The organism is Motiliproteus coralliicola (assembly GCF_003345655.1).
Classification (GTDB): Bacteria; Pseudomonadota; Gammaproteobacteria; order Pseudomonadales; family Balneatricaceae; genus Motiliproteus; species Motiliproteus coralliicola.
The window spans coordinates 57672-173014 of record NZ_QQOH01000006.1; the positions used below are offsets into that span (position 1 = coordinate 57672).

Below are 115343 nucleotides of genomic sequence, written 5' to 3' on the forward strand. Positions count from 1 at the left end.
TTGCAGTAACGGGAATAAAAATAACAACCCGTTTAGCAATCCCTACTCACCATCCTCCGAAGCGGCTGGCCCTCTTTCATTCCTTAGGCACTCCCCCTCTGCCTCACTCCCTTAACAGCTCCCTTGCTTGACGATCCGTTGCTTAACGACGGTCCGATTACCCAGCCCTCAGCGGCGAAAGTCCCATAAACTCGATAATGCTGATTTGCCAGCCTCGTCGCCGGTGGTATCATTGCGCTCTTTTTTCAACGCAGTTATTCATCCAATAATAATATGGACTCTTCCCCGCTACTCGGCATCTGCCTGGCACTTCTGCCCTGGCTCGTGATCGGTTTCCTGCTCGTTTCTAATCTTCGCAACGGCAAACCGTCCTCCAACGCCGAGCCTAACCCCGGACCCGATTCTGACCCTATGCCCGACCAAGGCCCCCGCATCATCGCCCGCGATCATCACCAGCTATCACGCCGACAGATGAGCGATAACGCCCTCAAGGTACTCTACCGCCTCAAAGACGGCGGCTATGAAGGCTATCTGGTCGGCGGCTGTGTCCGCGACCTGCTGCTGGGCGAGAAGCCGAAAGACTTTGATGTCGCCACCGAAGCCCACCCGGAAGAGGTCCACGACCTATTCCGCAACTCCCGCCTGATCGGTCGTCGCTTCAAGCTGGTCCACGTCCGCTTCGGTCGCGAGATTATCGAGGTCGCCACTTTCCGCGCCAGCCACCAGGCGGTTCATAACGATGACGAGCAGCATGGCAAACAGTCCGACAGTGGTCTGATCCTGCGCGACAACGTCTACGGTACCGTCGAAGAGGACGCCCTGCGCCGCGACTTTACCGTCAACGCACTCTACTACTCGATCAAAGATTTCAGTATCCACGACTACGCCAACGGCCTGCAGGATCTGGACAACCGCATTCTGCGGATGATCGGCGACCCGGAAGAGCGCTACCGCGAAGATCCGGTACGGATGCTGCGGGCAATCCGTTTTGCCGCCAAGCTCGAATTCGTCATGGCGCCGGAAACCGAAGAGCCGATTAAGCGGCTGGCCTACCTGCTCAACGACATCCCGGCAGCGCGGCTGTTCGAAGAGGTATTGAAACTGTTCCTGTCTGGCCAGGGTGAAACCACCTTTGCCATGCTGCGCCATTTCAAACTGTTTGAGCCGCTGTTCCCGCTGACTCATCGACTGCTCGAAAGCGAGCAGGGCCAGGCCGCCGAGCGGCTGATCGTCCAGGCGCTACGCAACACCGATGCCCGGGTTAAGCGAGGCCAGAGCGTGACTCCGGCCTTCCTCTACGCGGCGATGTTGTGGTACCCAATGCAACAGGTGCTGGAGCGACTCAAATCCCAAGGCGTCCCACCGATCCCGGCATTGCACCAGGCCGCGCAGGAGATCCACCAGCGCCAGTCCCAGGCCTCGTCGATTCCGCGCCGCTTCTCCGGCACCATGCGCGATATCTGGGAGCTGCAGTACCGGCTGCCGCGCCGAAACGGTAACCGCGCCAATCAACTGCTGGAGCACCCGCGCTTCCGCGCCGCCTATGATTTCCTGCTGATGCGTGAAGCCAGTGGCGAGCAGCTCGACGGCCTGGGTCAGTGGTGGACCGAGTTCCAGTCCGCCCGCAACGAACAGCGCGAGCAGATGATCGGCGAACTGGGCAGCGGCCAAGCTCGCAAGCGTCGCCGCCCTCGTCGTCGCAAGCCCAAAGCCAGCGCCTGATCGGCCGCTGCGGACCGCCCCATGACAAAGACGCCCCAGACCGAGTTCGAGCTGCTGGACCAGCCTGTACGCTGCTATATCGGCCTGGGCAGCAATCTGGAAGATCCGCTGCAACAGGTCCGACAAGCCCTGTGCGAACTGGCTGAACTGCCCCACTGCAGCAACCTGACCCATTCGCGCCTCTACCGGAGCGATCCGGTCGGGCCTCCGGGACAGCCCGACTACATCAACGCGGTCGCCGGTTTAGACACCCGCCTGCAGCCGCTGGATCTGCTGGACCAACTGCAAGCCCTGGAGCAGCAACACCGCCGTGTTCGACTGCAGCATTGGGGCCCGCGCACCCTCGATCTGGATATTCTGCTCTACGCCGATCGTCAGATCGACCTGCCCCGTTTGCAGGTTCCCCACCCCCACATGAGCGACAGAAATTTTGTCCTCTACCCGCTTCAAGAGCTCGAACCGACGCTCAGATTCCCCAATGGTCGTTCAATTTCTGACCATGTAAACCTTTGTACGCTGGGCACGCTTGAGCCGCTAGAGGTATAATCCGCCCCATCGCCGCTTTCGGCTTCAGAGTTAAAACGACGAATTGTTATGAAAAACATAAACTTGCACACTCTCTCGCAAATGAAGAGCGAGGGTAAAAAGTTCAGCTGCCTGACCGCCTACGACGCCACCTTCGCTCAATTAGTCAGCGAAGCCGGGGTTGAAGTGATCCTGGTAGGCGATTCGTTAGGCATGGTTTTGCAGGGTAACGACAGCACCCTACCGGTCAGCGTCGAAGAAATGGCGTACCACACCGCCTGCGTCAAGAAGGGCAACAAGGGCGCCTTTATCATGGCCGACCTGCCCTTTATGAGTTACAGCACCCCGGAACAGGCGATGGACAGCGCCGCCGCCCTGATGCAGGCCGGTGCCCATATCGTCAAGCTCGAAGGCGCCGCCTGGCTGGCCGACAGCATCAGTCTGTTGAGTGAGCGCGGCGTACCGGTCTGTGCCCACCTGGGACTGACCCCGCAAACCGTTAATGTACTGGGTGGTTACCGCGTTCAGGGCCGTGGCGAGGCTGCCGAGCAGCTCCTTAACGATGCCAAAGCCCTGGAACAGGCTGGCGCTGCGATGCTGCTGCTTGAGTGCGTTCCGGCTGACTTGGCTAAGGCGGTTACCGAAGCGGTGTCCGTGCCGGTGATCGGCATCGGTGCCGGTGCCGATACCGACGCGCAGGTTTTGGTATTGCACGATATGCTGGGCGTCACATCGGGCAGAAAGCCCCGCTTCGTCAAAAACTTCCTGGCCGAGACCGACAGCATCCAGGCTGCCGTCAGCGCCTATGCCGAAGCCGTTCACAACCAGACCTTCCCTCAGCCTGAAAACTGGTTCGAGTGATGCAGACGGTTCATACCATTGCCGAGCTGCGCGCGCAGCTGATCGGTGCCCGCCGCGAAGGCCGTAAAATCGCCTTCGTGCCAACCATGGGCAACCTGCACTGTGGCCATATGAGCCTGGTCGAAGAAGCGGGGAAACGCGGCGATCTGGTGGTCTCCAGCATCTTCGTCAACCCGCTCCAGTTCGGTGCCAACGAAGATCTGGACAGCTACCCGCGAACCCTGGCCGAAGACCAGCAGAAGCTCGAAGCCTACGGCTGCCACCTGCTGTTCGCCCCATCGGTGCATGAGATCTACCCGCGCGGTACCGAGATTCAGACCGTGGTTGAGGTCCGATCCCTATCGGACATGCACTGCGGCATGAGCCGGCCGACCCATTTCCGTGGCGTCGCCACCATCGTCGCCAAACTGTTCGGTATCGTACAGCCGGATATCGCCGTGTTCGGCAAGAAGGATTACCAGCAACTGGCGGTGATCCGCCAGATGACCGAAGACCTGAGCCTGCCGGTGGAGGTGGTCGGTGTCGATACCGCCCGCGAATCCAGCGGCTTGGCGATGAGCTCGCGCAACGGTTACCTCAGCGAAGAGCAGCTCAAAGTCGCTCCGACTTTGAACCAGGTGCTGCAGGATCTGGTCAGCAGCCTGAAGCAGGGCAACCGCTCGTTCTATACCCTCGAAGAGCAGGCCAACCAACGCCTCGAAGCGGCAGGCTTTCAACGCGATTACGTTCACATCTGTAATCGCCAGACCCTGCAACCGGCTACCAGCGGCTGTCGCGAACTGGTCATTTTAGCAGCCGCACAATTGGGTCCGGCGCGCCTGATCGATAACTGCGAAGTCTTTCTGGACGACCATGAATAAGCCCCGACACGGGGCTTTTTTATATCCATAGAATCCACTGCCAAACCATTTCTTTTGACGCTAGCCCTTATGCCACAAGGGCCGCAATCCGTCCGTTTCGCTAAACCGGAAGCCACCGACAAGTCTATTTTTCGATCACATCCCTTTGCAGGGCTGTGATTTTCCTGATAGCTTGGTTTATTCCGCACAAGGCGTGTTCCGAAAAAAACGGACTGCTTTGCTGCATTGCACATCGTCGGTTGTTGGTGCTGTCGTCGGCGATTTTATTGCTCGTAATTGATGAGGCGTTGCTATGCGTGATGTTGTAATCGTAGCTGCTGGCCGTACGGCTATCGGCGCGTTCAATGGTTCCCTGTCTTCCCTGACCGCCGCTCAGCTGGGCACCATTGTGATCAAAGGCCTGCTGGACAAAACCGGTATCGCTCCGGAGCAGGTTGATGAAGTCATTCTTGGACAAGTCCTAACCGCCGGTTGCGGCCAGAACCCGGCCCGCCAGGCAGCCATCAACGCCGGTCTACCGGTAACCACTTCAGCCCTGACCATCAACAAGGTCTGTGGCTCCGGTCTGAAGACCGTTCACATGGCGGCCCAGTCCATCATGCTCGGCGATGCCGACCTGATCATCGCCGGTGGCCAAGAAAGCATGAGCCAATCCGGCCACTACCTGCCCAAGTCCCGTAACGGCCAGAAGATGGGCAACTGGAACCTGGTCGACACCATGGTCAACGACGGCCTGTGGGACGCGTTTAACGACTACCACATGGGTATCACCACCGAGAACATCGTCGACAAGTACGGCTTCTCCCGTGAGGAGCAGGATGCTTTCGCCGCCGCGTCTCAGAACAAAGCCGAAGCCGCGCTGGCCGCAAATCGCTTCGACGACGAGATCATTCCGGTTGAGATCCCGCAGCGTAAGGGCGACCCGATCGTGTTCGACCGTGACGAGCAGCCTCGTGCCGGCGTGACCGCCGATGCGCTGGGCAAACTGCGTCCGGCCTTCAAGCGTGACGGTTCTGTTACCGCCGGTAACGCCTCCACCATCAACGATGGCGCCGCAGCGGTTATCGTTTGCTCGGCCGAAAAAGCCAAAGAGCTGGGCCTGGAGCCGCTGGCCACCATCAAGGCTTACGGCACCGCGGGTGTTGATCCGTCGATCATGGGTACCGGCCCGATCTGCGCCACCCAGAAAACCCTGGAGAAAGCCGGCTGGAGCGTGGACGATCTGGATCTGGTCGAAGCCAACGAAGCCTTCGCCGCTCAGGCGATGTCGGTCAATAAGGACCTGGGTTGGGACACCGACAAGGTCAACGTCAACGGCGGTGCGATCGCCCTGGGTCACCCGATCGGCGCCTCCGGCTGCCGTGTACTGGTCTCCCTGCTGCACGAAATGGTCAAGCGTGATGCCAACAAGGGTCTCGCAACCCTGTGCATCGGCGGTGGCATGGGTATCGCCCTGGCGGTTGAGCGCTAAGCGCAAGCCGCTAACGGAATTGAAAAAGGGGCCTTCGGGCCCCTTTTTTGTTGATCCGCGTCTGGGCTCACCAAGCCGGTTTCCGAACCCGCTTTCTAAAAATAGGCCGACAACTGCTCGATACTGTCGAGCCGCACCGGCACCATCGCGACCCCACCAGCCACCTCACGGCGCAGTTGCAACCGGTTTCGCCCCACACTGTCTAGCACCCCTTCGATACGACGTCCGTTCCGGGTGGTCAGTTTCAGCGGACTGCCGAGCAAGGATTTGAGTTGCGGAATCGAAACCCGTCGATAGGCTGGCTGATAGCTCGATTGCTGGAGCGACTGCGACGCCGACACCAGCCCCTCGGGAGTGGCGTCCGGGGGCGATTCATTCACCGGATTCAGCGCCGGCAACAGACCGGTCAACGGCACCTGCTTCGCCGCCACTAGTGGAGGAGTCCCGTCGGCAGCAGCCTCGGCAGGCTGTGGTATCGAATCGGTGACCGACCCAGGCTCACCCCAGCGCAGATCCACACTGCCGGAATTGTATCGGTTCAGGCCAACCTGGGCGGTATAGCTTCCCCAGCCCTGGGCCTGAGTCAACGACTGCAGCGGCACCGCGTTACGGGTCTGCCACTCTAAGCGCATCTCCAGCGGCAGGAACAGATAATTCTGATAGGCCTGTTCCAGCTCATGGGAGACCTGCCAACCCTGCTGTTCCAGGCTGAAACGCAGCAACTGGCTCTGACGCGCCACGTAGTCCCCCTGGATCAATCCGGAGCGCCCCATCGCACCGCACTCGGCCAACAGGTCATTCTGGGCGCCCAGGTTCACCAGTGCCAACTTGGCCCCGCCCAAACCGACACTTTGCGTCGATAGCGTCTGCAGATCCATGCGTGAATGGCCAATATCCAGGTCCGCCTCCAGCTCGACCCGATAAAGCTGAAGGCCCTCGAGCTGCAGGCTCAGGTTCAGGTAGTGGGTGTCGGGCTCGAAGAGGTATTCCAGCTGTCCTGCCAGCTCGGTACTTGTTGTCGCCACCGCAGGCGAATTCGCGACCGGCTGGGCCAGGCAGCCCAACCAACCACGCAGCTGCTGCCGGGGCTTGAGTGACGGCAACGCCAGGTGCTTAAGCGAACTCTCCTGGAGTGAGAAACGAATCTGGTTGCTGTGCGGCAGCTCACCCCGCTCGATGGTAGCGGCCTGGTCCAGCAGCGTCCCCCAATCTTCGGCCTTGAACTGCAATTGCCGGAACTGCAGCGGCTGGCTCATCCCCGGCAACCATAGCTCGGCGCCGTCAAGCGCCACCTGGCCGTCGAAGTCGGCACTCAGCTCGCGGTAGCTGAACCGCGAGCCATCGGGCAACAGCAGCTGAACCTGCGCCAGGGCACGGTTTAACGAATGCTCAAGGTAGTACTCGGCACCGACATAAGCCAGCAACGGCAGCAACAGCGGTAGCAACGCCGCCTTCTTCAGGCTCTGCAATATCGGGCGGAGAGTCAGGGACCGTACTGGCTTCATCGGGTAAGCAACTGATTTCGCTTCAACTAACCTGTGATATTAGCGTTATTGACTACTTTTTGTACCCGCCGCACCCGATTTCGTTGACCCGAGGCATAAAAAAAACGCCCCGATCTTTCGACCGAGGCGTTTCGTAAGTCAACTAAGTGGGAACTGCTTAGTTCTTACTCTTGTCGACGATCTTGTTAGCAGCGATCCACGGCATCATCGCACGCAGTTGCTCACCGGTCTGCTCGATCGGGTGCGCAGCGTTATTACGACGACGGGCAGTCATGGCCGGGTAGTTGGCCTGACCTTCGGTGATGAACATCTTGGCGTACTCACCGTTCTGGATCCGCTTCAGCGCGTTGCGCATGGCAGCGCGGGATTCTTCGTTGATGACCTCAGGACCGGTTACGTACTCACCGTACTCGGCGTTGTTGGAGATCGAGTAGTTCATGTTGGCGATGCCGCCTTCGTACATCAGGTCAACGATCAGCTTCAGCTCGTGCAGACACTCGAAGTAAGCCATCTCCGGTGCGTAACCCGCTTCGGTCAGGGTCTCGAAGCCCATCTTGACCAGCTCAACGGCGCCACCACACAGAACAGCCTGCTCACCGAACAGGTCAGTTTCAGTCTCGTCTTTGAAAGTGGTTTCGATGATACCGGAACGGCCACCACCAACGCCCATGGCGTAGGACAGCGCAACCTGCTTGGCGTTGCCGGAAACGTCCTGATGGATCGCGATCAGGTCAGGGATACCGCCGCCGTTGACGAACTCGTTACGTACGGTGTGACCCGGCGCCTTCGGCGCGATCATGATCACGTCCAGGTCGGCACGCGGCTCAACTTGGTTGTACAGCACGGAGAAGCCGTGAGCGAAAGCCAGGGTAGCGCCCTGCTTGATGTTCGGCTCGATCTCGTTTTTGTACAGCTGGCCCTGGAACTCGTCCGGAGTCAGGATCATGACCAGGTCAGCAGCAGCAACGGCTTCAGCAACCGGAGAAACCTTCAGACCGTGGGCTTCAGCCTTGGCTACGGAAGAAGAACCGGTACGCAGGCCAACGGTAACGTCAACACCAGAATCTTTCAGGTTGCACGCGTGGGCGTGGCCCTGGGAGCCGTAACCGATAACGGCAACTTTCTTGCCCTGGATGATCGAGAGATCGCAATCTTTATCGTAATAAACCTGCATGGAATAAGGTCCTGTATCTAAGGTTATTCAAATCTGAAATTGCCCGGCTTCCTGTGCGCTTTCACTATTAACTCAGCAGGGTTGCCTCAGCGTTGGTGGGCAAGATACGCCAACTTTGTCGTTGCGTAAACTGATATATATGCAACACAATATTTCATATCATGCATCATTAACCATTTCGTGAAATCCAGGCCGCACCGATGGACCACCGACTACTGAGCCAGTTTCTCGCTCTTGCCGAAACCCTTCACTTCGGCCGCGCCAGCGAGCTGAGCCATATCAGCCCCTCGACCCTGAGCCGTTCCATCAAGCAGTTGGAGGACAGCCTGGGAACCGAGCTGTTTCTGCGCGATAACCGCAGTGTCAGCCTGACCCCGGCCGGGGTGAAGTTTCAAAGCTATGCTCGGGAAGCCTTGACCGCCTGGGAGCTGCTGCAATCCCAGCTGGCCGAGACCCAAGGCGAGCTGAAGGGGGAGATCAGCATGTACTGCTCGGTCACCGCCAGTTACAGCTTTCTGTACGATCTGCTCAGCAGTTTTCGCCAGGCCCATCCCAAGATCGAGATCAAACTGCATACCGGCGATCCCGAGTCGGCCATCGGCCGGGTGCTGGCCGGTACCGAAGAGGTCACCATCGCCGCCAAACCGGAAAGCCTGCCCGCCGGGCTGGCGTTCAAGCATATCGCCACCTCACCGCTGGTATTCATCGCCCCGACCCAGGAGCTCCAAACCGACCTTCCTATCGGCCCCGACGGAGTCAGCGACTGGGCCAAGACACCGATGATCCTGTCCGAGTCGGGCCTGGCCCGCAAACGGATCAACCGCTGGTTCAAGCGCAAAGGGATTAAACCGACCATCTACGCCCAGGTCGCCGGTCACGAGGCGATCGTCAGCATGGTCAGTCTGGGATTTGGGGTCGGAGTGGTGCCCCGAATCGTGCTGGATAACAGTCCGCTGGCGCAGCGGGTACGGATTCTGGAGGCCAGCCCGGCACTGGATGCCTACGAGGTGGGCCTGTTTACGCTGGAGAAAAAGCTCAAGAACCCGCTGATCCAGGCGTTCTGGCACAGCATCAGCTAGCGGAAGCCGACGCTGCGCCTAAGCCTTATCTCGACCTGCGATGCTCTCTTGGAACGCGCTCTCTGGTGCCACGATCTCTCGGGACATGCGCCCTGGGGACATATAAGGGCCAGGGCCGCCATTCCGGTCGCACCGAACGGTAGTGGAGCCGACGTGGCTCCCTGCCATAACGATGGCCACGGTGGGACGGGTGCCCGCCCTGTCGATGCCAATCCTTACGCCCCCACTTGCCCCGATGGCGATAGGGTTTGACGCGCTTATAGCGTTTAGAGGGCTTATAGCGTTTAGAGGGATAGGCGTGGCCATGGCGAATGCTGACCCAGCCGTTAGGCAGCGCGTAATGGAGCTCGATCGAAGAGCCGTAGCGATAGGGCGATGCCTGAATCCAAGTGCCGACATAGCTCTGGCGGTAGCCGTCGCAGCAGTCGATAGAAGATGGGTGGGCCCAGGCCAGCGGTGCCGCCAATAACAGGAGGGGCCCGATTATCGTTTTCATGCCAACTCCCGACAGTGACGCAAGTTGTCACTGTCGGGACTATTATCAGCGCTAGCGCCTGAACCGGCGATTAATTATCAGGGCGAGGCCAGCAGCGGCGCCAGGGTTCGCCAGGCCAGCTCCAGCAGTTTCGGCTGGGCCTGAGTATTGGGATGGATGCCATCGGCCTGCATCAGCTCCGGGACGCCGCCGACCCCTTCGAGAAAGAACGGCAGATAGGCGATCCCGCTCTCCTCCCCCACCTGACTGAACAGCTGGTAAAAGCCGTTACTGTAACGGGGGCCATAGTTGGGTGGGATCCGCATCCCCAACAGCACCACCTCGGCGCCCGACTGCTGCCCCAATGCCACCAGCTTGCGCAGATTGGCCCGGATCAGTTTCAGCGGCGTACCGCGCAGACCATCGTTGCCGCCGAGCTCGATCACCAGCACCTGGGGGCGGTACTGCTGCAGCAAGGCCGGCAAGCGGCTTAATCCGCCGCTGGTCGTATCGCCACTGACGGACGCATTTATTACCTGCAGCGGGGAACCTTCGGCACTAAGTCGTTGTTCCAATAAAGAGGTCCAGCCCCGACCCGGTTCCAGCCCATAACCGGCGCTGATACTATCACCAAGAATCAACAGTACCGGTTCTCGGGGTTCGTTGACCGGGGTCGCCGCTGCAACACGGCCCTGCAGGGCGCCAAACAGCAGCAGCGACCACAGCAACCAACCTGTTATTCGCAACCAAGAGCGTTTCAATGCCAGACTCCTCATCCCTTACCTCGACCACCCATGCCAGCGCCGAACAAGCCAGCGTCGAACCGATCATTGCGGTTGAACAGCTCAGCCATCGGGTCGACGCCCGTCAGGGTGAATTGATCATTCTCAGCGGCCTCGATCTACAGGTCAACCGCGGCGAAAGCGTCGCGATCCTGGGCGCATCGGGCTCGGGGAAATCGACGCTGCTGGGGTTACTTGCCGGTTTGGACCGCGCCAGCAGCGGATCGATCCGTCTTGCCGGGCAACGGTTGGAGCAGCTCGATGAGGATCAGCGCGCCACGTTGCGCAGCGAACAGGTCGGTTTCGTGTTTCAGAACTTCCAGCTATTGCCGGCCCTGACCGCGCTGGAGAACGTCATGCTGCCGCTGGAGTTGGCCGGCCACGGCCAGGCGGCCGCCGAAGCCAAGGCATTGCTGGAACGGGTCGGACTCGGATCGCGCCTGGATCACACGCCGCTACAACTGTCCGGCGGCGAGCAGCAACGGGTGGCGATCGCCCGCGCCTTTGCCAGCAATCCACAGATTCTGTTTGCCGACGAACCCACCGGCAACCTGGACCGGCAGACCGGCGAAACCGTGATCGAGCTGCTATTCGCACTGAACCGCGAGCAGCAGACCACTCTGATCCTGGTGACCCACGATATCCATCTGGCCGAACGCTGCCAACGTCAACTGGAGCTGATCGATGGCCGCCTGGTCGAGCAAAACGCCACCGCAGGGGCTGACCGATGAGCCGAATTGGCCGCTCAACCCTGACCCTGGCGCTACGCCTGCTGAAGCGCGAATGGCGCAGCGGCGAGCTGCGACTGCTGCTGATCGCCCTCTGCATCGCCGTCACCGCTGGTAGCGCCGTAGGCTTCTTCACCGACCGGGTCGAGCGTGCATTGGTTCGCCAGGCAACCGAGTTTCTCGGTGCCGATCTGGTACTGACCAGCGCCCGCGAGTTTCAGCTAGACCTGACATCCCAGGCTCAGCAGCGCCAACTGCAGCTGAGCAAACAGCTGATCTTCCCCAGCATGGTGATGCGGGGCGAGGAGATGATGCTGTCGAGCATCAAGGCGGTCGACCAGCAGTATCCGCTCAAAGGTATTCCCAAGGTCAGCGACAGTCTCAGCGGCGCACCGGAGCGTCTGGCCCAGCCGCCAGCGCCCGGTACCGCCTGGGTCGAACCACGACTGCTCGACAGTCTGAATCTGAAGGTCGGCGACAGTGTCGAGGTCGGCAACCAACGACTGACCATCACCAAGGTCCTGTTGCAGGAGCCGGACCGGGGCGGTGGCCTGTTCAACCTGCGGCCGCGGCTGATGATGCATATCGATGACCTGGTCAAAGCTGAGGTGATCCAACCCGGCAGCCGGGCCAACTACCGCTACCTGTTCAACGGCGATGAAGCGACCCTGGATACCTTCAAGCAGTGGCTGTCGGAGCAGATGCTGCCGGGGCAACGGCTGCTGGATATCCGTGAAGAGAACCCGTCGCTGGGCAACACCCTGACCCGGGCCCAACGTTACCTGAACCTCTCCAGCCTGCTGGCGGTGGTGCTGGCCGGGGTCGCCATCGCGATGGCCGCCCGGCGCTACAGCGAGCGTCACTTCGATACCGCGGCGCTGCTGCGCTGCCTGGGTCAGCCCCAGAAAGGGATTCTGCAGCTGTTCGCCTTGCAGCTGCTGGTGGCCGGACTGCTGGCGGCGCTGGTCGGGGTGGCGCTGGGCTGGCTGGCCCAGTACGGACTGGTGGCCCTGCTGGCCGGACTGATGCCGGTCACCTTGCCTGGCCCCGGGATTGCGCCGGCCTTGACCGGTTTCGGGACCGGCATCCTGGTGCTGGCCGGTTATACCCTGCCGCCGTTGCTGCGCCTGAGTCAGGTCTCCCCATTGCGGGTGCTGCGCCGCGAGCTGGATCCGCTGCCGACCAGCGCCTGGCTGGTCTACGGCTGTGCCGGCACCCTGATGGTGCTGCTACTGTGGCTCCATAGCCAGGATCTGCAACTGACCCTGATCATCACCGTCGGCGGCGGCCTGGCGGCCCTGCTGTTGGGGCTGATCGGCTGGGGCGGCCTGCGTCTACTGGGCCGCGTTAATGGTCCGCTGAGCTGGCGCCTGGCCCTCAACAACCTGATGCGCCGTCCCGGTGCCGGTATCAGTCAGTTGATCGCCTTCAGCCTGACCCTGGCGGTGATGGCGCTGATTCTGCTGGTCCGTGCCGATCTGGTCGACAGCTGGAAGCGGGCGCTGCCTGACAACGCGCCGAACAATTTCCTGATCAATATACAGGCCGAACAGGTTCCGCTGCTGGAGCGTTACCTGAACGAGAACCGGATCGAGTACAGCAGCATCTACCCGATGGTGCGCGGCCGCCTGAGCCATATCAACGGCGTCGAGGCGATCAGCCTGCACGCCGAAGAGAGCCCCGGCGGGCATGCCCTGCGACGGGAACTGAACCTGACCTTCAGCGATAAGCTGGCCGACGATAACCGAATCTTGCAGGGCCAGTGGTGGACACCGCAGGACCATGGCAAGCCGCGGGTCTCGATCGAGCAGGAACTGGCCCAGGAGCTGGGGCTGAAACTGGGTGACCAGCTACGGTTCGACTTCGGTTACCGCAGTATCGATGCCGAGATCCACAGCACCCGTTACCTCGACTGGGGCAGCATGCGCCCCAACTTCTACATCATCTTCCCTCCCGGTGGACTGGACGGGCTGCCGACCAACTACATCACCAGCTTCCACCTGCCTGAAGAGCGACGCCGTGAACTGGTGACCCTGATGGAGCAGTTCCCGACCCTGACCCTGCTGGAAGTCGACCAACTGCTGGGCAATATCCGAGTGATCATCGCCCAGGTCTCGCTGGCGGTGGAGTACGTGCTGCTGTTCGTGCTGGCGGCCGGTTTCACGGTGCTGTTCGCCGCCCTTTCGTCCAGCCTCGACGAGCGGCTTCACGAGGGGGCGTTGATTCGAACGCTGGGGGCCCGGAGTCAACTAATCCAGCGAATGCTGGCAGCTGAGTTTATTCTATTGGGGGCGATGTCCGGTTTGATCGCGGCGCTGTTGGTGGAAGGCACCCGGTTTGCACTCTATCGACAACTGCTGGATCTGAATTATCGGCCGGAGCTGCTACTGTGGCTGTTCACCCCCTTGTGCGGCGCCCTGCTGGTCGGTCTGGCTGGCCACCTGGGCACCCGAAAACTGGTCAAGCAGACCCCGCTGCGGGTCCTGAGGGAACAGGTTTGAAATTGATGACTGCGGTATCGGAAGCACCATCTGATTACGATCCACTCTACAGGGAGGCACTGACCGCCGTGCCGATACGTAACCTTTTGCTCGTGCTGCTCAGCCTGGTGATCACCGGCTGTGCCAGCCAAGCGACGATCAGCAATAAGGATCTGTCGCAGCTTGAGCCAGACAAGCGCTACGCCGTCTTCAACCTCGACGAAAACCGCAAGCCGCTGCCCCGCAATCTGAAGCAGGATGTTTCGCTGTCGCTGGCCTTCTCCGGTGGCGGAACCCGCGCCGCCGCGCTGGCCTACGGGGTACTGTTGGAGCTGCGCGATACCCCCATCTACCACCCGCAAGGGCCGCAGCGCCTACTCGACGAAGTGGATATGATCAGCTCGGTCTCCGGCGGCAGCTTCACTTCGGCCTATTACGGTCTCTACGGCGAGCGAACCTTCGATGAGTTCGAGAAGAAGTTTTTACGCCACAACGTCGGTGAAGTCCTGCTTGACCGGCTGCTGTCGCCGTCACGCTGGTTCTCCAGCCAAGATCGCAGCGAAGCGGCGGTGCAGGTCTATCAAGACAGGCTATTCGAGGACAAAACCTTTGCCGACCTGCAGGCCGCCGGGGGGCCGATGATCATCATCAACGCCTCCGACCTGGGCCGCGGCGTGCGATTCTCTTTTTTACAGGATTACTTCGACCTGCTCTGCTCCGACCTGTCCAGCTTTCCGGTCGCCAAGGCCGTCACCGCCTCCTCGGCGGTACCGGTACTGTTCGCGCCGGTGGTACTGAAGAATCACGATGGTTGCCGTTCCAACGCCCAGTCCTACCTGCAATCGGTGGATACCAACCGCTTGCCCAATCAGGTTGCTCAGGTGGTCAGCGGTCTGAAAACTTACTCGGATAAGCAGCAACGCCAGTACATCCATCTGGTCGACGGTGGCATCACCGATAACCTGGGACTGATGGCGATCTACGAAATGGTCGAAGTGGCCGGTGGCATCGAACCCTTTATGCGGGTAACCGGCGGTAAGCCGGCCCGCAACATTCTTATTATCTCGGTCAACGCCTCCACCTACGTCAAGCACGAGATCGAGCTGACCAAAGAGGAGCCCTCACTGGAAGATACCCTCAACACCGTCACCGACGTGCAGCTGCACCGTTATAACGCCGCGACTCTGGACCTGTTGCGCGAGACTACCCAAAACTGGTCGGGACAGCTGTCGACCGAGCAGCGCCCCGTGAACACCTACTTCGTGGAGCTGAGCTTCGAAACCCTGACGCCGGAACAGAAAGACTACTTCAACCGTATTCCCACCAGCTTCAATCTGGAGGATGAACAGGTCGACCGGCTGATCGAGCTGGGTCGGAATCTGCTACGACAGAATTCGGACTTCAGGCGCTTTCTGGACAACTACGCCGCCAACGGCGATGGCGATCCGCTCGGTCCGCAGAACGCCTACAGGTAGTCTTTGCGAACGATCTGATACTGTTTCATCTTGTTGTTGAGGGTCCGGCGCGGCAATTGCAACGCCTCGGTCACCGCCTGGATACTGCCCTGGTGCTTGCGCAGCGATTGGATGATCAGTTGGCGTTCGAACTGCTGCACTCGCTCGGACAACCCCTGACCGGAACTCTCAGTCGCAACCGAATCGCTCTGCCCGAGGATCGAGCGAACCCGCCGCGATGACCCCATCCCGAGCACGTACCGCTCGGCGACATTGCGTAGCTGGCGCACATTGCCGGGCCAGCCATAATCCATCATCGCCGCCAGATCATCCGACTCGGGTTCGAGGTAGTCGCGCTGATACTGCAACGCCGCCTTGTGGCCAAAGAAGTCGAACAACGACGGAATATCTTCAACCCGCTGGGCCAATTTCGGCAACTGTAGCTCGGCGACATTGAAGCGGTAGTACAGATCTTCACGGAAATCGCCCCGGGCCGAAGCGTCGGCCAGATCAACCTTGGTGGCGGCAATCACCCACAGATCCAGCTCGATCTCGCGGTTGGAACCGACCCGCTCCAGCTTGCGCTCCTGCAGTACCCGCAGCAGTTTGATCTGGAAATTCAGCGGCATGCTCTCGATCTCATCGAGAAACAGGGTGCCGCCCTGGGCGTACTCGATCTTACCGATCCGCTGTCCGGTGGCGCCGGTAAAGGCGCCCTTCTCATGGCCGAACAGCTCGCTCTCGAACAGGTTTTCCGGAATCGCACCGCAGTTAACCGCCACAAACGGCTGTTGTCGACGAACGCTGAAATCATGAAGGCAGCGCGCCACCAGCTCTTTGCCGGTGCCGGTCGCGCCGTTGATCACCACATCGACCGGGGTCTCTCCCAGCTGCAGCACTTGCTTGCGCAGCGCCACCATCGCGGCCGAATTACCGATCATTCGCCTTTCCAGTGTTGGCCCCTGCTCCAAAATCCGCCGCAGTTTGCGGTTCTCCAGCACCAGTTGACGCTTCTCCCAGGCCCGTTGGATCCGATCCAGCAGCAGATCCGGCTCGACCGGTTTCTCGATAAAGTCGTAGACCCCGTCTCGCATCGCCTCCACCGCCATCCCGACATCGCCGTGAGCGGTCACCAGCAGTACCGGCAGATCCGGATCGATCGCCCGGCAGGCCTTGGCGAAAGCCAACCCATCCATCTCCGGCATCTTGATATCGGAAACCACCACCAGCTCGGCATCGGCTTCGATCACGGCCAGCGCCTCCCGGGCGCGGGAAAAATCCTGCACCTCGATACCGGCCAGATTGAGCCACTGACGGGTGGCGCGGCGAATCGGCTCCTCGTCGTCGATCAGCATCACCCTCACCGGGGCAGTCGGGCGGGATTCTGAAGTCTCAGTAACCATGTTACGGATCCCCTGTTGGGTTGGGTTCTACGGTAGGCTGTCCGCGGCGAGACAGGCTCAGGGTAAAGCGAGTACCACCTTCGGGCCGGGCTTCGGCGTGCAGGTCTCCGCCGAATTCTCGGGCGATGCCGTAGGAGACCGACAACCCCAGCCCCAGGCCCTCACCGGGCTCCTTGGTGGTGAAAAACGGATCGAACACTTTCGGCAGATCATCCGGATCGATACCACAGCCGTTATCACTGATGACGATTTGGGAGCGCTCGGCATCCGGCTGTTGCTCAAGCCGGATCTGCAACCAACCATCCCGTTGCGGGCAGGCCTGAATCGCATCCAGACCATTGCGGATCAGGTTAACCAGGATCTGCTCCAGCTTGATCTCATCAGCCTGCACCTTCAGGGGTTCATTCGGCCGCTGCCAGTCTAGTTCGACCTGCTGTTTCGACAGCTGCGGCCCCAGGATCATCAGCGCATTGTCGACCAGCTGCCCCAGTTCCACCGGACTGGTGGTGCCGCGGGACTTACTGGCGAAGGTCTTCAGGTGCGACACGATTCCGGTCACCCGACCAATCAGCGAGTCGATATCGTTGATATTCTCCAGCGCGGGCTGGGTCTGATCGCGCTCGACCAGCAGCCGGGTGCTGGCCAGGAAGGTTCGAATCGCCGAGATCGGCTGGCTGATCTCATGCACCAGTCCGGCAGACAGCTGGCCCAAGGCCGCCAGCTTTTCCGCCTGAATCAATCCTTCGTGGGTCTGGCGCAGCTCCTCCTCGGCGTTAAGCCGCTCCTGGATCTCACGCTTGAGCTGGGCGTTGCTCTGGTTAAGCGCGGCGGTACGCGAGGCCACCCGCTGTTCCAATAACTGCTGATGACGCCAACGACTGGACAGAAACAGTCCCACCACCGCCAACAGCGCGCTCAACAGCGATGCCAGCAACACCGCCTGCTGTTTGTGCTCGGCCAGCCCGGTCAGATCCGACAGGTAGTACAGCGTCCAGTTGAGTGACGCCAATTGCCGTTGGTGCAGCAAATAGGGCTGAGGGCCGGGTTCGAGCGCAGAGCCGCCCGCGTCATCGAGCAGCCGGATCACCCGATTGCCCCCGGGTGACTGCTGTTGCGATTGCAACGCCAGTGCTTCGATCTGCTTGCCGTGATACTTGCGCTCGTCACGCAACCGTTCGTGGATGGCCGGAGCCAACGGGCTGACACTGCGATATTTCCAATCCGGATTACTGGCCAGAAAGATCACCCCGTCGGCATCGCTGACCCAGACGTTTTCACCGCCGGCGCTCCAATCGGTCTCCAGCTGAGCCATATCGACCTTGACCACCGCGACCCCGAGTATCTGATCACCGAAGCGTACCGGTCGGGCCAGGAAAAAACCGGGCAGCCCAGTGGTGACTCCGACAGCGAAGAAGCGCCCCGCCTTGCCGGCAATAGCATCCTGAAAGTAGGGACGGAAACTGTAGTTGTTACCGATAAAACTGGTGGGGCTCTGCCAGTTGCTGGCCGCCACCGCCTGACCCTGCAGGTTCATCAAGTAGAGGTAGGCGGCACCGGATTCGCGCTGCCACTTTTCCAACGTGCGGTTGACCACCTCCTGACTGCCAACGTCGCCGGTCTGCAACAGCTGCCGGACCTGGGCATCGCCGGCGATAATAAAGGGCAGATAATCGAATCGACGCAGGGACGCATCGATAGTGGAGGCATAAAGGTCCAGCCGCTCATCGCCGATCCGATCCAGCTCACTGTACAGATCATCCTCGGTCCAGCTCAGCAGACTGCTGCCCAGCAATACACCAAACAGCATCGCACCGAGCACGATCGGCAGGCTGTAGTTACGCACAGGATGAGATCTGACAGGGCTATCGGAGGCAGTCACAGCGGGGCTCCCGGAATAGGTGGTAGTTACATACATCGATGGTTTCTTACACCGACCACTAGATGCAGCAAATACCGAGCCAGTCAGACCCTATGGACTATCCCATCGGCGGTGAAAGGCGGTTCTGCACAGCCACGGGCAACGACATCCCTGGGCCAGCTTGTTCTCCCCTATCCGCCTACCCTAACAGCAAATCCTGATTGAATCGGCCAAAAATGGCTCGTTTGATCAAAAATCCTACAACCAATCGGCCATTTTTGGCGCATAAAGTCGACTATCTTTGTTGGAGGGCAAAACTCCATCCGGCACTTCACCCCTTAAACACATTATTTTCAACTAGTTATGAATAGATTCATAACAAAACGACAGAGATGGCCCAAGCTTTGCTCTTACACAGCTATCCGTAAGGGGCTGCCTCCCCGGTCGGAATAAGGAACCGAATAGGACTTGTTCACAGGTTCCAAAATAATAAATTCTAAGGAGAACTCTCTATGGCATCCTTTTCCAAAGCATTGGTTGCTTCCCTCGCCCTGGCTGGATTCGCCGCTACCGAAGTCCACGCCGCTACCGAATGGAACGTCTCCCTTTGGGGTAAACGCCGCGCCTTCACCGAAAACGTGGAGAAACTGGCCGAACTGGTTGAAGCCAAAACCAACGGCGACTTCAAACTGAAGATCTCCTACGGCGGCCTGTCCAAGTCACGCGAGAACCTCGACGGGATCTCCTTCGGCGCCTTTGAGATGGCGCAGTTCTGCTCCTTCTACCACACCGACAAAAACCCCACTATCACCGTCACCGAGCTGCCGTTCTCCAAGGACGTGTCGCTAGCTCGCATCGCTGAGATCTACGATGCGGTCTATAAGCATCCAACCGTCGCCAAAGATCTGGCACGTTGGAACGCTACCCTGCTGATGTCGTCACCGATGCCGCAGTACAACATCGTCAGTAAGAGCGAAGGCCTCAACGCGCTGAGCGATTTCGAAGGTCTGCGGGTTCGTGGACCGGGCGGCATCATGGGCGTGCTAGGTAAGCTAGGCGCGGTCAAGACCGGTGTTCCGTTCGCCGAAGTTCGCCAGTCGATGGACTCCGGTGTAATCGATGCGGCCTCCTTTGCGCCCCACGCCCACCTGGCCACCAATACCTACAAGGTCGGCAACTGGGTCACCACCAACCTGAACCTGGGTTCGGCCAACTGCCCGATCGTGGTTAACACCGACTCGCTGGCCGAACTGAAGCCGGCACACCGCGAAGCGCTGCTGGGCTCGGTCGACGAAGCGATGGCTCACTACGTCGATAACTACGAGAACAACACCACTGCCAAGTACCAAGCGGCGATCGAAGAAGCCGGCCTGACCCAGGTGACCTTCACCCCCGAGCAGACCGCCGAGCTGAACAAGCTGGCCGAGTCGGTCCGTGAAGAGTGGATCGCCAAGTGGGGAGGCAAGTTCGACGCCCAGGCGCTGTTCGACTTCACCGCCGAGCAGTTCGCCAAGTAACCGCTCACGACGACTTCACTGTTGTCTTGGCTGCGCCGCCTGCTGAAGGGGAGCGGGCGCGTGGCCGCCTTCGCCGGAGAATCCACCTCCGGCGCTGATTTCCTCACTAATTACTGAGAGGCTGTTATGTCTGCTTCGGCTACCGTTATTGAAGACGGTTCGGTACTCAGCCGGGCCGATCGGCTCTATTTTCGTGTCGAGTCGCTGCTCAATCTGATCAGCGGGTTGGTCATTTTCCTATTGGTGTTGCTGGCCACCACCAATGTGCTGGGTCGCTGGATCTTCTCGGCCCCGATCAGCGGCTATGTCGACTGGGTCGAGCAGGCGATGGCCTTTATCGCCTTCTTCGGCATCGCCTACACCCAGCGGATGGGCGGCCATATCCGGATGGATATTCTGGTGGGCCAGCTGCGCCGACGCTGGCTCTGGTTCACCGAACTGCTGACCACGCTGCTGATGCTGCTGGTCACGATGGTGTTGATCTACGGCTCCTACCTGCATTTCTGGCGCGCTTACTCCATTGGCGACTCGTCGCTGGACATCAACCTGCCGACCTGGCCGGCCAAGCTGGTGGTGCCGGTAGCGCTGACCGTCTTAGCCCTGCGACTGCTGCTACAGCTCTGGGGCTACTGTCGCGCGCTGAAAGAAGGCGGTGACGAGCCGGTGGCCGTGCCGCTGATTGAAAGCGCCGCCGAAGTCGCCGCCAAAGAGGCCGAATCGGTCAGTGGCCACGATGATGAGGAGATACGCTCATGAGCAGTTTATTTGAAACCATGGGCGCGATGGACTCGACCCAGATCGGACTCTGGGTCACTGGGGCGATGTTGGTGTTCGTGGTGCTAGGCGTCCGGGTAGCCTTCGCCGCCGCAATCGCCGGTTTCCTCGGCCTGTTGTGGATCTTTTCGGCCAAGCTAGGCTTCGAGAAAGGCTTTCTGGTGGCGGTCAAAATGGCCGGTACCATCCCCCACTCCAAGGTCTCGTCGCTGGCGCTATCGCTAATCCCGACCTTTATTCTGATCGGTTTTTTGGCCTACCACGCCGGGCTGACGCGAACCCTGTTCGAAGCCGCCAAGCGCTGGGTCGGCTGGTTGCCGGGCGGCATGGGTGTGGCCACAGTATTCTCCACCGCCGGCTTTGCCGCCGTGTCCGGGGCCTCGGTCGCCACCTCGGCGGTATTCGCCCGTATTGCGGTGCCGGAGATGCTCAAGCTCGGTTATGACAAGCGCTTCGCTGCTGGGGTGGTCGCGGCCGGGGGCACCCTGGCCTCCTTGATCCCACCGTCAGCGATCCTGGTCATCTACGCCATCATCGTCGAACAGGATGTCGGCGCGTTGCTAATGGCCGGCTTCCTGCCCGGCGCCGTCTCGGCACTGATCTACGGCGGTCTGGTGATCATCCTGGCGATGACCCGTAAAGACTTCGGCCCGCCGGTGACCGGCTATAGCTGGAAGGAGCGGTTCGAATCGCTGCCCGGTGCAATGCCGATCTTCTTCGTCATCGCGATCATCATGGTCTGCATCTACGGCGGTGTCGGTACCCCCACCGAAGCCGGTGCCCTGGGTGCCTTCGTGATTCTGTGCATGGCGATCTGGCACGGTAGCCGTTGGAAGGAGCTGAAAAGCTCGCTGATGGAAACCGCCAAGCTGTCGGCGATGATCTTCGCGATCATCTGGGGGGTACTGATCTACGTGCGCTTCCTCGGCTTTGCTGATCTGCCGTCGACCTTCTCCGACTGGATCGTCAGCCTGGAGCAGAGTCCGATGCTGACCCTGCTGCTAATTCTTTGCGCCTACGCGGTGCTGGGGATGTTTATGGACGCGATCGGGATGCTGCTGCTGACCCTGCCGGTGGTCTACCCGGCGATCATCGCCCTCAACGGCGGCGAAGCGGTCAGTGCCGCCGATTCGGCCTTTGGGGTTTCCGGGGTCGGTTGTGCGATCTGGTTCGGAATTATCGTGGTGAAGATGGCCGAGCTGTGCCTGATCACCCCGCCGATCGGTCTGAACTGCTTCGTGGTCGCCGGAGTGCGGCCGGAGTGTTCGGTGCAGGACGTATTCCGCGGCTGCCTGCCGTTCTTTGTCGCCGACGTGCTGACCATCGCGGTGTTGATCATGCTGCCGGGCATCGTGCTCTGGCTGCCGGGGCTGATCGGCTACGCCTGATCTGCTACCTCCTCCGCCGCTGCCATAGGCTGCCGGCGGAGGAACTCAACTCTCCGTTGCGCGGGCTTTCGCGCTGGCCTTCGCGCCGGCCGTCTCGCCCTCAGGCCACTCATTGGCACTGAGGCCATTGACGCAGCACTCCTCCTTCAGAAACGCCAGCAATGCATCCAGCTCCCGATATTGCGAGGTACAGTAGAGCGTCCGCCCTTCTCGCCGCTGCGCCACCAGGCCGACCGACATCAATCGGTTCAGGTGATGGGACAGGGTCGAACCCGGCACCCCCAACGCCGCCTGGATCTCGCCTACCGGCACCCCTTGATGACCGCCCCGGACCAGGTACCGAAAGATCTCCAGCCGGGTCTTATGGCCCAATTCCGCCAACCGCTTGGCCGCTGTCTCAATCTCCATCGCTCACTCCTGCTGTCGAATATTTCGATCATACTAGAAATATCTTGACAACCCAATTCGCTAGGCCGAGAATAATTCCACAAACTTGGAAATATAGAGCTGGCAGCCCTTCTGGGTTCTGCCATTTTCTTTGGATATTTATTTCGATAAATCTAGAAATACGAGATTATCACCATGATTGAACAACTCACCGTCTACTTCCAACACCCCGAAACCCAACTGATGCTGCGCGAAAGCGGCTTGATGTTTTTGCAGCTGTTCACCGAACTGACCGGGTTGTTCCTGCTGATCAGCTTTGCCGTCTCGCTGATCAACCAGAAGCTGCCGGCAGAAAAGATCCAAGGCCTGCTGGGTGCCCGCCGCGGTCGCGGCTACCTGACCGCCGCCGGACTCGGCGCCGTCACCCCGTTCTGCAGCTGCTCCACTATCCCGATGCTGATCGGGCTGCTGAAAGCGCGCGCCGGTTTCGGCCCCACCATGACCTTTCTGTTTACCTCACCGTTGCTGAACCCGATCGTGATCGCGCTGTTTATTCCGGTGCTGGGCTGGCAACTGACCGCCTGGTACGCGGTACTGGCGCTGGTGATCTCGATCGGTGCCGGGGCCCTGCTGCAACGCCTGGGCTTCGAGCGCTACATCAAGCAGCAACTGCTCAACAGCAACAGTGGCGGTAAATGCAGCAGCGGATCAGAAACCGATAGTGGCAAAACCGGTGGTTGCGGCGAAACCGCCTCAGAAACCCAAACCAGCTGCTGCGCCAGCTCATCAAAGCCGGCGCCTAAGCCGAGCAAGTGGCGTGAAGCCTGGCAGGAGAGCTGGGAGCTGTTCCGCTCGATGTTTCCCTACATGCTGGTGGCGATGCTGATCGGCGCCTTCGTCCACGGCTTCATCCCGGCCGAATACTTCGCCGAAGTGGCCAGCGCCGATAACCCGGCGGCAATCCCGACAGCGGCGCTGATCGGTATCCCGCTCTATATCCGCGTGACCGCGCTGCTGCCGCTGGTGGCCCCGTTCGTTGCCAAGGGCGTCAGCCTGGGCGCCATTATCGCGCTGGTGATCGGCAGCGGCGGTGCCAGCCTGCCGGAGGTGATCCTGCTGAAGCGGTTGTTCTACTGGCCGCTGCTGGCCGCCTTCCTGCTGGTGATCTTCAGCATGGCGGTGATCGGTGGGTTCAGCTTTAACTGGATCGCCGGCTGAGGGAGGGCCATTGCGCAGCGATGAGAAGCGCGGGGTTAGAGGTTTACTGCGTCGATGATGCCGTTCTGCTTCAGCACGCCATGGATCTTTCTGCTGCGCTTGGCCAAAGCATGAATATCTCCAAAACTGGGTATGTCGCCGGCATTGAGGCGGCATTCCCAGTCGCTCACTTCCGTATCGAGAAACTCCATAAGTTTTTTAGAACAGCCCGTGCAGGGGCCCTGGCACAGAGTGGAGGTCGGGGTATCGAAGGGTACCTGGGTGCGGATCTGGACAATCAGATCCTGCATCGCGGTTTGTAAACCGGGCTTAGGCGATCGTGTCATAGCAGCTCCAGAAGGGTGAATCCGAAAGGCGATTTGCCGATGACTGCGGCTCGACAACCAGGATCACTGATTGTCGGTGTGGCTATTCTGCCGATCTCAACCGATCGAATAAAGACAAGGCATTTGATATTACTTATCGAAATTATCGATAGATTAGCTATCAGAGCGGGCCGGAAGACTAGCGATCAGTTGCTCGCGCAACCAGCGGTGGGCCGGGCTGTCGTGGTATCGCTTGTGCCAAACCAGATAGATATCCAGCGGCGGCGTCTCGAACGGTAACGGCCGCTGGGCGATACCTTCCAGATGATCTCCGCCAAGCAAGCTAGGCAGCGTCGCAATCAGGTCGGTGCCACGAATAAAATCCCAGATACCGGCAAAATTGGGCAAGGTCAGAAAGATATCGCGCTCCAGGCCGAGGGCAGCAATATCGGCATCGATCTGCATCCGTTTCGTCCCAGACAAGCTGATCGCGACATGCTGTGCCTGCTGATAGGCCTGCGGTGAGGCCGGTGCAGTACGAACCCCAGGATCGAAATAGCAGGCGAAGTGATCGCTCAGCAGACGGCGCTGAATAATATCGGAGGCCTCAGGGGGATGGGGGGTCAGCATCAACTGGCAATGATCCTGACGAAGGCTTTCTGCATCAGGCACCTGCGACGGTATAACACTGAAACTCAGGCCGGGAGCCTGGCGACGCACGCGTTTAAACAACCCTGGTAACAGATAATCCCGCTGATAATCGTTGGCCGCCAGGATAAAGTGCTGGCGGGCAGTTGCCGGATCGAAAAGGGATCGACTACCAAACTGGCGTAAGCTATCGAGGCTGCAACGCGCCGTTTCGGCTAACTCCAAGGCGGTACTGGTCGGTGCTATACCGCGACCGGCCCGAACAAACAGCGGGTCGCCGGTGATCTGGCGCAGCTTATCGAGGGTATGGCTGACGTTCGATTGCGACGTCCCCAGACGAACGGCGGTACGGCTTATCGAACCCTCCTCCAGCACCAGCAGAAACAGTTGCAATGCCTTACCATCCAGTTGCAGGTAACCCGACTCACTCATCGCTTCGCCTTATTCATCATCACACGCCCAGCCCACGCCTAAACATTGTGCCGACTGGTCCGATTTATGGCCAGTCAGAAGCCTGACGCCAGCTAGGTCAGGTACTCGATAACCCACGCTTTACCGATATTGGCCGGATGTTTTCTTTAACGGAAGACTATGAAAGACTTGAGCAATATCGGTAAGCCCTGATCGACCGCTTACCGTAGCGCCGAACGGTCATAGGCTCGGCAAGGGACTGCAACAATGGAGACGATGACATGCGCGAAATCCTCCCTGACGCTCTAGTTTCGACGAGCACATCCCTGCCCGTGAAGAAAGTATGGTCCAGCGTCCCTATTTTTCACCAATCGTTTGACAGATTGTCACAAAAACACAAACTAAACAGTTAGTTACAAAAACACAAAAGAAATCAAGCGCGGGATATATGGAATTCCCGTTAATAATTGTTATGAGGACGTAGCCCTCATAACCAGACTGTTATGGCCAAATAAATTGAGTACATACTATGTCCGGTTTTACCGATGAAGAAATGTTTCTAAATAACTTAGGTGCTAACTCTTTTTTACGCTTTTGGAGTTGGCCGAATCTATTTAGGGATCAGGGAGATAGTAATAGTGGCGGTGATGGAAAAGAGATATGTGACCTGACGGTTGTATTTGAAGAAAACGTGTTGCTTTTTAGTGATAAACGAATTGAATTTAATAAGGAAAAAGATGTAGATGTTGCATGGTCTCGTTGGGCGAGAAAAGCAATAGGAGATTCAGTAAAACAAATTAATGGAGCTAGAAGGTGGCTTGAAAAACATCCTGACAGGGTATTTGTAGATAAAAAGTGCAAATATAAAATTCCAGTAAAAGTACCGGAAAAGAATGAAATTAAGTTTCATAATATAGTGGTATGTCATGGGATAGAAGAGGTTTTAGCTTCATTTAATAATGAGGCATCATTTATGTTCGACAATTCCATACACGGAAATACACATTGGAATAAAAATGAAACTACTCCGTTTTGTGTTGGACAAATATTTGAGGGAGATTTTGTACACGTTTTTAACGAATCGACAATAGAGCTAGTACTAAAAGAATTTAACACAACCAAAGATTTCACCCACTACCTGAGTCAGAGAGAGGAATTGTTAAGCTCTGATAAGCATATCAGAGTGTTGTCAGAGTCTGACATGATTCAGCTCTACTACGAAAATTTTGATGAAGAAAAAGGTGGTAGATCTATATGGCCTAAGGAGCTTATTGAAGCTGATAGCGCTGTAATTGATATGGGAGGAATTCAGAGGTTATATGAAAACCCCTCATTTCTAGCCAAAAAACAAGAAGATAAAATTAGTTATTTCTGGGATGACTTGATAGAAAGTTTTTCATTTCATGTTTTAAACGGTTCCGCCGAACATATAAGCTACGAGCATCCGATAGAAGCAGAACCAAGTATTAGGTTTATGGCGGCTACTAGCCGATTCGAGCGTCGTATATTGGCGAATGCGTTCAAAGATTTCTATGAAAAGGCAATTCCTGGACAGAGAGGCACAAGGGTTTGCCTAGATCCTGCAAATCAGGAAAATGCATACGTATTTTGTCTGGTTCCTCGCCATCACAGTTTCCCTTCCATTGATGAATACAGGGAAGTTAGGAGAGGGATGATTCAAGACTATTGTGCAATTAACAAATACCTTAATAGAAGAATAAAAAGCGTATTTGGTATTGCTTGCAAAACCAGAGAGGAAGGTCAATGGTTATCCCCAGAGTTTTTCAACGAGGGCCAGGACTTTGTATTGCTATACGGTGATGACTGGGAAGAAAATGACTATTTAGAAGCAAAGAAAATACATGACAAATATGTGTCTCATGGCCTATTGGTAGATCGAAGTGTGCATATGGAAACAATAAATGAGTTCCCTGAAGGGCATTCAGGATTTAGAAAAAAGATTGATTTTAAAGGAAAAGACCGAAATTCACCGTGTATCTGCGGTAGTGGTAAGAAGATAAAGAAGTGCTGCGGCCGGCCATAACAATTAGCTTGAGAGGGACTTGATGTTCCCCCCCGGCTGTGCCGGACTCCACTGAACTATTTCGTTGTACGTAAGGATACTATGAAGTACGAATATGCATTGAAAAAAAATGGCAGCGGTGAGTATGAACGTGTTTACCCAAGCTCTCTACATGATGCGGTATTTAGGGAATCACTAAAGAGTGAAATTTTGCTGGATAGTGAGAAGAAGGTTCGTCTTTATGCCAGATATAGAAAAGATGCTCCCCATTTTTATTCTCGTAGCGCTATCCGTAGGCGCCTAGCGTCAAAACCAAAGGATACGACAGCTCATGACAAAGAAATTAAGTCGCTTGTTACATTTGGCAATAACGCAGACCCTTTAACCATTGGGTATTATGATTTTCCGAATGAAGAAAAGGAGTTTCAGGAAACATATCGACTACGTGACTATGAATGGGATAGTGAATGTAGTTATGTAATTGATAGAAACAATTATGTCCAATTTGATGTCTTAGGAAGATCGAAGAAAATTGGACTTAGAGAAAGACAGCCTTTAGTTGCGATAGAAGTAGTTGATACCCATTTTCTTGACAAGAAGTCTTTTAACAAAATAAGGCAAATGACTAAATTCAACCCTTTGGTTGTAGTTATTTACTTCTTATTTGGAGGTGGAAAGCTAAATCATAAAAAATATACTCGTGGAAATGCAGCAAGATTAAGAGCAAATTTCTACATAGAAGATGGCTCGTTCTGGATTGGCAAATATAGATTGGAAGAAAAGCACTTCAGCAAGAAAATCAACTTCAGAGATGAAAATGATTATTATGATGCGGTTAGAGCCTTAGAAGTAAACGAGTATACTAGGCAAAACGTACAACAATAAAATGCAGCGGACTCGTAAACTCGCCGCTGATTTTGGCGTTAGCGATACTGTATGGAAGCCCCGAGAGCAAAAGGAAATATTGGTTGGCCGCAAAGATCTTCACAGGTTTTATTACTCTGCTGCTGGTTTTAGAAGCTATCGCAGCATCAGTCTGCGTACCAAAATATGAAAGTATCTTTACTGGTTTTGGTGCAAAGCTCCCCCTTTTCACTGAAGTCATCGTGGCTAGTACCTTTTGGATTTGGCTGCTCCCCTTAACTGCCTTGGGCATCATCTATCAGCGAATGCCTGAGGGTAAAAGCTACGTGCTCCCAGTGCTTTTTATCTTTGTCCTAGGCGTGCTATATCTACCCGCAGCACTTTATGGTCTCTATTTACCAGTCTGGGAATTAGCGGAGGCTCAAGCCCAATGATCGCTAACAAGTGACTATGGTCCCTCGGCAACGAATAGCCCCGCTCCGCCGGTCTTAGACTGGCATCAAGCACCTAAGGAAACCCTATGCGACATCTCATTTTTCTCTCCTTACTAGCGCTTAGCAGCTTCGCCTTTTCCAATGAAGAGCTGCTTATTGAGAACCCAGATCAGGTGGCGCAGCTGAGTAACGTCCAAGCAAACCTGGATATTGTTTCTACTGCGGTCATGGCTTGTATTGAGTCTGGCAACGGACATTCAGACTGTCTGTGTCAAAACCAAAAGGCCATCATCCAGTTCAACACTAGTGTTGAAACACTTTTTCACAAGTACCCCGAACTAATAAACCATGATTTAGTCAGGTTCATGTCATCGGACGGTGAGTGGGTTACTCAGAGTCTTCAGGGGATTTCAAAACAAGCCGGTGCCGGCGTGCTATCTTGCAGTTAGCAACGTGGTAAACCCTAGCCCTACAGCAGGCTTAGGGCTCCGTAGCCAAGCTTGCTCTGTCCCTTCAATGCCGTGTTATAGGTCATGACTCCAATCACCTACCTTCAAGATATGTGGCAGCTTGCCATCGATGGCCAAACCCAAGGACTATGGTTCTGGATAACCCTCTATGCCTTTATCACCTGTACCTACTCGCTGATCTTTCAGTTCAGAACCAGAACCTGGCCGTCTACAACCGGCGAGTTGGTTGCGCTTGGGGTTGAGAAGATCGGCGGTAAGGAGCCGGTGAGATCAAACCAGGAGTACCTGATTGAGTCTCTATACAGCTACCGCGTTGCCGATATGGAGTACGCAGGGAAACGAATTTCCCCCTGGATCTTTGTGGCCAGCCACAACCTCAAGGCGATTCTGGAAAAGCAGCTGTCATCGATCCAACAACTGCCCGATGGCAAGGTTAAGGTTTTCTATAATCCGAACAACCCAAAGAAAAGTTACCTTATCGTCGCCAGCAAAACGGGCATCGCGATCACTTTTTTGATCAGCACCCTGCCGCTGGCTTTATATGTTTATAGCTACCATGGCTAGAACAGGATTAACGAGTTAACCAAGCTGCCAACGATGGACTGGATCACCGAAGCCAAGCGTTTGTTCCGAATGGAGAAGCCGGAACACTTCACCAACTATCGGCATTGTGAAGAGTGTGAGGAGCACGATCAGACCTTGATCGGTGCGACGCTAGACAGCATTGGCCTGGAGGAGCTGGGCAACCCGGGCTGGGATCCCATCTGTTTCGCCACCAATGAGGGCAAGAAGTACTACATGCCGGCGTTGATTCGGCTCAGCCTCGAGACCCTCGATAACGACTTCTACTTTGCCCAGTTGCTGTTTCACCTCGAGTACGACGGCGAGAACAACGATCTGTTTCTATCCTGTAGCCCAGAGCAGCGCGCATTTATCGGTTCATTTATTGAGTTTTTCGTTCTGAATCACGCCGAGGCGCTGGAGCAGAACTACAGCGACAGCGAGGCGTTGAGGGCTTATGGAATTTGGTCAAAAACACCCGAGTAAAGTCGCTAAGCTCAGCCTCTGTGATCGCGATCTATCCTTTACGGCCGGTTCCCTTGAACAGGGTCCTAGAAGCGCTCTACTCGGTCTAACCCCATGCCAATGATTCCAGCAGGCTATCTGTACAAGTCGGTGGTCACTAAGCCCGATTGGCTGGAGTCCGACCGAATCAAAGCAATCTATTCGCTCAGCGGTTGTGTCTCCGAGGACTTTTGCGACTGGATCGACCACTGGAAGCATAATGGCTACTGGCTGTTTGATTCACCCGACGTGATGGAGGCGCTGGCAGCGGCCAACGGTATCGATCTTAAGGGCATGACGCTGTTCTTTTACCGCGTCTATCACCGGCAGTGGAACCAACAGACGGGCAGCTGGGAAAGTTTTCAACCGGAGGCCTCGTTACCAACCCAGGTTAAGCTTCCCGAGCGCGCTGTAGCGGCGGGCTATGATGTCACCAGTTTCAGTACTCAGAACGCGGCCGAGTGCTCGCCACTGTCGTGCAACCTGATGGCGCAGGAAATTACGGTGAATAAGTACTGCCTGTTAAGCTCACTCGAAGCCGCCAAACGACTCATCGAATCCGGCACCTTTGCCCAGTGCGAGCCGGGACCGTACCGGATCGTTGAGGTATGCCGCATTGAAAAGATCTGACAACTCCATAAAATCCCCCACCGAACCGTCTGCCGGACATTGACCCAGCCGGCAACCAGAGCGGTATTTCTCTGTAGCGTGGAACATCCGAGATGGACTGGAAGGTATTTTTAACGATTTTTGGTGCGGTGTTTGTCGCCGAGCTCGGCGATAAGACTCAACTGGCGACGATGTTGTTCGCCACTGATAAAGCGGTCAGCAAATACACGGTCTTTTTTGCCGCCTCCGCAGCCCTGATCGTCGCCTCGGCTCTTGGGGTTCTCGCGGGATCACTGCTGTCGGAGTACATCAACGAGAAGTACCTGCACTATATCGCCGGGGTCGGCTTTATCGGCATCGGTATTCTGACTTTGTACAATGCCTAACGGCGGAGACTGTTAGTCGGTGGAGGAGCCACCTCCCCCACCGGTTTAGTGCCGGTTCATCCCTTAGTGGTGATGATGGGCTTCGGTCAATTTCAGACCCGGCGCCGGACCTTTCAGGTCATGGCTGTCCTGCCCTTCCTTCGGAATTTCGACCCAGCGGTTTTCACCCTTGTCACACTCCTGAATCGTTTTCAGATGCAGAGTCTGACCCGGCTCACCCGCCAGCTTGGCGCGGAACACAAACTCGTCGTACTGACTATCTAGCAGGTTGCCGCCGCTCCAGACGATCTCACGAACATCTTCGGTGATGCTGGTGCCGTAGTAGTCGTAGGGCTCGTCCAGTTTTTGCTTGACTGTTTCCAGGGTCCAACCGGCCTTAGGCATCGGCTTGGCCTTGCGCAGCTCGGTCGGTAGCTGAATTCTTACGGTGTGGGTGGCGCTACCTTCGCAGCCATGGCCGATGCGCATTACCGCCTTGTAGTGGCTGCCGACAGCGGCTTCCTGAACCTCCAGCGAAGCATGGGCGGAAGCTGTCATCGAGTAGCTACCAGCCAGGGTTGAAGCCAAAATCAAAGCGATAGGGGTTAACGATTTCATCAAATTCGTCCTTACAAAAATCAACAAGGTTTCGTTGCCGGCAAAGGGCAACGAGCAGGCCGGCAGCTAGGCGTCAATCAGGCGAGCCGCCGGCAATCATTCAGCGTGTTTGTTGAGATTAGGCGGTCGGCGGTGCACGAATTGGGGTGCTGAGCGACCGAAATGCACGGATGTGGCTACCGTAATCGGTAGCTAAGAACGAAAGCTCGGAAGGTTGAAAGTCTTGAAGTGGCTCGGAATGGATCACCGCACCGAGCATGCTGCTCAGGGTACAGGTGCTGCACTGTTTCAAGGCCTCGACGGAGGACGAACTGCCTTGCGGATCTTCGGTCACGGAGACCTTTTTCAGCCCCTCCGTTGTACAGACAAGGACGTAACGACCCGCCTCATCGGCGACGATCAGATTAGCGGCGGAGTGGGCATTGCCGATCAGGGCATACTGGGCGAAAAGCAGGATAGCCAAAAACCAGCTGACCCGCCGTTTTAGCCCTGTGTTCCAGACCCTGTGACTCATTCGCTGTTGAATCCGTTTGGTTGAATTCGCCCGATAGACCGCTGCCAATGTGGTAGTTAAGACGTCCGATTCGGCAGATCAATTGGTTAGGGATTGTATCAATGCGGAGGGTTCAGTTATAGCGAATAAAGCAACATCACTCTCTATTTTTCATTACAGATCAACATCTTAGAAAACACTTAATTAAGATAAGCTTATTAACAACAAGCTCTTGATGCTATGACTGAAAAAAGAAAAATGGGAGCCGAAGCTCCCACTTGATTGGGTGAAATTACGGTCGAATCATCCCGGCTGCTTCACCTTGCGCAGGTAAGGTTTGACGGTATCCCAGCCATCCGGGAACATCGTCTCGGCCTCCTCATTGCTGACCGCCGGCACGATGATCACATCTTCTCCGTGCTGCCAGTTCACCGGAGTGGCCACCTTATGCTTGGCGGTAAGCTGCATCGAATCGATCACTCGCAGGATCTCATCGAAGTTACGCCCGGTGGTCATCGGATAGGTGATCATCAGCTTAATGTTCTTATCCGGCCCGACCACGAAGACCGAACGAACCGTCGCGTTGGTCAGTGCGGTACGCCCTTCTGCGGTGCCCGCTTCATCGGCCGGAAACATATTGTAGAGCTTGGCGATACTCAGGTCGGTATCGGCAATCACCGGGTAGCTCACCGTGCAGTTACCCACCTCTTCGACATCCTTGAGCCAGGCGACATGGTCATCCAGCGGGTCGATACTCAGGCCGATGATCTTGGTATTACGCTTTTCAAATTCCGGCTGGATCTTGGCCATATAACCCAGCTCGGTGGTGCATACCGGCGTGAAATCCTTAGGGTGGGAAAACAACACAGCCCAGCCATCGCCAATCCACTCATGAAAGTCGATCCGTCCCTGGGTCGTATCCGCCTGAAAGTTAGGCGCCTGATCATTGATTCGTAAAGCCATCGTTTTTCTCCTCGTTAATCCCCCCCAGTAAAGTTCGCTGCCAGACGACCAACTTGGCTTTCTAAGGGTAGTCGAGCGCAGAGGAGCTGCACCATTAAGGTGCCAGCGATGGCCGCTTGTGATCTCGAAAAACGCTAGCGTTGCAGCGATGCGGTCAGGGCGCCGGCGCCGATCAGGGCCGAGCCGCTAAGGCGATTGAAGCGCCGTTGGAAGCGCTCCGAACGGGCTTTGGAGCGCAAGTAACCGGCACCGAAGCCGTAACAGCAGACGGTGAAGACCGACACCAGTTCGAAGCTCATCATCAGAATCAGCATCTGCGGCAAAGCCGCCGACTCGGGGCTGAGAAACAGCGGAAAGAACGCCATAAAGAACAGGATGCCTTTCGGGTTCAGTGCGGTGATCAGAAACGCGCGCCGGTACAGCGCCCCCCAGCCGGGACTGTTATCGGTCTCGCCAACCGGGGAATCCATCTCCAGCTGCATCGGTTTGACCGGTGAACGCCAGGCCTTGATGCCCAGATAAACCAGATACAGGGCCCCCACCAGCTTCAACAACGTAAACAGCTCAGCGGAGGCGGCCAGAATTGCGCCGACACCGATAAACGACAGCGTCATCACCAACAGATCGGCGCTCATGGTGCCCAGCATCAGCGGCAACACCGCCCGATTGCCCTGATGCAGCGACTGCCCCATCACAAAAATTGTGGTTGGACCGGGGGTCAGACAGAGCAGCAGTGCGGCGGCCATAAACGAAAGCCAGACTTCCAGGCTCATCAAGATCTCCTCAGGTTTATGCGGGCAGGTGATAACGGGGTTGCGAACAGACCATAGTAACCCGAACCGGCGGTTTCGGCACCAGCTCGTGGTACGCCCGTCGAGGAGGCGTAACACGGGTTCTGGGCTACATTGAAGGGTAACGGTTTCACGTGATGGATAATCACCTTCGGCGCGCACGATCTGACACGGTGGCCGCCGCAAGGGGCGATCAACATGGCCAACACCACTGCCGATTACCGCTCAAGCCACGGCACCGCCTCCAAGCTGTTGCCGTTCGGCCTGCTCGCCTATGCCGGCGCAGCCCTGTCACTGCTGGCCTGCTACGCTCAGATTATTGCCTCACTGGTGGCACCGCTGTTTGGTATTACCACTGCCCTTTACCCCGATAACCCAGCCATTAACCCCCACTTTCAGGCAGTATTGATGTGGGTGTTTGGCCTGGTGACGGTGATCGGATTATCCCGAGACCGGGCCCAGAGCAGCAGACAATACCCATTGGTCGTTGGCGTTTGCGGCCTGCTGGTGATCGTCCTGACGCTCTATCTCTACTATGACGTCAGGATACTGATTCTCGGTTACATACTGCTGATCGTCGCAGCACTGCTGAATCAGAACGCACGCCTGCTCACGTTGAGGCGCCAGGTTGCGGCCCAGGCGCGGGAGCTGGAAACGATCAACCAGTCGTTGGAACAGCGTGTTACCGAGCAGGTCAACGAGATTGGCCGGCTGACCCGGCTGAAGCGTTTTCTGGCCCCCGAAGTGGTCGACCTGATCGTCACCCAAGGCAAGGAACCCCTGCTCAACAGCCATCGCGGTTATATTGCCACCCTGTTCTGCGATATCCGCGGCTTTACCTCCTGCTCGGAGCGGATCGAGCCGGAAGAATCGATCGAGGTGCTGCAGCGCTACCACGAGCATATCGGCCGACTGATCAGCCAGCATCAGGCCACCATCGATCACCGGGCCGGTGATGGTCTGGTGGTGTTCTTCAACGACCCGCTGCCCTGCCAACAACCGGTGTTGTCGGCCCTCAAGCTGGCGCTCGAGATCCGCAGCAGCTTCGATCAGCTCAATGTCGACTGGCACAAGCGCGGCTACAACCTGGGTCTTGGCGTCGGTATCGCCAGCGGTTACGCCACCCTGGGTACGGTCGGCTTTGAGGATCGCTACGATTACACCGCCAACGGCAGCTGCGTAAACCTCGCCTCCAGACTCTGCGATGAGGCCGCCAGCGGGCAGATTCTGATGGACCACAACAGCTACCTCGAGGTCGAGCAGCAGGTCGAGGTCGCGCCCGCGCGGGAGTTTCGGCTGAAAGGGTTCAGCCAGGAAGTGAGCGCTTACGAGGTCGTGGGGCTGCGGGATACCGGCGTCGGAAAGGTAGAATCCGCGGATTAAAAGTCTCGCCGGTAGGGTTCGTCGGCGATCAGCTGGTTAAGTTGCTTAAGCACCTGCTCAATCTGCTCGCGACCGGCACGATCGAACAGGTAACTGCCCAGGCCGGAGGCCATCGGTTCGGTATCCGGATCGCCCTGGGTCAGCGCCACGCAGCGTAGCCGGATCTGTTCCAGCTCCGGATCATGATAAAGCGGATAGCCGATAAACAGATCCCACTGGGACTGGCGGGCACTGCCGTCGATGACCGCCTGCAGCAGTTTGACGACCTCTTTGCGATTGGGGCGATAGCGACTGCGCGGACTGCGCGACACCACCCAGGCCAATAGCCCGATCACCACCAGACTGAACAGGAAGGTGATCAGGATCTCCATGGTTCAGGCGCCGGTTTTCACTGTTGGAAGCGGTAATCCGCCAGTTTGCGGGCCGCCTCAAGAATGGCGTCGTGGTGTTGCTGCTCCAGCGCCTCACGCTCCTGGGTCAGCTCGAAGCGTTGCTTGAGCTTGAGCTTTTTCCACTCATCCAGAATCGGCATATGACTGGTGGCGTTGAACATCTCATTGATGATGCTGAAGTCTTCGTGACGATGCAGTTGCGGCGCCAGGTGATCGAGCAGTTTCTTCAACCGGATGCAGCCTTCGGCCAGCTCGCACTGCTCGTCGATGATCGCCAGCGAGATCACCTTGACACTTTCGATCAGATAATCGCGCTGCTCCTGAGCCTTGGCCTTGGCTTCCTGCACCAGCTTCTCGTGGGCTTCTTGCGCTTTACGCTGAGTTTTCAGCTGCCAGCGGATCAACAGCAGTAACCCCACTACCAGGCAAAGGCCGATAAATACCAGGGTCAAAAACATATTCTGCGCCATCACGTCACTCCCCAAAAATCAGCGCCTATTGTAGCCGCGTGCTTCCTAGTTATGACACAGCGATTGCAAAAAAACTCCAACACCGCCTGATTCAAGCTGCCGCTCCAGCCGGTAGATCGGCTACCGCCGCTTTACCATTTTTTACGCCCTGCCCACTTCTAAATTAGCAACTTCTTAATTAAGATGGCGGCAAATTTTCTCGGAGATCCCTCATGCTGCGTAATACCAAGTCCGGCTACGGCTGGGTCGCCATCACTTTCCACTGGCTCAGCTTCGCCCTGTTGATCCTGCTGACCTTAAAGGGCCTGTCGTTCGAGGATATGCCCAAGGGGCCGGAGAAGCTGGCCCAGATCGGCAATCACAAGAGCATGGGGACTATTTTCATGTTGTTGATTCTGGCCCGGCTGGGCTGGCGCGCCGCCAACCCGAAGCCGACCCCGCTGGGCGATAATGCCAAGATGAACCGGATCTCGGCCATGGTCAGCGGTGCCCTTTACGGGCTGCTGTTGATCCAACCGTTGAGCGGCGCATTGATGTCCCAGGCCAAGGGCTACCCGGTTCAGGTGTTCAACCTGTTTGAAATGCCGATACTGGTCGGCGAAAGCGAAACCCTGGCCGGACTGTTCAGCCAGATCCATCACACCGCCTGGATGCTGATCGTGGCTCTGGTGCTGCTGCATGTGGTCGCTGCCCTGAAGCACCACTTCGTGGCCCGCAACGACACCCTGAAGCGGATCTTCGTGCCGCGCCGGGGTTAGTCCATCGACAAGGGCGTCTAGGCCGAGCGGCTTAACGCCCCAACCTCCAGTAGCTGTTGCAGCTCCGGTACGCAGGAGCCGCAGTTGGTCCCGCACCGAAGCTCGTGCCCCAGCTGCTCAACCGAATCGGCCCCGGCCGAGACAGCCGCCTCGATCTGCCGCTGACCCACCTGAAAGCAGCTGCACACCACCGCCCCCTTGGGCTCGGCCTGACAATCGCGCCCACTGAGCAGACGGCGGCGCTGCTGCCGGTCCAGACTGGCCAACGCAAACATCTGATCAACCCAATCCGGGTCGATCCTCTGCTCCGAATCGATCACCAGCAACAACCATTGCAACTGCCCCTGCTGAATGCCAGCGGCACGAAACTGGCCCTGCTGAGCATCGGCCAGCCACAGCGTCGGTTGCCCCATGGCTTGCCGGCACCAGCGAGGCCAATCCGCCATCGCCTGCTCACCGGCTAGCCGATACAGTTGGCTGTGGACCAGTGGCGTTCTGGCCCAGTAATCGACTTCAGGTTCAGTCTCCAGCGGCTCACGCACAAACAGGCAGGCCTGCCAGCGCTGCTCAAACGGCTGCAACGCCGCCACCCCGTGCTTGGATTCGGGCTGGCCGCTGAGCGGGTCGGTCACCGGCGCCATCAACGCACCACTGCGCCCCTGGCTGCAGAACTGCTGGTTCCAGTGCATCGGCACAAACAGATTGCCGCGCCGCAGCCCCTCATCGAAACGCAGCCGACCGACAAAACGCCCCTGGGCATTGTGCAATCGTGCCAGCGCCCCCTCGGCCAGTTGCTGCTGCTTGGCATCATCCGGATGGATCTCGATAAAGGGTTCCTGGCGGTGCTGAAATAACGGCGCCGCCAGCGCGGTACGGGTCATGGTGTGCCATTGATCGCGGATCCGGCCGCTGTTGATGATCCAGGGGTGCTGCTTGTCGGGCTGTTGCTTGGGTTTGGATGGGCTGACCGCCAGCATCCGTGCCTTACCATTGGGCGTCACAAAACGGCCATCGGCGAACAGTCTCGGCGTCCCTTCGGGGCAAGCGGCGGTCACCGGCCACTGGATCGGCTGCAGCGCGTCGTACTGCTGTTGATCGAGCTGGGCCAGTGCGCTGATATCGAAGATCCGCTCGCCCCGGTTTTCAAATCCCGACAGCGCCGCGTGTTCGCGGAAGATCTCCACCGGGCTCTGGTAAGCGAAGGCCTTTCCGTACCCGAGCCGCTGGGCCACCTGCGATAGAATCCACCAGTCCGGCTTGGCCTCCCCGCAGGGGGGCAGTAATCCCCGCTGGCGCGAGATACGCCGCTCGGAGTTGGTCACGGTGCCGTCCTTTTCGCTCCAGCCCAGCGCCGGCAGCAGAATATCGGCGGTACGGCTGGTGTCGGTATCGGCTACGCAGTCCGACACGATCACGGTTTCGCAACCGGCCAGCGCCCGTGCCACCCGGTCCGAGTCCGGCAGGCTGACCACCGGGTTGGTGCCCATGATCCAGATCGCTTTGACCTGGCCCCGCTCGATCGCTTCGATCAGCGGCACTGCCATCAAGCCGGGTTGGGTGGCGATGTTGGGGGCTTTCCAGAACCGCGCCACCGTGTTGATCTGGTCGGCCCGGTCAAAGCCCATATGGGCCGCCAACTGGTTGGCCAGACCGCCGACCTCACGCCCGCCCATGGCGTTGGGTTGGCCGGTAATCGAAAACGGCCCGGCACCGGGCTTACCGATTCGACCGGTCAGCAGGTGGCAATTGATGATGGCATTGGCGTTGTCGACCCCGTGGGAGGATTGGTTCACCCCCTGGGAGAACAGCGTCACCGTCTTCGGAGAGTCGGCAAACCACTGATAGAACTGCTTCAGCTCGGCGCTATCCAGATCGCAGTCGGACTCGGCACGGTTCTGCCGTGCCTGATTGCGGACCTGGGCCCAGGCCGCCTCAAATCCCTCGGTATGCTGCTGCACAAAATCACTGTCGATCTCACCCTGCTCGACCAGATAATCGAATAGGCCGTTAAACAGGCTGATATCACTGCCCGGTCGCAATGACAGCTGTAGATCGGCCAGTTCACTGGTGGCGGTGCGTCGCGGATCGATCACCACCACCTTCATTTCGGGTCGGTTGGCCTTGGCCCGGCTCAGACGCTGGAACAGCACCGGGTGATTCCAGGCCGCGTTGGAACCGACCAGCACCACCAGATCGGCCAGCTCAATATCTTCATAGTTGCAGGGCACCGCATCGGCGCCGAGGGCACGCTTGTAGCCCGCCACGGCCGACGACATGCACAGACGGGAGTTAGTATCGACATTGGCACTGCCGATAAACCCCTTCATCAGTTTGTTGGCCACATAATAATCTTCGGTCAGCAACTGGCCGGACAGATAGAAGGCCACCGAGTCCGGTCCGTGCTCCAAAATTGTGCGTTGCAGTCGTTCTGAGACCTGATCCAGTGCCTGTTGCCACGACTGCCGCTGGCCATCCACCTGGGGGTAGTGCAACCGCCCGGCTTCACCCAGGGTCTGTCCCAATGCGCTGCCTTTAACACAGAGGCGTCCAAAGTTGGCAGGGTGTTCGGTGTCACCGGACAGCGACAATCCGCCGACCTTATCGGTTTCAACAGTCAGGCCGCAGCCCACGCCGCAGTAAGGACAGGTGGTTTTCATCGTCATACGGTTCTCCATTGATTCTGCTGCCTGACAGGCAAAAAAAAGCCCGACCGGCATGGTACCGGTCGGGCAACGTTGCCCTTCGAATCCGCAGGTGGTCAGAGACACTGACGGATTCCCTACATAAAGGTGGTTGGCTCCGGGAAGAGCCAGGGCAACAAGGTGCTCCCCAAGTAATACTTAGCAACGGCCGTGCCAGCTTTTGCAACGCAACAATTTCTGACCAAAACATCGCCGTGGCACAAAATCTGCAACATTCGATCGGCAACATCACAACCACATCGACTTATGACCTTAGGATCACGATGACCCAGTCCAGCCTCGACATACTGCTGATCGACGACGAGCCTCAACGCGCCGAAGCGTTGATCGGTACGTTGCGCACCCAGGGCTATCGGGTGATCGAACACCTTTGCAGCACCGAAGGTCTGAGCGGGCACGTCGACCGAATTCGCCCGGATATCATCCTGATCGATATGGATAACCCGGACCGGGACACGCTGGAGAGCATGTCGGCGGTGCATCGGGACCACCCCCGTCCGGTGGTCTTCTTCGCCGAAGCGGAATCCGACAGCCAGACCATCAAAGCCGCCATCCAGGCCGGAGTCAGTGCCTATATCGCCGATGGTCTGAAACCGGATCGGATTCGACCGATCATCGACTCCGCCATCGCCCAGTTTGAGACCTACCACAGCCTGCGACGGGAGCTGGAGCAGACCCGCACCGAGCTGGCCGGCCGCAAACAGATCGACCGGGCCAAGGCGCTGCTGATGAAGCACCAGAGCTGTGACGAGGATCAGGCGTACCGGACCTTGCGCAAACTGGCGATGGACCGGAATCAGAAGCTCGGCGTGGTGGCCGCCGACGTGATCAAGGTATTGGAAGCGCTGGCGTAACCCGGCGATAGACCGGAAAGAGACCATAGACAAGGAGCCGAGATGGCCGAGCAACTGAAACTGGGATTCGTACCGCTGCTGGATTGCGCCCCGCTGGTGGTCGCACGGGAGCAGGGTTTGTTTCGCGAACAGGGGCTGAACGTGGTGCTGAGCCGCGAAGCCAGCTGGTCGTCGATCCGCGACAAGCTCAACTACGGTCTGCTCGACGGCGCCCAGATGCTGGCCCCGATGCCGTTGGCCGCAACCCTGGGGCTGGGCAGCCCTGCGCTACCCAGCTGCAGCCTGATGTCACTGAGTCGCAACGGCAACGCCATCACCTGCTCGGTGCCGTTCTACCAACGGCTGTACGAACAGGCCGACGGAGAAACCTCACCTACAGCGTTGGGCTCGGCACTACGCCAGCAGCTATCGCAGCTCGGGCGTAAGCCGGTGTTTGCGACCGTCTACCCCTACTCCAACCACCACTATCTGCTCAGGGACTGGTTGAGCCGCAGCGGCATCAATCCGGATACCGAGATCGACTGGCGCGCCATTCCCCCGGCGCAGATGATCACCGCGCTGGCACAACGTCGGATCGATGGCTATTGCGTCGGGGAACCTTGGAATTCACTGGCGGTACTGCAAGGCCACGGCCTGATCGTCGCGCCGGGTCAGCAGCTGTGTCCGGAGGTGCCGGAGAAGGTGTTCGCCGTGACCCAGGCCTGGGCAGAGCAGCACCCGGAGTCTTGTGCGGCGCTGATCCGGGCCCTGTATCAAGCTTGTCACTGGATCAGTCAGTGCCGCGATAAGCAGGCCTTGCTGGAGTTATTGGCGCTGCCCCCTTATCTGGATCACAGCCTGCTGCCGCTGTTGGAAACCGGTTATCAGCATCACTGGGGCTCGGCGCCGCTTCACCAGCAGTTCTTCGACCCACAGATGAACGCTCCCAGTCCGTTGCAGGGACAATGGTTGGTACGACAGATGCTGGCAGCCGGTCAGCTCAGCGCCGCCGATGCGGAACTCGCCAACCGCCGCTTACTGCCGCAGGTGTTCCGGATCGATCTGTTTGAACAGGCAACCCGGGCGATGATGCCCCAGGCCTAAGTCTGTTCGACCTCAGTGCCGGAAGTCGCTTCCGCGTGTTTCGACTCAGGAAGCATCGCGGTCAGTGCCGGGTTGCTGTCAGCGTAGATTCGGCTCTGGGGGCGTCCGATATGGTAGCCCTGGCCCAGGTCGATATTGATCTCCCCAACCGCCTGCAACACCGCATCATCCTCGATGAACTCGGCCACGGTACGGGCACCCAGATCTTTGGCCAGCTGGGCAATACAGCGGACCACACTGGCATCGCGTTCGGAGTTGATCATGTTGGAGACAAACTCCCCTTCGATCTTCACATAATCGATCGGGAAGTGCTTCAGGTAGTGGAATGACGAGAAGCCGGAACCGAAATCATCCACCGCCAACTTGAATCCGGCACTCTTGAGGTGCTTAACAAAGCGCTCCAGCAGCGCCAGGTTCTTGACCGTGTCTCGCTCGGTCATCTCAAATACGATTCGGCCCGGATCGATACCGGTCTGGCGGGTCAGTTCGCGAATCTGCGGCAAGAACTCCGACATCACCAGCGAGCTGGGCGACAGGTTGATAAATACCAGTCCCGGGAACCCTTCATCCTGGACCTGCTGCAACGCCCGCTCGATCACCACCAGATCGAGGCTATGGATCAGCCCCATCGACTCGGCGACTTCGATAAATTCGTGGGCGCCCATCAGCCCGCCATCCTCGAGTCGAATCCGGCTCAACACCTCCACCGCTTCGATCTTACGGCCCTGCAGCCCCATGATCGGCTGGAAGAAAGGCGTGATCTGCTTGTTCTCGATCGCCGACAGGATGATCCGACTCTTCTGATTCAGCTCCTTGAAGGTTTCCAGCACATCTTCGTTGCTGGGCACGCAGGCGCGGTTCTTACCCTCACGCTTGGCCTTGCGCATGATGTTCTCACCGAACATCAACAGATCACGGGAATTATGGGCGTGGTCGGGATAAACCGCGGTGCCGATCGACACCGAGCTGCGAACCGACTGATCGCCGGAGGCTGTCATCTCCAGTTCATTGACCGCCTCCAGGATTCGATTGGCAACATGTTGGGACTGCTGCATATCATCGCCCGGCAACACCACGGTATAGCGGTCGCCGGCATAGCGCGACAGAATATCTTCGGTGCGCAACACCGATTTGATGGTTTGGGCCACCTGCTGCAGGCACTGATCGCCGAAGCCATTGCCATAGGCATCGTTGATCGACTTGAAGTTGTCGAGGTCGAGTACCAACAGCGCCACCTTCGAACGATCCCGTTTACAGCGCGAGATCTCGTTGTCCATCAGTTCCCAGAACATGCGCTGGTTATACAGGTCGGTCAGCGAATCGCGGGTGGCGTAATACTCCATATCGCGGGTGTATTTGTAGATCGCCTTGACCGAGCCGACCACGTTCAGCATCGTCGACAGGATGCTCTCGGTTACCAGCATCCGGGTCTGGTCGGCCACCACATCGCTGTGCACCCCGATCCCGACGATACCGCCCAGCTTGGGAGTTTCCAGCAACAAACTCTTGGTCTGGAAACGAATATCTTCCAACGCCAATTCGACCGGTTCGGCAGACTCATTCGCCACGTGATGGTTGACCTCAAGCAACGCGGCTTCATGGAAATGGGGGGATTGACTCAGGTTCTGACGAATCTCCCGCTCCAACCGCTCGCGGGTCTGCGGGGTCGGTGGCTGCAGCCAGAAGATCTCCAACCCCAGCACTTCGTCGTCAACCTTGAAGATGCTGAACAGGTTGCTGGCATTGAGTACCTGGTTAATCTCCTGCAGCAGTTCGCAGACATGGTAGTGCCAGCCCTGGATCACCTCGGAGGTGATCACAAAGCGCTCCAGCAAGCGGATCTCGAACTCCAACAGTTCTTTATCAACCGCGATCGCTCGGGTCTTGTCGGTGAGGCGCTCAAATTTGGAGAAGATTCGCTGCAGGTCGGTAAAGCCCAACTCGGAGCGATCGAACTTCAGCTGCGACAGATCAGACAGAGATTGCACCTGGTCGATACGCTGCTCCAGCAGCACCACCGAACGGTTGATCCGGCGGTTGAGTAACCGCACCACCCAGATCGCCAACAACAGCGGGATCGGCGCCAGCCACAGCAGGTTGGTCAGCAGCTCGCTGCGGGCACCGGCCAGCATCGGACCGAGATCCTGACGAATCTCGAGGACGCCGAGCACCTCACCTTCATTGACCTGTCGATGACACTGGATGCACTGTTGGCTGGCTTTTAGCGGGTAACTGTAGCGGACCTGATCCTGCTCAAAGCTATGCAGCCGCGTACCGGCCAACAGGCTACGCAACACAAAGCTATCCGGTTCCGGCCCCTGGCTATAACCAATATCCTGTTCGATCAACTCGCTTCGAAACAGGCGTACCTGCAATGCGCTGTTGCCGTCACCCTGATTGATCTGCTGCAGCAGGCTGGCCATTTCGGCTCGACTGATGCCACGGTCCATCGCCGCCGTGAGATCATCAAAGATCAACTCGGCACGGCTGTCGGCAATCGCCCGACTACTGTCACGCAAGGCACTATCGTAGGCCTGACTGGCCCCAAGATAGATGATCAGGAACCCCAATACCGAGAACAGTAATGAGATCCGCAGAATAAAGGCGCGAATTGAACAGTTGGAAAAATAGCGTTTTAGGACATTCGACATCACTTCTGAACTCCCAGAGTCACGGCCGGACTGCACCGCGACAACACACTCTAGGGAATCTATTCGAAAACACCATAACGCAGATCAATACTTCTAGCTTTTGTATTGATCCTAATACGGTTTTTGACTTTAACACCGAACGCCTTCCCTAGCGAAAGACCTGATCCTAACAAGGGATTATTCGCTTTACAAAGCCCATACGGCAATTGTGACTAAAGTTTAGCTTGTAGGGCCCCAAACTAGTGCACCGACACAACTCTTGTGCATCGCAACAGAGCCATCAAAGTGAGATAACTCAATAAAACCACCCATAACAAGCTGTTTTTAAAGACTAATAAAAACTGGCACAAGTAATGCTTTAACAATTTCAAAGGCACTTGCACCCGCTGCTGTGTTCGACAATCCGACCTCTTAGGCAAAGGCGCCGCAACCCCAGGGAACTCCCTGCGGGCACGGCGCCTTTTTATTTGAGCCAGTACCAAGCGGTTGTGCCGAAGATTTTGAACTTCATCAAGGAGCTAGTTATGAAACTGTCCAAGCTGACCACCGCCATCGCTTCGGTCACCCTGAGCATGACTCTGAGTACGGCCGTCGTGGCCGAGATCGGTGAACCGGAGAAGGAAGACCTTAAGTTCGGCTTTATTAAGCTGACCGATATGGCACCGCTGGCAGTGGCCTATGAGAAACAGTTCTTCGAGGACGAAGGCCTTTACGTGACCCTGGAAGCCCAGGCCAACTGGAAGGTGCTGCTGGACCGGGTTATCGATGGTCAGCTGGACGGCGCCCATATGCTGGCCGGCCAGCCGCTGGGAGCCACCATCGGCTACGGCACCGAGTCTCACATCATCACCGCCTTCAGCATGGACCTGAACGGCAACGCCATCACCGTTTCCAATGACATCTGGGATCAGATGAAAGCCAATATCCCCATGGGTGACGACGGCAAGCTGGTCCACCCGATCAAGGCCGACGCGCTCAAGCCGGTGGTCGACAGCTACAAGGACGAAGGCAAGCCCTTCAACATGGGCATGGTGTTCCCGGTGTCGACCCATAACTACGAGCTGCGTTACTGGCTCGCCGCCGGCGGTATCAACCCCGGTTACTACGCCCCCCATAAAGGCGACACCTCGGGCCAGATCGACGCCGATGCGATGCTGTCGGTAACTCCGCCGCCGCAAATGCCCTCAACGCTGGAGGCCGGCACCATCTATGGCTACTGCGTCGGTGAGCCTTGGAACCAGCAGGCGGTATTCAAAGGCATCGGCGTTCCGGTAGTGACCGATTACGAGATCTGGAAAAACAACCCCGAAAAAGTGTTCGGCGTGTCCAAAGCCTGGGCCGACAAGTACCCCAACACCCATATCCGGGTGGTCAAGGCGATGATCCGCGCCGCCAAATGGCTGGATGAGAACAACAACGCCAACCGTCCCGAGGCGGTCGAGATCCTGTCCCAGCCCAACTATGTCGGTGCCGACTACGACGTGATCGCCAACTCGATGACCGGCACCTTCGAGTACGAGAAGGGCGACAAGCGCGAAGTTCCGGACTTCAACACCTTCTTCCGTCACAACGCCACCTACCCCTACTACTCCGATGCGATCTGGTACCTGACCCAGATGCGCCGCTGGGGTCAGATCGCCGAGGCCAAGCCGGACAGCTGGTACATGGATATCGCCAAGAAGGTTTACCGCCCGGACATCTATGAGCAGGCCGCCAACGAGTTGATCGAGGAAGGCAAGCTGGCTGCCAGCGACTTCCCTGACTTCGGCACCGAGGATGGCTTCCGCGCCCCGCAGACTCACTTTATCGACAACGTGGTCTACGACGGCAAAGCCCCGAACGACTACCTGAAGAAGTTTGAGATCGGTCTGAAGGGCGACCAACAGATCTGATTTCATGCCTTGAACAGCATGCGTCCAGAAGAAAGTCGGACCTTTCTGCTCGCTCCAGGGACGGAGCACCTAACACCCGAACAACAATAACAACGAACCGGACAAGCGCACCGACCCGGGCGGCCACAGGCTGCTCGATCGGCTAACGGCCAGAGACAAGCAATTTAATGGAGAACACCATGAGCCGTGCTACCCAAACCACCACTAGCGTACTGAGCGAATACCTCAGTGCGGAAGCCATCGGCAACCTGCTCAAGACGCTGGCGATCCCGGCCGCCGGGCTGCTGATTTTCCTGTTCATCTGGGCCAGCGGCGCCAAGAGCATCGACACCTCGCTGGGCCAGTTCCCGGGGCCGACCCAGGTTTACCAGCAGAGCGTCAACCTGATCGCCGAGCATAACGCCGAGCGTGACAAAGAGGTCGCCTTTTACGAGCGCCAGGAGGCCCGTAACGCCAAGAAGCTGGAGAAGAATCCCGACGCCAAGGTCAAGATCCGCCCCTATACCGGCAAGCCGACCTTTATCGATCAGATCGGCACCAGCCTGATCACCGTGATGGCCGGTTTCGTCGCCGCCTCGCTGATCGCGATCCCGGTCGGCATCCTGATCGGCCTCAACAGCGGTCTCTACAGCGCCCTCAATCCGTTGATCCAGCTGTTCAAGCCGGTCTCGCCGCTGGCCTGGCTTCCACTAGTTACCATGGTGGTCAGCGCCCTGTACGTCACCGACGACCCGCTGTTCGCCAAGTCCTTCGTCACCTCGATGATCACCGTCAGCCTGTGCTGCCTGTGGCCCACCATGATCAACACCGCGGTCGGCGTCTCCGGCATCAGCCAGGACCTGAAGAACGTCTCTCAGGTGCTGCGCCTGCCGTTCCTGACCCACGTGGTCAAGATCGTACTGCCCTCAGCGATCCCGATGATGTTCACCGGCCTGCGCCTGTCGCTGGGTATCGCCTGGATGGTGCTGATCGCCGCCGAGATGCTGGCCCAGAACCCGGGCCTGGGCAAATTCGTCTGGGACGAGTTCCAGAACGGCAGCTCCAACTCGCTGGGCCGGATCATGGTCGCGGTGCTGGTGATCGGCCTGATCGGCTTCCTGCTCGATCGCATCATGCTGCTGCTGCAGCGCAAAGTGTCATGGGATAAATCAGCCGTATTGCGCTGATCCGGATCGAAACAACAGTGACTCCCTCGATAGCGAAGAGCACAGGAGAAAGACTATGCAAACCCATCTAGATATCAGCCAGGTTTCGATCGAATTCCCGACCCCGAACGGCCCGTTCAAAGCCCTGGACGGGGTCAACCTGAAGATCGCCAAGGGCGAATACGTATCGCTGATCGGCCACTCCGGCTGCGGTAAGTCCACCGTACTGAACATCGTCGCCGGCCTGTACCAGGCTACCCAGGGCGGCGTGCTGCTGGATGGCCGCGAGGTCAACGAGCCCGGTCCGGAGCGGGCGGTGGTGTTCCAGAACCACTCGCTGCTGCCCTGGCTGAGCGCCTACGAGAACGTCGAGCTGGCGGTCAAGCAGGTGTTCAAGGGCAAAAAATCCAAAACCGAAATGCGCGACTGGATCGAGCACAACCTCAAGCTGGTGCACATGGAGCACGCCATGCACAAGCGCCCGGACGAGATCTCCGGCGGTATGAAGCAGCGGGTCGGTATCGCCCGCGCGCTGGCGATGGAACCCAAGGTGCTGCTGATGGACGAGCCGTTCGGCGCCCTCGACGCCCTGACCCGCGCCCATTTGCAGGACTCGCTGATGGAGATCCAGAACGAGCTCAACAACACCGTAATCATGATCACCCACGACGTCGACGAAGCGGTACTGCTGTCGGACCGGATCGTGATGATGACCAACGGCCCGGCCGCCACCATCGGCGAAGTGCTGGATATCGAGCTGGAGCGCCCACGCAACCGGATTCAACTGGCCGACGACCCGACCTACAACAGCTACCGCCAGGCGGTGCTGAGCTTCCTGTACGAGAAGCAGCGCAAGGTCGAGGACCTGGACCAGCATCGGCCCAAGGCTGACCCCGAGGAAAAGCTCGCTGACGACAGCGAAGAACCGGCTCGCGAAAGCGCCTGATCACCGATCAATAACGGAGCAAGTCAGTGAGTACCGACAAACCCCATCTGATCATTATCGGTAACGGCATGGCCGGCGGCCGCCTGCTGAGCGAGCTGCAGCAGCACTGTCCGGATCGCTACCGGATCACCGTGTTCGGTGCCGAACCGGGTGGCAGCTACAACCGGGTACTGCTGTCGCCGCTGCTCGGCCGCGAGATCGATACCGAAGCGCTGATCACCCATCGCCCGGACTGGTATGCCGACCAGGGTATTCAGCTGATCAGCGACTGCCGGATCGAACGGATCGAACCACAGCAACGTCGGCTGATCGATACCGACGGCCAAGCGTATCACTACGACAAGCTGGTACTGGCCACCGGCTCCGAACCATCACGACTGGGCGTGGCGGGCGAAACCCTGCCGCAGGTGATGGGCTTTCGCACCCTGGTCGATGTCGATCGACTGCAGCAGTTAGCCCGCAAAGACACACCAGCGGTGGTGATCGGCGGCGGTCTGTTGGGGCTGGAAGCCGCCGAAGGGCTGCGCCGCCTCGGTATGGATGTGACCCTGGTGCACCGCAGCCAATACCTGCTTAACCGTCAGCTCGATCAGGACGCCGCGTCATTGCTGCAGCAACAGCTCGAGTCCCGCGGTCTGAAGTTCGAGCTCGGTGCCAACACCGCCGCCTTTATCGGCCAACAATCCCTCGAAGCGGTCGAGCTGCAAGACGGTCGCCGACTGCCGGCAGCGCTGGCGGTGGTCGCCACCGGCATCACCCCCAACACCCAACTGGCGCGGGAGGCCGAACTGGCCTGCGATCGGGCCATTCAGGTCGACGCCCAGCTGCATACCTCCAGCCCCGGCATCTACGCCCTGGGCGAATGCTGTCAGTTCGAATCCCACTGCTACGGCCTGGTGGCGCCGATCTGGCGTCAGGCCGAGGTGCTAGCCAAGCATCTGGCCGGCGAGTCGATCCGCTATGAGGAGGTACCGGTCGCCACCCAGTTGAAGATCAGCGGTATCGAGCTGTTCAGCTGCGGCCGGATTAACACCGATAGCAACGGCGCCGTCGAAACAGACGGTTCGATCGAAACCCTGTGCTACCAGGACCCGGAACTGAACGACTACCGCAAGCTGCTGCTGCGCGACAACCGCCTGATCGGCGCGGTGCTGTACGGCGATGTAAGTACGGGTCAGTGGTACTTCGAACAGCAACAGCGCGGCACCGACCTGGGCCTCTGCCTTGATCAGTTGCTGTTCGGCCCCGATTACTGCGACGAGCTGCTGGCTGCTGCAACCGAATCGGCACTAGCCGCGCAGCCTTCAATCCACGAATCCTCATGCAATACAGATGACAATCCAGACACCCGACCTGCCCAGCCCGCCGCCAGTAATGCGGCCTGAGCCAACAGGATAACGACTACAGAAATAACGGAGTTCCCAATGAGCAAACAACAGATGATCGTGATCGGCAATGGCATGGTGGGGCACCACTTTGTCGAACAGTTCCTGGCCTCCGACGCCGCGGCCGATTACCAGCTGACAGTGTTCGGTGAAGAACCCCATGTGGCCTACGACCGGGTTCACCTGTCCGACTACTTCAACGGCAGCGATGCCGACGCCCTGTGCCTGGCCAAGCCAGGCTTTTACGACCAAGACGGCGTCACCTTGCAGCTCGACGAACAGGTCACCGGCATCGACCGTGACGCCAAGCAGGTGATCACCCCCAAAGGCCGCTACGATTACGATACCCTGGTGCTGGCCACCGGTTCCTACCCGTTCGTGCCGCCGATTCCGGGCAACGACAATGAAGCCGGGTTGGTCTACCGCACCCTCGACGATCTGGATGCGATCCGCGATGCTGCCGCACGCTCCAAGATTGGCGTAGTGGTCGGTGGCGGTCTGCTGGGGCTGGAAGCGGCCAACGCGCTCAAATCCCTCGGCCTCAAAGCCCATGTGGTCGAGTTCGCGCCGCAGCTGATGGGCGTCCAGCTCGACGGAGAAGCCGGTGAACTGCTGAAAAGCAAGATCGAGGATCTGGGCGTAACGGTGCACTGCTCCAAGGCCACCCAACAGATCGTCGCCGGCGACAGCTGCCGCTACAAGATGGAGTTCAGCGACGGCGAAGCGCTGGAGACCGATCTGATCGTGTTCTCCGCCGGTATCCGGCCCCAGGATGCGCTGGGGCGCGAGTCCGGCCTGGAGCTGGGCGAGCGCGGCGGCATCGTCATCGACAGCCAGTGCCGGACCAGCGACGAATCGATCTACGCCATCGGCGAATGCGCGCTCTGGAACGGCCAGATCTTTGGTCTGGTCGCCCCCGGTTACACCATGGCCAAGACCCTGGCGGCCTACCTTAACGACGAAGCCGCCGGCTTTACCGGCGCCGATATGAGCACCAAGCTGAAACTGCTCGGCGTCGATGTCGGCTCGATCGGCGACGCCCATGGCCGTACCCCCGAGGCGCTGATCTACAAGTACAGCAACCAGGCCGAAGGCACCTATCGCAAGCTGGTGGTCAGCCCGGACAACAAGCAGCTGCTGGGCGCAGTGCTGGTGGGTGACAACAGCTACTACGACACCCTGCTGCAGTACGCCCTCAACGGCCTGGAGCTGCCGGAGCAACCCGACAGTCTGATCCTGCCGGCGATGGAAGGCGCGGCCCCGGCGCTGGGCGCCGATGCACTGCCCGAAACCGCCACCATCTGTTCCTGCCTCAATGTCACCAAGGGCCAGATCGTCGAGGCGATCGATGCCGGTGCCGTGACCGTCGCCGACGTCAAGGAAGTCACTGCGGCCAGCACCGGCTGCGGCGGCTGTGCCGCACTACTGAAAAACGTGGTCGACAGCGAGCTGGAGCAGCGCGGCGTCGAGATCAGCAACGACCTGTGCGAGCACTTCGCCTATTCGCGCGAGGAGCTGTACCACCTGGTACGGGTCGAGGGTATTGCCAGCTTCGACGAGCTGCTCAAGCGCTACGGTAAAGGGCTGGGCTGCGATATCTGCAAACCCACCGTCGGTTCGATTCTGGCCTCCTGCTGGAACGACCATATCCACGAACTGCCCCATGTCGGCCTGCAGGACACCAACGATACCTTTATGGCCAACATGCAGAAGAACGGCACCTACTCGGTGGTACCGCGGGTACCCGGTGGTGAGATCACCCCCAAGCAGCTGATCGCGCTGGGAATGGTGGCCGACAAATACCAGCTCTACACCAAGATCACCGGCGGTCAGCGGGTCGATCTGTTCGGTGCCACCCTGAATCAACTGCCGCTGATCTGGGGCGAGCTGATCGATGCCGGTTTTGAGACCGGTCACGCCTACGGCAAATCACTGCGGACGGTGAAATCCTGCGTTGGCAGCACCTGGTGCCGTTATGGGGTGCAGGATAGCGTCGGCATGGCAATCCGACTGGAGAACCGCTACAAGGGCCTGCGTGCGCCCCACAAGATCAAGTTCGCCGTGTCCGGCTGCACCCGTGAATGCGCCGAAGCCCAAAGCAAGGACATCGGTGTGATCGCCACCGACAAGGGCTGGAATCTCTATGTCTGCGGCAATGGCGGCATGAAGCCCCGCCACGCCGACCTGTTCGCCACTGATCTCGACGACGCTACCCTGATCCAATATATCGATCGGGTGCTGATGTTCTACATCAAGACCGGCGACCGGCTGCAGCGCACCTCGGTATGGATGGAAAACCTCGAGGGCGGACTGGCCTATCTGCAGGATGTGGTGATCAACGACAGCCTGGGGCTAGGCCAGCAGCTCGAACAACAGATGGAACACGTGGTCGCCACCTACCAGTGCGAATGGAAGAGCGCCATCAACGACCCGGAGAAACTCAAGCGCTTCCGCCAGTTCGTCAACGACGAGCGTGAAGATCCAGACCTGCAGGTGGTCGAAGTGCGTGATCAATTGATCCCGGCCTGAACGCGATAGAACAAGAGGAACTGAAGATGAGTAACCCAACCGAACTCGAATGGCTGAGCCTTTGCGACAAAGACGATCTGATACCCGGCTCCGGTATCGCCGCCTGGCTAGACGGTGAACAGATCGCGCTGTTCTACCTGCCCGGCATCGGCAACGAAGTCTTTGCCCTGAGCAATCACGACCCGATTGCCAACGCCAACGTGATCGCCCGCGGCATCACCGGCAGCCTTGAGCAGCAGCCGGTGGTCGCCTCACCGCTGTACAAACAGCATTATCGACTCGATGACGGCAGCTGCCTGGAACAGCCGGAACTGACGCTTAAATGCTGGCCGGTCCGGCTCAGCGGCAACCGGGTTGAGATCGGCAGCGACAGCCCTCAAGTCAACGCGGCATGATCCGGGATTGAAAGGGGCCAACCAAAGGCTTATAACCCTAGCTTTAAGCGCCCGCAGGGATCGCGGGCGGCAACCGAAGCGGGGATAGAGTTCTGAAACTGCTGCTGCGTCTGATGCTGAGTCTGGGCGCGCTGGCACTGGCCGGCGCGATCGGTTTATGCTGGCTGCTGTTCAGTTTGACCGACGACCAGCCCTGGGTTGAGCCGCCTGCCGCCGCCGAGCCGAAGCAGGCGTACCACGCCAAACAGCTGGCCAAGCGCACCCTCCGGTTGATCCAGCGCCAACACCCGGATCGACTCGAGGTCAGCCATACCGAACTGCAGAGTCTCAGCCGCCTGCTGGCCCGCGCCTACCCTATCTACAGTCGCTTCAACCCGACTCCGGACGGGCTCTGGGTCAGCGCCAGTGTTCGGTTGCCCGATAACCCGTTCGGGAAATTTCTATCGTTGCAGCTGCAGTTGCCGGTATCACCAAATCAGCTGCGACTGACCGACCTGCAGCTGGGCCAACTGCAACTGCCCGACAGCTGGACCCAACGATTACTGCCGTCATTGGTAAAGCTGGTACTGGGCCAGCAACAGGGACAGCTACTACTGGACCTGGCTCGGCTGGAGCAGATTCAGAATGATCAACTGCAGCTACGGATTCAGCCCCCCGTCGAGCCGGAACGCCAACTGAGCCGACTGTTGGAGCGATTGCGCGGCTTTGATGATGACCTGGGATTCGAACCGGCCTGGGTCGCCAAGTACTACGATGAGCTACTCCTGCTCGGCCAAGGCCTCGAGCCGCGCAAGTGGGTGTCGTTGAACTACTTCCTGGCGCCGCTGATGCGCAGCGTGCAGCAGCAAGCGCCCGATGGTGAGCAACACCTACATGCCCGCTCGGCAATTCTGGCGCTGTCGCTCTATCAGGGGAGTTTCCGTTTCGAGCAGTTGACCGGCCCGGTTCTGAGCGAGCCGCAGCGTCGTCAACGCCCCCACTACCGCACTCTACTGCGGGGCCGGATCGATCTGCGTCAGCACTTTGTCTATTCGGCCGCGATTCAGGTACTGGCCGATGCCGGCTCCAGTTACGCCATTGGTGAGTTCAAGGAGTTGCTCGACAGCGTGGCCGGCGGCAGCGGTTTCAGCTTTGCCGACCTGGCTGCAGATCGAGCCGGAACCCTGTTCGCAATGCGCGTCAGCCGGGATCCTCAACAAGCCGCCGAACTGTTGACCCGGCTCGATCAGCCGTTACGCGAATCCGATTTGATGATCTCGATCGACCGGCTGCCGGAAGGGCTCACCGAAGCCGAATTTCAGCAGCGCTACGGCGATATCAACAGCGAAGCCTATCGTCGTATGACCGAGCAGATCGACCAGCGGCTGCTGGCCTTGCGCCTCTATCGGGATAGCCAGCAGCAATAGCGGCCCTTGTCCCAGCGGAATAGCCTTTAGTCGATCCTTAGTCGATCCAGCCTAGTCAATCCAACCGCCTAGGACCTGCAATGGCTGGCCGCCTTCACCGTCGGTTATCCAGACCGCCAGTGCCTGCTGCTGACCGTCCAGCTTGGGTAGCTGAAACTGCCACTCCCGCTGGCCTTGCTGCTGTTGCAATGATAGAACCACAAACTGATGCTCCAACCGTCGGCCCCGGTTCTCCCCCCGGGACACATCGCTGCCCAGATCGAACCCCAGCAGCGCCACCTGAGCCCGGAGATTGGATGGGGCCTGCGAGTTGTCAAAGCGAACCCGCAACTGATCACCGTCCAGCTCTGCCGTTAACAGGCCGCCATCGCGACGCGGCGGCAACGGCCAGTCCTCGCCACGGAAGAAGCCCCGCCACTCCTTGCCATCGACCACGAACGCCGGGGTATAGACCGAACGCAGTTCACCCCTTGAGCGCTTATCCCGCTGCCGCTGGCTGAAACGCGCGTCGGCGAACGGGTCCTGCCAGCCCAGGTAATCCCAGTAGTCGACATGAAAGGCAACGGGCACAAAGCGACGCCAAAGCTGCGGATGCTCGATCAGCGTCGACAGGCGCTGATCCGCCGGCGGGCAGCTGGAGCAACCTTCTGAGGTGAACAGCTCAACCAGTTGGGGCGGCTCTCCCTGCTGCTGAAAACTCTGGGCTGCAGCACTCAACGGCATCAGCAATAGTCCTGCAACCAGCAGCAACGACCAGTCTTTACTAAATAACAACACATCCAACTCCTCCTGACGGGCTCTATCATGCTGACGCGGCAACCAAGAAGAAGTTACAGCGCAAACCCTCAATGAATGATTGCCAAAGCCAGACCAAATTCGTGATACTTCGGCGCCTCCCTTCAGAATACGGATTGATTTAGAGAACGGATTCAGATGCTGCACACTTTTATCGACACCACCCTGCTGGCACTGTTTATCCCGACCTTTCTGTTCGTGTCGATCACCCCCGGCATGTGCATGACGCTGGCGCTGACGCTGGGAATGACCATCGGCGTGCGCCGCACCCTGTGGATGATGCTGGGCGAGCTGGTCGGTGTTGGGTTGGTGGCGGTGCTGTCGGTGCTTGGCGTTGCCGCGCTGATGCTGCAGTACCCGCAGGCATTCTCGCTGTTCAAGTGGGTCGGTGGCGGTTACCTGTTCTACATCGGTGTTCAGCTGTGGATGTCACGGGGCAAAATGGCGATCAGTCACAACAACACCGAGGTTAATCGGTCCTCGGCCATGCAACTGATCACCCAAGGCTTTGTCACGGCCGTGGCCAACCCCAAGGGCTGGGCCTTTTTTGTGTCGCTATTACCGCCATTTATCAGTCAGCAGCACCCGATGGTGCCGCAGATCAGCATTCTGGTGGCGATGATCCTGCTGATCGAACTGCTCTGCCTGCTGCTCTATGCCACCGGCGGTCTGACCCTGAGCCGGTTTTTGCAGAAGAGCGGTAATGTGCGCCTGATGAATCGATTTGCTGGTAGCCTGATGATGGGCGTGGGGGTCTGGCTGGCGCTGGGCTGATCGGCCTCGACACCCTGCGCCTGATCAAACTTTGATCAATAAACTACGCTTGTAGCATCAACAGCGAGAGACAGCGTCGCTTTTATTCCATACAGTTAAGGATCAGTTGTTAGGAGTGGTTGCTATCGTGTTTCGACCTTTTACCCTTACCGCGCTAATCGTGACGCTGGGAATCAGCCCACTATCTTTGGCCGCCTACACCAAACAGGATATTCCTGATCTGTACGAGCAGGCCCTGATTGAGCTGGAGAACGGAGAGGCTTCCAGCGCCGAGATCCATCTCAAGAACGCCCTGCAGGTCGCTCCGGAATTCCTGGCCGGTCATGTGTTGCTGGGACAGACCTATCTGGACCAAGGCCGGCCGGCCCTGGCACAGAAGCAACTGGAACGGGGACTCGAGCTGGGTGCCGACCCGGCACTGATCATGGAACCGCTGGCCAACGCCCTGTTGGCCCAGAAAAAGTTCGACCTGCTGCTCGATATCGTGTATCCGGCTGATTTCAGTGCCAGCCTCAACGCGAAGATACTGGTCTATCGGGGGCGGGCGAATCTCGAACTGGCAAACTATAACGAAGCCGAGCTGGCCTTCCGTGACGCGGCCCGGATCGATGTCACCAATCTGTCGGCTCTGCTGGGTCAGGCCCGGGTTCATCTGGCCCGACACAGTTTTGACCAGGCCAGCAGGATCGCAGATCAGGCCCTAGCCACCGAACCGGACAACGCCGAAGTCTGGTACCTGCTGGGGTCCATTGCCCATGCCAAGAAACAGTTCAAGACCGGGATAGAGCACTACGGTAAAGCTCTGTCCCTCAACCCGGATCACTATCAGGCGAAGCTGTCGCGGATCGGGGTCTATCTGGATACCGGATTGGTGCAGGAGGCCCTGAAAGACCTGCTCGAACTGCATGAGCTGGCCGCCTTTGACCCTCAGGTATCCTACCTGCTGAGTGTCGCGCAGCGTCGTGCCCGGCTACCTGACCAGTCAAAGGAGAGCCTGGGCAAAGCCCGTGACACCATTGAATCGCTACCGGCCGAAGTCACCAGCGCCCACGGGCCCAGCCTGCTCTTATCAGGCATGATCTACTACGATCTGGGTGAGTGGCAGAAAGCCGTAACTCAACTGGATACCTATGCCAAACGCTATGCCAGCGCCCTGAGCGTCGGAAAGCTGCTCGGCTCTGCCTATCTGAAACTGGGTAATCTGGACGCGGCGATCAGCAACCTGGAAAAAGCCCAGCGTACCCAGCCAAAGGATCTGCAGCTGCTGTTGATGCTAGGCGATGCCTACCTGAAAAAGTTCAAGCATTACAAAGCCTCGGTAGTCTACGGCCAGGCCCTGACACTCTCACCCGGCAACCCGGAAGCCGGTAAAGGTTTGGGGCTAAGTCAGATCCGGATGGGAGACCGTGGACCGGGCCTAGAGACGCTGCGCCAGATCTATCAGCAAAGCCCCAATGCCACCGAAGCCGGGGTGATTCTGGCAGTCACCCTATTGCAGGATAAGGCCTACGCCGAAGCGATTCTGGTTGCCGAAGAGCTGTTGCAGAAGTCACCGGACAACCTAGTGCTAAAAAATCTACTGGCCAGCGCCTATATCGCCGTCGACAAACCTCAGCAAGGGCGCGAACTCTATCAGGCGATTCTTCAACAACAGCCCGATTTCAAACCGGCCAGAATCAACCTCGCCAAGCTGGATCGAGTGGAAGGTAAGCTAGAGAGCGCTCGACAGCGCCTCGATGGTTTGCTACTGGACGAGCCCCAGAATACCCTACTGATGCTGGAGATGGCCCGTATCTATGATCAACTCAAGCAAAGCGATCAGGCCGTCTCCTGGCTAGAGAAAGCCTACGCCAACAACGTCAATGACACCGCTGTCGGCAGCTATCTGGTTCGACTCTACCTGCGTAGCGGCCAGGGTGACCAAGCACTGGAGCTGGCCCGAAAGCTAGCATCGGACAACCCCAACGACTGGCGCGCCACCCAAGCACTGGCCCTGGCGTTATTGGATAGCAAGGAACTGGAAAGCGCCCGCGGCAAACTCAAGCAGCTATCACTACAATCCGGCTACGACGCCGGCCAGCTCCTAACCACCGCCGATCTTCAGCTTCGCGCCCGGGATATATCCGGGGCCATTTACAGTCTCTCCAAGGCGATCAAGGCAGAGCCCGGACAACTCGCCACCCGCCAACGCTATGCCTCATTACTGTTGCAGCAACGTCGAATGGAGGAGTTTAACGAGGAGCTGGAATACCTGCGCCAAGCGCACCCCGATCATCCCTCCACGCTGGTTATCGAAGCCGACCTGCTGGCCAGCCAGAGACAGTTTGAACAAGCGCTAGAGTACTATCGGCGCGCCCTGACAAGAGCCCCAAGTTCATCCACCGCGCTTAAAGTCCACCGCACCCACCTTGCTGCCGGTCAACCCCAACAGTCGCTGCTATTTCTGCAGGATTGGACCCGGCGCTACCCACAAGATCTACGCACTACCGAAGTCTTGGCTCAGGGCTATGTGCTCAGCGGCCAATACCCAAAAGCCCAGCAGCTGTTTGAGCGGTTGCTGGCCAACGGTGCCCAGACCGCACCGATCCATAACAACCTGGCCAACCTGTACCTGAAGCAGGGCGATCCCAGGGCGTTGGAACATGCCCAGAAGGCTCAGCAACTGGCACCGAACGACCCCAGTACCAACGACACCCTCGGCTGGGTACTGGTCAACCAGGGCAAGCTCAGTGAGGGTCTCAAATACCTCCGCGACGCCTCGGTTCGCTCGGCCAACAACCCAGAAGTGCTGTTTCATATTGCAGCCACCCTGTATCAACTGGATCGGGGTGATGAAGCCAGACGAGCGCTAAACCGAGCCATGGCCAGCGGACATCGCTTTGACGGATACGATCAGGCGCTGGAGCTGCGGGGCCTGTTGGCGGACAACCCGCCGCAACAGGAACGTCAGCGTTTTTTACACATCAATGAGTTACCGCAAAACGAAAAGCAGTAACTTATTGAATAAAAAAACCATTTGAACAAGGGAACGTATATTGCAGGGAAATTTATCACCCAAGCAGAAGTACTGAAGTTTCGCGCCAAGCTTCAAGGAAAGGACTATGAAAAAACTGTTAACTCCCGCCGCCAGCAGCCTTGCACTCGCTGCAACCCTGCTGTTTAGCGGCCAGGCTCAAGCCGCCATGCAAACCTGGCAATGGTCGTTTACCGACAGCGCCTGCGGAAGCTCCGACAACAGTGTCTGTAATGGCGATACCGCCAGTACCTACGGCGATACCTGGACTCAGGACAGTACGGCTGGAAGCGGCCCGGATGTCACCACTCAGGCTTGGTCCGATACCAACGATGTCGGCGGCGATGATCAGTTTGAGACCGCGCGGCTGCAGCATTATTCCGATAGCGGCATCGGCGTGGTTAATCGGGAAGAGACCCTTGGCGACGTACCGGACCATGCCTTTGGTGACTCCTCCTCTCCGACCGGAGATACCTTCGATAACATGGACGCCGTGGTGTTCAGCTTCACCGAAGATATCACCCTGGATTATGTCCGTTTCGGCTGGTGGTCCGGCGACTATGACTTCTCACTGCTAGCTTGGACCGGCGGTGCAGGCGGGCCTGGCGATCTGACCGGTGGCACCTACGAGGGCCTGGTCAATGGTGGCGGCTGGAGCCTGGTCGGACATTACTACGACAGTGAAAGCACCAGCATCGGCAGCGATGTACAATTTGATGTCAATGCGGGCGGCATCTCCAGCAGCTACTACATGCTGTCGGTACTGAACCCTGAGCTCAACACCGGCACCTGTAGCAGCCCATCCCGTAGTTGCGCACCCGACAGCTACGGCGGCAATGATTTCTTCAAGCTGCATACGGTTGGCGGCTATACCCACGACGATCCGCCCCCTCCTGGGGTACCGCTACCGGCGACAGCACTGCTGTTCCTGGTCGCCTTGCCACTGCTGCGGATTCGTCGCAAGCAAGCCTGAATCCCCTTCCCAGGCTGAAAAAACCGCTGCTAATGCAGCGGTTTTTTTATCGGGGAAAACAGTCATGCCAGCTTAGAGCTGCAATTGCTGCGATTCCGGCACCTGGTAACTGGCACTCCGCCCACTATCGTCAAAGCCCAGATAAACACACTGCAGCTGTAAGTCAGGATCATCGACCCCAGCATTGCCGTATAATCGATCTCCCAGGATAGGGAAGCCTAAGCTACTGAGATGGATACGTATCTGATGCTTGCGCCCGGTCTCCAGCCCAACCTCGACCAGGCTCAGCTCTCGCTCCGAATCATGGCCCAATCGACGGATATTGCTGATAGCTTCGCGCCCATCAACCGGTAGCTGGCAGCGTATCGGCTCTTCCGGGGCACAGCCCCGAACAACCGCCCGGTAAGTTTTCGTGACCTGACGTTGCTCGAACAGCTGAGTTAACCACCGCGCCTGCTGTTTGCTATGGGCCAGCAACACCAAGCCCCGTGTAGCGCGGTCCAGGCGATGGATAATAAAAGCCGGCCGTTCGGGCTTCAGCTTGGTTTCGGCCCAGCGATATAAGGTGGTGTGATCAGCGTATTTGGAGCCCTGGCAGAGCATCCCGCTGGGTTTATTCCAAACCGTATAACCACCCTCGTCGGCGATCAGAGCGGGCTCCAGCGGTACCTGCGCCAGCACGCTGGAATCGAAATAGAGATACAGCCGGTCGTGTAGATTCAACAATCGGGACGCACGGCGCAATCGCTGGGGTTGAGACTTCCCTCGGGAATGCCATACCGCTCCTTTTTGCATCGCGGCCTTGAGCTCAGAACGGGACAGGTCCCGACACTCGGGCATCGCTGCCAGCCAGTCGATCGCTTTTCGGTCCGGCTGATCGATCCGAACCATCTGTTGAAATCGTTGAACCATGACCATCCAATAAGAAAGTAACAGACACAAAAAAGCGGGCCGAAGCCCGCTTTAGATTACGTCGAGGAGCGATTAGCCCTCAAGGCCCTCGTCTTCACGCAGGTCCTTCATGCTCAGCTTGATACGGCCACGCGGATCAACATCCAGCACCTTGACCTTAACCATCTCGCCTTCTTTCAGGTAGTCGGTGACCTTCTCAACACGCTCGGTAGAGATCTGCGAGATGTGAACCAGACCGTCCTTGCCAGGCAGGATGTTAACGAAAGCACCAAAGTCGACGATACGCTCAACCTTACCTTCGTAGATCTTACCGACTTCCGCTTCAGCAGTGATCGCCAGAACCTTGTCGATAGCCGCTTGAGCGCCAGCCTTCTCGGCAGCGAAGATCTTCACGGTGCCGTCGTCTTCCAGATCGATAGAAGCACCGGTCTCTTCGGTGATGGAACGGATGGTCGCACCACCCTTACCGATCACGTCACGGATCTTCTCCGGGTTGATCTTCAGCTGAGTCATCGCCGGGGCGTTGTCGGACAGCTCAGGACGGGCGTAACCGATGACCTTGGCCATTTCACGCAGAATGTGCTGACGGGCGTCCAGCGCCTGCTCCAGCGCGATCTCCATGATCTCTTCGGTGATGCCTTCGATCTTGATATCCATCTGCAGTGCAGTGATACCGTTCTCGGAACCGGCCACTTTGAAGTCCATGTCACCCAGGTGATCTTCGTCACCCAGGATGTCGGTCAGTACGGCAAACTTGTCGCCTTCCTTCACCAGACCCATGGCGATACCGGCAACCGGACGCTTAACCGGTACACCAGCATCCATCAGCGCCAGCGAAGCACCACAAACGGAAGCCATGGAGCTGGAACCGTTAGATTCGGTGATCTCGGAGACAACCCGGATGGTGTACGGGAACTCGTCCTGGCTCGGCATCATCGCCTGAATACCACGACGGGCCAGACGACCGTGACCGATCTCACGACGACCGGCACCCATCATGCGTGAACACTCGCCTACGGAGTAACCCGGGAAGTTGTAGTGGAACAGGAACGGATCCTTACGCTCGCCTTCCAGCGCATCGATGATCTGCTGATCACGGCTGGTACCCAGAGTGGCGGTAACGATCGCCTGAGTTTCACCACGGGTGAACAGGGAAGAGCCGTGGGTCTTACCCAGCACGCCAACTTCAACTTCGATCGGACGAACGGTCTTAGTGTCACGACCGTCGATACGCGGCTCGCCGTTTACAACGCGGGAACGAACGATATTCTTCTCGACTGAAGCGAACAGTTTGGAAACTTCTTTCGGATCGTTAGCCGGCTCTTCACCGCCAGCCAGAGCCTCAACCGCCGCATCACGGATCTCACCCAGACGACCGTAACGGACCAGCTTCTCGCTGATCTGGTAAGCTTCGGTGATCTGCGCACCGTAACCGTCGATGATCTGCTGCTTCAGCGCGCTGTTCTCTTCCGGCGCCTGCCAGTCCCAGGTCGGCTTGGCATTTTCGGCGGCAAATTCGTTGATCGCTTCGATGGCAACCTGCATCTCGTCGTGGGCGAACAGTACCGCACCCAGCATCTCGTCTTCGGTCAGCTCTTCGGCTTCGGACTCAACCATCAGCACGGCATCTTTGGTACCGGCAACAACCATGTCCAGCAGTGAGGATTCCATCTGCTCGAAGCTCGGGTTCAGTAGGTAGCCTTCCTCTTCGTCGAAACCGACGCGAGCGGCACCGATCGGGCCGTTGAACGGGATACCGGAGATCGCCAGCGCCGCAGAGGTACCGATCATCGCGGCGATGTCCGGGCAGTTTTTCTTGTCGGCGGAAACCACGGTACAGATGACCTGCACTTCGTTCATGAAACCTTTCGGGAACAGCGGACGGATCGGACGGTCGATCAGACGCGAAGTCAGGGTTTCAAACTCGCTAGGACGGGCTTCACGCTTGAAGAAACCACCCGGGATCTTACCGACGGAGTAGGTTTTTTCCTGGTAGTGAACGGACAGCGGGAAGAACGGCTGGTCCGGACGGGCTTCTTTGTTACCGACAACAGTAGCAAGTACCTGGTTTTCACCCATGGTGACCAGAACCGCACCGGATGCCTGACGGGCAATACGGCCGGTTTCCAGCGTGACGGTCTGACCGCCAAACTCAAATGTTTTGCTCATTGGATTCAACACAATGAATTCCTCTCTCAATTACTTAAATCATCACTGATTGTCATTGTGCTCAGCGCTCTGCCTCGGGCTTTCGCCCCGCCTGCAAACCGTACTCTGATGGCGCCTCTTTCAAATAGATGCCTTGGAAGCGACATGAAAGTACGGGCTGATCAGCAGATGTTGAACACTTACCGGAGAGACTCTGCCTCTCCCTAAAAACAAAGGCCCTGACCTTTCGGTCAGAGCCCCTGCAGGACCCGCTTAGCGACGCAGACCCAGACGACCGATCAGCGTGGTGTAACGCTGGGCGTCTTTGCGCTTCAGGTAGTCCAGCAGCTTACGACGCTGGTTAACCATCCGGATCAGACCACGACGTGAGTGGTGATCCTTCTTGTTAGCCTTGAAGTGCGACTGCAGACCTTCGATGTTGGCGGTCAGCAGGGCTACCTGTACTTCAGGAGAACCGGTGTCGCCTTCTTTGGTCTGGTAATCAGCCAGGATGGCCGCTTTCTGTTCGGCGGATAGTGCCATGGTATAGCTCCATTAAAAATATGCACACACGCGCTACCCAAAAGGTGACGTGCATTGGTTAAACAAACGACGTACCGTGCATATTTACAGTACGACGCGACAAGTCCTCTCAGCCTTATACTAAGAGGATTGAATCAGACGCCGGGGAATCAAGACCCCGTTATCTGAAACCTGCCCCAACCCGAGAAAGCGCCCTTCAGTTGCGCCATTGTCAGGTTCGGAAAAAATCAGTACCGGATCGGCAGTCGCGGCCCCACAACGAATCTTCTGCCCATGCCCCAGCCTTACGGCCTGTTCGGCATCGACAATCACTCGCGGCAGATCGGCCACGGCGGTCCAGGGCGCTAATAATAACGCATCCAGCGCCTTCAGGTCGCGCTGTTTTTCGTCATCTGCAGCCGTATCTGTTTCTGAAACAGTCGCGATCTCTTCAATCGCTTCAAGGCTCAGCATCATATCGGCCTTGTAGGGGCCGGAATCGAGCCGACGCAGCATGCTGACATGGGCGCCGCATCCCAGAAGCAATCCCAGATCCTCGACAATCGATCGGATATAAGTGCCCTTGGAGCAATAGACTTCCAGATCCAGTTCGGCCTGCTCGGGACGGTAATCGAGCAGCTCGATATGGTGAATTGTCACCCGTCTCGGCTTAACTTCGACCTTTTCACCACGACGCGCCAACTTGTACAGCGGCTGGCCCTTGTGCTTGAGGGCCGAAAACATCGACGGTACCTGCTCGATCTCACCGCTGAAATGCTGCTCCAGCAACCTCAGAATCTGCTCACGGGAATAGTCGCCAACCGGTCGGGTTTCGACCACTTCACCATCGGCATCACTGGAATCGGTTCGAATACCCAACTTAGCGGTGGTGCGATAGCGTTTGTCGGCATCGAGGAGGAACTGGGAAAACTTGGTCGCCTCCCCCAGACAGATCGGCAGCATACCGGTCGCTAGCGGATCCAGCGCCCCGGTATGACCCGCCTTGGCAGCACCGTAGAGGCGCTTGACTCGCTGCAGCGCGTGATTGGAGCTGATACCGCCGGGTTTATCCAGCAACAGCACTCCATCGATCGCGCGGCCTTTACGGCGTCGGGCCAATTTAGCCTTCCCCGCCGTTGTTGTCAGAGGAAGTGTCACTGGAGCTGTCGGCACCGGCATCGCCGCGATCGCCTTGACGCTGCTTGTCCTCGGACACCGCCTGCTCGATCAGCGAGGACATGTAGTTGCCCCGCATCACGGACGCGTCATAGTGGAATCGCAGCTGCGGTACGACCCGCATCTTGATCGCCTGAGCCACCCGCCCCCGTAGGAAGCCGGCAGCACGGTTGAGGATCTTGACCGACACCTCGCCTTGAGCCTGCGCCTCTTCGTTACCCATCACGGTCACGTAGATGTCGGCGTAGGACAGATCGCGGGACACTTTGGCCCCGCTGACGGTCACCAGACCCAAACGTGGATCTTTGACCTCTTGCTGGATCAGCTGAGCCAGCTCACGCTGGAGCTGCTCGGCGATCCGTTGGGTACGACTGAACTCTCTGGCCATAATGACTCCAGCTACTTACAGCTGTCGGGCTACCTCAGTCACTTCGAACACTTCGATCTGGTCACCGACCTTCACGTCGTAGTTCTTCACCCCGATACCACATTCCATGCCGTTACGGACTTCCTGGACGTTGTCCTTGAAGCGACGTAGCGAGTCCAACTCGCCCTCATGGATAACCACGTTGTCGCGCAGTACGCGGATCTTCTTGCTGCGGTAAACGATGCCTTCGGTAACCATACAACCGGCAACCTGGCCAAACTTCGGCGAGCGGAACACTTCGCGAACTTCGGCGATGCCGACGATATCTTCGCGCAGTTCCGGCGCCAGCATGCCCGACAGTGCCTGCTTCACGTCGTCGATGATGTCATAGATGACGCTGTAGTAGCGCATATCCACTTCTTCTTTCTCGACCAGCGCCTTGGCACTGGCATCGGCACGAACGTTAAAGCCGAAGATTACCGCGTTGGAAGCCAGCGCCAGGTTAACGTCGCTCTCGGCGATACCACCCACACCACTGGAAACTACGTTGACCTTCACTTCGTCGGTGGCCAGGTCGCTCAGCGCACTGGTCAGTGCCTCCAGCGAGCCACGAACATCGGTCTTCAATACGATATTCAGAATGGAAACCTCGTTGGCTCCCATGTTGGCAAACAGGTTATCCAGCTTGGCCGCCTGCTGACGGGCCAGCTTGATCTCTTTGTATTTGCCCTGACGGAAGTTGGCAACTTCACGCGCTTTCTTCTCATCGGCCACCACGGTGAACTCATCACCGGCATCCGGTGTTCCGTCCAGACCCATGATCTCAACCGGGATCGACGGGCCAGCCTCTTTAACCGGCTTACCGTTCTCATCCAGCATCGCCCGAACACGACCGTAGTTCAGGCCAGCCAGGACGATATCACCCTGACGCAGGGTTCCGTTCTGTACCAGCAGAGTGGCAACAGTACCGCGTCCCTTGTCCAGACGGGATTCGACCACAACACCCTTGCCCGGTACGTTCGGTACCGCTTTGAGTTCGAGCATTTCTGACTGCAGCAGCACTGCATCCAGCAGTTCGTCGATACCTTGACCGGTCTTGGCCGATACCGGAATAAATTGAACGTCGCCGCCCCAGTCTTCCGGAACCACTTCTTTAGCAGCCAGTTCGGTCTTAACCCGATCCGGATCGGCAGCTTCTTTATCGATCTTGTTGATCGCAACCACCAGCGGTACGCCGGCAGCGCGGGAGTGCTGGATCGCCTCCTCGGTCTGCGGCATCACACCGTCATCGGCGGCAACCACCAGAATAACGATATCGGTGGCTTTGGCACCACGGGCACGCATCGCGGTAAAGGCGGCGTGTCCCGGAGTATCCAGGAAGCTGATCATGCCGTGATCGGTCTCAACGTGGTAAGCACCGATGTGCTGGGTAATACCACCGGACTCACCAGCGGTTACGCGGGTGTCACGGATGTAGTCCAGCAGCGAGGTCTTACCGTGGTCAACGTGACCCATAACGGTAACAACCGGCGCACGACTCTCTTCCTCGCCCTCGTAGCTGATATCGTCCAGAACCCGATCTTCGATGCTGGATTCGTCGGCGATGGTCGGTTTGTGGCCCATCTCTTCAACCACCAACGTGGCAGTATCCTGGTCCAACACCTGGTTGATGGTGGCCGGCGCCCCCATCTTGAACATCACTTTGATGATCTCAGCGGCTTTGACGCTCATCAGTTTGGCCAGTTCGGCCACGGTGATCGCTTCGGGAATCGGTACTTCGTGCACGACCGGCGCGGTCGGCTTCGCAAAGCCCTGTTGCAGCTGGGCCGGTGCTTTCAGTTTGGTACGCTTGGGCCCTTTCATTCGACGACCATCGAACGAAGCATCAAAGCCCTGACCGCGCTTAACACCACTCTTGGGCTTGGCAGTGCGCTGGTCATTTTTGCGAGTTTCTTTGCGCTTGGGCGCCTCTTTGCGAGCCGGAGCTGCTTCTTTCTTCGGCGCAGGCGCCGCCTTGGCCTTAGCCTTGGCTTCCTGCTCCGCTTTCAGACGCGCTTCTTCAGCCGCTTTAGCCGCTTCCTGCTCCGCTTTTTTACGCTCTTCCTCAGCCTTGGCTGCCGCTTCCGCTTCCGCCTTGCGCTTAGCCGCAGCTTCAGCCTCGGCCTTCAGACGGGCTTCCTCTTCCAGTCGAGCAGCTTCTTCTTCGGCCTGGCGGTCCGCCGCACTCAGGTCTTCACGCTTAACGTAGGTTCGCTTCTTACGCACCTCGACGTTGACGGTTTTCTTGCTACCGCCAACCTTCAGCGTGCTGGTGGTTTTACGCTTGAGGGTAATTCGGCGCGGCTGCGCCTCATCGTTACTTTCGCCGTGGCTGCGCTTGAGGTGCAAAAGCAGGTTCTGCTTCTCCTCTTCGGAAACGCTGTCTGCCTGCGCGCTATGGTTAAGCCCGGCATCTTTCATTTGTTGAAGTAGGCGTTCAACCGGAACGCCTACCACTTCGGCAAGTTCCTTGACTGTCAGCTCTGCCATTGAATTGGTGCTCCTGTTGAATCGTTACTCTGCGTCCGCGAACCAGGGCGCGCGGGCTGTCATGATCAATTCACCGGCTTTCTCTTCGGTCATATCGTCGATCTCCATCAGATCGTCGATCGACTGTTCAGCCAGATCTTCCATAGTGATAACGCCTTTGCTGGCCAGTACGAAAGCCAGGTGACGGTCCATACCGTCCATGTTCAGCAGATCTTCTGCCGGCTCGGCATCATCAAGTTTTTCTTCGGATGCCAACGCCAGATTCAGCAGCGCATCCTTGGCGCGGGAACGAAGCTCGTTGATAACTTCTTCGTCCAGGCCTTCAATTTCGAGCATCTCTTCCAGCGGCACATAGGCCACCTCTTCGAGCGAGGTAAAGCCTTCCATCACCAGCATCTCGGCGAACTCTTCGTCGATATCCAGATGCTCGACAAAGGTTTCGGCAATACCGGCTGACTCTTCCTGCTGCTTGGCGGAAACTTCTTCGTCGGTCATGACGTTCAGTTCCCAACCGGTCAGCTCGCTGGCCAGACGGACGTTCTGACCACCGCGACCGATCGCCATTGCCAGGTTGTCCTCTTCCACCGCGACGTCCATGGAGTGACGATCTTCATCGATGATGATGGAGGCAACTTCGGCCGGTGCCATCGCGTTGATGACCAGTTGGGCCGGGTTGTCATCCCACAGGATGATATCGACACGCTCACCGTCTAGCTCGCCGGAAACAGCCTGGACGCGCGAACCGCGCATACCCACACAGGCACCTACCGGATCGATACGGCCGTCGTTGGTCTTCACCGCAATCTTGGCCCGAGAGCCCGGATCACGCGCCGCGCCACGAATTTCGATCACCTCTTCGGAGATCTCCGGCACTTCAATCTTGAACAGTTCGATCAACATCTCCGGGGAGGTCCGGCTCAGGAACAGCTGCGGGCCACGGCTTTCGCTGCGGACTTCCTGCAGTACCGCACGAACCCGATCACCCATCCGGAAGGTCTCACGACCGATCAACTGGTCACGACCCAGCAGCGCTTCGGCGTTGTTACCCAGATCAACAATGACATTGTCGCGAGTCACCTTCTTTACGGTGCCGCTGACCAGCTCGCCGACCCGATCCAGGTACTCTTCAACTACCTTGGCACGCTCGGCTTCGCGAACTTTCTGCACGATAACCTGTTTGGCGGTCTGGGCGGCGATACGACCGAAAGCGATCGACTCGACCTGCTCTTCGTAGACGTCACCGGCAACCAGCGCCGTATCCTTCTCGTGCGCCTCTTCCAAGGTCAGCTCGGTACCCAGCTGCGCCAGTTCATCGTCCGGCATCACTCGCCAGGTACGGAAGGTCTCGTAATCGCCGCTCTCACGGTCGATCAGAACGCGAATATCGGCTTCCTCGTCATAACGCTTTTTGGTTGCCGTCGCCAACGCCAGCTCAATCGCCTCAAAGATCACACTCTTGGGGACATCTTTTTCGTTGGATACGGCTTCAACAACCAGAAGAATCTCTTTATTCATTCCACTGCCTCTTCAAACTCCGGTTACTCGAACCGGGGCACGACATTCGCTTTGTCAATGCTGTCGATCGGCAGCAGATACTCATGCTGATCGACCTCAACAACAACATCCTCATCCTCAACGCCCTTCAACAGGCCGCTGAATTTGCGCCGTCCTTCATAGGGACTGCGCAGGCGCACTTGCACCTGGTGACCGACATACTGAGCAAACTGCTCCAGGGTAAACAACGGACGATCCATTCCTGGAGACGAAACCTCCAGGGTATATTCCGTGCTTATCGGGTCTTCCACGTCCATCACACCGCTGACCTGGCGGCTAACAGCAGCGCAGTCGTCTACTGAAATCCCGGCCTCGGCATCGATAAAAATCCGCAACACGCTATGACGCCCCTGGGAAGCAAAATCGATCCCCCAGAGCTGATAGCCGAGCCCGGTCACTACCGGCTCGATCAGCGCATTGAGCTGTTCATTTTTGGTTGCCACTTACACCTCAACCGTGCTTATTCCAGAAACAAAAAATGGGTCAAAGACCCATTCATCAAAAAACCGACCACAGTACGGACTGCTCGGTTCTTTTTGCGCCTAACAAAAAGCCCCTTTAAAAGGGGCTTTTTGTTTTAAATCTGCCTCTTAAATTCAGCCAAGCCGATCGGCCTGCCAAATTTGCGGAACAGAGTATAAAACCAGCAACCCGCTTATTCAAGCTCAGTTGCTTAAGGTTGGTGCCGAGAGCGGGACTTGAACCCGCACGACCAAAAGGCCACTACCCCCTCAAGATAGCGTGTCTACCAATTCCACCACCTCGGCAAATCTTTAACTGCTGTTAGTCAGCAGTCGGCACGTCAGACGACGGCTTAGACTCTTCCAGCGCTGGCGCCTCGACAGGCTGCTCAACGACAACTGGAGTCGGGACGCCCTCTTCGGCAATTGCGCCCGCTTTCTGCTTAGCGTATACCGCCAGCGCAAAGCTGGTCAGGAAGATACCGGTCGCCATAATCGCAGTCAGCCGGCTCAGAAAGCTAGCCGAACCCTGACTACCAAACATGGTCTGGGACGCACCGCTACCAAAGGCCGCGCCGGCCTCGGCGCCCTTGCCCTGCTGCAACAGCACCAGCGCAATCAGCGCGATAGCCAGCAGCACGTGAGCAATAAGAACAATACTCTCAATAGCTTCCATAGTTACAACCCGTCCGTCACTTCAGCTTTATTGGTTCGTCGCTGCGCGACAGATCGTTACAAAATCTTCAACTTTCAGCGATGCACCGCCAACCAGACCACCATCGATGTCCGCCATCGAAAACAGGGTCTCAGCGTTGCCCGCATTTACACTGCCGCCATACAAAATCAGCAGCTGCTCGGCGATTACCGCATCGCTCTGCGCCACCTGGGCACGAATTTGGGCATGCACTTCTTGAGCTTGATCCGGGGTCGCTGTCTTGCCCGTACCAATTGCCCAGACAGGCTCGTAGGCCACGACCGCCTCATTCAGCGCATCAGCACCCAAGGCGTCCAGCACGGCACCGACTTGGGAAGCGATGACTTCCTGCGCTCGACCTTGCTCGCGCTCTTCCAGGGTCTCACCGACGCAAAGGATCGGCGTCAGGCCCGCGTCGCGAACCGCCTGATACTTAGCGACCACCTGAGCATCGGTCTCACCGAACAGGCTCCGACGCTCGGAATGCCCGACGATCACATAGCGACAATCGAGCTCTTTGAGCATCGCAACCGAATTCTCACCGGTATAGGCACCGGATTCATACTCGCTGACGGTCTGAGCACCCAGATTGATCGAGCTACCATTCAACATGGAGCCAACTCGATCCAGATAGACCGCAGAAGGACAGACAGCAACATCCACCCCGGAAACACCAGAAAGCCCGGCCTTCAGGCCATCCATCAGCTCTGCAATACTCGACTGCGAGCCATTCATTTTCCAGTTACCGGCAACCAGTGGTTGGCGCATCTTTTTCTGCCCCTCTCTCAAGCGGGTCGCAATACTAAACAAGTTGCCCTGAACTTACAAGGTTATTTACCGCCATCGCAGGGGGCTTTCGCCCCTCGACGAGATCTGGATTCGACCCAGCGAAAAATCAGCCCTGGAGCGCCTGCTCCACCTCACCAGCAAGTTGCTCCGACAGCTGGCGAACCTGAGCAAGATCAACACCTTCTACCATCACACGGACCACCGGCTCGGTACCCGATGGGCGCAGCAATACCCGACCCTGACCATCTAGCGCCTGTTCGACATCACGCACGGCCTGCTGAACCTTCGGCAACTGGGTTGGATCCCCCTTCTGCAGCAACCGCACATTCACCATATGCTGAGGCAGTTTCTGCATTCGGGTTTTCAGTTCTGCCAGCGTTTTGCCCTGACTGACCATCGCCTGCAATACCTGCAACGCGGCAACAATGCCATCACCGGTGGTGTTTAGATTTCGACAGATGATATGTCCGGAGGATTCACCGCCAAGATTCCAATCATGGCTGGTCAACTCCTCCATCACATAGCGATCACCGACCTTGGCGCGCACGAACGGAATACCGTGCTCTTTCAACGCCAATTCCATGCCGAAGTTACTCATCTGAGTTCCGACCACACCGCCATTCAACTGACCTTCCTCTTTCAAAGCCAGCGCAATGATCACCAACAGCTCGTCGCCATCAACCTCCTCTCCCTGGTGATCGACCATGATCAAGCGATCGCCATCGCCATCAAAAGCCACCCCAAGGTCGGCTTTTTCCGCGACAACTATCTTGCGCAGCACCTCAGGAGAGGTCGAGCCACAGTCTTCATTGATGTTGATGCCATCTGGCGCGGTGGAGAGCTCCAACACTTCGGCACCCAGCTCGCTCAGCACTTTCGGAGCGATGTGGTAGGTGGCACCGTTGGCACAATCGACCACGATACGCAGCCCCTTCAGGGTCATTCCACGCGGCACAGTCCCCTTACAGAATTCGATATAACGACCGACCGCATCATCCACCCGCCGCGCCTTGCCTAAGGAGGCCGAATCAGCCGTGGTCATGGCCAGATCCATCTGCGCTTCGATGGCGGTTTCGATCTCATCGGGCAGCTTGGTGCCGTTGGCGGAGAAGAATTTGATGCCGTTATCGTCATAGGGGTTATGGGATGCACTGATAACGATTCCTGCGTCGGCACGGAAGGTTCGAGTCAGGTAGGCGATCGCCGGTGTCGGCATCGGCCCCAGCAACAGCGAGTCCACCCCCGCTGCCGCCAACCCCGCTTCCAGCGCGGACTCGAACATATAGCCGGAGATCCGGGTATCCTTGCCGATCAAAATTTTGCTGCGCCCCTGACGCGCAAACACCTTGCCGGCAGCCCAACCCAGCTTCAGGACAAAATCGGGAGTAATGGGAAATTCGCCTACCTGCCCACGAATGCCATCGGTACCAAAATACTTTCTGCTCACGCCAACCCTTCCTCTTTATCTACACATCCGCCCGCATAACCGCCTGGCAGACCTTGGCAACATCCTGTGTTGCCGCCACATCATGCACTCGAAGTATCCATGCACCCTTGACCAACGCCAAAGCCGCCGCCGCCAAACTCCCATAAAGGCGCTCATCAACCTCTTTATCCAGCACGGCACCAATCATCGACTTGCGCGAGATCCCCACTAACAGCGGCGCACCCAAACACTGCAGCTGATCAAGCCGCTGCAGCAGCAGTAGATTATGCTCCAGGGTTTTACCAAAACCAAAGCCCGGATCCAGGATCAGCTGCGTTGCATCAATACCAACGTTTGTACAAGCCTGCATTCGCTGCTCAAGAAACTCAGCAACCTGGGTAACCACATCCCGATACTCAGGAGCATCCTGCATATTTCTGGGCTGTCCCTGCATATGCATCAAGCAGACCGGCAACCCCGTCGCAGCCGCAGCCTCCAAGGCACCATGTCGCTGCAGCGCACGCACATCGTTGATCAGGCCCGCACCTACCGCCGCGCTGTGCTGGATCACCGAGGCGGTACTGGTATCCACCGATACCACCACATCAAACTCCGCCGACAGCGCTTCCACCACTGGCACAACCCGATCCAGCTCCTGCTGCTCGGAAACAGGGTCGGCACCGGGCCGGGTCGACTCACCGCCAACATCCAACAGGGTCGCACCGGCCTCAACCATTGCCGACGCTCGACGCAACACATCGTCCAACGCAACCCGCCCCCCCTGATACAACTGCCCGCCATCGGAGAAGGAATCTGGGGTTACATTCAAAATCCCCATCACCTGGGGCGTATCAAGTGGCAACTCGCGCGTGCCGAAACGAAACCTGCTGGACATAAAAACTCTTCGCTCAGGAGCTTCTCAGATAGGGTTATCAGTGGCTCTCAAATAACAAAAAGGCCGACTCGAGGTCGACCTTTGCATTCAAAGACGCTTCGGATCAGTGAATCGGCTTATCCGGCGCTTCCATGCCCGACTCGGTATCGTCATCGGACGAATCATCGGACAGCGAATCACTGATGGTCTCATCACTCTCAGCCGCTTCACCGCCGGAACGATTATTGTCGTCCTCCCAGCCTTCAGGCTCGGACACGGCCTGACGGGCCATCAACTGGTCAATCTGATCAGAATCCAGGGTCTCATACTTCATCAACGCCTGGGTCATCGCTTCCAGGATATCGCGATTATCGGTCAGAATCTGCTCGGCACGGGCGTAGCAATCATCGATAACCTGTCGGACTTCCTGATCGATCATCTTGGCGGTTTCCCCGGAAACACCTTTAGCCGCCTGCCCTGGTGCACGTCCCCACGGATCGGCATCTTCGTCGTCGTACAGCAACGGCCCCAACTTCTCAGACAGACCCCACTTGGTCACCATACTGCGAGCCAACTGAGTCGCTCGCTGAATATCGTTGGAAGCCCCCGTGGTCACACCATCGGCACCCAGGGTCATCTCTTCAGCGATCCGACCACCATAGAGACTACAGATCTGACTCAAAATCGACTGGCGAGAATGGCTATAGCGATCCTCTTCGGGCAGGAACATGGTGACACCCAGGGCTCGACCACGCGGGATAATCGATACCTTGTAGACCGGATCATGCTCAGGGACCAGTCGCCCGACAATAGTGTGACCGGATTCGTGGTAGGCGGTATTCAGGCGCTCAGCGTGGGACATCACCATCGAACGGCGTTCTGCCCCCATCATCACCTTGTCTTTCGCCTTCTCAAAGTCATCCATGCTAACGGTACGCTTGTTGCCCCGCGCCGCAAACAGTGCCGCCTCGTTCACCAGGTTGGCCAAGTCAGCCCCGGAGAAACCCGGTGTACCCCGCGCGATAACATCCGGCTTAACATCGTCAGCCAGCGGTACCTTGCGCATATGGACCTTAACGATCTGCTCCCGGCCACGGATATCCGGCAACCCAACGACCACCTGACGGTCGAAACGGCCCGGACGCAGCAGCGCCTTATCGAGCACATCGGGGCGGTTGGTTGCCGCGATCACGATAATGCCTTCGGTACCTTCGAAACCGTCCATCTCGACCAGCAGCTGGTTCAAAGTCTGCTCGCGCTCGTCATTACCGCCGCCCATACCGGCACCCCGGTGACGACCGACCGCATCGATCTCGTCGATAAAGATAATACACGGTGCCTGCTTCTTAGCCTGCTCGAACATGTCCCGAACCCGGGACGCACCAACACCAACGAACATCTCAACGAAGTCAGAACCGGAGATGCTGAAGAAAGGCACCCGTGCCTCACCGGCGATCGCCTTGGCCAGCAGGGTTTTACCGGTACCCGGTGAACCGGACATCAGCACTCCTTTGGGGATATGCCCACCCAGGCGGTGGAACTTGCCCGGGTCCTTCAGGAACTCAACCAGCTCTTGAACCTCTTCCTTGGCCTCTTCAACACCGGCCACATCGGCAAAGGTCGTTTTGATCTGGTCTTCACTGAGCAGGCGCGCCTTGCTCTTACCGAACGACATCGGACCGCCTTTGCCGCCGCCGCCGCCCTGCATCTGGCGCATAAAGAACATAAATACGGCGATAATCACCAGAATCGGGAAGCTAGCGACCAACAACTGGCTCCAGATGCTCTGCTGTTCCGGCTGCTTGCCCTCGATCACAACCCCGTGGTTGTAGAGATCATCAACCAGCTTCGGATCCTGCAGTGCCGGACGAATCGTGACAAAGCTTCCGCCGCTTTGCAGATCACCGCGAATCTCGTAGCCATCCACCACGACCCGGCTGACCTGGTCGTTCCGAACCTGCTCGATAAACTGCGAATAACTGAGCTTGTTGGATTCAGGCTCAGTATTGAAATTATTGAAAACCGTCAACAGTACCGCAGCGATAATCAGCCACAGCACCAGGTTTTTAGCCATGTCGTTCAAGCGAAGCTCCTCTAGCTACATCTTCAGCTACTTCTTACCGCCGCCCATTCAATGCGAATTGGCAACAGTCTGCACTTCTACCTTAGCCTCTATCCCTTGAAACCGCGGCAGAGCTGATAAATTTCCCGCGAACGGGCGCGGGACGAATCGGGTTTACGCGACTGCACTTTGGCAAAACTCTGGCGCATCTCAGCCAGCAGCGCATCAAAACCCTCTCCTTGAAATACTTTAGCCAGAAAAACCCCGTCCGGCTTTAAAACCTGACGGGCCAGATCCAGCGCCAATTCGACCAGATAGATCGAACGCGGCTGATCAATCGCGTTCATACCGCTCATATTGGGGGCCATATCCGAAATTACAAGGTCTACCGGACGCCCATCGATAGCGGCGAGTATCTGCTCGTAGACCGACTCCTCGGTAAAATCCCCCTGAATGAAGGTTACGCCGGCCAATGAATCCATCGGCAAAATATCCGACGAGATCACCAAACCTTCGTCACCAACCCGCTCCGCGGCAACCTGTGACCAGCCTCCGGGCGCCGCCCCGAGATCCACCACGGTCATCCCCGGCCGGAACAGCCGGCCCTTCTCATCCAGCTCGACCAGTTTGAAACTGGCCCTTGAGCGGTATCCTTCATCCTTGGCCCGTTGGACATAGGTGTCATCGAAATGTTCCTGTAGCCAACGGCCACTGCTCTTTGATCGCGCCACAAAAATTCCGTTCTGATCAGTCACGCCGCGCTACTAAGCGCCGCTGGAGTGGGGTAAAATTGCTGGTTTCCCGCCCGATGCCTAAATCCGCGACCGGAACACCGATGTGCTCCAGGCTACCGCGACGGCTCGGCCAGCAACGTAAGGAACCTCTAATTGAATTAGAGATTCCCTGAACCGAACTTAATATTATGAGCCTATCCGCTACGCAAAAAAAGCACTTCCGCAGTCTGGGACACCGTCTCAACCCGATCGTCACCGTCGCCGGCAACGGCCTCTCCGAAGGGGTTCAGCTTGAGGTTGACCGCGCCCTGGAAGATCACGAGCTGATCAAGGTGAAATTCAACGTCGGTGACCGCGAGGTCAAGAAAGCCCTGATCAGCGAGCTGTGCGACCAGACCCAGGCCGAGCTGGTTCAGCAGATCGGCAACATCGCTCTGCTCTACCGGGCCGCCGAAGAGCCCGACCCCAAGCTATCCAATCTGATGCGCTAACCCCATCAGCCGATACTGCACACCGGAACAACAACCAGACCACGATAAGGTAGCCCCGATGCCCGCGCTCACCCCGACCCTGACCCTGGCCATGGACCTGATTGCCCGCCCCTCGGTCACTCCCGACGACCAAGGTTGCCAGGAACTGCTGATCCAACGCCTGCAAAAGCTAGGCTTCGAGATCGAGCGCCTGCCGTTTGAGGATGTCACCAACCTTTGGGCGCGACGCGGCAATGACGGACCGGTGTTCTGCTTCGCCGGCCACACCGATGTGGTTCCCTCCGGTCCGGTCGAGCGCTGGAGCCACCCTCCCTTCGAGCCGCAAATCCACGAAGGCAACCTCTATGGCCGAGGCGCGGCGGACATGAAGGGCAGCATCGCCGCCTTTATGACCGCACTGGAACGCTTTATCGAACACCACCCCGATCATCCCGGCTCCATCGCCCTGCTGATCACCTCCGATGAAGAGGGGGATTTCATCAACGGTACCACCCGCGTCATCGACGTGCTGGAAGCCCGAAATGAGAAGATCGACTGGTGCATCGTCGGCGAGCCCAGCAGCACCAAAAAGGTTGGCGACGTGATCAAGAACGGTCGCCGCGGCTCGATCAGCGGCGTCTTGACGGTACACGGCAAGCAGGGCCATGTGGCATACCCGCACCTGGCCCGTAATCCGGTCCACCTGGCCGCACCGGCACTGGCCGAGCTGTCCGCCGAGGTCTGGGATCAGGGCAACGACTACTTCCCGCCGACCAGCTTTCAGATCTCCAACATCCATGCCGGTACCGGTGCCACCAACGTGGTTCCTGGCGAACTAGAGGTCAAGTTCAACCTGCGCTTCTCCACCGAACTGACCGCCGAGCAGATCAAGCAGCGTGTTCACGCCATCCTTGATAAGCACCAGTTCGACTATGCCCTCGACTGGGTACTGTCCGGCAATCCGTTTATCACCGGCGAAGGCGCACTGGTTGAAGCCTGCCAGGCCAGCATTAAGGCCATCACCGGGCGGGATACCGAGCTATCCACCTCCGGTGGCACCTCCGACGGCCGCTTCATCGCCCCGACCGGCGCCCAGGTGGTCGAGTTAGGCCCTTGCAACGCCACGATCCACCAGATCAACGAACACGTTCGAGCCAAGGACCTGGACACCCTGTCGGCGCTGTACGAGAACATCCTCGCTCGCCTGTTTAGTGAAGCCCCAGCGGCCGAGTGATCCAGCCTTGATCGACTCTCAAGCTCACAACAGCCTCGGCTGCCCGCTATGCGGACAGCCGCTAGCCGCAACCCCCAGCGGGGTCGCCTGCGTCAACAACCACAGCTTTGACCGGGCTCGACAGGGTTACCTGAACCTATTGCCGGTACAGAACAAGCGCTCCCGCGCCCCCGGCGACGATGCCGCCATGGTCAACAACCGGCGCAACTTTCTGCAACTGGGTCATTACCAGGCTCTGTCCGATGCCATCAATCATCAGTTACTGAGTCACCTTAAGAGCGGAGAGAGCGTCAATATACTCGACAGCGGCTGCGGCGAAGGCTATTACAGCACCCGCCTGCAACAGGCCCTAGAACAACAACTTTCCCCCCTGATCAGCGCCATCGATATCTCCAAGCCCGCAATCCGGGCCGCCTGCCAGCGCAGTAAAATGATCCAGTGGCTGGTTGCCTCAAGCCGCCAGATTCCACTACTACCAGCCAGCCAAGATGCAATTCTGTGCCTGTTCGCCCCCACCAGCCGGGATAGTTTTGCCAGCACCCTGAAACCCGGCGGTTTACTACTGGTTGCGACCACCGGCGAAGATCATCTGATCGAACTGCGCGAGCTGATCTACCCCGAAGTTAAACGACGCTTTTTTGACCCGACCGACAGCCTTCAGCCGGCGTTCGAGCCCATCGAAACCCAACAGGTCCAATATCGGTTCAAGCTCGACAACAACCAGACCATTCTGCAACTGTTGGCGATGACCCCGCATCAGTGGCGCACCGATGAAGCCGCACGCCTGCGACTGCAGCAGATCGAACAACTGGAGCTGACTCTGGATGTCCGCCTACAGCTGTACCGAAACAGCAACGATCAGAGTCCACGAGCCGATGCGACTCTCTAAAGGTTTCCAGTCCTGGCTGACCCGCCAGACCGAAAACCCGCGCCGCAACCTGAATCGAGTCCTAGCCGGCGCCACGCTGTTTTTTGCTGGCCTGGGCTTGATCTATTACGCCGAGAAAGCCCTGCCCAGCTCACTGACCCAGGAGATCACCGCCCTGGTCGGACTGGCGTGCCTCGCCGGCGGCGGTATACTGGCCGCTATCGGCTACCTCAGCCTCAGCCTTCTGCGAATTATCAGGTTTATCAGCAATGACCCAGACCAGCACTGAACGTCACCCGGACATCGAGATCTACATCAAGCAGCGTTCGGTGGAACAGATCAGCACCTGGCTGGAAGCGGAATTTGACCGACTGGAACTACTGCAACAGCGAGGCCAGACCTACCGTTACCAGGCCAACCTCGACGGCACCCAGATCCCCATCACCCTGATCGACCGTGCCGCCAAAGATTTCAGCAGCCTCTGGTTTGACTCGGACAGTACCCGCTGGCCACAGGATCGCGACTGCGCTCGCCAGGCCTGCCAACAACTGGAGACCGAGATTCGCTGTATCGCGTCAGGATGGAATGAAGGAGATGAACCGGACGAATGGTGGTCCATCAAGGATAGCGGTGAACAACTGATCCTCTGGCGCGGTTAAAACCCCGCAGTTGCCGCCACAGCCGCGATCAGGCAGCCACCTGCAACGACGACTGACGAATCTCATCGACCATATCGTAACCCTTGGCCAGCACCGCAGCCTGGGACAGCGGCAGCTGCTCGCCCGACGATTCTTGCTGAACCGCCGCAGGTGCACGAAAACGACCACTCAACGGCACGGTATCAAGCCAGGAAACCAGCATCTGTAGATCACCTGGACGATCCTGTTGTAGTGCCTGACCCATCCGCCCGACCAACTCCGGCGTGTACAGATGGTTTCGATCCAGTTTGGACGGAACTTCCGAATCCTGGGACGGCCCACCCGATAACTGACGAGCCCAATCCTGCGAAGCCGAGATCATACTCAGCATCATCGCAAACTGGGCACCGTCCGAGCGCCGCACCGCCGGACTGACACCGGCATGGAGCGCCTCTATTCGGGCATTAACTATCTCTTCAGAACGCATCATGTCTATCCAAACAACCGCCAACGACTCAACAAAATCCGGGACGAGACAACCAACCCGGCAATAGCGGCGTAGCCAAAGAATCGGCCAAGCAGCGCTGATCTTTAGCCTTTCTACCCCACAGAATAGCACTCGACTTCTGTTAAAAGCCGGCTATGATGCGGGCTGAATCTATACCCGAACACGCCAGAGATCCCCGATGTCCCGCTACCGCCCACCCGCTAAGCCCAGCAGCAAGTACATCACCGCTGAAGGTGAGCGCAAACTCACCGAGGAGCTGAAATACCTCTGGAAGGTAAAACGGCCACAGGTCACCGAAGCAGTGCGCGAGGCTGCCGCCCAGGGTGATCGGTCTGAAAATGCGGAATACATCTACGGCAAGAAACAGCTACGCGAAATCGATCGACGGGTCCGCTACCTGAGCAAACGCCTGGAGGACATTACCGTGGTCGATCGCACCCCAACCGATACCGACAAGGTATTCTTCGGCGCCTGGGTAACCCTGCTCGACGAGGAGGACCACGAGGTCTGCTATCGCATCGTCGGCCCGGACGAGATCGATACCGACAAAGGCTATATCAGCATGGACGCCCCACTGGCCCGGGCGCTGCTCAAAAAGTCGCTGGATGACGAAATCGAAGTCCAGACCCCTAACGGCCTCAAACACTACGAAATCATCAAAATTTGCTACGGACAGAAAAGCTAACCCCGGCACTGCTCGCCCTCTTGGCCCTTAACAACCAAACAAAAACGCTCGTCCCTCATGAATAGCATAAAAATAAAACTGATCAGCTCTCTATTTTTCACCTGCCTGCTACTTGGCGCCATCGTGTTTCTGATGACCCCGCACATGATCAAGCATGAGCTTACCGAGGACGCACTCAAGCCCACCATCAGAGCCTACCAGCAAGCAATCGGGCAATATCAGCAAACCCATCCATCCTGGGGCACCGCCGAAGATGCCAAACGCTTCGCCCTGCTCGCCGAAGCGCGCCTTGATGCCAACTCAAAACCGCAAACCAGCCACCAGATCGACAGCCTGGTGACGGACAGCAACGGATACAGCCTCAAGCCCGGCCCTACTCATCGAGCCGGGGATAAGATCAGCCTGGATATTTTTGACGATCCAGAAGAGATCAAGATTAATGGACGGGTTGTGGCCTACATCAGCCCGATCGACGAGATCCCACTATCCGCCTCGGATAAGACCTACCTACACAGCGTGGAAGAGACCCTGCAGTTCTCATTACTGGCCGCCATCGCCATGATCCTCCCATTCGCCGCCTGGAAGGGCAGCCAAATAACTCGCTCGCTGAATCAGTTGATTGAGGCTGTAAACAAGATGGCTGAAGGCGACCTGCAGCAACAGGTGAAGATCAACACCCGAGATGAGATAGGCCTGCTCGCCAACGCGTTCAACTCGATGAACACTCGCCTGGTCAATGCCTACCGAGAACTAGAAGAATCTCACCAGCTAATTGAACAACAGGCCGAACAACTCAAAGAACTGAGCATTCGCGATGAATTGACCGGACTCTACAACCGCCGTTTCTTCAACGAAGAAGCCAAACTCCTGCTCTCCAACGCTTCTCGCTACCAACAACCGCTAGCGGCGATCCTGGCCGACATCGATCACTTCAAGATGATCAATGATAATTTTTCCCACGCCGTCGGAGACCAGGTACTGCAACAGGTCTCCGAGATTCTGCTCAACGGGATTCGCAGCAGCGACCTGGTTGCCCGCTACGGCGGCGAAGAGATGGTCTTTATCCTGCCCAACACCGATCAAGCCAAAGCCATCGAGATGATGGATAGAATCCGCCTTTGCATCGAAGAGCACCCCTGGCATAAGACAGCACCCGGCCTTGCCGTCACCATGAGCTTCGGCATCTGCGCCGACAACTCGGTCGAACAGCTCCAAGCACGCCTGGAGCAGGCCGACCAACAGCTCTACCGCGCCAAGCGGGAGGGGCGCAACCAGGTCTGCATCAACCAATAACGAGCGCCAGCACCGGGACACCGACACCCATGCCGAACAAAGCGGGAAGCCGCCCACGGACACAGTCAACACCTTTGATAAGAAGAAACGAGTCAAGCTGAGAACGGCGGGACGACAGGAAACACGTCGCTGCTCGGCTACCTGTCGAGCCATTATCGCGACACGCAGACGCAACCACAGCAGATGCTAAAACACAGAAATCAAACTGGAAAAAAGGAGAAGATGATGGGTTGTACAGGATAATGCGTCGCTACGCTCCTTCCACTTGGGCTGTTATCGCTACGCGCTAACAGTGCGTCGCAGCTACGCCGCTCGGCTCGAACCCACAGGTTCTAATCCTGCACAACAAGCAGACGCAACCAGAGCCAGACGCCAAAACACAGAAATTAAACAGGAAAAAAGGAGAAGATGGTGGGTTGTACAGGATTCGAACCTGTGACCAATTGGTTAAAAGCCAACTGCTCTACCAACTGAGCTAACAACCCACTCAGGTCCCGGATGGGACAGACACTGGAAATCGGATGGTGGGTTGTACAGGATTCGAACCTGTGACCAATTGGTTAAAAGCCAACTGCTCTACCAACTGAGCTAACAACCCATTCCGAATTCCCAACTTGAAGACTGGTAGAAATCTTCAAGCGGACGCTTATTTTTTCGTGGCTCCCCGAGCTGGACTCGAACCAGCGACCAATAGATTAACAGTCTACTGCTCTACCAACTGAGCTATCGGGGACCAACCGAAAAAATGGCGGAGGAGGAGAGATTCGAACTCTCGGTAGGCTATTAACCTACGCCGGTTTTCAAGACCGGTGCATTCAACCGCTCTGCCACCCCTCCGCAGCGAGGTGCGCATATTACCGCATTCAGCCGGGGTGTCAACAACCCCGAAACACTTTTTTCTCGGTCGAGAATAGAGAGATAGAATTGATCCAAATCTGGATCGAAGAACGGCCAAAAAATAGTCTACCTTTTCCTAAGTCCGGCCCTAGGCCCGGCAACAATAATGCGATCCTTCGGGCTAAAAAATGATCGCAAAACCAAACGGTTTGTTTTAGATATTTTACAGGCGTAAATAATCTTCAATTTTCATGCTTGTTATTATTGACGGCTGTTAAAAAATTTGCATTAAGCGCCGAGCTGACGGTAAGGTTAGGCGCTTATGAGCAGCCCGACGGTACGATCTAAATCAAGCCGTTAGCGGTGCCGCTCAAAGGATCGAAAAACCTCGCCATCGGACGCTGTCTGAAGGCAAACAAAAACAGAACAATATCGGGAAAGTCGAGAATGAACTTCAAGAAAACACTCCTCGGACTGGGTATTTCTACCATGATGCTGGGCGCCACCATGGCCCAGGCAGAGATCAAGGTTGCGCTGGCAGGCCCTGTTACCGGTCCGGTCGCGCAGTACGGCGACATGCAGTTCATCGGTGCCAAGATGGCGATCGAGCAGATCAACAAGAACGGCGGTGTTAATGGTGAGAAGCTGGTCGGCGTAGTCTACGATGACGCCTGTGACCCCAAGCAAGCCACTGCGGTAGCCAACAAAATCGTTAACGATGGCATTCAAATGGTTGTCGGCCACCTGTGCTCCAGCTCCACCGAGCCGGCCTCCGACATCTATGAAGATGAAGGCATCCTGATGATCACCGCGGCTTCCACCAGCCCGAGCATCACCGAAAAAGGCTACCAGCTGGTCTTCCGCACCATCGGTCTGGACAGCCTGCAGGGCCCGTTTGCCGCCAACCACATCATCAACAGCATCAAGCCGCAGCGCGTTGCTGTCATTCACGACAAGCAGCAGTACGGTGAAGGCCTGGCCACCTCGGTCAAGGGCGAACTGGACAAGGCAGGCGTCAACATCGTGATGTTTGAAGGTGTCACCTCTGGCGACAAAGACTTCTCCGCTCTGATCGGCAAACTGAAGAAAGAGAATGTCGACTTCGTTTACTACGGCGGCTACCACCCGGAGCTGGGCCTGATCCTGCGTCAGTCCAAAGAGAAAGGCTTCGATGCTCAGTTCATGGGACCGGAAGGTGTAGGTAACCCGGACATCACCGCGATCGCCGGTGAAGCCTCCGAAGGTCTGCTGGTCACCCTGCCGAACAGCTTCGACCAAGACCCGAAGAACGCAGCTCTGGTTGATGCCTTCAAGGCCAAGAACGAAGACCCCAGCGGTGCTTTCGTCTTCCCGGCATACTCTGCTGTTCAGATCATGGCTGATTCCATCGAGGCCGTCGGCGAAGTCGACACCTACAAGATGGCTGAGCACATGCGCGCCAACAACTTCGCCACCCCGACCGGCGAACTGGCCTTCGACGCCAAAGGCGACCTGAAAGAGTTCAGCTTCGTCGTCTACAACTGGCACAAAGACGGCTCTAAGACCGCCGTTAAGTAAGCTACAGCTAGTCCTGATAAAACACCCTCTTTCACAAGAAGAGGGTGTTTTTTATTAAGGAGCCTTCAGCCACTCAGTCTTTTAGGGTTCCCTAAGGGTCACAAGTCCTATGCAAGAACAACTGCTCTATTTCGTTCAGCAACTCCTGAACGGTTTGACCATCGGTAGCACGTACGCATTGATCGCGATCGGCTACACCATGGTTTACGGCATCATCGGAATGATCAACTTCGCCCACGGTGAGGTTTACATGATCGGTACCTATGTTGCATTTATCGTCATCGCCGGCCTGACTTACTTGGGACTGGAAAGTCTGCCGCTGGTATTCCTGGCCGCCCTGCTGGTCAGCATGATGGTTGCCGCCACCTACGGCTTCACCATCGAGCGCGTTGCCTACCGCCCGCTTCGCGGCGGCCCGCGTCTGCTGGCACTGATCTCGGCGATCGGTATGTCGATATTCCTCCAGAATTTTGTCCGGCTCGCCCAAGGCTCTCGCGATATCGCGATGCCCAGCTTGGTAACAGGTGGCTGGACCTTCGGTAGCCCCGATACATTCGAGGCCAGTCTGTCGTATATGCAGGTGATCATCTTTATCGTCACCCTGGTTACGATGGGTGCACTGACCCTGTTTATCACCAAGTCGAAATGGGGCCGCGCCTGCCGCTCCTGCTCTCAGGACCTGGGGATGACCAACCTGCTGGGGATCAACACCAACAACATCATCGCCCTGACCTTTGTGGTCGGTGCCGCGCTGGCCGCCGTTGCCGGCCTGCTGCTGGGCATGTATTACGGTGTGGTTAACCCCTACATCGGCTTTATCGCCGGCCTGAAAGCGTTCACCGCTGCGGTACTGGGTGGCATCGGCTCGATTCCAGGCGCGATGCTCGGAGGTATCCTGCTGGGCACCACCGAAGCCATGACCTCGGCGTACTTCTCCAGTGAATATAAGGACGTGGTCGCATTCGGCCTGTTGATCCTGGTGCTGCTGTTCCGCCCCAGCGGTCTGCTGGGCAAGCCTGAGGTGGAGAAGATCTAATGAATAGAACACTCTACCCGGCGATTTTCGCCGCCATCGTCACCCTGATCCTGACCAGCATGATGCTGGGGATCAAACTCAAGACCGAAGGGATCAACCTGACCCTGCACTCGGCCGAAGGCTCCACCTGGACCATGATTTTCGTGGCCACCGCGGTGGTGTTCCTGTTCCAGCTGTTCCGCAATCAGTTGACCGGCCTGGTCAAACTACCGACGCTACCCACCGTTGAGAGCATGCTGCCCGAGGGCAAGAAAGGCGACCGGATCAAGACCCTGGCGGTCTGCTTCATCGTCGCCGCAGCACTGATCTGGCCGTTCTACGCCAGCCGTGGCGCGGTCGATCTGGCCACCCTGGCGCTGATCTACATCATGCTCGGCCTGGGCCTGAACATCGTGGTTGGTCTGGCCGGTCTGCTGGACCTGGGTTACGTCGCCTTCTACGCTGTCGGTGCCTATACCTACGCGCTGCTGTCGCTGTACTACGATGTCTCCTTCTGGGTCGCGCTGCCGATCTGTGGCCTGCTAGCCGCCCTGTTCGGCTTCCTGCTGGGCTTCCCGGTACTGCGACTACGGGGCGACTATCTGGCGATCGTAACCCTGGGCTTTGGTGAGATTATCCGGATCCTGCTGCTGAACTGGACCGACGTCACCGGCGGCCCCAACGGCATCAGCCGGATTCCGAAGCCGGATATTTTCGGTCTCGAGTTCTCACGCCGTGCCAAGGACCCGGACAACATGCCGTTCCACGAGTTCTTCGGTATCGCCTACGACCCCAGTTACAAGGTCATTTTCCTCTACCTGCTGGCTCTGCTGCTGGTGCTGGTCACGGTCTACGTGATCAACCGCCTGACCCGGATGCCGATCGGTCGCGCCTGGGAAGCCCTGCGTGAAGACGACATTGCCTGTCGCTCACTGGGACTGAACCCGACCGTGGTCAAGCTGACCGCCTTTACCATCGGCGCAAGCTTTGCTGGTTTCGCCGGTTGTTTCTTCTCCGCTCGCCAAGGCTTTATCAGTCCCGAGTCGTTCGTGTTTATCGAATCCGCCATCATCCTGGCGATCGTGGTACTCGGCGGCATGGGCTCACAGCTGGGCGTGATTCTGGCTGCCATTATCCTAACAGTGCTGCCGGAACTGGCCCGTGAGTTCCAGGAGTACCGGATGCTGATGTTCGGTCTGTTGATGGTGTTTATGATGATCTGGAAGCCGCAAGGCCTGGTCCCGATGAAACGCCCCCATCTGGAATTAAGCACCGGAGATAAAGCCAAATGAGTAGAGCACTGCTAGAAGTATCCGGCCTGTGCATGCGCTTCGGCGGTCTGTTGGCGGTTAACAACGTCAGCCTGTCGGTGCATGAGAAAGAGATTGTCTCGGTGATCGGCCCCAACGGTGCCGGTAAAACCACCGTGTTCAACTGCATCAGCGGATTCTATAACCCGACCCAGGGCACCATTCTGTTTGACGGCGAAGAGATCGCCGGCCTCAAGGGTCACAAAATCGCCCGCAAGGGCATGGTGCGCACCTTCCAGCACGTTCGCCTGTTCAAAGAGATGACGGTGATCGAAAACCTGCTGGTGGCGCAGCACATGCACATGAACACCAACCTGATGGGCGGTTTTCTGAAGACTCCGGCTTATCGCAAGTCCGAGCAACGGGCGATGGAGAACGCCGCCTTCTGGCTCGATAAGGTCAACCTGCTGGAATTCGCCAACCGCGAAGCCGGCAACCTGGCCTACGGCCAGCAGCGTCGACTTGAGATCGCCCGCTGCATGGTGACCCGTCCGCGCCTGCTGATGCTGGATGAACCGGCTGCCGGCCTGAACCCGAATGAGACCAAGGAACTGGATCAGCTGATCTGCAACCTGCGTGACGAGTTCGACGTCTCGATCCTGCTGATCGAGCATGATATGGGTCTGGTAATGGGAATTTCCGACCAGATCGCGGTAATCAACCAGGGCACGCCGCTGGCCAGCGGCACCCCGGCCGAGATCCGTGACAACCCGGATGTTATTAAAGCCTATCTGGGTGAGGAGTAAGCCGGGATGAGCCAAAATTCAATGTTGAAACTGGAAAACGTCTCCACCCATTACGGCCAGATCCAGGCACTCCACGACGTGTCGCTGGAGGTCAATAAAGGTGAGATCGTTACCCTGATCGGCGCCAATGGTGCTGGCAAGTCGACCCTGATGATGACCGTCTGCGGTGATCCTCGCGCCAGCGGCGGCAAGATCTTCTACGAAGGCGAGGAGATCACCCAGCGGCCGACCGATAAGATCATGCGTAACGGCTTGGCCGTGGTGCCTGAAGGGCGTCGTATCTTCTCCGGCATGACCGTGGAAGAGAACCTCAGCATGGGCGGATTCTTCACCCCCAAGGCCGATTACGACCGCAACATGGCCCACGTCTACGAGCTGTTCCCGCGCCTGAAGGAGCGGGAGTTCCAGCGTGCCGGCACCATGTCCGGTGGTGAGCAGCAGATGCTGGCGATCGGCCGCGCGTTGATGAGCAATCCGCGGATGCTGTTCCTCGACGAGCCGTCGCTGGGTCTGGCGCCGATCATCATCCAGCAGATCTTCGATATCATCTCGATGCTGCGCGACGATGGCGTCACCATCTTCCTGGTCGAGCAGAACGCCAACCAGGCGCTGCGGATCGCCGATCGCGGCTATGTGCTGGAGAACGGTCGTATCGTGCTGCAGGATACTGGTGAAGCCCTGCTGACCAACGACGAGGTGCGCAACGCCTACCTTGGCGGCTAAGACCCCCGTCTGCCGGAGCGGCCTGTTCCGCTCCGGCAACTATCCCCCCCTCCTTCATCGTCCTCAACACCCCAGATCAACCACCGCTTCAGTTAACGCTAATTTATCCCCTGTTCCCCTGACTCAACCCCCTGTTAGCTCTTCCGTCCTGCCTTCTGCTCGGGGTACAGTGTGGCTCCAACTACGAGGTATCAGCATGACATTCTCAATCGATCACCCGATTCGTTGGGGCGACATGGACGCCCTGGGACACCTGAACAACACCCTCTACTTCCGCCTGTTCGAAGAAGCCCGCGTACAGTGGCTGGCCGAGATCGGTTCCGACTTTACCAACAGCGACCAGGGCCCGGTGATCGTCCACGCTGCCTGTGACTTCCTCTATCCCGTCGTTTACCCGGCCACCACCCGGGTCAGCATCACCGTGGAAGAGATCGGTCGCAGCAGTTTCGTATTGGCCCATCATCTGAGCACCGCCCAGCAGCCTGAGCGCACCTTTGCCGAAGGCCCCTGCAAGGTGGTCTGGATTGATTACAGACAGAACCGTTCGGTGCCGTTGCCGGATTCGATTCGCCAGAAGCTCGAGCGCTATCGCCGGGAGCAGTAACGTGCTGAACAAGCTATTCGGTCGCAATCGACTGGCCCGCGCCATCGCCGATAACGACCTACCGCTGCTGCTGAAAGCGATCCGCGCCGGTGAGCCACTGGATCAGCCGTTCATTCTGAACGAGCAGGAGACAACGGCGCTGCAACACTGCTTGAGCCTGTCGCGCACCGAACTGCTCGCCAAACTACTCGAGGCGGGTATTTCCCTGCCCGACAATAATTTAGAGCAAGCCGCACTACTGACCCAGGCGATCGAATCAGGTCCTGCCGCGCTTGAATTAAGTACGCTACTGCTGCAAAGCGGAATCGACCCGAACGCCGCGGATGGCCAGGTACTGTTCGACCTATTGGAGCTGCAGGACAGCAATCGACTCAACCTGCTGCTGAACCGGTTTCTGCAGTATGGTGCTGAGTTCAATCGCCACCAACGCAATGGCCAAAGCCTGCTGACCCAACTGCTGCAGCAGTCGCGGCCGCTAGCCGAACTACAGCTGCTTAGCGGCATGCTGATCCAGGCCGGCGCGCAATTGCCGGAACAGCTTGACCGGCTCGACTGCAGCGACGACATTAAAGCTTTTGCCCGCCGCCAAGCCGAAGACGTTGCCATTCGACAGCGACTCTCCGGCTCACCGCTGGGCTAACCCCCCTAACAACCCTGAAAGTGACCGCAAGGAGCCATCTATGTCCACGACCCAACCCGGCATTCTGGACCCGCTTCCCAGCCAGGCACGCTACCTGACGTTTGACCTGCTACCCGATACTGATCCCGCCTCCCTGAAACAATGTCTACAGAACCTGACACCCGACCAGAGCCTGGTCGTCGGCCTAGGCACCTCATTGATCAACTCACTGGAAGGCTATATCAGCGGCCTGAAGCCCTTCCCCAGCCTGTCCAACCAAGGCATCGACATCCCCTCAACCAACCGCGCCCTCTGGCTCTGGCTGCGCGGTGAAGATCGCGGCGAACTGCTGCATCAGCAACGCCGACTGTGCCAACAACTGGCAGACTGTTTTGAACTGACTCAAGCGGTCGACAGTTTTCTCCACGCCGACGGTCACGACCTGACCGGCTACGAAGATGGCACCGAAAACCCCGAGGGCGAAGAGGCGGTCCAGGCCGCATTCAGCCGTCAGACGAGCCTGGAAGGTTCCAGCTTCGTCGCCGTGCAGCAGTGGGTCCACGACTTCAACCGCTTCGACGCCATGAGCACCGAGCAGCAGGATGACTGCATCGGTCGTCGCCGCAGTGATAACGTCGAATTCGAAGGTTCACCCGCGTCGGCTCACGTCAAGCGCACCGCCCAGGAGAGCTTTACCCCCGAGGCCTTCGTCCTGCGTCGCTCCATGCCTTGGAGCAGCGATCAGGGTGCCGGGTTGATGTTTGTCGCCTTCGGCCACTCGCTGGCGCCTTTCGAAGCCCAACTGATTCGGATGATGGGCTTGGAAGATGGCATTACCGACGCACTGTTCAAGTTCACCCGCCCCGTTACCGGCAGCTACTACTGGTGCCCGGCATTGGAGGACGGCAAGCTGGATCTGAGCCCGCTGGAAAACTGATAGCGTCCCGACGCAGAGAACAAGGAGACAACATGTATATCGCCATGAACCGGTTCCGGATCAAGCCCGGCTGCGAAGAGGATTTCGAGCAGATCTGGCGCCAGCGCGAGACGTTTCTGGATGAGGTCGACGGTTTTGTCAGTTTCAACCTGCTGCGCGGGCCGACCAACGACGAGCAAACCCTCTACGCCAGCCATTCGGTCTGGCGTGACCGTCAAGCATTCGAGGATTGGACCCGCTCCGAGGCGTTCCGAAAGGCCCACACCCAGGCAGGCGCCTCGCGCAAGGACGTTTTCCTCGGCCCGCCCCAACTGGAATGCTTCGAGGCGATACTTTGAGCGATCAACACACCGATAGTCTCGCAGAGCTGACTCCGGGCCATCCGCTTGTCGACGGCCCGGCCGATGCCGAAATTCATCTGCTGCTGGCCCATGGCGCAGGTGCCGGTATGGAACACGAATTCATGCAGGCCATCGCCGAAGGCTTGGCGGCAAAGGGCATTCGGGTAATCCGGTTTGAGTTTCCCTACATGCATCGGCGTCGGCTCGATGGTCAGAAGCGCCCGCCGGACCGGATGCCAAAGTTGCTCGACAGCTACCAGAGCCGGTTTGAACAGCAGTTGGCGCAGTTGCCCGTCGGCAGCCGGCTGTTTGTCGGCGGCAAATCGATGGGCGGCCGAGTGGCGTCAATGCTGCCTGTGCAGCTAGTTGAGCAACAACCGGATTGCGCAACGCTGCCCGCCGGGGTGATCTGCCTCGGCTTTCCGTTCCATCCTCCCGGCAAGCCGGAAAAGTACCGGGGTGAGCATCTGTTGCAGATTCCCTGCCCGACCCTGATCATCCAGGGTGAACGCGATACCTTCGGGACGAAGCAGGAGCTTGAAGCCTATGATCTGGGCGATCGCGTCGAGGTTAGTCTACTCCATGACGGCGACCACAGCTTCAAGCCGCGCAAGGCCTCGGGCACGACACTGGAGCATAACCTCGAGCAAGCGATCAAGGCGATGGTGACTTTTCTCCGCCATCACTCGCAGGAAAACCATCCATAAAAAAATTGACTCGATTGATAAATCTATGTCTATACTGAGCCAACGACGAATTACAGAGGCGACCCGAATAAAATGCGTTTGATCCTGGCTCTACTGATCCCCTGGTTGCAGTTTTTCACCATCGGTAGACCTTTTGCAGGCATCATCTGCCTGCTGTTACAGATCACCCTGATCGGCTGGATTCCTGCCGCTATCTGGTCTGTCTACGCATTGAGTCAGTACAACACCGACAAGAAGATCGCCGATATAGTTTCCGACCGCTGAGGCCCTTTGGAGCCGCCAGTGATCAGAAAGGGAGAACGGAGCCCTCGCTCAGCTGAGGACTCCGTTCTTTTTTATGGGCGGTAAAAAACCTTCCCCCAGCCCTAAACTCGCACCACCCTCCGACCTATCAGCATCGAAGCTGAAGCAGCACTTGGCCTAAACGTCCGCAGACAACCTAATTGCATGGAGATGGTGTCAGATCGATAGTTCGTTGGCAGAGTGCCGGCAAACTGTCCGCTATAACTATAACTGTCCACCAGAACTGGCCGCCCAGCATTGAACGACGGCGCCATAGGCGAACGGAACGAATCTCAGGGTGAAACTTGATCAGAAAGGAGAAATCGCCGATACCTGCACGGCGGATAGGATCGAGTACAGTGTGGGGTCACCGGATCGAACGTCTCGATCGACCCGGCACCAGAACGGGTTAGTCCTGGCCTTCTAGGAAGCTGGGATCCAACTTGAGATCGGCGTTGGAGTTCACCCCCACACCGCGTGATTTGATATCTTCGGCGATCGACTTGGCTTCGTTGAGCGAGTGCATCTGGTAAGTGCCGCACTGGTACTCGTTCAGTTCTGGAATCTGGTTCTGCTGCTCCACCTGCAGCACATCATCCATCGCCGCCAGCCAGGCCGCTGCAACCTTGCTCTCGTCCGGGGTACCAATCAGGCTCATATAAAAACCGGTACGGCAGCCCATCGGCGAAATATCGATAATTTCAACCTGATCCCCATTGAGGTGGTCGCGCATAAAGCCGGCGAACAGATGCTCCAGTGTATGAATCCCCTTCTCGCTCAGAATCTCCTCATTGGGACGACAGAAACGCAGGTCGAATACGGTAATGGTATCGCCACCCGGGGTGGTCATCGTCTTAGCCACCCGTACCGCCGGTGCATTCATACGGGTGTGATCGACGGTAAAGCTATCCAGCAACGGCATCGTATTTCCTCGACTAGTTGTCCAACTGCGTTACGAGTTGGACTTAGATTAGTTAGATTCCATCCCCAGGCGGGGGATATCAATTTTCGGGCAGCGATCCATCACCACTTCAAGCCCATAGTCCTTTGCATGGCGGGCCGCCTGGGCATGAATCACACCCAGCTGCAGCCACAGCACCTTAGCACGGATCCGGATCGCAGCTTCGGCAATTTCGGGCACCGCGTCGGAGCGCCTGAATACATCGACCATATCGATGCTCAGCGTGTCGGGAATATCATCCAGTTTCGCGTAAACCCGCTCCCCCAACAACTGCTCACCGCGGCATCCAGGATTGACCGGAATCACCCGATAGCCCTGGTGCTGCAGGTAGGCCATGACACGATGGCTGGCACGGTGGGGTTTAGGACTGGCCCCGACCATGGCGATCGTCTTCACCGTGGTCAGAATATCTCGCAGATAGGAATCATCGTAGTGCTGCGCCATGGCCGCCTCCTTGGATGTGATTATTCCGACTTGCCGCAAACCGGGCAGTCCGGATCCTTACCCAAGTTTAAACTACGCCACTCCAAATATTTGGCATCGAGCAGCAACAAACGCCCCACCAGTGAGCGACCGAAACCGGTGATCACTTTCAGGGTTTCCAGCGCCTGGGTGGTCCCGATCATCCCGACCAAGGGTGCAATCACCCCACTGTCGGCACAGGTCAGCGCTGCATCGTCACCGCCATCCGGGAACAGACAGCGATAACAGGGACTGTCCGGATTGCGGCTGTCGAATACATTGACCTGCCCCTCCAGCCGAATCGCCGCACCGGAAACCAACGGCGTCTGCTGCCGCACACAGGCTTCATTGATCGCAAAACGGGTCACGAAATTATCGCAACAATCGACCACCACATCGGCGGCAGCCACCTGGTCCAGTAGTTCCTGCTCTTCAAGGCGCTGATTCAGCGTGGTCACCCGAACATCCGGGTTGATCTGCAGAATTTGATCGCGAGCCGATTCGACCTTGGGGCGGCCGATATCATCCTGCCCATGGGCAATCTGACGTTGCAGATTGCTCAGATCCACCTCGTCGAAGTCGCTAAGTACCAGCTCGCCGACGCCCGCGGCAGCCAGGTAGAGCGCGACCGGCGATCCAAGACCACCGAGACCAATCACCAACACCCGCGCCGCCAACAGTTTTTCCTGACCGTCGACATCGACCTCAGGCAGCATAATCTGCCGACTGTAACGCAACAGCTGCGAATCATTCATCATGGTTATGCATCTCCTGTATTCGGCTCTCCCGTTGGTGGAAACTGCCCGACGGTGGCCCGCTCGTGTCCAGCCAGATCTCGGTGAGTCTCCACCTGCTGATAACCGGCCCGCCGCAATATCTCGCGCACCGGCTCACCCTGTTCGAAACCGTGCTCGAACATCAACCAGCCACCGGGTTTGAGGCGATCGAGCGCCTGCTCGGTGATGGTCAGGATATCGGCCAAGCCCTGCTGCGCCGCCACCAGTGCACTACTGGGCTCAAAGCGGACGTCCCCCTGACTCAGGTGCGGATCTTCGGCATCAATATAGGGCGGATTACTGATAATCAGATCGAAACTTCCGCAAAGCGGTTCACACCAGCTGCCCTGAAGAACCTCGACATTATTAAGTTTCAATCGCTGCCGATTACGTTCAGCCAGCACCGCCGCCTGCGGATTGAACTCGACCGCGCTGATCTGCCAGCGCGGCTGTTCGGAAGCCAGCGCCAGCGCAATCGCACCGGTTCCGGTCCCCAGATCCGCGACTCGAACTTTGTGCTGGTCAAGCTGCTCTCCCATCGCCAGGGCTAACTCAACCAGCAGCTCGGTCTCAGGCCGAGGGATCAGGGTTGAGCTATTCACCTCCAGCGTCAGGGTCCAGAAATCACCCTGACCCAGAATATGGGCAATCGGCTCGCCGTCGAGCCGGCGCTGCAGCAACTGTTCAAATTGCTGCTGCTGTTCGAAACTGAGCGATCGTTCCGGCCAGGTATAGAGATAGCTGCGCGGCTTATCCAGCACAGAGCAGAGCAACAGCTGCAGATCGAGCTCCGGGCTATCAGAAACGGCTTTCAATTCGCCGGCTCGCGCCAGCAGTTCGGCCAATGTGGAAACGTTGGACACTCTGATGATCCGAGATCAATCGCCCATGGCCGCCAACAGCTCGGCCTGGTGTTCCTGGATCAGCGGATTGATGACCGCGTTCACATCACCTTCCATCACCTCGGCCAGCTTGTAGAGAGTCAGGTTGATACGATGATCGGTAACCCGACCCTGAGGATAGTTGTAGGTACGGATGCGTTCGGAGCGATCGCCGCTGCCCACCAGGCTCTTGCGGGTATCGGCCTGGGCCGCAGCCTGCTGCTCCTGAATGCCGGCCAGAATCCGAGCGCTGAGCAGCGACATCGCCTTGGCACGGTTCTTATGCTGCGAGCGCTCTTCCTGACACTCGACCACGATACCGGTCGGAATATGGGTGATTCGGATCGCCGAATCGGTCTTGTTGACGTGCTGACCACCGGCACCCGAGGCACGGAAGGTATCGACCCGCAGGTCGGCCTTGTTGATCTCCACCTCTTCGGTGGTCTCCGCCTCCGGCATGATCGCGACGGTGCAGGCCGAGGTATGAATCCGGCCCTGGGATTCGGTTTCCGGAACCCGCTGTACCCGATGGGCGCCGGATTCGAACTTGAGCCGCGAGTAGACATCTTTACCCACGACCCGGGTGATAATCTCTTTGTAGCCGCCGTGCTCACCGGCATTTTCACTGATCACTTCGATCCGCCAGCCCTGCTGCTCGGCGTACTTGGAATACATCCGGAACAGGTCACCGGCAAAGATCGCCGCCTCGTCGCCACCGGTACCGGCACGGATCTCGAGGAAGGTGTTGTAACCGTCATTGGGGTCTTTCGGCAGCAGCAACCGCTGCAGCTCGTCCTCCAGCCCGGTCAGACGCTGCTGACCGTCGGCAATCTCCTCTTCGGCCATCTCCTTCATCTCAGGATCGGCCAGCATATCCTCGGCCTCGGCCAGGTCCTGCTGTACCTGTTGGTACTCGCTGAAGCTCTGCACCACCGGTTCCAGCTCGGCGTATTCCTTCGACAGGTCACGGAAACGGTTCTGATCGCTGATTACTTCGGCATCGCCAAGCAGGGCGGCCAGTTCTTCGTAGCGGTCTTTGAGGGTATCGAGCTTGGTCAGGATTGAGGCTTTCATGGCGATCTTCGAAGAGTGAGGGAAAGAGGCGGTAGCCTACTATAGCAGCCACCGCTCAAAGGTATCAGACCGGCGTCTAATCGTTGTCGACGGCCAGCTCGAACAGTTCGTGGGTCAGTTCCAGCATCTCCACCCGGCCCTGAGCCATGGCGTTTTTCATCTGCACGCTGGGGGAGTGGATCAGTTTGTTGGTCAGACCCCGGGCCAGCTGCTGCATCACCTGGGCTGCATCCTTGCCGTTCTCTAGCTGCTTGAGTGCCTTTTCCAGCTCCAGATCACGAACCGACTCGGCCTTGGAACGTAGCGCTCGCAACGTATCGGTGGCCCCCAGGGAACGCAGCTGATGCATGAACTCACGGGCGCCCTGTTCCACCAGCGCTTCAGCTTCCTTGGCGGCGCTCTCGCGGGACTTAACGTTCTCCTCGATCACCTCGCGCAGGTCATCGACGGTGTAGAGATAAACATCCGACAGGTCACTGACCTGGGGTTCGATATCCCGCGGCACGGCAATATCGACCATAAACATCGGCTTGTGTTTACGCGCCTTCAACGCGCGCTCAACCGCCCCCTTACCCAGGATCGGCAGCGGACTGGCAGTGGAGGAGATCACGATATCGGCATTGACCAACTCGTCCGGGATATCTGACAACAGCACCGCCTTGGCCTGAAACTGCTCAGCCAACGCCTGGGCGCGCTCGAGGGTACGGTTGGCAACCACGATCTGCTTGATTCCGGCCCGGCTCAGGTGTTGAGCCACCAGATCGATCGTTTCACCGGCACCGATCAACAGCGCATTACTTTTACTCAGGTCGGTAAATATATGCTGCGACAAACTGACCGCCGCATAGGCGACCGAAACCGGGTTCTCACCGATGGCGGTCTGAGTACGAACTTTCTTGGCGATGGAGAAGGTGTGCTGGAACAGGCGGCCCAACTCAGCATGCAACGACTTGGCCGAACTGGCCACCGCGTAGCTGGATTTCAGCTGGCCCAGAATCTGGGGCTCACCCAACACCAGCGAGTCCAGCCCGCTAGCGACTCGCATCATATGGCGCGCAGCATCCTCATCCCAGTAGGTATAGCTACAGGATTCCAGCTCCTCAAAACTGAGACCGTGAAAACCGCCCATCCACTCCAACAACGCCCGGCTGCCCTCGAGTGGGGCCGAACAGTAGAGCTCGGTACGGTTGCAGGTCGACAGGATGGCGACCTCCTTGAGTCCAGCTTGGTCACAGGCACTAGAAAGGGCCTGTTCCATCTGCTCAGGAGCGAAAGCCACCTTTTCACGCACCGAAACCGAAGCGGTTTTATGGTTGATACCTAACGCAAGTAACGCCATTTGAGCGAGTTAAACTCCAACTCCCAACAAAACAGGGGCGGACAATAATACACGCTGATGATCTAGGGATTAAGTCATTCCGCGTAATTTGACCACTAATTGATATCCGCCGCAGGAATTTAACATTCACCGCAGCAATAACGCCCGATCCGTTGTCTACATCCGAAAGAAAGCCGAATCTGTTCAGACTTCGAACGCTGACCGCGCCAATCTCTTTTCAGCGACAGCAACGGACCAGAGACGATAGGCCGTCTATTCTGAGTGTATAGTGCGGTTAGCACATTGATAAAAGTCAGGAATGCTCAATACCTGACAACATAACCCGAACACCCTTATAGTTACTACGAGCGACAGACTCGCCCAATTAGCAAAGGCATCCGCAGCCCCTATGAACGCCGTTTTTAGACAGTACCTCCGCCCCCTCGGATTGAGCTCAGCACTGATTCTGCTCAGCGCCTGCAGTATGCAGCCCAGCCAGCCTGACATTCAGGCTAGGGCCGAACAGGAATCGCCGAGTCAGACCGAGCCACAAGCCAGCGGCAGTTTCAAAGGCGCGACCCTGTACGCCCTGCTGGTCGCCGAGCTGGCCGCCAACCGCGGCCTGCCCCAGGTCACCATGCATAATTACCTGCGCGAAGCTGAGCGGACCCAGGATATCAACATTGCCCGTCGCGCCACCCTGCTGGCCCAGCACTACCGCGATGCCGGCAGCCTGCTGACGGCGGCCCAGCTGTGGCACAAACTGGAGCCGGATAACCCACGACCGGCAGGGCTGGCCGCGGCCGAGCTGATCCGACGAGGCCAGCTGGAGCAGGCCAAACCCCTGCTGGCCAGCGCCCTGAAAAGCAATTCACTGGCCACCGTCGACGCCCTGGCCGAGCGCAGCCAGCGCATGGGCTCGAAAGAGCGTGACGCCTATCTGGAGCTGATCGATCAGCTACTGCAGCAACAGCCCGAGCAACCCCACCTGCTGTATGCCAAAGCGAGCCTGCTACGCCACAACCCTCACGGCGCTGGTGGCGGCGATGAAACGCAAGCCCTGGCGCTGGCGCAGCAAGCCTTGAGCCTGGATCCGTCATTCGACCGAGCGATTCTGCTTGAAGCGGATCTGCAAGCCCGCAGCGGCCACCTGGATACCGCGCTGGGCCACCTGCGCGAAGAGCTGAACAAGCGCGACCATAAGCAGATCCGCACTCTCTACACTCGCCTGCTGCTGCAGAAGGGACAGACCGAAACGGCGGTTCAGCAGGGCGATCTGCTACTGGAAAACCATCCCAACGACCATAACCTCAAGTTCTATCTTGGGGCCCTGATGCTCGAGTATGACCTGATCGATTCGAGCAAAGAGTACTTCACCGCCCTGAGCCAGGCGGTAGGGCCCAACTCGACCCTACATTATTACCTGGGACGCATCGCCCACGAGCAGGGCGATAAAGCCCTGGCGCTGGATCACTTCGGCAAGATCGGTAAATCCAACTATCTGGTCGCGGGGATGGCCGAAGCCGCCAAAATGCTCGACAGTCCCGACGATGCTCCGACCCTGATCAAGCTGCTGGACAATGCCCGCACCCTGGCGCCGGATCGAAGCGCCACACTGTTCGCCCTCGAAGCCCAGTGGCTGACCGAGCGCGATCTGCAGCGCCGGGCACTGGAGACCTACGGCCGCGGCCTGGAGCAACATCCCGATGACACCCAACTGCTCTATAACCGCGCCATGCTCAGCGAGCAGACCGATGATCTGGAGCAGATGGAAACCGACCTGCGTCGCCTGCTGGAACTCGAGCCCGACAACGCCACGGCCTTGAATGCGCTGGGTTACAGCCTCACCGATCGCACCGATCGTCATGACGAGGCATTGGTGCTGATTCGCCAGGCCCTGAAACTCAAACCCGATGATCCGGCGATCCTCGACAGCATGGGTTGGGCCCACTACAACCTCGGCGACTACCGCCTAGCGCTGGAGTATCTGTTGCGCGCCTACCAGAGCTTCCCCGATCCGGAGATCGCCAGCCATCTGGGTCAGGTCTACTGGAAGCTGGGGCAGCCGGAACAAGCCCGTCAGGTCTGGAACGAAGCCCTTCAACGGGACCCCGGCAGCGAGCTGATCCTTGATGCCATGCGCCAGGCCGAACAGCAATGAACGCCATCCGGTTAACCACGCTGGCGCTGCTGGTGTTGCTGGCCGGTTGCGGCATCCAACCACAGCAACCCGTGATCGAAACCGGCCCGCTGCTGAGCTGGCAGGAACGCAGCCAACAATTGCTGCCGCTCAGTCGCTGGACCGTGCTGGGTAAGGTCAGCATCCGAAATGGTGATCGCCGAGATTCGGCCAGTCTGAACTGGTCCCAGAATCTGGATCATTACCGGATCTTTATGGCCGGCCCACTGGGGCAGGGAGCCGTCAATATCGAGGGGTCTGAACGCCTGGGAATCACTCTGGAGGTCAGCGGCGAAGGTCGCTACCACGCAGATTCTCCCGAACAGCTGTTGCAACAACGCCTGGGCTGGAGCGTCCCGGTCAGCCAGATGCCCTATTGGATCCGCGGTTTGCCAGCCCCGGAGCAGGCCCATATAAAGGTACTGGACAACTACAACCGACTCGAACGACTGCACCAGGGGGGTTGGGACATCCGCTACCTGGGCTATCAACAGCAATCACCGCAGAATGCCGCCAACCCGAGCCAAACTCGAGCCCTGCTGCCACGCAAAATCGAGCTTCGCCGCGGCAACGAACTGCGCCTGCTGATGGTACTCAAGCAGTGGCAACTGGAGCCGACATTGAGCGCCGATAACGGCTGACTGTTCGGTACCGCAGGCACTGCCCGCCAAGCTCTCCAGCACGCTCAAAAAACCACCACGTTTTGAATTGACACGGCCGAGCCCATCTAGGAGAATACGCCGTCTTTAAAAACGGCCCTGGCCAAATTTTGTCCAGACCGAATATGTTGGGGTATCGCCAAGCGGTAAGGCAACGGGTTTTGATCCCGTCATGCGCAGGTTCGAATCCTGCTACCCCAGCCATCTTATTTAAACGGTACTCCCACAGCCCCCATCTTCTGCCCAAAGGTGTCCATCGTGTCAAAACTCATGGTCTTTACCGGAAACGCCAATCCGGAGCTGGCTGACAAGGTCGTCAAGAAGCTATGTATTTCACTGGGAAATGTCACTGTCGGACAGTTCAGTGATGGTGAAATCGCTGTGGAGCTGAACGAAAACGTTCGTGGCAAGGATGTCTTTATCATCCAGTCCACCAACGCACCGACCAACGACAACCTGATGGAACTGATCCTGATGGCCGACGCCCTGCGCCGCGCCTCAGCAACCCGCGTTACCGCGGTGGTTCCCTACTTCGGTTACGCCCGTCAGGATCGCCGCCCCCGTTCAGCCCGAGTGCCGATCAGCGCCAAGGTTATTGCCAGCATGATGGCCAACGTCGGTATCGACCGCGTACTGACCGTCGACCTGCACGCCGACCAGATTCAGGGCTTCTTCGATATTCCGGTGGATAACGTCTACGGTTCCCCGGTACTACTGAGCGCCATCGAAGCCCAGAACTACGACAACCCGATCGTGGTTTCACCGGACGTTGGCGGTGTAGTTCGCGCCCGCGCCGTGGCCAAGCAGCTCGACACCGACCTGGCGATCATCGACAAGCGTCGCGAGAAGGCCAACGAGTCTCAGGTTATGCACATCATCGGTGACGTCACCGGTCGTACCTGTGTCCTGGTCGACGACATGTGTGACACCGCCGGCACCCTGTGCAAGGCCGCCGACGCCCTGAAAGAACATGGCGCCGCCAAGGTTGTGGCCTACGCCACCCACCCGGTCCTGTCCGGCAAGGCGATCAAAAACGTCAACAACTCCAGTCTTGATGAGCTGGTTGTGACCGACACCATCCCGCTCAGCGAGGAAGCCAAGGCTTGTGATCGCATCCGTCAGCTGACCCTGTCAGATCTGCTGGCCGAATCGATCCGCCGGGTCTGCAATGAAGAATCCATCAGCGCGATGTTCCTGCAGTAAGCAGACATCACGCTAAGCCAACCGCCTGGCCGCGTTAAGGCACAGGCGATAAGCCACGCTGTGAACCTCTGGTCGCAAGAGCTCACAGCCTTAACTGAAAGGAAGACAAAATGTCTGAATTTACTCTGAACGCCCAAGCCCGTAACGACCTGGGGAAAGGTGCGAGCCGCCGCCTGCGTCGTGAAGCTGGCCTGATTCCTGCCGTTATCTACGGCGGCAAGGAAGAGCCGCAGTCCATCACTCTGGAGCACAAGGCGATTATCAAAGCCGCCGAGTCCGAGTCCTTCTTCTCCAGCCTGCTGACCCTGAGTGTCGACGGTGCCGAGCAGAAAGTTATCCTGAAGGACCTGCAGCGTCACCCGGCCAAGCAGCTGGTACTGCACGCTGACTTCCAGCGCGCCGTTAACGGCGAAACCTTCACCATCACTGTGCCGCTGCACTTCATCAACGAAGACAAGTGTTCCGCGATCAAGCTGGGTGGTAAGGCATCTCACATCGTTAACCAGGTTGAAATCGCCTGTACCCCGGAAACTCTGCCTGAGTTCCTGAGCGTTGACATGCAGAACGTTGAAGTGGGTCAGATCGTTCACCTGTCCGACGTTCAGCTGCCGGAAGGCGTTGAGATCCCGTCCCTGAAACTGGGTGCGGACCACAACCAGCCGGTTGCCACCATCGCTCGTAAGCGCGGCAGCTAAGCCTCGCTTCACCCGCTAACGAAACGGCCTCTGTATTATGACCGAGCAGGTCAAATTGATCGTCGGACTGGGCAACCCCGGTACCAAGTATGATCAGACCCGCCATAATGCAGGGGCCGAGTTGGTTGAGCAGCTGGCCGATCAGCTGCACAGCCCGCTGAGCCCCGAGAAACGCTTTCACGGTCGCTACAGCAAAGCCCGCCTTGACGGTCACGAACTCCACCTCCTCGTCCCCACTACCTTTATGAACCTGAGCGGTCAGGCCGTACAGGCACTCGCCAGTTACTACAAAATCCCGGTTGAGTCCGTACTGGTGGTTCATGACGAGCTGGATATCCCCCCCGGTTGCGCCAAGCTGAAAAAAGGCGGCGGCCACGGCGGCCACAACGGTCTGCGGGATATCATCCAGAAGTTCGGCGGCAGTAACGCCTTTCTGCGATTGCGGGTCGGCATCGGCCACCCCGGCAATGCCAAGCTAGTTCATAGTTTTGTGCTGGGCCGCGCCCCGAGCAGTGAGCGCAACCTGACCCAAGCCGCCACCGACGAAGCGCTGGCCTGCCTGCCGGTACTGCTGCGTGACGGCCTGACCAAGGCGATGACCCGGCTACATAGCTTCAAACCCTGAACAGTTTCAAACCCTGAGTATCGCTCAGAGTACATTTTCAATGGCCTGCTATAGCAAGCAGGAATAACCACAGGATCAGATCATGGGATTTAATTGCGGAATCGTCGGCCTGCCCAATGTCGGCAAATCGACCCTCTTCAATGCGTTGACCAAAGCCGGTATCGGTGCCGAAAACTTCCCGTTCTGTACCATCGAACCCAACGCCGGCGTGGTGGCGATGCCGGACCCGCGGCTCGACAAACTAGCCGCAATCGTCAACCCGCAGAAGGTGATCGCCACCACGATGGAGTTTGTCGATATCGCTGGTCTGGTCGAAGGCGCCTCTAAGGGCGAAGGTCTGGGTAACAAGTTCCTGGCCAACATCCGCGAGACCGATGCCATCGCCCACGTGGTGCGCTGCTTTGAAGATGAAAACGTTATCCACGTTGCCAACCAGATCGATCCGTTGGCCGATATCGACATTATCAACACCGAACTGGCGCTGGCCGACCTGGAGTCGGTCGAAAAGCAACTGGACAAGGTTCAACGCGTTGCCAAGAGCGGCAACAAAGACGCCCTGAAAACCAAGGCCATCTTGGAGAAGCTCAAAGGACCCCTTGAGCGCGGCGAGCCGGTCCGCTCGGTCGAACTGAGCGACGATGAGCGCAAAGAGATCAAATCACTGAACCTGCTGACCATCAAGCCGACCATGTATATCGCCAATGTCGACGAAGATGGCTTCGAAGCCAACCCGCACCTGGATCAGGTCCGTGAGCTAGCCGAAAAAGAAGGCGCCGAAGTAGTCGCCATCTGCAACAAGCTCGAAGCGGAGATCGCCGAGCTGGATGACGAAGAGCGCAACGAATTCCTGGCCGACCTGGGCATGGATGAGCCCGGGTTGGATCGGGTTATCCGCGCCGGCTACGGTCTGCTCAACCTCCACACTTACTTCACCGCCGGGGTTCAGGAAGTCCGTGCCTGGACCGTCCGCAAGGATGCCACCGCGCCGCAGGCTGCTGGAGTGATCCACACCGACTTCGAGAAAGGCTTTATCCGCGCCGAGGTCACCGGCTACGATGACTTTATCGAGCACAACGGTGAACAGGGCGCCAAAGAGGCTGGCAAATGGCGCTTGGAAGGCAAGGACTACATCGTTAACGACGGCGATGTTATCCACTTCCGCTTCAACGTTTGATCAAGGTTTAATCAAGCCCTAAAAAGTTTAAAAACTTTTCAAAAGAGGTGTTGACACACCCCCGGCTTCAGGGAATAATTCGCGCCTCATTCGGCGGCTATGTAGCTCAGTTGGTTAGAGCACATCACTCATAATGATGGGGTCACTAGTTCGAATCTAGTCATAGCCACCACTTCTTCCGGTTCTCTTAACCGAAAGAGATTGAAGACAACTCGCTAACTTCTAGCAACCGTCTTCACCATTGCTGGGGTATCGCCAAGCGGTAAGGCAACGGGTTTTGATCCCGTCATGCGCAGGTTCGAATCCTGCTACCCCAGCCATCTTCATTCCTCACACCCAAGCATTAATAGTAATGAAGCTATAGCCTTCGAACCTGCGCAGGTTTGAGCCGAGCGGCTAAGCCGCGACGCATCGCCATTGCGCAGTAATGACGACCCGAAGGGGCCGGGCAAAGCCCGGATCATCCCGCTACCCCAGCCATCTTTATCTTCCCGATTCCATCCAATGACTTAGCCCTATACCTCCGTGGTACGTTTTTGTTCCAGGGCAATGATTCTTACGATTCAAACGTGTAGTCTTAAGCTGCCTGCCAATAAGATCTGGCTTTACTTATCTGCGGGCTAATTGCTTTGGATCTAATAACAACCCGGGATAAGGGACCCATGCAGAAACTGCGTCAAAGCCTTCAGCTGTTGCTGATCGGTGTCAGCTCAGACAGATCAGAGCCCATCATGTCGCTACTGCGCAGCTCACGGCTGGCGCCCCGGGCTGTATTGGTGGAAGCCGGAGAGCCGCTGGAACAGGCACTGCAGGCGCAACAGTGGGACCTGATCCTGTATCAGCTGGGTAGCGAGCCCGGCCTTGAAGATCTGGGTAAAAGGCTTAATCACCACAACAAAGATATCCCGGTCATCGCCCTGGCCGAAAACAGCGACCCTCAACACCGTATCGAAGGGCTGAAGCTCAAAGCCAACGAAGTGATACCAGCCGACCAGGCTGAAATGGCGGTGATGGTGATCCGCCGTGAGCTCTATCAGCTCGAATCCCGTCGTCGTCGTCGCATAGCCGAATTCCACTTGATGGAAACCGAGAAGCGCTGCCGCGAGCTGCTACACACCTCCAGTGAACAGATCGGTTTTCTCAACCGTAATAATGAATTTATCTATCTCAACCCGTCGCTGCTAAAAATTCTTGGCTTTGAGCAGAACAAAGAGACCCTCGGTATCGAGTTGAAGTCACTGGTGACCGCTGATGATCAAACCAAGCTGGCAGACTTTCTAACCGGCTACCATGCCGACGACAGCGTCTCCAAAGAGATCGAACTCACTCTTGAGCGACCAGATGGCACCAACTTCAACGCCAATCTGGTACTGAGTCAGTCACGCTTTGAACGAACCCTGTGTACCCAGCTTCACCTGGATGCCCAGGGCGAAGATGCCTTTATCGAAGCGATGGCCGAACAGGATCTGGTTACCGGTCTGAAGAACCAGTTCTATCTGGCTAAACGACTCGACCAATCGCTGCAGTCGGCGGTCCGAACCGGGCAGGATGCCAACCTGATCTACATTTCGCTGGATAACTTCAGCGCCATCAAGGCGGAGCTGGGGGTCAACGGTGCCGACACCATCGTTCGCGACACCGCCCAACTTCTGACCGAACAGGTCAACCACGCCCACGTGCTGTGCCGTTACAATCTCGATGCCTTCGTGGTGATCTTTGGCGACCCGGAAACCGACAAAGCCCGCACCTTGGCCGAAGGGATCCGCAAGGCGATTGAAAACAACCTGTCAGAAGCCGCCGGCGCCCAGATCCAGACCACCTGCAGCATCGGCATCACCCCCATCAACGCCGATAGCGCCAGTTCCCAGGAGGTACTGCGCCTGGCTCAGGTGGCCTCCGAGAGCGTTCGCAGCAAGAGCAGCAAGGGTAACGGCGTCAACGTCTACATTCCGGAAGAGAAATCGGAAGAGGAAGGCCTGTCGGTCAAGAAACTGCGCCAGGCGATCAAGGACAACAACCTGAAACTGCTGTTTCAGCCGGTGGTCAGCCTGCAGGGAGCGACCGATGCGGTCTACGAAGTTCTGCTGCGGCTGATCGATAAGGACAAGCACGAAGTCTCACCGAATATGTTCCTGACCATGCTCGACCATGCCGAGGTCAGTACCGAACTGGATCGCTGGGTCATCGCCGAAAGCATTCGCCAGCTGGCCGAAGAACATAAAAAGGGCAATCATAATCGGCTGTTCATCAACCTGACCGGCCGGTCGCTGGAAGACCCTCGCCTGCTGACCTGGATTCGCGACCAGCTCAAGGAGAGCCAGGTCCCCGGCGACAGTCTGATCTTCCAGTTCAGCGAGTCCGACGCCTCCAGCTACCTGAAGTACGCCAATATCTTCACCCAGGGACTGACCCAGCTGCACGCCCGCGCCTGCATCAAACACTACGGCAGTTCGATCGATTCGGAGAATGTACTGCGACATATTCCAGCCCAGTACATCAAACTGGATGGATCCTTCGTTCAGGAGCTGAGCAGCCCGGACAAACATGAAGCGTTTGATAAGTTGATCGAGCCGCTGCGGCTGGGTGAAAAGACCATCGTCGCCCCATTGGTCGAAGGCACCAACGTGATGAGCAAACTGTTCCTCTCCGGGGTCCAGTACATCCAGGGCTACTACCTGCAGGCACCGCGGGAGAAGATGGATTACGACTTCTTCGCCGATCGCTAGACCGATCTACTTTAAAGCCCCGGACAAGCCAGACTCGATAGGAAAAGAGTTCTGCATAGCTAGGATCAGCACCGCAGGGTTAGGCGAAAACGGGTGAGAAAGCGCAGTTTACTGAACGTAAATGAGCATTTTGAACCCGTTTTCAACCACGCCATGTGGTGCTGAGTCGGTTATGCGGAGGTCTTAGCGAGTCACGTAGTTGACCCCAGGCAACACACAAAGCATCTCGAACAGCAGCCCGGCGGCCAGCACCGAGGTGTTGCGACTCTGATCGAACGGCGGTGACACCTCCACCAGATCGCCTCCCACCAGGTTCATACCCCGACAACCGCGGATGATCTCGATCCCCTGATGGGTGGTCAGACCGCCGATCTCGGCGGTTCCGGTCCCCGGCGCGAACGCCGGATCCAGACCGTCAATATCAAAGCTCAGGTAGACCGGACCATCTCCGACCTGCTCGCGCACTTCGGCCATCAGCGGCTCCAGCGACTTGTGCCAGCACTCTTCCGCCTGGACCACTCGGAAGCCCTGCTCTTTGGACCAGTCGTATTCGTCGATCGAATAACCGGTACCTCGCAGACCGATCTGGACCACCCGCTCGCAGTCAAGCAACCCCTCTTCCACCGCACGGCGGAACGGGGTGCCATGGGCTATCTTCTCGCCGAACATGTGATCGTTGATATCGGCGTGGGCATCGATATGCACCAACCCCACCGGTCCATGCTTCTTCTTCAGCGCCCGCAGAATCGGCAGTGCAATGGTGTGATCGCCCCCGATGGTCAGTGGCATCACGTCGTTCTCCAACACCTCATCGTAGTAGCGCTCGATAATGTCGATGCTCTTTTGCAGATTGAAGGTATTGATCGGCACATCGCCGATATCCCCCACGCAGAGGCTGTTGTAGGGATCCGCGCCGGTGGAGACATTGAACGGACGCAACATCCGCGACTCATCGCGGATCTCACGCGGTCCCAGGCGCGCACCGGGGCGGTTGGAAACCCCGATATCCAGCGGTACGCCGATAAAGGCCGCATCGAGCGTCGGGCTGAGCTCCACCGGAGGCAATCGCATAAAGGTTGCCGGTCCACCGAAGCGGGGCATCTCATTTCCGCCCATGGGTTGATAGAACGTTTTTTCGGTGTCTTTGATCTCAGGGTTATTTTGCTCTGACATGTTGCCTCCGGCTTGTACGGGTAACTTTATTCACAGACTAGACCGACGATGCCCGGGATAGAACGATGATTTGCCAAACCATAGCTTTGGATATAAAAAGGTATGTAAATTAAGCATTGATAAAACAAAGCTATGGGCAAGCAAAAACTCGCGCTTTCCGGCCAACTGGCCGATACCGATCTGAAACTGCTGCGAGTGTTCAAAGCGGTGGTCGATAATGCCGGCATTGCCGCCGCCGAAGATGATCTCAATATCGCCGCGTCGACGATCAGCAACTACCTTGCCGATCTGGAGCTGCGCCTGGGCATGCGTCTGTGCCAGCGCGGCCGACGCGGTTTTGCCCTGACCGAACAGGGCCAACGGGTCTACACCGCCATCGGTCAGCTGCTGACCGCCATCGAACAGTTCCAGGGCAGCATCCGCGATGGTCGTGAACGACTGCTGGGGGACCTGCATCTGGGATTGGCGGAAAACCTGTTCGGCCCGATCGGCGATCGAATCAACCAGGCCCTGGGGCGATTTAACCGGGACGCACCGGAAGTATTTCTCGACCTTCATACCCTGGCCGCCGAGGAGGTCGTTCGTGCCGTCAGGGATGAGCGCCTCAGTCTGGGTATCAGCTATCTTGAGCGCCCCGTTTCCGACCTGACGCTGCTGGTGCTGGGCCAGGAGCAGATGCACCTGTACTGTGACCGCCAGCACCCCTGGTATTCGCGCCCCGACAACGAGCTCGACTTCGAGGCGCTGGATCAACAAAACCTGATCGGCACCCCCAGAATCCGCGCCACTCAGGAACTACGAAATCAACTGGAGCGCCCCCGGCTGCCGGCCTATGCCCCCCATATCGAGGCCCGTCTGCGTCTGATCCGCAGCGGCGGCTTTCTCGGCTATCTGCCCGAAGCCTACGTCTCGGCGCTGGGGCTGCAACAGCAGCTTCGAGCGCTCCATCCTGAGCTGTTCAGCTACCAGACCCGGTTCTATGCCATCACCCGTGAACAACGCTTTCAAAGTCCGCTGGTAAGCAAGTTCCTGGACTGCCTGGCACCACGCTGAATCCAGCTCGGAGCCGGCCCTACAAGTGGTTTAAATGGCCAAATTAGGCTATCCTAGCGGGCTTTTTCGAACCGGGGGTCCGGCTTCGAAATGGCGAGTCTAAACTTGCCACCGCCCCCCCATAGCGCCAGACAGGTATCAGCCCTCCATGAACATCCGTGATCTGCTCAACCACCGTGTCCGCGAAGCGATGACCGCCGCCGGTATTCCGGCCGAGTGTCAGCCGATGGTGGCACCGAGCAAAAACCCGCAATTCGGTGATTACCAGGCCAACGGCGCCATGGGCGCAGCCAAGGCGATGAAGACCAACCCCCGCGAACTGGCCGCCAAAATCATCGAGCAGCTGGATCTGGAAGGCATCGCCAGCAGCACCGAGATCGCGGGCCCCGGCTTTATCAACATCAGCCTCGATAACGGCTGGCTGGCCGATCAGGTAACCCAGCTGGAACAACAGCGCCTGGGAATCGAAGCCGCCGACCAACCCCAAACCGTAGTGATCGATTACTCGGCCCCCAACCTGGCCAAAGAGATGCACGTCGGCCACCTGCGTTCGACCATCATCGGCGATGCCCTGGCACGGGTCCTGGAAGCCCAGGGACACAAGATTATTCGTCAGAACCACGTCGGCGACTGGGGCACCCAGTTCGGCATGCTGATCACCCATCTGCAGGACCAGCAGGAACTGGATGACGGCGTTGCCCTGGCCGACCTGGAAGCCTTCTACCGTGCCGCCAAGGTCCGCTTTGACGACGAGCCCGAGTTCGCCGCCCGCGCCCGTGACAACGTGGTCAAGCTGCAGGCCGGTGAAGAGTCGGCGCTGGCGATGTGGCGTAAGTTTATCGCCATCTCGGTCGCCCACAGTGAAGAGATCTACAGCAAGCTCAACGTCACCTTGAAGCACAGTGACATCCACGCCGAGAGCGCCTACAACGACGCACTGCCAGGCATCATCGAAACCCTGCAGCAGCAGAAGCTGGCGGTCGAGGACCAGGGCGCCCAGGTGGTATTTCTGGACGAGCTGGCCGACAAAGAGGGCAACCCGCTGCCGATGATCGTGCAAAAGTCCGGCGGCGGTTACCTGTACGCCACCACTGACCTGGCCGCAGTGCAATACCGCTGCCAGGAGCTGCAGGCCGACCGGGTGCTGTACTTTATCGATGCGCGCCAGTCGCTGCACATGAAGCAGGTGTTCGCGGTCGGTCGCAAGGCCGGCTTCGCCACCGAGCACTGCTCGCTGGAGCACCACCCGTTCGGCACCATGATGGGCGAGGACGGCAAGCCGTTCAAAACCCGCAGCGGTGGCACCGTCAAGCTGGGTGAGCTGCTCGACGAAGCGGTGGTCCGTGCCGCCCAGCTTCTGAAAGACAAAGACTCCGATCTGAGTGCCGACGAGCAGGCCGACGCAGCCCGCAAGATCGGTATCGGTGCGGTCAAATACGCCGACCTGGCCAAGACCCGCACCAACGATTACATCTTCAGCTGGGACAGCATGCTCAGCTTCGAAGGCAATACCGCCCCTTACCTGCAGTATGCCTACACTCGGATCCAGAGCATCTTCCGCAAGGCTGGCATCAGCCCGGAGCAACTCGAAGCGCCGCTGCAGCTGGTCGAACCGCAGGAGAAGGCGCTGGCGATGAAGCTGCTGCAGTTCGGCGAAGTGGTCGACCAGGTGGCCCGTGACGCCTACCCGCACCAGCTGTGCAACTACCTCTACGAGCTGGCCAGCCTGTTTATGAAGTTCTACGAAGCCTGTCCGATGCTGCGTAGCGATATCGCCACCGAAACCCGCGACAGCCGCCTGCGCCTAAGCCACTCCACGGCCCAGGTACTACAGAGTGGATTGGAGCTGCTGGGCATCGAGGTGATGGAGCGGATGTAATCCGCGCCGTCGGTATCAGCAGCGGAGAGACGCCGATGAAACTCTATCGACTGACCGAACTGTTCGGCTGGCTCAATCTGCTGCTGGCGGTCGTGAGCGTCCTGGCCCTGCCGCTGATCGAGCCCCCGGCCGGGATGGAGAAGCTGTCGCTGGGTTCGGTCCAGTTTCTGTGGATCCTGGTGGCCGCCGCAATGACCTATGCCTCACGGCAGAAGCTGCTCGGTAGCGATATCGGCCACAAAGCCTACCCGGCTACACTGGCGGCTTACCTGCTGTTCGGCCTGATCTGCTATCGCTACCTTGGCCTGGGTGGTTAAGAGAGCGGATGATGCTGATTCACCGCCTGCTGAATCTCGTTTATCGTCATTGGCTAGCATTGACGCTACTGCTGCTCAGCGCTATCACGATCCTGTCGTTGAGCCCGCTACCCCAACTGCCCGAAGTTCCCGGTAGTGACAAAACCCATCACCTTATCGCCTATGCTGCGCTGGTCTTCCCGCTGGCTTGGCGCCAGCCCCGTTTCTGGCCGGGCTTGATCCTGCTGATGCTGGGCTGGAGCGGTGCGATCGAGCTGATCCAACCCTACGTCAACCGCTATGGCGAATGGCTCGACCTTGCCGCCAACGGCGGCGGCCTGCTCTGTGGGCTCGGTCTGGCCCTACTGCTGCGACGACTGCTCCGACCCACAACGGAGCACAAGCTGTAACAACCGCACCAAACGCACGTCTAGGCTCTAAATACCCCGAAGAGCCGCCGCCATGTCTGTCCATGGGATCAAACCAAGCATACTGCCCCTGCTGTTGCTGCTATGCCTACCGGTGTCCGGCTGGGCCCAGATCGACTTTCATGGCCATGTCCAGGCTTACCAAGCCTTAGAAGAACGGGTAGCACCGCCGGCCATCGCCTATATCGATAGTGACAACAGCAGCCGTCAGCTAAGCGAACTTCAAGGAAAGCCGGTCGTTATTAACTTTTGGGCCAGCTGGTGTCCAACCTGCCTGAGTGAAATGGCCTCCTTGCAACGGTTACAGCAGAAACTGGGTGACCGGGCACGGGTGCTGACCCTGAACCAAGACCTGCTCAATCCCGGCGAGATCGCCGAGCTGCTGAACCGGGTTGGTGCTCCGCAGCTGCCGCTGGCCCGGGATATCAACAGCCGGCTGGGGTTCGCCCTGGGGCAGACCCTGCTGCCGACCACCATTCTGCTCGATGCCGACGGCAAGGTGGCCGGCCAATTGATCGGTTCGGCCGAGTGGGACAGCCCACAGGCAATCGCTCTAATCGATAGCCTGGCCGAGAGCCGACCGGAGTCAAGGTGATACCGCCCATGACAAGCCCCTAGCGTTAATAATTACCCTTCTGCTGTAACAGCGTCGAGATCACTGCGTCTAGCGCTTGATACCGCTGCTCCGACAACGCGAGCGGCTGTCGGCTATGCGGTGCTCTGTACGTTCATGAATGAGAGGCCCCTGAAGGTTTCCCACGACAACAACAACAGAAGGAACCGGTCATGACTTTATTCAACTCCTTGCTGAAGCGGCTAGGTGTGTTGTTGGTATTGCTGTTCAGTTTTGCGCTAGGCTACAACAGCGCCTGGGCAGACAGTAGCAACCCGTTTGGTTACACCCAGCTGGCTCACTCCCACAATCCCTGCGCGCACAAGAACCCCTGTGCGGCCAAAAATCCCTGTGCTTACAACCCTTGTGCAGCAAAAAACCCCTGTGCAGCCAACCCCTGCGCGGCTAAAAATCCTTGCGCTCACAACCCTTGTGCAGCAAAAAATCCCTGTGCAGCCAACCCCTGCGCGGCTAAAAACCCCTGCGCCCACAACCCTTGTGCTGCAAAGAACCCCTGTGCAGCCAACCCCTGTGCGGCTAAAAACCCCTGCGCCCACAACCCTTGTGCTGCAAAGAACCCCTGTACAGCCAATCCCTGTGCCGCCAAAGCTGACAGCAGTCAGTTTGTACGTCCGCTAGGGTCAAAGATGTACGGCGGTAATGAAAAAGGCCTGATGGCCGCAGGCAAAAAACTCTGGTCCGACACCAGCCTCAGTACCAACGGCCTCTCCTGCGCCACCTGCCATGCGGGCAACCAGGCATTTAATGCCACCTTCAAGCAACCCTATCCCCATCCGGTAGCGATGGCATCAGACCGCGGCGTAGATCAGATCCACCTCGAAGAGATGGTACAACTATGCATCACCACCCCGATGGCCAATCGAGCCCTGCCCTGGGATTCCAAAAAGCTGGCGGCACTGACCGAGTACAGCAAGAAAGTGCAGAAGCAGTACCAGATGGCAGCGGTAAACCCCTGTGCAGCGAAGAATCCTTGCGCGGCTAATCCCTGTGCGGCCAAAAACCCTTGCGCAGCCAACCCCTGTGCGGCCAAAAACCCCTGCGCAGCCAATCCTTGTGCAGCGAAAAACCCTTGCGCAGCCAATCCTTGTGCTGCCAAGAACCCCTGCGCAGCCAACCCTTGTGCAGCGAAAAACCCCTGCGCGGCTAATCCCTGTGCGGCCAAAAACCCCTGCGGCGGCTAAGCGGCTATGCTATTCGGCTTTTACGTCTGCGGCATCCTGAGCTTGGCGCTGGTAGCATCCAGCGCCAATGCCGATGCCATCGGTGGGTTTCTGGAGCAGCACTGGCAACGTCCGATCCCACACCAGGGAGAGCCACCCAGCAACTACACCGACATGGAGGCGTCGCTGTCACCACTGGATTGTGGCCTGTGCCATCCACAGCAGAAATCGGACTGGAGCCAGAGTCTGCACAGCAAGGCGATGGGACCGGGGCTGATGGGGCAGTTACTGGATATGCCCGCCCATGCCCGCGGTGATCATCAAAGCTGTCTACGCTGCCACGCTCCGCTGGCCGAACAGGCCGATGCGTTGGTGGCTGAGATCCAGACCGGCCAAAGCAGCGGCCTGCATCGGGAAGGACTGATATGCGCAGCCTGCCATGTCCGCAATCACCAGCGCTTTGGGCCAGCCCGCAAGGACGGCAGCTTTCCGGATCCTAACCAACCGCTCCCCCATAACGGCTGGAATGTAAGCCATGCCTTCAAAGACAGTCTGTTTTGCGCCGCCTGTCACCAGTTCGAACCCAACGAGTTCGCCCTCAATGGCAAGCTGCTGGAGAACACCTATAACGAATGGCTCGACAGCCCTTACCCAGAACAGGGCGTCAGCTGTCAGAGCTGCCACATGCCGGACCGTCGCCACCAATGGCGTGGCATCCATGATCCCGAGATGGTACGCCAGGGGGTTACGATCGATGCCAATCTGGGCCTGCCCATCGACGGACAGGTCAGCGGCCGCTTAACGGTCACCAACAGCGGTACCGGTCACCGCTTTCCCACCTATGTCACCCCACAGGTAGTACTCGAGGGCTACCAGGCCGATGCTGGTGGAGAGCGGATCTCCGGTACCGAGTCCTACTTCGTCATCGCTCGCCGCGTTGCCCTGAACCTGTCGGCGGAGATCTTCGATACCCGACTGGCACCGGGACAGAGCGGCGCGCTGGACTACCGGATGCCTCGCGCCGAATCGGCCCGTTCGCTGGTTTTACGGATCTGGGTCGAACCGGACTTTTTCTATCAGCACTTTTATCAGAGCACCCTCAACAGCGGGCAGCCCCGTCGCGGCCGCGCGGCGCTGGAACAGGCGCTGGAACAGGCCAGCAGTTCAAAATTCACCCTGTTCGAGCAACGCCTGGCACTGCCCTGAACCCAACCCATAACAACCGTCCACAGGTGGAACCATGAAAGCTCAAACCCTCTCCCGCTCCCTGCTGGCACTCGGCGCCACCCTGATGCTGTCGAATCCGGCCAGTGCCAACACCGTCATCGAACTGACCCAGGTCCCCTGTCAGTTTTTGGAAAGCGAGCCCACCGATCACGGCTTCAGCGCCAACAGCGCCGACGACTGCAAAGACCACAATAAGCGCACCGGTGACAGTCGTGCCCAGCAGTCCCAACCGCTTGAGCTGAAAGCAGGCAAGTACACCTTCCGTGTCACCAACAAGAATGTGCCCTACCCGCTCGGCTTCTGGCTCCGCGGCGAGGGCGTGATCGGTCGGGCCACCCTGCCCAGCGTCTCCGGTGGCGGCCTGGCTACCGGGACCACACTGGACTATGAAATCACTCTGGAACCAGGTGAATACCTCTACAGCTGCCCGCTGAACCCGACCCCGGATTACAAGCTGGTGGTGCGCTAATCAGGCCGTCGCTTTCGTATCGGCCCGGCGATTGCGTCGGGCCTGTGCCCGGCCATGCCGTTTTAGCGCCGAGCGGCGCATCGTCAGCCGGTACAGCAGCGGGATCACAAACAGGGTCAGTAGAGTCGAGAACCCCAGGCCCCAGACTATGGCCGTGGCGACTGGGCCCCAGATCAGCGACTTACCCCCCAGCCCCACCGCCAGCGAGAACAGCCCCGCCACCGTGGTCAGGGTGGTGATCAGAATCGGTACCACCCGGCGCCGGGCTGCGTACAGGGTCGCATGCTGCAGGCTCATGCCGCCATCGAGCCGGCTGTTGGCGGCCGAGATCAGCACGATGGCCGCGTTCACCGCGATTCCGGCCAACGCCACCACCCCGTAGAGGGTGAACAGGCTGAGGGGATTCTGAGTGATCATCAAGCCGAACACCACGCCGGTAAAGGCCAGCGGCACCGTCACCAGAATCATCAGCGGCTGGAAGTAGCTGCGGAATTGGGTGCCTAAGATCAGGTACATCAACCCAATGCCGAACAGGAACAGCACACCGATCGCATCCATGCTCTCCTGGATATCGTCCAGTTCACCGGAAAAATCGAGATCGATATTGGGAAATGCCAGCGCTTCCTGGTCCCAATACTGCGCAACCAAGCGGTTGGCCTCGACGGTATCGATCCCGCCGGCCTTCAGATCGGCCTCGACCGTGATGGCACGGCGAAAATTGTAGTGGCGAATATTCCCCAGCGCCTGGTGTCGCTGCTGTTCGACCAGCTCGGCCAGTGCGATCGAGCCCCCTTGCGGCAACGCCAAACGGAAGTTCAGCAGCTGGTCCAAGTCCTCCAACGGCGCGGGCCTGACCTTAACCCGTACCTCCAGCTTCTGGCCCTGATCGCGCATATCAGCCACCACCTCGCCATCCACCAGCAGGCGAAGGGTGCGCCGGATATCGACCGGGTTGAGCCCGCTGCGGGTCACCGCGTCCTGATCCAGCGTCAGCAACAGCTCGAACCGGCCTTTGCTGGCATCATCCTCGATATCGATCACATCCGGGATCTGGGCCAGGATTTCGCGCATCCGCTGGGCCGCCCGAGTCAGCTCTTCATAGTCGTCACCGCGAACCTTGACCTGAATCGGCTTCGAAGTCGGCGGCCCTCCGGCCAGCCTCAGGAAGGAGACGTTGACCGGCCCGGATACCGACGTCACCGACTCTCGCAGCGCCTCGATCATCTGATCGACCGTGCGCAGCCCTTCGTCTTTGGGCTGAAGACCCACCAGCACCTGGCCGTACTGATCCCCCAACCGCGGCTCGGTCTCGGTAAACATCTGCCCGGCGTAGCTGGTAATGGCCCGCACTTCGCCATCAAGGACTAACGCCCTAACCCTGCGCTCTACCTCGGCGGTCTTCT

Annotated in this window: 109 protein-coding genes, 8 tRNA genes and 1 other RNA gene (1 of these 118 only partly in view); 71 read left to right on the forward strand and 47 right to left on the reverse strand. The window is 58.0% G+C overall.

What is annotated here, in order from left to right:
- The first annotated feature begins 273 nt into the window (after positions 1-273).
- From pcnB to DV711_RS18200, 5 genes are all read left to right on the forward strand, one after another.
- Complete coding sequence (pcnB, locus tag DV711_RS18180; RefSeq protein ID WP_114697174.1) at positions 274-1722, forward strand: polynucleotide adenylyltransferase PcnB; 1449 nt, start codon at positions 274-276, stop codon at positions 1720-1722.
- Between the two features lie 21 nt (positions 1723-1743).
- Complete coding sequence (gene folK / locus DV711_RS18185; RefSeq protein ID WP_114697175.1) at positions 1744-2268, forward strand: 2-amino-4-hydroxy-6-hydroxymethyldihydropteridine diphosphokinase; 525 nt, start codon at positions 1744-1746, stop codon at positions 2266-2268.
- A gap of 48 nt (positions 2269-2316) precedes the next feature.
- Positions 2317-3108, forward strand: a complete 792-nt coding sequence (panB, locus tag DV711_RS18190; RefSeq protein ID WP_114697176.1) for a 3-methyl-2-oxobutanoate hydroxymethyltransferase — start codon at positions 2317-2319, stop codon at positions 3106-3108.
- The gene (gene panC, locus DV711_RS18195) at positions 3108-3968 is read left to right on the forward strand and encodes a pantoate--beta-alanine ligase (RefSeq protein WP_114697177.1); all 861 of its coding nucleotides are present in this window, start codon (positions 3108-3110) and stop codon (positions 3966-3968) included. Before panB ends, panC begins: the two co-directional genes overlap by 1 nt.
- Positions 3969-4260: 292 nt before the next feature.
- Positions 4261-5439 (forward strand): acetyl-CoA C-acetyltransferase, encoded by a 1179-nt coding sequence (locus tag DV711_RS18200; RefSeq protein ID WP_114697178.1) that lies wholly within the window; start codon positions 4261-4263, stop codon positions 5437-5439.
- Positions 5440-5534: 95 nt separating this feature from the next.
- Here DV711_RS18200 and DV711_RS18205 read toward each other — a convergent pair whose 3' ends face one another.
- Both DV711_RS18205 and ilvC read right to left on the reverse strand, forming a co-directional pair.
- Positions 5535-6944 (reverse strand): hypothetical protein, encoded by a 1410-nt coding sequence (locus DV711_RS18205; RefSeq protein WP_133297488.1) that lies wholly within the window; start codon positions 6942-6944, stop codon positions 5535-5537.
- A 157-nt stretch (positions 6945-7101) separates the two neighbouring features.
- Complete coding sequence (gene ilvC, locus DV711_RS18210; protein ID WP_114697180.1) at positions 7102-8118, reverse strand: ketol-acid reductoisomerase; 1017 nt, start codon at positions 8116-8118, stop codon at positions 7102-7104.
- Between the two features lie 200 nt (positions 8119-8318).
- On the opposite strand from ilvC, the gene ilvY reads away from it, so the two are divergent.
- Positions 8319-9197, forward strand: a complete 879-nt coding sequence (gene ilvY / locus DV711_RS18215) for an HTH-type transcriptional activator IlvY (RefSeq protein ID WP_114697181.1) — start codon at positions 8319-8321, stop codon at positions 9195-9197.
- A 25-nt stretch (positions 9198-9222) separates the two neighbouring features.
- Here ilvY and DV711_RS19415 read toward each other — a convergent pair whose 3' ends face one another.
- Both DV711_RS19415 and DV711_RS18225 read right to left on the reverse strand, forming a co-directional pair.
- Positions 9223-9693, reverse strand: coding sequence for a hypothetical protein (locus DV711_RS19415; RefSeq protein ID WP_133297489.1), 471 nt, complete (start codon positions 9691-9693; stop codon positions 9223-9225).
- Positions 9694-9770: 77 nt separating this feature from the next.
- A complete protein-coding gene (locus tag DV711_RS18225) occupies positions 9771-10433 on the reverse strand; it encodes an arylesterase (protein ID WP_243633884.1) in 663 nt (220 codons plus the stop codon).
- Between DV711_RS18225 and DV711_RS18230 the strand changes: the two genes are divergently transcribed.
- Genes DV711_RS18230 through DV711_RS18240 form a run of 3 tightly spaced genes read left to right on the forward strand, consistent with a single transcriptional unit; the run spans position 10433 to position 15137 of the window.
- Positions 10433-11185, forward strand: a complete 753-nt coding sequence (locus tag DV711_RS18230; RefSeq protein WP_114697183.1) for an ABC transporter ATP-binding protein — start codon at positions 10433-10435, stop codon at positions 11183-11185. The two genes, DV711_RS18225 and DV711_RS18230, sit on opposite strands and share 1 nt — an antisense overlap.
- A complete protein-coding gene (locus DV711_RS18235) occupies positions 11182-13683 on the forward strand; it encodes an ABC transporter permease (RefSeq protein WP_114697184.1) in 2502 nt (833 codons plus the stop codon). Before DV711_RS18230 ends, DV711_RS18235 begins: the two co-directional genes overlap by 4 nt.
- A gap of 5 nt (positions 13684-13688) precedes the next feature.
- The gene (locus DV711_RS18240; RefSeq protein WP_133297490.1) at positions 13689-15137 is read left to right on the forward strand and encodes a patatin-like phospholipase family protein; all 1449 of its coding nucleotides are present in this window, start codon (positions 13689-13691) and stop codon (positions 15135-15137) included.
- On the opposite strand, the gene DV711_RS18245 is transcribed toward DV711_RS18240, so the two are convergent.
- Together DV711_RS18245 and DV711_RS18250 are read right to left on the reverse strand one after the other, a co-directional pair.
- Positions 15128-16519, reverse strand: coding sequence for a sigma-54-dependent transcriptional regulator (locus DV711_RS18245; RefSeq protein WP_114697186.1), 1392 nt, complete (start codon positions 16517-16519; stop codon positions 15128-15130). The two genes, DV711_RS18240 and DV711_RS18245, sit on opposite strands and share 10 nt — an antisense overlap.
- Position 16520: 1 nt before the next feature.
- On the reverse strand, positions 16521-18362 hold the full coding sequence (locus DV711_RS18250; protein WP_165840168.1) for a sensor histidine kinase: 1842 nt from the start codon (positions 18360-18362) through the stop codon (positions 16521-16523).
- A gap of 527 nt (positions 18363-18889) precedes the next feature.
- On the opposite strand from DV711_RS18250, the gene dctP reads away from it, so the two are divergent.
- The 3 genes from dctP (at position 18890) to DV711_RS18265 (ending at position 22056) form a co-directional block, all read left to right on the forward strand.
- Entirely contained in the window at positions 18890-19894 is a 1005-nt protein-coding gene (gene dctP / locus DV711_RS18255; protein ID WP_114697188.1) for a TRAP transporter substrate-binding protein DctP, read from the forward strand.
- A 126-nt stretch (positions 19895-20020) separates the two neighbouring features.
- Entirely contained in the window at positions 20021-20650 is a 630-nt protein-coding gene (locus DV711_RS18260) for a TRAP transporter small permease subunit (protein ID WP_114697189.1), read from the forward strand.
- Positions 20647-22056 (forward strand): TRAP transporter large permease, encoded by a 1410-nt coding sequence (locus DV711_RS18265; protein WP_207802687.1) that lies wholly within the window; start codon positions 20647-20649, stop codon positions 22054-22056. The genes DV711_RS18260 and DV711_RS18265 overlap by 4 nt, the downstream gene beginning before the upstream one ends.
- A 45-nt stretch (positions 22057-22101) precedes the next feature.
- On the opposite strand, the gene DV711_RS18270 is transcribed toward DV711_RS18265, so the two are convergent.
- Positions 22102-22464 carry an ArsR/SmtB family transcription factor gene (locus tag DV711_RS18270; protein ID WP_114697190.1) on the reverse strand — a complete coding sequence of 121 codons (363 nt, stop codon included), beginning with the start codon at positions 22462-22464 and terminating at the stop codon, positions 22102-22104.
- A 174-nt stretch (positions 22465-22638) separates the two neighbouring features.
- On the opposite strand from DV711_RS18270, the gene DV711_RS18275 reads away from it, so the two are divergent.
- Complete coding sequence (locus tag DV711_RS18275) at positions 22639-23661, forward strand: permease (RefSeq protein ID WP_114697191.1); 1023 nt, start codon at positions 22639-22641, stop codon at positions 23659-23661.
- A gap of 35 nt (positions 23662-23696) precedes the next feature.
- Here the strand turns inward: DV711_RS18275 and DV711_RS18280 are convergent, their stop codons facing one another.
- Together DV711_RS18280 and DV711_RS18285 are read right to left on the reverse strand one after the other, a co-directional pair.
- Entirely contained in the window at positions 23697-23987 is a 291-nt protein-coding gene (locus tag DV711_RS18280) for a hypothetical protein (RefSeq protein WP_114697192.1), read from the reverse strand.
- Between the two features lie 153 nt (positions 23988-24140).
- Positions 24141-25046 (reverse strand): LysR family transcriptional regulator, encoded by a 906-nt coding sequence (locus tag DV711_RS18285; protein ID WP_114697193.1) that lies wholly within the window; start codon positions 25044-25046, stop codon positions 24141-24143.
- A gap of 508 nt (positions 25047-25554) precedes the next feature.
- On the opposite strand from DV711_RS18285, the gene DV711_RS18290 reads away from it, so the two are divergent.
- From DV711_RS18290 to DV711_RS18325, 8 genes are all read left to right on the forward strand, one after another.
- Positions 25555-27069: an SEC-C metal-binding domain-containing protein gene (locus DV711_RS18290; RefSeq protein WP_114697194.1), complete on the forward strand. Its 1515-nt coding sequence runs from the start codon at positions 25555-25557 to the stop codon at positions 27067-27069.
- An 81-nt stretch (positions 27070-27150) separates the two neighbouring features.
- A complete protein-coding gene (locus tag DV711_RS18295) occupies positions 27151-27933 on the forward strand; it encodes a hypothetical protein (RefSeq protein WP_114697195.1) in 783 nt (260 codons plus the stop codon).
- Between the two features lie 83 nt (positions 27934-28016).
- On the forward strand, positions 28017-28346 hold the full coding sequence (locus tag DV711_RS18300) for a hypothetical protein (RefSeq protein WP_114697196.1): 330 nt from the start codon (positions 28017-28019) through the stop codon (positions 28344-28346).
- An 86-nt stretch (positions 28347-28432) separates the two neighbouring features.
- Positions 28433-28795, forward strand: a complete 363-nt coding sequence (locus tag DV711_RS18305) for a hypothetical protein (protein WP_114697197.1) — start codon at positions 28433-28435, stop codon at positions 28793-28795.
- An 84-nt stretch (positions 28796-28879) separates the two neighbouring features.
- Entirely contained in the window at positions 28880-29380 is a 501-nt protein-coding gene (locus DV711_RS18310) for a DUF3592 domain-containing protein (RefSeq protein ID WP_114697198.1), read from the forward strand.
- 33 nt (positions 29381-29413) lie between these two features.
- The gene (locus DV711_RS18315; protein ID WP_114697199.1) at positions 29414-29863 is read left to right on the forward strand and encodes a hypothetical protein; all 450 of its coding nucleotides are present in this window, start codon (positions 29414-29416) and stop codon (positions 29861-29863) included.
- 93 nt (positions 29864-29956) lie between these two features.
- Positions 29957-30511, forward strand: coding sequence for a hypothetical protein (locus DV711_RS18320; RefSeq protein ID WP_207802688.1), 555 nt, complete (start codon positions 29957-29959; stop codon positions 30509-30511).
- A gap of 92 nt (positions 30512-30603) precedes the next feature.
- Positions 30604-30876: a TMEM165/GDT1 family protein gene (locus DV711_RS18325; RefSeq protein WP_114697201.1), complete on the forward strand. Its 273-nt coding sequence runs from the start codon at positions 30604-30606 to the stop codon at positions 30874-30876.
- A 63-nt stretch (positions 30877-30939) separates the two neighbouring features.
- On the opposite strand, the gene DV711_RS18330 is transcribed toward DV711_RS18325, so the two are convergent.
- From DV711_RS18330 to DV711_RS18345, 4 genes are all read right to left on the reverse strand, one after another.
- Positions 30940-31473 carry a YcnI family copper-binding membrane protein gene (locus DV711_RS18330; RefSeq protein ID WP_114697202.1) on the reverse strand — a complete coding sequence of 178 codons (534 nt, stop codon included), beginning with the start codon at positions 31471-31473 and terminating at the stop codon, positions 30940-30942.
- A 118-nt stretch (positions 31474-31591) separates the two neighbouring features.
- Positions 31592-31936: a hypothetical protein gene (locus DV711_RS18335; RefSeq protein WP_114697203.1), complete on the reverse strand. Its 345-nt coding sequence runs from the start codon at positions 31934-31936 to the stop codon at positions 31592-31594.
- Positions 31937-32269: 333 nt separating this feature from the next.
- Positions 32270-32929 (reverse strand): peroxiredoxin, encoded by a 660-nt coding sequence (locus tag DV711_RS18340; protein WP_114697204.1) that lies wholly within the window; start codon positions 32927-32929, stop codon positions 32270-32272.
- Positions 32930-33063: 134 nt separating this feature from the next.
- On the reverse strand, positions 33064-33702 hold the full coding sequence (locus tag DV711_RS18345; RefSeq protein WP_114697205.1) for a LysE family translocator: 639 nt from the start codon (positions 33700-33702) through the stop codon (positions 33064-33066).
- Positions 33703-33918: 216 nt separating this feature from the next.
- Here DV711_RS18345 and DV711_RS18350 point away from each other — a divergent pair, with 216 nt between their 5' ends.
- Positions 33919-35103, forward strand: coding sequence for an adenylate/guanylate cyclase domain-containing protein (locus tag DV711_RS18350; protein WP_114697206.1), 1185 nt, complete (start codon positions 33919-33921; stop codon positions 35101-35103).
- Here the strand turns inward: DV711_RS18350 and DV711_RS18355 are convergent.
- Positions 35100-35474, reverse strand: a complete 375-nt coding sequence (locus DV711_RS18355; RefSeq protein WP_114697207.1) for a hypothetical protein — start codon at positions 35472-35474, stop codon at positions 35100-35102. The genes DV711_RS18350 and DV711_RS18355 overlap by 4 nt on opposite strands.
- A gap of 17 nt (positions 35475-35491) precedes the next feature.
- Entirely contained in the window at positions 35492-35965 is a 474-nt protein-coding gene (locus DV711_RS18360; RefSeq protein WP_114697208.1) for a DUF2489 domain-containing protein, read from the reverse strand.
- 212 nt (positions 35966-36177) lie between these two features.
- Between DV711_RS18360 and DV711_RS18365 the strand changes: the two genes are divergently transcribed.
- Positions 36178-36723 carry a cytochrome b gene (locus DV711_RS18365; protein WP_114697209.1) on the forward strand — a complete coding sequence of 182 codons (546 nt, stop codon included), beginning with the start codon at positions 36178-36180 and terminating at the stop codon, positions 36721-36723.
- Positions 36724-36740: 17 nt separating this feature from the next.
- Here the strand turns inward: DV711_RS18365 and DV711_RS18370 are convergent, their stop codons facing one another.
- Positions 36741-39386, reverse strand: coding sequence for a nitrate reductase (locus DV711_RS18370; RefSeq protein WP_114697338.1), 2646 nt, complete (start codon positions 39384-39386; stop codon positions 36741-36743).
- Between the two features lie 302 nt (positions 39387-39688).
- On the opposite strand from DV711_RS18370, the gene DV711_RS18375 reads away from it, so the two are divergent.
- Together DV711_RS18375 and DV711_RS18380 are read left to right on the forward strand one after the other, a co-directional pair.
- Positions 39689-40279 (forward strand): ANTAR domain-containing response regulator, encoded by a 591-nt coding sequence (locus DV711_RS18375; RefSeq protein WP_114697210.1) that lies wholly within the window; start codon positions 39689-39691, stop codon positions 40277-40279.
- A gap of 42 nt (positions 40280-40321) precedes the next feature.
- Complete coding sequence (locus tag DV711_RS18380; RefSeq protein WP_114697211.1) at positions 40322-41362, forward strand: CmpA/NrtA family ABC transporter substrate-binding protein; 1041 nt, start codon at positions 40322-40324, stop codon at positions 41360-41362.
- Here the strand turns inward: DV711_RS18380 and DV711_RS18385 are convergent.
- The gene (locus DV711_RS18385) at positions 41359-44013 is read right to left on the reverse strand and encodes a putative bifunctional diguanylate cyclase/phosphodiesterase (protein WP_114697212.1); all 2655 of its coding nucleotides are present in this window, start codon (positions 44011-44013) and stop codon (positions 41359-41361) included. The genes DV711_RS18380 and DV711_RS18385 overlap by 4 nt on opposite strands.
- Positions 44014-44537: 524 nt before the next feature.
- Here DV711_RS18385 and DV711_RS18390 point away from each other — a divergent pair.
- The 7 genes from DV711_RS18390 to DV711_RS18420 all read left to right on the forward strand — a co-directional run bounded on the left by DV711_RS18390 (position 44538) and on the right by DV711_RS18420 (position 53711).
- Complete coding sequence (locus DV711_RS18390; RefSeq protein ID WP_114697213.1) at positions 44538-45905, forward strand: CmpA/NrtA family ABC transporter substrate-binding protein; 1368 nt, start codon at positions 44538-44540, stop codon at positions 45903-45905.
- Between the two features lie 179 nt (positions 45906-46084).
- A complete protein-coding gene (locus tag DV711_RS18395) occupies positions 46085-47071 on the forward strand; it encodes an ABC transporter permease (RefSeq protein WP_114697214.1) in 987 nt (328 codons plus the stop codon).
- 55 nt (positions 47072-47126) lie between these two features.
- The gene (locus DV711_RS18400; RefSeq protein WP_114697215.1) at positions 47127-47996 is read left to right on the forward strand and encodes an ABC transporter ATP-binding protein; all 870 of its coding nucleotides are present in this window, start codon (positions 47127-47129) and stop codon (positions 47994-47996) included.
- A gap of 26 nt (positions 47997-48022) precedes the next feature.
- Positions 48023-49381 carry an NAD(P)/FAD-dependent oxidoreductase gene (locus tag DV711_RS18405; protein ID WP_243633885.1) on the forward strand — a complete coding sequence of 453 codons (1359 nt, stop codon included), beginning with the start codon at positions 48023-48025 and terminating at the stop codon, positions 49379-49381.
- A 39-nt stretch (positions 49382-49420) separates the two neighbouring features.
- A complete protein-coding gene (gene nirB, locus DV711_RS18410) occupies positions 49421-51910 on the forward strand; it encodes a nitrite reductase large subunit NirB (RefSeq protein WP_114697216.1) in 2490 nt (829 codons plus the stop codon).
- 26 nt (positions 51911-51936) lie between these two features.
- Complete coding sequence (nirD, locus tag DV711_RS18415; protein WP_114697217.1) at positions 51937-52305, forward strand: nitrite reductase small subunit NirD; 369 nt, start codon at positions 51937-51939, stop codon at positions 52303-52305.
- 113 nt (positions 52306-52418) lie between these two features.
- The gene (locus DV711_RS18420; protein ID WP_114697218.1) at positions 52419-53711 is read left to right on the forward strand and encodes a YfiM family lipoprotein; all 1293 of its coding nucleotides are present in this window, start codon (positions 52419-52421) and stop codon (positions 53709-53711) included.
- A 51-nt stretch (positions 53712-53762) separates the two neighbouring features.
- Here DV711_RS18420 and DV711_RS18425 read toward each other — a convergent pair whose 3' ends face one another.
- Complete coding sequence (locus DV711_RS18425) at positions 53763-54488, reverse strand: DUF1223 domain-containing protein (RefSeq protein ID WP_114697219.1); 726 nt, start codon at positions 54486-54488, stop codon at positions 53763-53765.
- A 156-nt stretch (positions 54489-54644) separates the two neighbouring features.
- On the opposite strand from DV711_RS18425, the gene DV711_RS18430 reads away from it, so the two are divergent.
- The 3 genes from DV711_RS18430 (at position 54645) to xdp1 (ending at position 59266) form a co-directional block, all read left to right on the forward strand.
- Complete coding sequence (locus DV711_RS18430) at positions 54645-55280, forward strand: LysE family translocator (protein WP_207802690.1); 636 nt, start codon at positions 54645-54647, stop codon at positions 55278-55280.
- Between the two features lie 127 nt (positions 55281-55407).
- Entirely contained in the window at positions 55408-58275 is a 2868-nt protein-coding gene (gene prsT / locus DV711_RS18435; RefSeq protein ID WP_165840169.1) for an XrtA/PEP-CTERM system TPR-repeat protein PrsT, read from the forward strand.
- A 106-nt stretch (positions 58276-58381) separates the two neighbouring features.
- A complete protein-coding gene (xdp1, locus tag DV711_RS18440; RefSeq protein WP_114697221.1) occupies positions 58382-59266 on the forward strand; it encodes an exosortase-dependent surface protein XDP1 in 885 nt (294 codons plus the stop codon).
- 72 nt (positions 59267-59338) lie between these two features.
- Here xdp1 and DV711_RS18445 read toward each other — a convergent pair whose 3' ends face one another.
- The 15 genes from DV711_RS18445 to rlmE all read right to left on the reverse strand — a co-directional run bounded on the left by DV711_RS18445 (position 59339) and on the right by rlmE (position 75511).
- Complete coding sequence (locus tag DV711_RS18445; RefSeq protein WP_165840170.1) at positions 59339-60178, reverse strand: pseudouridine synthase family protein; 840 nt, start codon at positions 60176-60178, stop codon at positions 59339-59341.
- 72 nt (positions 60179-60250) lie between these two features.
- A complete protein-coding gene (pnp, locus tag DV711_RS18450; RefSeq protein ID WP_424398997.1) occupies positions 60251-62347 on the reverse strand; it encodes a polyribonucleotide nucleotidyltransferase in 2097 nt (698 codons plus the stop codon).
- A 252-nt stretch (positions 62348-62599) separates the two neighbouring features.
- Positions 62600-62869 (reverse strand): 30S ribosomal protein S15, encoded by a 270-nt coding sequence (gene rpsO, locus DV711_RS18455; protein WP_114697223.1) that lies wholly within the window; start codon positions 62867-62869, stop codon positions 62600-62602.
- A 120-nt stretch (positions 62870-62989) separates the two neighbouring features.
- Positions 62990-63967 (reverse strand): tRNA pseudouridine(55) synthase TruB, encoded by a 978-nt coding sequence (truB, locus tag DV711_RS18460; protein ID WP_114697224.1) that lies wholly within the window; start codon positions 63965-63967, stop codon positions 62990-62992.
- Position 63968: 1 nt separating this feature from the next.
- On the reverse strand, positions 63969-64412 hold the full coding sequence (gene rbfA / locus DV711_RS18465; RefSeq protein ID WP_114697225.1) for a 30S ribosome-binding factor RbfA: 444 nt from the start codon (positions 64410-64412) through the stop codon (positions 63969-63971).
- Positions 64413-64427: 15 nt separating this feature from the next.
- Positions 64428-66920 (reverse strand): translation initiation factor IF-2, encoded by a 2493-nt coding sequence (gene infB, locus DV711_RS18470; RefSeq protein WP_114697226.1) that lies wholly within the window; start codon positions 66918-66920, stop codon positions 64428-64430.
- Between the two features lie 24 nt (positions 66921-66944).
- On the reverse strand, positions 66945-68435 hold the full coding sequence (gene nusA, locus DV711_RS18475; protein WP_114697227.1) for a transcription termination factor NusA: 1491 nt from the start codon (positions 68433-68435) through the stop codon (positions 66945-66947).
- Between the two features lie 23 nt (positions 68436-68458).
- Positions 68459-68917, reverse strand: a complete 459-nt coding sequence (gene rimP / locus DV711_RS18480) for a ribosome maturation factor RimP (RefSeq protein WP_114697228.1) — start codon at positions 68915-68917, stop codon at positions 68459-68461.
- Between the two features lie 237 nt (positions 68918-69154).
- Positions 69155-69241 (reverse strand) — tRNA-Leu (locus DV711_RS18485).
- A gap of 16 nt (positions 69242-69257) precedes the next feature.
- On the reverse strand, positions 69258-69602 hold the full coding sequence (gene secG / locus DV711_RS18490; protein WP_243633892.1) for a preprotein translocase subunit SecG: 345 nt from the start codon (positions 69600-69602) through the stop codon (positions 69258-69260).
- Between the two features lie 36 nt (positions 69603-69638).
- Complete coding sequence (gene tpiA, locus DV711_RS18495) at positions 69639-70397, reverse strand: triose-phosphate isomerase (RefSeq protein ID WP_114697230.1); 759 nt, start codon at positions 70395-70397, stop codon at positions 69639-69641.
- Positions 70398-70524: 127 nt separating this feature from the next.
- Positions 70525-71865, reverse strand: a complete 1341-nt coding sequence (gene glmM, locus DV711_RS18500) for a phosphoglucosamine mutase (RefSeq protein WP_114697231.1) — start codon at positions 71863-71865, stop codon at positions 70525-70527.
- 19 nt (positions 71866-71884) lie between these two features.
- A complete protein-coding gene (gene folP, locus DV711_RS18505; RefSeq protein WP_114697232.1) occupies positions 71885-72739 on the reverse strand; it encodes a dihydropteroate synthase in 855 nt (284 codons plus the stop codon).
- A gap of 103 nt (positions 72740-72842) precedes the next feature.
- The gene (gene ftsH / locus DV711_RS18510; protein WP_207802699.1) at positions 72843-74792 is read right to left on the reverse strand and encodes an ATP-dependent zinc metalloprotease FtsH; all 1950 of its coding nucleotides are present in this window, start codon (positions 74790-74792) and stop codon (positions 72843-72845) included.
- Positions 74793-74890: 98 nt separating this feature from the next.
- A complete protein-coding gene (gene rlmE / locus DV711_RS18515) occupies positions 74891-75511 on the reverse strand; it encodes a 23S rRNA (uridine(2552)-2'-O)-methyltransferase RlmE (RefSeq protein WP_114697234.1) in 621 nt (206 codons plus the stop codon).
- A 191-nt stretch (positions 75512-75702) separates the two neighbouring features.
- Between rlmE and yhbY the strand changes: the two genes are divergently transcribed.
- Genes yhbY through DV711_RS18540 form a run of 5 tightly spaced genes read left to right on the forward strand, consistent with a single transcriptional unit; the run spans position 75703 to position 78745 of the window.
- On the forward strand, positions 75703-76005 hold the full coding sequence (gene yhbY / locus DV711_RS18520; RefSeq protein WP_114697235.1) for a ribosome assembly RNA-binding protein YhbY: 303 nt from the start codon (positions 75703-75705) through the stop codon (positions 76003-76005).
- A 58-nt stretch (positions 76006-76063) separates the two neighbouring features.
- Positions 76064-77218: a succinyl-diaminopimelate desuccinylase gene (gene dapE, locus DV711_RS18525; RefSeq protein WP_114697236.1), complete on the forward strand. Its 1155-nt coding sequence runs from the start codon at positions 76064-76066 to the stop codon at positions 77216-77218.
- Positions 77219-77225: 7 nt separating this feature from the next.
- The gene (locus DV711_RS18530) at positions 77226-78107 is read left to right on the forward strand and encodes a putative RNA methyltransferase (protein ID WP_243633886.1); all 882 of its coding nucleotides are present in this window, start codon (positions 77226-77228) and stop codon (positions 78105-78107) included.
- Positions 78094-78375, forward strand: a complete 282-nt coding sequence (locus DV711_RS18535; RefSeq protein WP_114697237.1) for a hypothetical protein — start codon at positions 78094-78096, stop codon at positions 78373-78375. Before DV711_RS18530 ends, DV711_RS18535 begins: the two co-directional genes overlap by 14 nt.
- On the forward strand, positions 78356-78745 hold the full coding sequence (locus tag DV711_RS18540) for a hypothetical protein (protein ID WP_114697238.1): 390 nt from the start codon (positions 78356-78358) through the stop codon (positions 78743-78745). Before DV711_RS18535 ends, DV711_RS18540 begins: the two co-directional genes overlap by 20 nt.
- A gap of 28 nt (positions 78746-78773) precedes the next feature.
- Here the strand turns inward: DV711_RS18540 and DV711_RS18545 are convergent, their stop codons facing one another.
- Positions 78774-79211, reverse strand: a complete 438-nt coding sequence (locus tag DV711_RS18545; protein ID WP_114697239.1) for a hypothetical protein — start codon at positions 79209-79211, stop codon at positions 78774-78776.
- 199 nt (positions 79212-79410) lie between these two features.
- Here DV711_RS18545 and greB point away from each other — a divergent pair, with 199 nt between their 5' ends.
- On the forward strand, positions 79411-79917 hold the full coding sequence (gene greB, locus DV711_RS18550) for a transcription elongation factor GreB (protein ID WP_114697240.1): 507 nt from the start codon (positions 79411-79413) through the stop codon (positions 79915-79917).
- Positions 79918-79974: 57 nt separating this feature from the next.
- Positions 79975-81210 (forward strand): diguanylate cyclase, encoded by a 1236-nt coding sequence (locus DV711_RS18555; RefSeq protein WP_114697241.1) that lies wholly within the window; start codon positions 79975-79977, stop codon positions 81208-81210.
- Positions 81211-81433: 223 nt separating this feature from the next.
- On the opposite strand, the gene DV711_RS18560 is transcribed toward DV711_RS18555, so the two are convergent.
- From DV711_RS18560 to DV711_RS18580, 5 genes are all read right to left on the reverse strand, one after another.
- Positions 81434-81568: non-coding RNA, RtT sRNA (locus DV711_RS18560), on the reverse strand.
- Positions 81569-81619: 51 nt separating this feature from the next.
- Positions 81620-81695 (reverse strand) — tRNA-Lys (locus tag DV711_RS18565).
- Positions 81696-81732: 37 nt separating this feature from the next.
- Positions 81733-81808 (reverse strand) — tRNA-Lys (locus DV711_RS18570).
- A gap of 59 nt (positions 81809-81867) precedes the next feature.
- A tRNA-Asn gene (locus DV711_RS18575) sits at positions 81868-81943 on the reverse strand.
- A 13-nt stretch (positions 81944-81956) separates the two neighbouring features.
- A tRNA-Ser gene (locus tag DV711_RS18580) sits at positions 81957-82047 on the reverse strand.
- Positions 82048-82494: 447 nt separating this feature from the next.
- Between DV711_RS18580 and DV711_RS18585 the strand changes: the two genes are divergently transcribed.
- From DV711_RS18585 to DV711_RS18635, 11 genes are all read left to right on the forward strand, one after another.
- On the forward strand, positions 82495-83604 hold the full coding sequence (locus tag DV711_RS18585) for a branched-chain amino acid ABC transporter substrate-binding protein (RefSeq protein ID WP_114697242.1): 1110 nt from the start codon (positions 82495-82497) through the stop codon (positions 83602-83604).
- 109 nt (positions 83605-83713) lie between these two features.
- Entirely contained in the window at positions 83714-84640 is a 927-nt protein-coding gene (gene livH / locus DV711_RS18590) for a high-affinity branched-chain amino acid ABC transporter permease LivH (protein ID WP_114697243.1), read from the forward strand.
- Positions 84640-85911: a high-affinity branched-chain amino acid ABC transporter permease LivM gene (locus DV711_RS18595; RefSeq protein ID WP_114697244.1), complete on the forward strand. Its 1272-nt coding sequence runs from the start codon at positions 84640-84642 to the stop codon at positions 85909-85911. The genes livH and DV711_RS18595 overlap by 1 nt, the downstream gene beginning before the upstream one ends.
- Positions 85908-86675 (forward strand): high-affinity branched-chain amino acid ABC transporter ATP-binding protein LivG, encoded by a 768-nt coding sequence (gene livG, locus DV711_RS18600; RefSeq protein WP_114697245.1) that lies wholly within the window; start codon positions 85908-85910, stop codon positions 86673-86675. The genes DV711_RS18595 and livG overlap by 4 nt, the downstream gene beginning before the upstream one ends.
- Before the next feature lie 21 nt (positions 86676-86696).
- The gene (locus DV711_RS18605) at positions 86697-87398 is read left to right on the forward strand and encodes an ABC transporter ATP-binding protein (RefSeq protein ID WP_114697343.1); all 702 of its coding nucleotides are present in this window, start codon (positions 86697-86699) and stop codon (positions 87396-87398) included.
- A gap of 196 nt (positions 87399-87594) precedes the next feature.
- Entirely contained in the window at positions 87595-88002 is a 408-nt protein-coding gene (locus DV711_RS18610) for an acyl-CoA thioesterase (RefSeq protein WP_114697246.1), read from the forward strand.
- Position 88003: 1 nt separating this feature from the next.
- Positions 88004-88642, forward strand: a complete 639-nt coding sequence (locus DV711_RS18615; protein WP_114697247.1) for a hypothetical protein — start codon at positions 88004-88006, stop codon at positions 88640-88642.
- Positions 88643-88682: 40 nt separating this feature from the next.
- On the forward strand, positions 88683-89558 hold the full coding sequence (locus tag DV711_RS18620; protein ID WP_114697248.1) for a Dyp-type peroxidase: 876 nt from the start codon (positions 88683-88685) through the stop codon (positions 89556-89558).
- Between the two features lie 32 nt (positions 89559-89590).
- Positions 89591-89896: a heme-degrading protein HmuQ gene (hmuQ, locus tag DV711_RS18625; protein ID WP_114697249.1), complete on the forward strand. Its 306-nt coding sequence runs from the start codon at positions 89591-89593 to the stop codon at positions 89894-89896.
- A complete protein-coding gene (locus tag DV711_RS18630) occupies positions 89893-90606 on the forward strand; it encodes an alpha/beta family hydrolase (protein ID WP_243633887.1) in 714 nt (237 codons plus the stop codon). Before hmuQ ends, DV711_RS18630 begins: the two co-directional genes overlap by 4 nt.
- A gap of 72 nt (positions 90607-90678) precedes the next feature.
- Complete coding sequence (locus DV711_RS18635) at positions 90679-90870, forward strand: YqaE/Pmp3 family membrane protein (RefSeq protein WP_114697250.1); 192 nt, start codon at positions 90679-90681, stop codon at positions 90868-90870.
- Between the two features lie 427 nt (positions 90871-91297).
- Here the strand turns inward: DV711_RS18635 and luxS are convergent, their stop codons facing one another.
- The 6 genes from luxS to hemA all read right to left on the reverse strand — a co-directional run bounded on the left by luxS (position 91298) and on the right by hemA (position 96381).
- Positions 91298-91810, reverse strand: coding sequence for an S-ribosylhomocysteine lyase (gene luxS / locus DV711_RS18640; protein WP_114697251.1), 513 nt, complete (start codon positions 91808-91810; stop codon positions 91298-91300).
- A 48-nt stretch (positions 91811-91858) separates the two neighbouring features.
- Positions 91859-92293: a CoA-binding protein gene (locus DV711_RS18645; RefSeq protein ID WP_114697252.1), complete on the reverse strand. Its 435-nt coding sequence runs from the start codon at positions 92291-92293 to the stop codon at positions 91859-91861.
- A gap of 20 nt (positions 92294-92313) precedes the next feature.
- Positions 92314-93069 carry a HesA/MoeB/ThiF family protein gene (locus tag DV711_RS18650; protein ID WP_207802692.1) on the reverse strand — a complete coding sequence of 252 codons (756 nt, stop codon included), beginning with the start codon at positions 93067-93069 and terminating at the stop codon, positions 92314-92316.
- A gap of 2 nt (positions 93070-93071) precedes the next feature.
- Complete coding sequence (gene prmC / locus DV711_RS18655; protein ID WP_207802693.1) at positions 93072-93950, reverse strand: peptide chain release factor N(5)-glutamine methyltransferase; 879 nt, start codon at positions 93948-93950, stop codon at positions 93072-93074.
- A gap of 15 nt (positions 93951-93965) precedes the next feature.
- Complete coding sequence (prfA, locus tag DV711_RS18660) at positions 93966-95042, reverse strand: peptide chain release factor 1 (RefSeq protein ID WP_114697254.1); 1077 nt, start codon at positions 95040-95042, stop codon at positions 93966-93968.
- Between the two features lie 76 nt (positions 95043-95118).
- Entirely contained in the window at positions 95119-96381 is a 1263-nt protein-coding gene (gene hemA, locus DV711_RS18665; RefSeq protein WP_114697255.1) for a glutamyl-tRNA reductase, read from the reverse strand.
- A 388-nt stretch (positions 96382-96769) separates the two neighbouring features.
- Between hemA and DV711_RS18670 the strand changes: the two genes are divergently transcribed.
- The 10 genes from DV711_RS18670 (at position 96770) to DV711_RS18715 (ending at position 105621) form a co-directional block, all read left to right on the forward strand.
- Positions 96770-98521: a tetratricopeptide repeat protein gene (locus DV711_RS18670; RefSeq protein WP_114697256.1), complete on the forward strand. Its 1752-nt coding sequence runs from the start codon at positions 96770-96772 to the stop codon at positions 98519-98521.
- Complete coding sequence (gene lolB, locus DV711_RS18675) at positions 98518-99180, forward strand: lipoprotein insertase outer membrane protein LolB (RefSeq protein WP_114697257.1); 663 nt, start codon at positions 98518-98520, stop codon at positions 99178-99180. The genes DV711_RS18670 and lolB overlap by 4 nt, the downstream gene beginning before the upstream one ends.
- A 147-nt stretch (positions 99181-99327) precedes the next feature.
- Positions 99328-99402: transfer RNA gene (locus tag DV711_RS18680), tRNA-Gln, on the forward strand.
- 54 nt (positions 99403-99456) lie between these two features.
- Positions 99457-100401, forward strand: a complete 945-nt coding sequence (locus DV711_RS18685) for a ribose-phosphate pyrophosphokinase (protein WP_114697258.1) — start codon at positions 99457-99459, stop codon at positions 100399-100401.
- 110 nt (positions 100402-100511) lie between these two features.
- The gene (locus DV711_RS18690; protein WP_114697259.1) at positions 100512-101096 is read left to right on the forward strand and encodes a 50S ribosomal protein L25/general stress protein Ctc; all 585 of its coding nucleotides are present in this window, start codon (positions 100512-100514) and stop codon (positions 101094-101096) included.
- Between the two features lie 37 nt (positions 101097-101133).
- A complete protein-coding gene (gene pth, locus DV711_RS18695; protein WP_114697260.1) occupies positions 101134-101721 on the forward strand; it encodes an aminoacyl-tRNA hydrolase in 588 nt (195 codons plus the stop codon).
- Between the two features lie 82 nt (positions 101722-101803).
- Complete coding sequence (gene ychF, locus DV711_RS18700) at positions 101804-102895, forward strand: redox-regulated ATPase YchF (RefSeq protein WP_114697261.1); 1092 nt, start codon at positions 101804-101806, stop codon at positions 102893-102895.
- Between the two features lie 95 nt (positions 102896-102990).
- Positions 102991-103067 (forward strand) — tRNA-Met (locus tag DV711_RS18705).
- 73 nt (positions 103068-103140) lie between these two features.
- Positions 103141-103215, forward strand: a tRNA-Gln gene (locus DV711_RS18710).
- Positions 103216-103557: 342 nt separating this feature from the next.
- The gene (locus DV711_RS18715) at positions 103558-105621 is read left to right on the forward strand and encodes a GGDEF/EAL domain-containing response regulator (protein WP_114697262.1); all 2064 of its coding nucleotides are present in this window, start codon (positions 103558-103560) and stop codon (positions 105619-105621) included.
- 183 nt (positions 105622-105804) lie between these two features.
- Here DV711_RS18715 and speB read toward each other — a convergent pair whose 3' ends face one another.
- On the reverse strand, positions 105805-106794 hold the full coding sequence (gene speB / locus DV711_RS18720) for an agmatinase (RefSeq protein WP_114697263.1): 990 nt from the start codon (positions 106792-106794) through the stop codon (positions 105805-105807).
- 132 nt (positions 106795-106926) lie between these two features.
- Here speB and DV711_RS18725 point away from each other — a divergent pair, with 132 nt between their 5' ends.
- The 8 genes from DV711_RS18725 to DV711_RS18760 all read left to right on the forward strand — a co-directional run bounded on the left by DV711_RS18725 (position 106927) and on the right by DV711_RS18760 (position 113940).
- A complete protein-coding gene (locus DV711_RS18725) occupies positions 106927-107847 on the forward strand; it encodes a LysR family transcriptional regulator (RefSeq protein WP_114697264.1) in 921 nt (306 codons plus the stop codon).
- Between the two features lie 148 nt (positions 107848-107995).
- Positions 107996-109726 carry an arginine--tRNA ligase gene (gene argS / locus DV711_RS18730; protein ID WP_114697265.1) on the forward strand — a complete coding sequence of 577 codons (1731 nt, stop codon included), beginning with the start codon at positions 107996-107998 and terminating at the stop codon, positions 109724-109726.
- A gap of 35 nt (positions 109727-109761) precedes the next feature.
- Positions 109762-110043: a hypothetical protein gene (locus tag DV711_RS18735; RefSeq protein WP_114697266.1), complete on the forward strand. Its 282-nt coding sequence runs from the start codon at positions 109762-109764 to the stop codon at positions 110041-110043.
- 8 nt (positions 110044-110051) lie between these two features.
- The gene (locus DV711_RS18740) at positions 110052-110432 is read left to right on the forward strand and encodes a VanZ family protein (protein WP_207802694.1); all 381 of its coding nucleotides are present in this window, start codon (positions 110052-110054) and stop codon (positions 110430-110432) included.
- A 52-nt stretch (positions 110433-110484) separates the two neighbouring features.
- On the forward strand, positions 110485-111045 hold the full coding sequence (locus DV711_RS18745; RefSeq protein ID WP_114697267.1) for a TlpA family protein disulfide reductase: 561 nt from the start codon (positions 110485-110487) through the stop codon (positions 111043-111045).
- Between the two features lie 191 nt (positions 111046-111236).
- Entirely contained in the window at positions 111237-112265 is a 1029-nt protein-coding gene (locus DV711_RS19575) for a hypothetical protein (protein ID WP_207802695.1), read from the forward strand.
- A 6-nt stretch (positions 112266-112271) separates the two neighbouring features.
- A complete protein-coding gene (locus DV711_RS18755) occupies positions 112272-113450 on the forward strand; it encodes a multiheme c-type cytochrome (RefSeq protein ID WP_114697268.1) in 1179 nt (392 codons plus the stop codon).
- 34 nt (positions 113451-113484) lie between these two features.
- Positions 113485-113940 carry a hypothetical protein gene (locus tag DV711_RS18760; RefSeq protein WP_207802696.1) on the forward strand — a complete coding sequence of 152 codons (456 nt, stop codon included), beginning with the start codon at positions 113485-113487 and terminating at the stop codon, positions 113938-113940.
- Here DV711_RS18760 and DV711_RS18765 read toward each other — a convergent pair whose 3' ends face one another.
- Positions 113941-115343: the final stretch of an efflux RND transporter permease subunit gene (locus tag DV711_RS18765; protein WP_114697269.1), read on the reverse strand. It continues 1723 nt past the right edge of the window; 1403 of the gene's 3126 nt are visible here — the last part of the coding sequence; its start codon lies beyond the right edge, outside the window; it ends in the stop codon at positions 113941-113943. It abuts the gene before it with no gap.

Excerpts from the sequence above, each read along its gene's own strand:
- DV711_RS18360 (WP_114697208.1), bottom strand. The coding sequence starts at position 35,965 with ATGGCGCAGAATATGTTTTTGACCCTGGTATTTATCGGCCTTTGCCTG.
- DV711_RS18290 (WP_114697194.1), top strand. The coding sequence starts at position 25,555 with ATGTCCGGTTTTACCGATGAAGAAATGTTTCTAAATAACTTAGGTGCT.
- DV711_RS18270 (WP_114697190.1), bottom strand. The coding sequence starts at position 22,464 with ATGGAGATTGAGACAGCGGCCAAGCGGTTGGCGGAATTGGGCCATAAG.
- xdp1 (WP_114697221.1), top strand. The coding sequence starts at position 58,382 with ATGAAAAAACTGTTAACTCCCGCCGCCAGCAGCCTTGCACTCGCTGCA.
- DV711_RS18260 (WP_114697189.1), top strand. The coding sequence starts at position 20,021 with ATGTCTGCTTCGGCTACCGTTATTGAAGACGGTTCGGTACTCAGCCGG.
- ilvY (WP_114697181.1), top strand. The coding sequence starts at position 8,319 with ATGGACCACCGACTACTGAGCCAGTTTCTCGCTCTTGCCGAAACCCTT.
- dapE (WP_114697236.1), top strand. The coding sequence starts at position 76,064 with ATGCCCGCGCTCACCCCGACCCTGACCCTGGCCATGGACCTGATTGCC.
- ftsH (WP_207802699.1), bottom strand. The coding sequence starts at position 74,792 with ATGGCTAAAAACCTGGTGCTGTGGCTGATTATCGCTGCGGTACTGTTG.
- lolB (WP_114697257.1), top strand. The coding sequence starts at position 98,518 with ATGAACGCCATCCGGTTAACCACGCTGGCGCTGCTGGTGTTGCTGGCC.
- livH (WP_114697243.1), top strand. The coding sequence starts at position 83,714 with ATGCAAGAACAACTGCTCTATTTCGTTCAGCAACTCCTGAACGGTTTG.
- DV711_RS18595 (WP_114697244.1), top strand. The coding sequence starts at position 84,640 with ATGAATAGAACACTCTACCCGGCGATTTTCGCCGCCATCGTCACCCTG.
- DV711_RS18375 (WP_114697210.1), top strand. The coding sequence starts at position 39,689 with ATGACCCAGTCCAGCCTCGACATACTGCTGATCGACGACGAGCCTCAA.
- DV711_RS18345 (WP_114697205.1), bottom strand. The coding sequence starts at position 33,702 with ATGAGCCTGGAAGTCTGGCTTTCGTTTATGGCCGCCGCACTGCTGCTC.
- DV711_RS18240 (WP_133297490.1), top strand. The coding sequence starts at position 13,689 with ATGACTGCGGTATCGGAAGCACCATCTGATTACGATCCACTCTACAGG.
- luxS (WP_114697251.1), bottom strand. The coding sequence starts at position 91,810 with ATGCCGTTGCTGGATAGCTTTACCGTCGATCACACCCGTATGAATGCA.
- infB (WP_114697226.1), bottom strand. The coding sequence starts at position 66,920 with ATGGCAGAGCTGACAGTCAAGGAACTTGCCGAAGTGGTAGGCGTTCCG.
- DV711_RS18555 (WP_114697241.1), top strand. The coding sequence starts at position 79,975 with ATGAATAGCATAAAAATAAAACTGATCAGCTCTCTATTTTTCACCTGC.
- yhbY (WP_114697235.1), top strand. The coding sequence starts at position 75,703 with ATGAGCCTATCCGCTACGCAAAAAAAGCACTTCCGCAGTCTGGGACAC.
- DV711_RS18605 (WP_114697343.1), top strand. The coding sequence starts at position 86,697 with ATGTTGAAACTGGAAAACGTCTCCACCCATTACGGCCAGATCCAGGCA.
- tpiA (WP_114697230.1), bottom strand. The coding sequence starts at position 70,397 with ATGCGCCAACCACTGGTTGCCGGTAACTGGAAAATGAATGGCTCGCAG.
- hemA (WP_114697255.1), bottom strand. The coding sequence starts at position 96,381 with ATGGCGTTACTTGCGTTAGGTATCAACCATAAAACCGCTTCGGTTTCG.
- DV711_RS18610 (WP_114697246.1), top strand. The coding sequence starts at position 87,595 with ATGACATTCTCAATCGATCACCCGATTCGTTGGGGCGACATGGACGCC.
- DV711_RS18230 (WP_114697183.1), top strand. The coding sequence starts at position 10,433 with ATGCCAGACTCCTCATCCCTTACCTCGACCACCCATGCCAGCGCCGAA.
- DV711_RS18540 (WP_114697238.1), top strand. The coding sequence starts at position 78,356 with ATGACCCAGACCAGCACTGAACGTCACCCGGACATCGAGATCTACATC.
- rpsO (WP_114697223.1), bottom strand. The coding sequence starts at position 62,869 with ATGGCACTATCCGCCGAACAGAAAGCGGCCATCCTGGCTGATTACCAG.
- DV711_RS18650 (WP_207802692.1), bottom strand. The coding sequence starts at position 93,069 with ATGATGAATGATTCGCAGCTGTTGCGTTACAGTCGGCAGATTATGCTG.
- DV711_RS18395 (WP_114697214.1), top strand. The coding sequence starts at position 46,085 with ATGAGCCGTGCTACCCAAACCACCACTAGCGTACTGAGCGAATACCTC.
- ilvC (WP_114697180.1), bottom strand. The coding sequence starts at position 8,118 with ATGCAGGTTTATTACGATAAAGATTGCGATCTCTCGATCATCCAGGGC.
- pnp (WP_424398997.1), bottom strand. The coding sequence starts at position 62,347 with ATGAGCAAAACATTTGAGTTTGGCGGTCAGACCGTCACGCTGGAAACC.
- DV711_RS18325 (WP_114697201.1), top strand. The coding sequence starts at position 30,604 with ATGGACTGGAAGGTATTTTTAACGATTTTTGGTGCGGTGTTTGTCGCC.
- DV711_RS18585 (WP_114697242.1), top strand. The coding sequence starts at position 82,495 with ATGAACTTCAAGAAAACACTCCTCGGACTGGGTATTTCTACCATGATG.
- pth (WP_114697260.1), top strand. The coding sequence starts at position 101,134 with ATGACCGAGCAGGTCAAATTGATCGTCGGACTGGGCAACCCCGGTACC.
- folK (WP_114697175.1), top strand. The coding sequence starts at position 1,744 with ATGACAAAGACGCCCCAGACCGAGTTCGAGCTGCTGGACCAGCCTGTA.
- DV711_RS18205 (WP_133297488.1), bottom strand. The coding sequence starts at position 6,944 with ATGAAGCCAGTACGGTCCCTGACTCTCCGCCCGATATTGCAGAGCCTG.
- DV711_RS18735 (WP_114697266.1), top strand. The coding sequence starts at position 109,762 with ATGAAACTCTATCGACTGACCGAACTGTTCGGCTGGCTCAATCTGCTG.
- DV711_RS18635 (WP_114697250.1), top strand. The coding sequence starts at position 90,679 with ATGCGTTTGATCCTGGCTCTACTGATCCCCTGGTTGCAGTTTTTCACC.
- DV711_RS18245 (WP_114697186.1), bottom strand. The coding sequence starts at position 16,519 with ATGGTTACTGAGACTTCAGAATCCCGCCCGACTGCCCCGGTGAGGGTG.
- dctP (WP_114697188.1), top strand. The coding sequence starts at position 18,890 with ATGGCATCCTTTTCCAAAGCATTGGTTGCTTCCCTCGCCCTGGCTGGA.
- DV711_RS18760 (WP_207802696.1), top strand. The coding sequence starts at position 113,485 with ATGAAAGCTCAAACCCTCTCCCGCTCCCTGCTGGCACTCGGCGCCACC.
- DV711_RS18330 (WP_114697202.1), bottom strand. The coding sequence starts at position 31,473 with ATGAAATCGTTAACCCCTATCGCTTTGATTTTGGCTTCAACCCTGGCT.
- DV711_RS19575 (WP_207802695.1), top strand. The coding sequence starts at position 111,237 with ATGACTTTATTCAACTCCTTGCTGAAGCGGCTAGGTGTGTTGTTGGTA.
- DV711_RS18235 (WP_114697184.1), top strand. The coding sequence starts at position 11,182 with ATGAGCCGAATTGGCCGCTCAACCCTGACCCTGGCGCTACGCCTGCTG.
- DV711_RS18390 (WP_114697213.1), top strand. The coding sequence starts at position 44,538 with ATGAAACTGTCCAAGCTGACCACCGCCATCGCTTCGGTCACCCTGAGC.
- DV711_RS18430 (WP_207802690.1), top strand. The coding sequence starts at position 54,645 with ATGCTGCACACTTTTATCGACACCACCCTGCTGGCACTGTTTATCCCG.
- prfA (WP_114697254.1), bottom strand. The coding sequence starts at position 95,042 with ATGAAAGCCTCAATCCTGACCAAGCTCGATACCCTCAAAGACCGCTAC.
- DV711_RS18370 (WP_114697338.1), bottom strand. The coding sequence starts at position 39,386 with ATGACGATGAAAACCACCTGTCCTTACTGCGGCGTGGGCTGCGGCCTG.
- panC (WP_114697177.1), top strand. The coding sequence starts at position 3,108 with ATGCAGACGGTTCATACCATTGCCGAGCTGCGCGCGCAGCTGATCGGT.
- ychF (WP_114697261.1), top strand. The coding sequence starts at position 101,804 with ATGGGATTTAATTGCGGAATCGTCGGCCTGCCCAATGTCGGCAAATCG.
- nirB (WP_114697216.1), top strand. The coding sequence starts at position 49,421 with ATGAGCAAACAACAGATGATCGTGATCGGCAATGGCATGGTGGGGCAC.
- panB (WP_114697176.1), top strand. The coding sequence starts at position 2,317 with ATGAAAAACATAAACTTGCACACTCTCTCGCAAATGAAGAGCGAGGGT.
- DV711_RS18365 (WP_114697209.1), top strand. The coding sequence starts at position 36,178 with ATGCTGCGTAATACCAAGTCCGGCTACGGCTGGGTCGCCATCACTTTC.
- hmuQ (WP_114697249.1), top strand. The coding sequence starts at position 89,591 with ATGTATATCGCCATGAACCGGTTCCGGATCAAGCCCGGCTGCGAAGAG.
- argS (WP_114697265.1), top strand. The coding sequence starts at position 107,996 with ATGAACATCCGTGATCTGCTCAACCACCGTGTCCGCGAAGCGATGACC.
- DV711_RS18420 (WP_114697218.1), top strand. The coding sequence starts at position 52,419 with ATGCTGAGTCTGGGCGCGCTGGCACTGGCCGGCGCGATCGGTTTATGC.
- DV711_RS18755 (WP_114697268.1), top strand. The coding sequence starts at position 112,272 with ATGCTATTCGGCTTTTACGTCTGCGGCATCCTGAGCTTGGCGCTGGTA.
- DV711_RS18285 (WP_114697193.1), bottom strand. The coding sequence starts at position 25,046 with ATGAGTGAGTCGGGTTACCTGCAACTGGATGGTAAGGCATTGCAACTG.
- DV711_RS18690 (WP_114697259.1), top strand. The coding sequence starts at position 100,512 with ATGTCTGAATTTACTCTGAACGCCCAAGCCCGTAACGACCTGGGGAAA.
- DV711_RS18400 (WP_114697215.1), top strand. The coding sequence starts at position 47,127 with ATGCAAACCCATCTAGATATCAGCCAGGTTTCGATCGAATTCCCGACC.
- folP (WP_114697232.1), bottom strand. The coding sequence starts at position 72,739 with ATGTCCAGCAGGTTTCGTTTCGGCACGCGCGAGTTGCCACTTGATACG.
- DV711_RS18275 (WP_114697191.1), top strand. The coding sequence starts at position 22,639 with ATGATTGAACAACTCACCGTCTACTTCCAACACCCCGAAACCCAACTG.
- livG (WP_114697245.1), top strand. The coding sequence starts at position 85,908 with ATGAGTAGAGCACTGCTAGAAGTATCCGGCCTGTGCATGCGCTTCGGC.
- DV711_RS18380 (WP_114697211.1), top strand. The coding sequence starts at position 40,322 with ATGGCCGAGCAACTGAAACTGGGATTCGTACCGCTGCTGGATTGCGCC.
- DV711_RS18620 (WP_114697248.1), top strand. The coding sequence starts at position 88,683 with ATGTCCACGACCCAACCCGGCATTCTGGACCCGCTTCCCAGCCAGGCA.
- DV711_RS18445 (WP_165840170.1), bottom strand. The coding sequence starts at position 60,178 with ATGGTTCAACGATTTCAACAGATGGTTCGGATCGATCAGCCGGACCGA.
- DV711_RS18315 (WP_114697199.1), top strand. The coding sequence starts at position 29,414 with ATGGACTGGATCACCGAAGCCAAGCGTTTGTTCCGAATGGAGAAGCCG.
- DV711_RS18355 (WP_114697207.1), bottom strand. The coding sequence starts at position 35,474 with ATGGAGATCCTGATCACCTTCCTGTTCAGTCTGGTGGTGATCGGGCTA.
- DV711_RS18200 (WP_114697178.1), top strand. The coding sequence starts at position 4,261 with ATGCGTGATGTTGTAATCGTAGCTGCTGGCCGTACGGCTATCGGCGCG.
- DV711_RS18545 (WP_114697239.1), bottom strand. The coding sequence starts at position 79,211 with ATGCGTTCTGAAGAGATAGTTAATGCCCGAATAGAGGCGCTCCATGCC.
- DV711_RS18715 (WP_114697262.1), top strand. The coding sequence starts at position 103,558 with ATGCAGAAACTGCGTCAAAGCCTTCAGCTGTTGCTGATCGGTGTCAGC.
- DV711_RS18385 (WP_114697212.1), bottom strand. The coding sequence starts at position 44,013 with ATGTCGAATGTCCTAAAACGCTATTTTTCCAACTGTTCAATTCGCGCC.
- DV711_RS18305 (WP_114697197.1), top strand. The coding sequence starts at position 28,433 with ATGCGACATCTCATTTTTCTCTCCTTACTAGCGCTTAGCAGCTTCGCC.
- pcnB (WP_114697174.1), top strand. The coding sequence starts at position 274 with ATGGACTCTTCCCCGCTACTCGGCATCTGCCTGGCACTTCTGCCCTGG.
- DV711_RS18310 (WP_114697198.1), top strand. The coding sequence starts at position 28,880 with ATGACTCCAATCACCTACCTTCAAGATATGTGGCAGCTTGCCATCGAT.
- nirD (WP_114697217.1), top strand. The coding sequence starts at position 51,937 with ATGAGTAACCCAACCGAACTCGAATGGCTGAGCCTTTGCGACAAAGAC.
- DV711_RS18265 (WP_207802687.1), top strand. The coding sequence starts at position 20,647 with ATGAGCAGTTTATTTGAAACCATGGGCGCGATGGACTCGACCCAGATC.
- rbfA (WP_114697225.1), bottom strand. The coding sequence starts at position 64,412 with ATGGCCAGAGAGTTCAGTCGTACCCAACGGATCGCCGAGCAGCTCCAG.
- DV711_RS18670 (WP_114697256.1), top strand. The coding sequence starts at position 96,770 with ATGAACGCCGTTTTTAGACAGTACCTCCGCCCCCTCGGATTGAGCTCA.
- DV711_RS19415 (WP_133297489.1), bottom strand. The coding sequence starts at position 9,693 with ATGAAAACGATAATCGGGCCCCTCCTGTTATTGGCGGCACCGCTGGCC.
- greB (WP_114697240.1), top strand. The coding sequence starts at position 79,411 with ATGTCCCGCTACCGCCCACCCGCTAAGCCCAGCAGCAAGTACATCACC.
- DV711_RS18725 (WP_114697264.1), top strand. The coding sequence starts at position 106,927 with ATGGGCAAGCAAAAACTCGCGCTTTCCGGCCAACTGGCCGATACCGAT.
- DV711_RS18535 (WP_114697237.1), top strand. The coding sequence starts at position 78,094 with ATGCGACTCTCTAAAGGTTTCCAGTCCTGGCTGACCCGCCAGACCGAA.
- DV711_RS18280 (WP_114697192.1), bottom strand. The coding sequence starts at position 23,987 with ATGACACGATCGCCTAAGCCCGGTTTACAAACCGCGATGCAGGATCTG.
- speB (WP_114697263.1), bottom strand. The coding sequence starts at position 106,794 with ATGTCAGAGCAAAATAACCCTGAGATCAAAGACACCGAAAAAACGTTC.
- DV711_RS18340 (WP_114697204.1), bottom strand. The coding sequence starts at position 32,929 with ATGGCTTTACGAATCAATGATCAGGCGCCTAACTTTCAGGCGGATACG.
- DV711_RS18320 (WP_207802688.1), top strand. The coding sequence starts at position 29,957 with ATGCCAATGATTCCAGCAGGCTATCTGTACAAGTCGGTGGTCACTAAG.
- nusA (WP_114697227.1), bottom strand. The coding sequence starts at position 68,435 with ATGAATAAAGAGATTCTTCTGGTTGTTGAAGCCGTATCCAACGAAAAA.
- DV711_RS18295 (WP_114697195.1), top strand. The coding sequence starts at position 27,151 with ATGAAGTACGAATATGCATTGAAAAAAAATGGCAGCGGTGAGTATGAA.
- DV711_RS18350 (WP_114697206.1), top strand. The coding sequence starts at position 33,919 with ATGGCCAACACCACTGCCGATTACCGCTCAAGCCACGGCACCGCCTCC.
- DV711_RS18745 (WP_114697267.1), top strand. The coding sequence starts at position 110,485 with ATGTCTGTCCATGGGATCAAACCAAGCATACTGCCCCTGCTGTTGCTG.
- DV711_RS18740 (WP_207802694.1), top strand. The coding sequence starts at position 110,052 with ATGATGCTGATTCACCGCCTGCTGAATCTCGTTTATCGTCATTGGCTA.
- DV711_RS18645 (WP_114697252.1), bottom strand. The coding sequence starts at position 92,293 with ATGGCGCAGCACTACGATGATTCCTATCTGCGAGATATTCTGACCACG.